Source organism: Proteus sp. G2669 (genome assembly GCF_009915245.1).
In the GTDB taxonomy this organism is placed as follows: domain Bacteria; phylum Pseudomonadota; class Gammaproteobacteria; order Enterobacterales; family Enterobacteriaceae; genus Proteus.
In genome coordinates this window covers 1-115,343 of the sequence record NZ_JAABLX010000041.1, presented here as the reverse complement: position 1 = coordinate 115,343, position 115,343 = coordinate 1, and the positions used below count along the sequence as shown (strand labels likewise).

The 115,343-nt window shown below is 39.1% G+C and carries 100 protein-coding genes, 9 tRNA genes, 2 rRNA genes and 1 pseudogene (1 of these 112 running past the window's edge); 35 read left to right on the top strand and 77 right to left on the bottom strand.

Going from position 1 to position 115,343, the window contains the following annotated elements; all coding sequences use genetic code 11:
• A protein-coding gene (locus tag GWI68_RS11005) for a helix-turn-helix transcriptional regulator (protein ID WP_072069577.1) crosses the window boundary here: on the top strand, nt 1–3 show its 3' end. 264 nt of this gene lie to the left of the window's left edge; the window shows 3 of its 267 coding nt (coding positions 265–267); the start codon falls outside the window, past its left edge; the stop codon is at nt 1–3.
• Nucleotides 4–105: 102 nt separating this feature from the next.
• Here the strand turns inward: GWI68_RS11005 and mdh are convergent, their stop codons facing one another.
• Nucleotides 106–1,044, bottom strand: coding sequence for a malate dehydrogenase (mdh, locus tag GWI68_RS11000; RefSeq protein WP_166540296.1), 939 nt, complete (start codon nt 1,042–1,044; stop codon nt 106–108).
• 445 nt (nt 1,045–1,489) lie between these two features.
• Between mdh and argR the strand changes: the two genes are divergently transcribed.
• Entirely contained in the window at nt 1,490–1,960 is a 471-nt protein-coding gene (gene argR / locus GWI68_RS10995) for a transcriptional regulator ArgR (RefSeq protein ID WP_006535714.1), read from the top strand.
• Between the two features lie 63 nt (nt 1,961–2,023).
• Here argR and mpl read toward each other — a convergent pair whose 3' ends face one another.
• Entirely contained in the window at nt 2,024–3,403 is a 1,380-nt protein-coding gene (mpl, locus tag GWI68_RS10990) for a UDP-N-acetylmuramate:L-alanyl-gamma-D-glutamyl-meso-diaminopimelate ligase (RefSeq protein WP_166540295.1), read from the bottom strand.
• Between the two features lie 164 nt (nt 3,404–3,567).
• Here mpl and fbp point away from each other — a divergent pair, with 164 nt between their 5' ends.
• Nucleotides 3,568–4,575: a class 1 fructose-bisphosphatase gene (fbp, locus tag GWI68_RS10985; protein ID WP_023583589.1), complete on the top strand. Its 1,008-nt coding sequence runs from the start codon at nt 3,568–3,570 to the stop codon at nt 4,573–4,575.
• 199 nt (nt 4,576–4,774) lie between these two features.
• Nucleotides 4,775–5,302 carry an inorganic diphosphatase gene (gene ppa / locus GWI68_RS10980; protein WP_166540294.1) on the top strand — a complete coding sequence of 176 codons (528 nt, stop codon included), beginning with the start codon at nt 4,775–4,777 and terminating at the stop codon, nt 5,300–5,302.
• Between the two features lie 324 nt (nt 5,303–5,626).
• Here the strand turns inward: ppa and GWI68_RS10975 are convergent, their stop codons facing one another.
• Genes GWI68_RS10975 through GWI68_RS10965 form a run of 3 tightly spaced genes read right to left on the bottom strand, consistent with a single transcriptional unit; the run spans nt 5,627 to nt 11,543 of the window.
• Complete coding sequence (locus GWI68_RS10975; RefSeq protein WP_023583593.1) at nt 5,627–5,974, bottom strand: gamma-glutamylcyclotransferase; 348 nt, start codon at nt 5,972–5,974, stop codon at nt 5,627–5,629.
• 5 nt (nt 5,975–5,979) lie between these two features.
• Nucleotides 5,980–9,801, bottom strand: a complete 3,822-nt coding sequence (locus GWI68_RS10970) for a translocation/assembly module TamB domain-containing protein (protein ID WP_166540368.1) — start codon at nt 9,799–9,801, stop codon at nt 5,980–5,982.
• A complete protein-coding gene (locus tag GWI68_RS10965; protein ID WP_166540293.1) occupies nt 9,801–11,543 on the bottom strand; it encodes an autotransporter assembly complex family protein in 1,743 nt (580 codons plus the stop codon). Before GWI68_RS10965 ends, GWI68_RS10970 begins: the two co-directional genes overlap by 1 nt.
• Before the next feature lie 126 nt (nt 11,544–11,669).
• Between GWI68_RS10965 and msrA the strand changes: the two genes are divergently transcribed.
• Both msrA and GWI68_RS10955 read left to right on the top strand, forming a co-directional pair.
• Entirely contained in the window at nt 11,670–12,308 is a 639-nt protein-coding gene (gene msrA / locus GWI68_RS10960; RefSeq protein WP_166540292.1) for a peptide-methionine (S)-S-oxide reductase MsrA, read from the top strand.
• 150 nt (nt 12,309–12,458) lie between these two features.
• Nucleotides 12,459–13,841, top strand: coding sequence for a hemolysin family protein (locus GWI68_RS10955; RefSeq protein ID WP_166540291.1), 1,383 nt, complete (start codon nt 12,459–12,461; stop codon nt 13,839–13,841).
• 75 nt (nt 13,842–13,916) lie between these two features.
• Here GWI68_RS10955 and GWI68_RS10950 read toward each other — a convergent pair whose 3' ends face one another.
• On the bottom strand, nt 13,917–14,123 hold the full coding sequence (locus GWI68_RS10950) for a DUF1107 domain-containing protein (protein WP_036939412.1): 207 nt from the start codon (nt 14,121–14,123) through the stop codon (nt 13,917–13,919).
• Between the two features lie 282 nt (nt 14,124–14,405).
• Between GWI68_RS10950 and GWI68_RS10945 the strand changes: the two genes are divergently transcribed.
• A complete protein-coding gene (locus GWI68_RS10945) occupies nt 14,406–14,966 on the top strand; it encodes a YtfJ family protein (protein ID WP_109408488.1) in 561 nt (186 codons plus the stop codon).
• A 54-nt stretch (nt 14,967–15,020) separates the two neighbouring features.
• On the opposite strand, the gene cysQ is transcribed toward GWI68_RS10945, so the two are convergent.
• Together cysQ and GWI68_RS10935 are read right to left on the bottom strand one after the other, a co-directional pair.
• A complete protein-coding gene (gene cysQ / locus GWI68_RS10940) occupies nt 15,021–15,761 on the bottom strand; it encodes a 3'(2'),5'-bisphosphate nucleotidase CysQ (protein ID WP_166540290.1) in 741 nt (246 codons plus the stop codon).
• Between the two features lie 142 nt (nt 15,762–15,903).
• Nucleotides 15,904–16,524: a peptidylprolyl isomerase gene (locus tag GWI68_RS10935; RefSeq protein ID WP_036939421.1), complete on the bottom strand. Its 621-nt coding sequence runs from the start codon at nt 16,522–16,524 to the stop codon at nt 15,904–15,906.
• A gap of 260 nt (nt 16,525–16,784) precedes the next feature.
• Here GWI68_RS10935 and GWI68_RS10930 point away from each other — a divergent pair, with 260 nt between their 5' ends.
• From GWI68_RS10930 to GWI68_RS10910, 5 genes are all read left to right on the top strand, one after another.
• Entirely contained in the window at nt 16,785–18,233 is a 1,449-nt protein-coding gene (locus tag GWI68_RS10930) for an NAD-dependent succinate-semialdehyde dehydrogenase (protein WP_109408486.1), read from the top strand.
• Between the two features lie 377 nt (nt 18,234–18,610).
• Nucleotides 18,611–19,447 (top strand): hypothetical protein, encoded by an 837-nt coding sequence (locus tag GWI68_RS10925; protein ID WP_166540289.1) that lies wholly within the window; start codon nt 18,611–18,613, stop codon nt 19,445–19,447.
• Nucleotides 19,440–19,841: a DUF1240 domain-containing protein gene (locus GWI68_RS10920; RefSeq protein WP_088493996.1), complete on the top strand. Its 402-nt coding sequence runs from the start codon at nt 19,440–19,442 to the stop codon at nt 19,839–19,841. The genes GWI68_RS10925 and GWI68_RS10920 overlap by 8 nt, the downstream gene beginning before the upstream one ends.
• Before the next feature lie 136 nt (nt 19,842–19,977).
• Nucleotides 19,978–20,139 (top strand): hypothetical protein, encoded by a 162-nt coding sequence (locus GWI68_RS10915; RefSeq protein WP_208105164.1) that lies wholly within the window; start codon nt 19,978–19,980, stop codon nt 20,137–20,139.
• A gap of 115 nt (nt 20,140–20,254) precedes the next feature.
• Complete coding sequence (locus GWI68_RS10910) at nt 20,255–20,548, top strand: DUF1240 domain-containing protein (protein WP_166540366.1); 294 nt, start codon at nt 20,255–20,257, stop codon at nt 20,546–20,548.
• Nucleotides 20,549–20,579: 31 nt separating this feature from the next.
• Here GWI68_RS10910 and GWI68_RS10905 read toward each other — a convergent pair whose 3' ends face one another.
• The 4 genes from GWI68_RS10905 to GWI68_RS10890 all read right to left on the bottom strand — a co-directional run bounded on the left by GWI68_RS10905 (nt 20,580) and on the right by GWI68_RS10890 (nt 22,335).
• Nucleotides 20,580–21,056, bottom strand: a complete 477-nt coding sequence (locus GWI68_RS10905) for an Hcp family type VI secretion system effector (RefSeq protein WP_109408484.1) — start codon at nt 21,054–21,056, stop codon at nt 20,580–20,582.
• A 242-nt stretch (nt 21,057–21,298) separates the two neighbouring features.
• Nucleotides 21,299–21,946, bottom strand: coding sequence for a metal-binding protein ZinT (gene zinT / locus GWI68_RS10900; RefSeq protein ID WP_088493998.1), 648 nt, complete (start codon nt 21,944–21,946; stop codon nt 21,299–21,301).
• A 4-nt stretch (nt 21,947–21,950) separates the two neighbouring features.
• Entirely contained in the window at nt 21,951–22,076 is a 126-nt protein-coding gene (gene ykgO / locus GWI68_RS10895; protein ID WP_006535739.1) for a type B 50S ribosomal protein L36, read from the bottom strand.
• A 10-nt stretch (nt 22,077–22,086) separates the two neighbouring features.
• A complete protein-coding gene (locus GWI68_RS10890) occupies nt 22,087–22,335 on the bottom strand; it encodes a type B 50S ribosomal protein L31 (RefSeq protein WP_023583603.1) in 249 nt (82 codons plus the stop codon).
• Between the two features lie 236 nt (nt 22,336–22,571).
• On the opposite strand from GWI68_RS10890, the gene GWI68_RS10885 reads away from it, so the two are divergent.
• Nucleotides 22,572–24,266 (top strand): hypothetical protein, encoded by a 1,695-nt coding sequence (locus GWI68_RS10885; RefSeq protein ID WP_166540288.1) that lies wholly within the window; start codon nt 22,572–22,574, stop codon nt 24,264–24,266.
• Nucleotides 24,267–24,319: 53 nt separating this feature from the next.
• A complete protein-coding gene (locus GWI68_RS10880) occupies nt 24,320–24,988 on the top strand; it encodes a LysM-like peptidoglycan-binding domain-containing protein (protein WP_166540287.1) in 669 nt (222 codons plus the stop codon).
• An 89-nt stretch (nt 24,989–25,077) separates the two neighbouring features.
• Here GWI68_RS10880 and rplI read toward each other — a convergent pair whose 3' ends face one another.
• From rplI to tsaE, 17 genes and pseudogenes are all read right to left on the bottom strand, one after another.
• On the bottom strand, nt 25,078–25,527 hold the full coding sequence (rplI, locus tag GWI68_RS10875; RefSeq protein WP_023583606.1) for a 50S ribosomal protein L9: 450 nt from the start codon (nt 25,525–25,527) through the stop codon (nt 25,078–25,080).
• A 40-nt stretch (nt 25,528–25,567) separates the two neighbouring features.
• On the bottom strand, nt 25,568–25,795 hold the full coding sequence (gene rpsR / locus GWI68_RS10870; protein ID WP_000135199.1) for a 30S ribosomal protein S18: 228 nt from the start codon (nt 25,793–25,795) through the stop codon (nt 25,568–25,570).
• Between the two features lie 4 nt (nt 25,796–25,799).
• Entirely contained in the window at nt 25,800–26,120 is a 321-nt protein-coding gene (gene priB, locus GWI68_RS10865; protein ID WP_166540286.1) for a primosomal replication protein N, read from the bottom strand.
• Nucleotides 26,121–26,128: 8 nt separating this feature from the next.
• Nucleotides 26,129–26,527 (bottom strand): 30S ribosomal protein S6, encoded by a 399-nt coding sequence (gene rpsF, locus GWI68_RS10860; RefSeq protein ID WP_072069598.1) that lies wholly within the window; start codon nt 26,525–26,527, stop codon nt 26,129–26,131.
• A 163-nt stretch (nt 26,528–26,690) separates the two neighbouring features.
• On the bottom strand, nt 26,691–27,434 hold the full coding sequence (gene rlmB, locus GWI68_RS10855; RefSeq protein WP_166540285.1) for a 23S rRNA (guanosine(2251)-2'-O)-methyltransferase RlmB: 744 nt from the start codon (nt 27,432–27,434) through the stop codon (nt 26,691–26,693).
• Between the two features lie 90 nt (nt 27,435–27,524).
• Nucleotides 27,525–30,014 carry a ribonuclease R gene (gene rnr / locus GWI68_RS10850; protein ID WP_166540284.1) on the bottom strand — a complete coding sequence of 830 codons (2,490 nt, stop codon included), beginning with the start codon at nt 30,012–30,014 and terminating at the stop codon, nt 27,525–27,527.
• A 39-nt stretch (nt 30,015–30,053) separates the two neighbouring features.
• Nucleotides 30,054–30,482: a nitric oxide-sensing transcriptional repressor NsrR gene (gene nsrR, locus GWI68_RS10845; RefSeq protein ID WP_166540283.1), complete on the bottom strand. Its 429-nt coding sequence runs from the start codon at nt 30,480–30,482 to the stop codon at nt 30,054–30,056.
• A gap of 426 nt (nt 30,483–30,908) precedes the next feature.
• Nucleotides 30,909–32,207: an adenylosuccinate synthase gene (locus tag GWI68_RS10840; RefSeq protein ID WP_109408525.1), complete on the bottom strand. Its 1,299-nt coding sequence runs from the start codon at nt 32,205–32,207 to the stop codon at nt 30,909–30,911.
• Between the two features lie 102 nt (nt 32,208–32,309).
• The gene (locus tag GWI68_RS10835; protein WP_164525857.1) at nt 32,310–32,480 is read right to left on the bottom strand and encodes a hypothetical protein; all 171 of its coding nucleotides are present in this window, start codon (nt 32,478–32,480) and stop codon (nt 32,310–32,312) included.
• Nucleotides 32,481–32,662: 182 nt separating this feature from the next.
• Nucleotides 32,663–33,667 carry a protease modulator HflC gene (gene hflC / locus GWI68_RS10830; RefSeq protein ID WP_166540282.1) on the bottom strand — a complete coding sequence of 335 codons (1,005 nt, stop codon included), beginning with the start codon at nt 33,665–33,667 and terminating at the stop codon, nt 32,663–32,665.
• Nucleotides 33,668–33,669: 2 nt separating this feature from the next.
• A complete protein-coding gene (hflK, locus tag GWI68_RS10825) occupies nt 33,670–34,944 on the bottom strand; it encodes an FtsH protease activity modulator HflK (RefSeq protein WP_166540281.1) in 1,275 nt (424 codons plus the stop codon).
• 92 nt (nt 34,945–35,036) lie between these two features.
• The gene (gene hflX, locus GWI68_RS10820; RefSeq protein ID WP_109408475.1) at nt 35,037–36,320 is read right to left on the bottom strand and encodes a ribosome rescue GTPase HflX; all 1,284 of its coding nucleotides are present in this window, start codon (nt 36,318–36,320) and stop codon (nt 35,037–35,039) included.
• 94 nt (nt 36,321–36,414) lie between these two features.
• The gene (hfq, locus tag GWI68_RS10815; RefSeq protein ID WP_072069604.1) at nt 36,415–36,702 is read right to left on the bottom strand and encodes an RNA chaperone Hfq; all 288 of its coding nucleotides are present in this window, start codon (nt 36,700–36,702) and stop codon (nt 36,415–36,417) included.
• 109 nt (nt 36,703–36,811) lie between these two features.
• Nucleotides 36,812–37,753 carry a tRNA (adenosine(37)-N6)-dimethylallyltransferase MiaA gene (miaA, locus tag GWI68_RS10810; protein WP_166540280.1) on the bottom strand — a complete coding sequence of 314 codons (942 nt, stop codon included), beginning with the start codon at nt 37,751–37,753 and terminating at the stop codon, nt 36,812–36,814.
• Nucleotides 37,746–39,723: pseudogene (mutL, locus tag GWI68_RS20330) on the bottom strand (DNA mismatch repair endonuclease MutL). Before mutL ends, miaA begins: the two are co-directional and overlap by 8 nt.
• A 23-nt stretch (nt 39,724–39,746) precedes the next feature.
• Entirely contained in the window at nt 39,747–41,072 is a 1,326-nt protein-coding gene (locus GWI68_RS10800) for an N-acetylmuramoyl-L-alanine amidase (RefSeq protein ID WP_166540279.1), read from the bottom strand.
• Between the two features lie 13 nt (nt 41,073–41,085).
• Entirely contained in the window at nt 41,086–41,553 is a 468-nt protein-coding gene (gene tsaE, locus GWI68_RS10795; protein WP_166540278.1) for a tRNA (adenosine(37)-N6)-threonylcarbamoyltransferase complex ATPase subunit type 1 TsaE, read from the bottom strand.
• A 224-nt stretch (nt 41,554–41,777) separates the two neighbouring features.
• Here tsaE and queG point away from each other — a divergent pair, with 224 nt between their 5' ends.
• Nucleotides 41,778–42,932: a tRNA epoxyqueuosine(34) reductase QueG gene (gene queG / locus GWI68_RS10790; RefSeq protein ID WP_166540277.1), complete on the top strand. Its 1,155-nt coding sequence runs from the start codon at nt 41,778–41,780 to the stop codon at nt 42,930–42,932.
• Between the two features lie 719 nt (nt 42,933–43,651).
• Here the strand turns inward: queG and GWI68_RS10785 are convergent.
• From GWI68_RS10785 to orn, 4 genes are all read right to left on the bottom strand, one after another.
• A tRNA-Gly gene (locus GWI68_RS10785) sits at nt 43,652–43,727 on the bottom strand.
• Nucleotides 43,728–43,762: 35 nt separating this feature from the next.
• Nucleotides 43,763–43,838 (bottom strand) — tRNA-Gly (locus GWI68_RS10780).
• Between the two features lie 36 nt (nt 43,839–43,874).
• Nucleotides 43,875–43,950, bottom strand: a tRNA-Gly gene (locus tag GWI68_RS10775).
• 166 nt (nt 43,951–44,116) lie between these two features.
• On the bottom strand, nt 44,117–44,662 hold the full coding sequence (gene orn / locus GWI68_RS10770) for an oligoribonuclease (RefSeq protein ID WP_166540276.1): 546 nt from the start codon (nt 44,660–44,662) through the stop codon (nt 44,117–44,119).
• A gap of 115 nt (nt 44,663–44,777) precedes the next feature.
• Between orn and rsgA the strand changes: the two genes are divergently transcribed.
• The 8 genes from rsgA (at nt 44,778) to GWI68_RS10730 (ending at nt 57,393) form a co-directional block, all read left to right on the top strand.
• The gene (rsgA, locus tag GWI68_RS10765; RefSeq protein WP_166540275.1) at nt 44,778–45,836 is read left to right on the top strand and encodes a small ribosomal subunit biogenesis GTPase RsgA; all 1,059 of its coding nucleotides are present in this window, start codon (nt 44,778–44,780) and stop codon (nt 45,834–45,836) included.
• Between the two features lie 88 nt (nt 45,837–45,924).
• Nucleotides 45,925–46,821, top strand: coding sequence for an archaetidylserine decarboxylase (gene asd, locus GWI68_RS10760; RefSeq protein WP_109410176.1), 897 nt, complete (start codon nt 45,925–45,927; stop codon nt 46,819–46,821).
• Nucleotides 46,822–46,843: 22 nt separating this feature from the next.
• Nucleotides 46,844–50,179, top strand: coding sequence for a miniconductance mechanosensitive channel MscM (gene mscM, locus GWI68_RS10755; RefSeq protein ID WP_166540274.1), 3,336 nt, complete (start codon nt 46,844–46,846; stop codon nt 50,177–50,179).
• Nucleotides 50,180–51,497: 1,318 nt separating this feature from the next.
• Complete coding sequence (locus GWI68_RS10750) at nt 51,498–52,352, top strand: LysR family transcriptional regulator (RefSeq protein ID WP_166540273.1); 855 nt, start codon at nt 51,498–51,500, stop codon at nt 52,350–52,352.
• Nucleotides 52,353–52,583: 231 nt separating this feature from the next.
• Nucleotides 52,584–53,105 (top strand): fimbrial protein, encoded by a 522-nt coding sequence (locus GWI68_RS10745; protein ID WP_166540272.1) that lies wholly within the window; start codon nt 52,584–52,586, stop codon nt 53,103–53,105.
• Between the two features lie 58 nt (nt 53,106–53,163).
• Nucleotides 53,164–53,823, top strand: coding sequence for a molecular chaperone (locus tag GWI68_RS10740; RefSeq protein ID WP_166540271.1), 660 nt, complete (start codon nt 53,164–53,166; stop codon nt 53,821–53,823).
• A gap of 12 nt (nt 53,824–53,835) precedes the next feature.
• Nucleotides 53,836–56,361, top strand: coding sequence for a fimbria/pilus outer membrane usher protein (locus GWI68_RS10735; protein ID WP_166540270.1), 2,526 nt, complete (start codon nt 53,836–53,838; stop codon nt 56,359–56,361).
• A gap of 9 nt (nt 56,362–56,370) precedes the next feature.
• Nucleotides 56,371–57,393: a fimbrial protein gene (locus tag GWI68_RS10730; protein ID WP_208105161.1), complete on the top strand. Its 1,023-nt coding sequence runs from the start codon at nt 56,371–56,373 to the stop codon at nt 57,391–57,393.
• Nucleotides 57,394–57,468: 75 nt separating this feature from the next.
• Here GWI68_RS10730 and yigL read toward each other — a convergent pair whose 3' ends face one another.
• The 4 genes from yigL to pldA all read right to left on the bottom strand — a co-directional run bounded on the left by yigL (nt 57,469) and on the right by pldA (nt 62,124).
• A complete protein-coding gene (gene yigL / locus GWI68_RS10725) occupies nt 57,469–58,269 on the bottom strand; it encodes a sugar/pyridoxal phosphate phosphatase YigL (RefSeq protein ID WP_166540268.1) in 801 nt (266 codons plus the stop codon).
• Between the two features lie 12 nt (nt 58,270–58,281).
• Nucleotides 58,282–59,286, bottom strand: a complete 1,005-nt coding sequence (pldB, locus tag GWI68_RS10720; RefSeq protein WP_109410162.1) for a lysophospholipase L2 — start codon at nt 59,284–59,286, stop codon at nt 58,282–58,284.
• An 18-nt stretch (nt 59,287–59,304) separates the two neighbouring features.
• Nucleotides 59,305–61,134: an ATP-dependent DNA helicase RecQ gene (gene recQ, locus GWI68_RS10715; protein WP_109410163.1), complete on the bottom strand. Its 1,830-nt coding sequence runs from the start codon at nt 61,132–61,134 to the stop codon at nt 59,305–59,307.
• Between the two features lie 114 nt (nt 61,135–61,248).
• Complete coding sequence (gene pldA, locus GWI68_RS10710; RefSeq protein ID WP_109410164.1) at nt 61,249–62,124, bottom strand: phospholipase A; 876 nt, start codon at nt 62,122–62,124, stop codon at nt 61,249–61,251.
• 232 nt (nt 62,125–62,356) lie between these two features.
• Here pldA and GWI68_RS10705 point away from each other — a divergent pair, with 232 nt between their 5' ends.
• Nucleotides 62,357–62,824 (top strand): thioesterase family protein, encoded by a 468-nt coding sequence (locus tag GWI68_RS10705; RefSeq protein ID WP_036939522.1) that lies wholly within the window; start codon nt 62,357–62,359, stop codon nt 62,822–62,824.
• Between the two features lie 145 nt (nt 62,825–62,969).
• A complete protein-coding gene (gene rarD, locus GWI68_RS10700) occupies nt 62,970–63,863 on the top strand; it encodes an EamA family transporter RarD (RefSeq protein WP_166540267.1) in 894 nt (297 codons plus the stop codon).
• 9 nt (nt 63,864–63,872) lie between these two features.
• On the opposite strand, the gene GWI68_RS10695 is transcribed toward rarD, so the two are convergent.
• From GWI68_RS10695 to GWI68_RS10665, 7 genes are all read right to left on the bottom strand, one after another.
• Complete coding sequence (locus GWI68_RS10695; protein WP_166540266.1) at nt 63,873–64,265, bottom strand: hypothetical protein; 393 nt, start codon at nt 64,263–64,265, stop codon at nt 63,873–63,875.
• Between the two features lie 146 nt (nt 64,266–64,411).
• On the bottom strand, nt 64,412–66,568 hold the full coding sequence (gene uvrD / locus GWI68_RS10690; RefSeq protein WP_166540265.1) for a DNA helicase II: 2,157 nt from the start codon (nt 66,566–66,568) through the stop codon (nt 64,412–64,414).
• Nucleotides 66,569–66,712: 144 nt separating this feature from the next.
• Nucleotides 66,713–67,429, bottom strand: a complete 717-nt coding sequence (gene yigB, locus GWI68_RS10685) for a 5-amino-6-(5-phospho-D-ribitylamino)uracil phosphatase YigB (RefSeq protein WP_166540264.1) — start codon at nt 67,427–67,429, stop codon at nt 66,713–66,715.
• Nucleotides 67,429–68,352 (bottom strand): tyrosine recombinase XerC, encoded by a 924-nt coding sequence (gene xerC / locus GWI68_RS10680; RefSeq protein WP_166540263.1) that lies wholly within the window; start codon nt 68,350–68,352, stop codon nt 67,429–67,431. Before xerC ends, yigB begins: the two co-directional genes overlap by 1 nt.
• Nucleotides 68,349–69,059, bottom strand: a complete 711-nt coding sequence (locus GWI68_RS10675) for a DUF484 domain-containing protein (protein ID WP_109410169.1) — start codon at nt 69,057–69,059, stop codon at nt 68,349–68,351. Before GWI68_RS10675 ends, xerC begins: the two co-directional genes overlap by 4 nt.
• A 25-nt stretch (nt 69,060–69,084) precedes the next feature.
• Complete coding sequence (gene dapF, locus GWI68_RS10670) at nt 69,085–69,909, bottom strand: diaminopimelate epimerase (protein ID WP_166540262.1); 825 nt, start codon at nt 69,907–69,909, stop codon at nt 69,085–69,087.
• A 41-nt stretch (nt 69,910–69,950) separates the two neighbouring features.
• The gene (locus GWI68_RS10665; RefSeq protein ID WP_166540261.1) at nt 69,951–70,118 is read right to left on the bottom strand and encodes a lipoprotein; all 168 of its coding nucleotides are present in this window, start codon (nt 70,116–70,118) and stop codon (nt 69,951–69,953) included.
• 79 nt (nt 70,119–70,197) lie between these two features.
• Between GWI68_RS10665 and cyaY the strand changes: the two genes are divergently transcribed.
• Nucleotides 70,198–70,515, top strand: a complete 318-nt coding sequence (cyaY, locus tag GWI68_RS10660) for an iron donor protein CyaY (RefSeq protein WP_166540260.1) — start codon at nt 70,198–70,200, stop codon at nt 70,513–70,515.
• Between the two features lie 68 nt (nt 70,516–70,583).
• On the opposite strand, the gene GWI68_RS10655 is transcribed toward cyaY, so the two are convergent.
• The gene (locus GWI68_RS10655; RefSeq protein WP_166540259.1) at nt 70,584–73,178 is read right to left on the bottom strand and encodes a class I adenylate cyclase; all 2,595 of its coding nucleotides are present in this window, start codon (nt 73,176–73,178) and stop codon (nt 70,584–70,586) included.
• Between the two features lie 998 nt (nt 73,179–74,176).
• Here GWI68_RS10655 and hemC point away from each other — a divergent pair.
• Genes hemC through hemY form a run of 4 tightly spaced genes read left to right on the top strand, consistent with a single transcriptional unit; the run spans nt 74,177 to nt 78,363 of the window.
• On the top strand, nt 74,177–75,118 hold the full coding sequence (hemC, locus tag GWI68_RS10650) for a hydroxymethylbilane synthase (protein WP_166540258.1): 942 nt from the start codon (nt 74,177–74,179) through the stop codon (nt 75,116–75,118).
• Entirely contained in the window at nt 75,115–75,852 is a 738-nt protein-coding gene (gene hemD, locus GWI68_RS10645; protein ID WP_166540257.1) for a uroporphyrinogen-III synthase, read from the top strand. The genes hemC and hemD overlap by 4 nt, the downstream gene beginning before the upstream one ends.
• A 20-nt stretch (nt 75,853–75,872) precedes the next feature.
• Nucleotides 75,873–77,138, top strand: a complete 1,266-nt coding sequence (gene hemX / locus GWI68_RS10640; protein ID WP_166540256.1) for a uroporphyrinogen-III C-methyltransferase — start codon at nt 75,873–75,875, stop codon at nt 77,136–77,138.
• Nucleotides 77,139–77,142: 4 nt separating this feature from the next.
• The gene (hemY, locus tag GWI68_RS10635) at nt 77,143–78,363 is read left to right on the top strand and encodes a protoheme IX biogenesis protein HemY (RefSeq protein ID WP_166540255.1); all 1,221 of its coding nucleotides are present in this window, start codon (nt 77,143–77,145) and stop codon (nt 78,361–78,363) included.
• Nucleotides 78,364–78,447: 84 nt separating this feature from the next.
• On the opposite strand, the gene GWI68_RS10630 is transcribed toward hemY, so the two are convergent.
• From GWI68_RS10630 to trxA, 19 genes are all read right to left on the bottom strand, one after another.
• Nucleotides 78,448–78,765 carry a hypothetical protein gene (locus GWI68_RS10630; protein ID WP_166540254.1) on the bottom strand — a complete coding sequence of 106 codons (318 nt, stop codon included), beginning with the start codon at nt 78,763–78,765 and terminating at the stop codon, nt 78,448–78,450.
• Between the two features lie 956 nt (nt 78,766–79,721).
• A tRNA-Pro gene (locus GWI68_RS10625) sits at nt 79,722–79,798 on the bottom strand.
• 28 nt (nt 79,799–79,826) lie between these two features.
• Nucleotides 79,827–79,913: transfer RNA gene (locus GWI68_RS10620), tRNA-Leu, on the bottom strand.
• Between the two features lie 22 nt (nt 79,914–79,935).
• Nucleotides 79,936–80,011 (bottom strand) — tRNA-His (locus GWI68_RS10615).
• Nucleotides 80,012–80,076: 65 nt separating this feature from the next.
• A tRNA-Arg gene (locus GWI68_RS10610) sits at nt 80,077–80,153 on the bottom strand.
• 217 nt (nt 80,154–80,370) lie between these two features.
• Nucleotides 80,371–81,108, bottom strand: coding sequence for a lipopolysaccharide N-acetylmannosaminouronosyltransferase (gene wecG, locus GWI68_RS10605; protein WP_166540253.1), 738 nt, complete (start codon nt 81,106–81,108; stop codon nt 80,371–80,373).
• Nucleotides 81,108–82,472 (bottom strand): ECA oligosaccharide polymerase, encoded by a 1,365-nt coding sequence (gene wzyE / locus GWI68_RS10600; RefSeq protein ID WP_166540252.1) that lies wholly within the window; start codon nt 82,470–82,472, stop codon nt 81,108–81,110. The genes wecG and wzyE overlap by 1 nt, the downstream gene beginning before the upstream one ends.
• Nucleotides 82,469–83,554 carry a TDP-N-acetylfucosamine:lipid II N-acetylfucosaminyltransferase gene (locus GWI68_RS10595; protein ID WP_166540251.1) on the bottom strand — a complete coding sequence of 362 codons (1,086 nt, stop codon included), beginning with the start codon at nt 83,552–83,554 and terminating at the stop codon, nt 82,469–82,471. Before GWI68_RS10595 ends, wzyE begins: the two co-directional genes overlap by 4 nt.
• Nucleotides 83,551–84,807, bottom strand: coding sequence for a lipid III flippase WzxE (wzxE, locus tag GWI68_RS10590; protein ID WP_109410122.1), 1,257 nt, complete (start codon nt 84,805–84,807; stop codon nt 83,551–83,553). Before wzxE ends, GWI68_RS10595 begins: the two co-directional genes overlap by 4 nt.
• A gap of 2 nt (nt 84,808–84,809) precedes the next feature.
• Nucleotides 84,810–85,940: a dTDP-4-amino-4,6-dideoxygalactose transaminase gene (rffA, locus tag GWI68_RS10585; protein ID WP_166540250.1), complete on the bottom strand. Its 1,131-nt coding sequence runs from the start codon at nt 85,938–85,940 to the stop codon at nt 84,810–84,812.
• Nucleotide 85,941: 1 nt separating this feature from the next.
• Complete coding sequence (gene rffC / locus GWI68_RS10580) at nt 85,942–86,655, bottom strand: dTDP-4-amino-4,6-dideoxy-D-galactose acyltransferase (RefSeq protein WP_166540249.1); 714 nt, start codon at nt 86,653–86,655, stop codon at nt 85,942–85,944.
• Nucleotides 86,633–87,514: a glucose-1-phosphate thymidylyltransferase RfbA gene (rfbA, locus tag GWI68_RS10575; RefSeq protein WP_166540248.1), complete on the bottom strand. Its 882-nt coding sequence runs from the start codon at nt 87,512–87,514 to the stop codon at nt 86,633–86,635. The genes rffC and rfbA overlap by 23 nt, the downstream gene beginning before the upstream one ends.
• Nucleotides 87,515–87,533: 19 nt before the next feature.
• Nucleotides 87,534–88,601: a dTDP-glucose 4,6-dehydratase gene (gene rffG / locus GWI68_RS10570; RefSeq protein WP_109410139.1), complete on the bottom strand. Its 1,068-nt coding sequence runs from the start codon at nt 88,599–88,601 to the stop codon at nt 87,534–87,536.
• The gene (wecC, locus tag GWI68_RS10565) at nt 88,598–89,860 is read right to left on the bottom strand and encodes a UDP-N-acetyl-D-mannosamine dehydrogenase (RefSeq protein WP_166540247.1); all 1,263 of its coding nucleotides are present in this window, start codon (nt 89,858–89,860) and stop codon (nt 88,598–88,600) included. Before wecC ends, rffG begins: the two co-directional genes overlap by 4 nt.
• Nucleotides 89,857–90,987 carry a UDP-N-acetylglucosamine 2-epimerase (non-hydrolyzing) gene (wecB, locus tag GWI68_RS10560; protein ID WP_069369918.1) on the bottom strand — a complete coding sequence of 377 codons (1,131 nt, stop codon included), beginning with the start codon at nt 90,985–90,987 and terminating at the stop codon, nt 89,857–89,859. Before wecB ends, wecC begins: the two co-directional genes overlap by 4 nt.
• Before the next feature lie 127 nt (nt 90,988–91,114).
• Nucleotides 91,115–92,173: an ECA polysaccharide chain length modulation protein gene (gene wzzE / locus GWI68_RS10555; protein ID WP_166540365.1), complete on the bottom strand. Its 1,059-nt coding sequence runs from the start codon at nt 92,171–92,173 to the stop codon at nt 91,115–91,117.
• 24 nt (nt 92,174–92,197) lie between these two features.
• Entirely contained in the window at nt 92,198–93,286 is a 1,089-nt protein-coding gene (gene wecA, locus GWI68_RS10550) for a UDP-N-acetylglucosamine--undecaprenyl-phosphate N-acetylglucosaminephosphotransferase (RefSeq protein WP_109410128.1), read from the bottom strand.
• Between the two features lie 402 nt (nt 93,287–93,688).
• Nucleotides 93,689–94,948: a transcription termination factor Rho gene (rho, locus tag GWI68_RS10545; protein ID WP_036939597.1), complete on the bottom strand. Its 1,260-nt coding sequence runs from the start codon at nt 94,946–94,948 to the stop codon at nt 93,689–93,691.
• Nucleotides 94,949–95,511: 563 nt separating this feature from the next.
• Nucleotides 95,512–95,838, bottom strand: coding sequence for a thioredoxin TrxA (gene trxA, locus GWI68_RS10540; RefSeq protein ID WP_006535838.1), 327 nt, complete (start codon nt 95,836–95,838; stop codon nt 95,512–95,514).
• Nucleotides 95,839–95,957: 119 nt separating this feature from the next.
• On the opposite strand from trxA, the gene rhlB reads away from it, so the two are divergent.
• Nucleotides 95,958–97,259 (top strand): ATP-dependent RNA helicase RhlB, encoded by a 1,302-nt coding sequence (gene rhlB, locus GWI68_RS10535; protein ID WP_166540246.1) that lies wholly within the window; start codon nt 95,958–95,960, stop codon nt 97,257–97,259.
• A 3-nt stretch (nt 97,260–97,262) separates the two neighbouring features.
• Nucleotides 97,263–98,771, top strand: coding sequence for a guanosine-5'-triphosphate,3'-diphosphate diphosphatase (gppA, locus tag GWI68_RS10530; protein ID WP_166540245.1), 1,509 nt, complete (start codon nt 97,263–97,265; stop codon nt 98,769–98,771).
• A gap of 77 nt (nt 98,772–98,848) precedes the next feature.
• Here the strand turns inward: gppA and rep are convergent, their stop codons facing one another.
• Together rep and ilvC are read right to left on the bottom strand one after the other, a co-directional pair.
• Nucleotides 98,849–100,873, bottom strand: coding sequence for a DNA helicase Rep (gene rep, locus GWI68_RS10525; RefSeq protein ID WP_166540244.1), 2,025 nt, complete (start codon nt 100,871–100,873; stop codon nt 98,849–98,851).
• Between the two features lie 201 nt (nt 100,874–101,074).
• Nucleotides 101,075–102,550 (bottom strand): ketol-acid reductoisomerase, encoded by a 1,476-nt coding sequence (gene ilvC, locus GWI68_RS10520; protein ID WP_166540243.1) that lies wholly within the window; start codon nt 102,548–102,550, stop codon nt 101,075–101,077.
• A 170-nt stretch (nt 102,551–102,720) separates the two neighbouring features.
• On the opposite strand from ilvC, the gene ilvY reads away from it, so the two are divergent.
• Nucleotides 102,721–103,608, top strand: coding sequence for an HTH-type transcriptional activator IlvY (gene ilvY / locus GWI68_RS10515; protein ID WP_166540242.1), 888 nt, complete (start codon nt 102,721–102,723; stop codon nt 103,606–103,608).
• Here ilvY and ilvA read toward each other — a convergent pair.
• From ilvA to ilvL, 6 genes are all read right to left on the bottom strand, one after another.
• On the bottom strand, nt 103,594–105,168 hold the full coding sequence (gene ilvA / locus GWI68_RS10510; protein ID WP_166540241.1) for a threonine ammonia-lyase, biosynthetic: 1,575 nt from the start codon (nt 105,166–105,168) through the stop codon (nt 103,594–103,596). The two genes, ilvY and ilvA, sit on opposite strands and share 15 nt — an antisense overlap.
• A 3-nt stretch (nt 105,169–105,171) precedes the next feature.
• Nucleotides 105,172–107,022: a dihydroxy-acid dehydratase gene (gene ilvD / locus GWI68_RS10505; protein WP_109410134.1), complete on the bottom strand. Its 1,851-nt coding sequence runs from the start codon at nt 107,020–107,022 to the stop codon at nt 105,172–105,174.
• Between the two features lie 71 nt (nt 107,023–107,093).
• Entirely contained in the window at nt 107,094–108,020 is a 927-nt protein-coding gene (locus GWI68_RS10500) for a branched-chain amino acid transaminase (protein WP_109410135.1), read from the bottom strand.
• Nucleotides 108,021–108,030: 10 nt separating this feature from the next.
• The gene (gene ilvM, locus GWI68_RS10495; protein WP_075674044.1) at nt 108,031–108,306 is read right to left on the bottom strand and encodes an acetolactate synthase 2 small subunit; all 276 of its coding nucleotides are present in this window, start codon (nt 108,304–108,306) and stop codon (nt 108,031–108,033) included.
• Entirely contained in the window at nt 108,303–109,952 is a 1,650-nt protein-coding gene (gene ilvG / locus GWI68_RS10490) for an acetolactate synthase 2 catalytic subunit (RefSeq protein WP_166540240.1), read from the bottom strand. The genes ilvM and ilvG overlap by 4 nt, the downstream gene beginning before the upstream one ends.
• Nucleotides 109,953–110,082: 130 nt before the next feature.
• Entirely contained in the window at nt 110,083–110,184 is a 102-nt protein-coding gene (ilvL, locus tag GWI68_RS10485; protein WP_071788577.1) for an ilv operon leader peptide, read from the bottom strand.
• A 442-nt stretch (nt 110,185–110,626) separates the two neighbouring features.
• Between ilvL and GWI68_RS10480 the strand changes: the two genes are divergently transcribed.
• On the top strand, nt 110,627–112,159 hold the full coding sequence (locus tag GWI68_RS10480) for a YifB family Mg chelatase-like AAA ATPase (protein ID WP_109410137.1): 1,533 nt from the start codon (nt 110,627–110,629) through the stop codon (nt 112,157–112,159).
• A gap of 46 nt (nt 112,160–112,205) precedes the next feature.
• Here GWI68_RS10480 and GWI68_RS10475 read toward each other — a convergent pair whose 3' ends face one another.
• A complete protein-coding gene (locus GWI68_RS10475) occupies nt 112,206–112,544 on the bottom strand; it encodes a DUF413 domain-containing protein (RefSeq protein ID WP_036939631.1) in 339 nt (112 codons plus the stop codon).
• A 115-nt stretch (nt 112,545–112,659) separates the two neighbouring features.
• Between GWI68_RS10475 and hdfR the strand changes: the two genes are divergently transcribed.
• Nucleotides 112,660–113,481 (top strand): HTH-type transcriptional regulator HdfR, encoded by an 822-nt coding sequence (hdfR, locus tag GWI68_RS10470; RefSeq protein ID WP_166540239.1) that lies wholly within the window; start codon nt 112,660–112,662, stop codon nt 113,479–113,481.
• A 250-nt stretch (nt 113,482–113,731) separates the two neighbouring features.
• Here hdfR and GWI68_RS10465 read toward each other — a convergent pair.
• The 4 genes from GWI68_RS10465 to GWI68_RS10450 form a co-directional block, all read right to left on the bottom strand.
• A tRNA-Trp gene (locus GWI68_RS10465) sits at nt 113,732–113,807 on the bottom strand.
• A 7-nt stretch (nt 113,808–113,814) separates the two neighbouring features.
• A tRNA-Asp gene (locus tag GWI68_RS10460) sits at nt 113,815–113,891 on the bottom strand.
• 51 nt (nt 113,892–113,942) lie between these two features.
• Nucleotides 113,943–114,058: ribosomal RNA gene (gene rrf / locus GWI68_RS10455) — 5S ribosomal RNA — on the bottom strand.
• Between the two features lie 116 nt (nt 114,059–114,174).
• Nucleotides 114,175–115,343, bottom strand: a 23S ribosomal RNA gene (locus GWI68_RS10450); the annotation flags it as partial.

Below are 115,343 nucleotides of genomic sequence, written 5' to 3'. Positions count from 1 at the left end.
TAACTAATAATTACATACATTATAATTAATAAAAAAAACCGCTGATACTATATCAGCGGTTTTTATTTAATTTTGCATTATTTTTATAGCAAAAAAAGTATTTCTTTATTTATTAATAAATTCTTCACCAAGAATTATATCTTTTTTCAATACGTCTAACATGCCATTAAGAGATTGTTTTTCAAAATCACTTAATTTACCAATAGATAAATATTCCTCTACACCGTTTTTACCTAAAAGAATAGGTTGTGCAAAGAAACGGGCATATTCTCCGTCACCTTCTGTATAGGTACATTCAATAACATTTTTCTCGCCATTTAAAGCGCGAATTAATGAAAGACCAAAACGAGCCGCAGCTTGTCCCATTGATAATGTTGCTGATCCACCACCAGCTTTCGCTTCTACAACTTCAGTACCTGCATTTTGGATACGTTTTGTCAGTGCTGCGATTTCATCATCTGTAAATGATACGTCAGCAACTTGAGAAAGTAGAGGAAGAATGGTGACACCAGAATGCCCACCAATAACAGGAACATTGGTTTTCAGAGGATCTTGGCCTTTTAATTCAGCAACAAAAGTATTAGCACGAATGATATCAAGTGTGGTGATACCGAAAAGACGTTTTTTATCGTAAACACCTGCTTTTTTAAGTACTTCAGCAGCAATAGCAACTGTCGTATTTACAGGGTTAGTAATGATACCGATAAGTGCTTTAGGGCAATTTTGTGCTACCTTTTCAATTAAGTTGCGCACAATGCCTGCGTTAACGTTGAAAAGATCTGAACGATCCATACCAGGTTTACGAGCAACACCCGCAGAAATCAGAACAACATCAGCGTCTTTTAATGCAGGAGATGGATCTTCGCCGGCAAAACCTTTTACAGTCACTTGAGTTGGGATATGGCTTAAGTCAGCTGCGACGCCCGGTGTGACGGGAGCGATATCATATAAAGAGAGTTCACTACCAGCTGGAAGCTGATTTTTAAGAAGAAGTGCCAGTGCCTGACCAATACCACCCGCTGCACCGAGAACTGCTACTTTCATTCTGATACTCCTTAGTTACGAGATAGTGGAACGCCTTAGAGAGACTCACTATTACGCAATACACCTTTTGAAAAACAATTATTTAACAGCAATATTGCATAATAAGGCATTTATAGTGGAAAATAATACTTTGGTTATTCTAAACAAATTGCTTATCTGTTAATGAGATAGTGGGCACTCTTTTGATAAATAATTCCAATAAATTGGGTAAAATGTTAAGTGGCACTATCTCCTTATGATAATCATTTAAGCTTATCATTTATTTAACAAATATTTTACTTCCTTAAATTATCACATTCAAAGTCGATAAATAAAACTTTTTTGCAGTACATTCTACTTTACAATTTTCAGTAGATTACCTCTCACCTTTCATCGTCTTTTGTTGCATAAAAATTCACTTCTCTGCATAATACGCAGGTTATTGATAACTCACTAAAGGTGAACTATGCGCGTTCCTTCTAAGCAAGAAGACTTGGTTAAAGCGTTTAAAGCCCTGCTGAAAGAAGAAAAATTCAGTTCACAAGGCGAGATTGTGACGGCATTACAAGAGGCCGGATTTGATAATATTAATCAATCCAAAATCTCTCGTATGCTAACAAAATTTGGTGCAGTAAGAACCCGAAACGCCAAAATGGAAATGGTATATTGCCTTCCAACTGAACTTGGCGTACCAACAGCAAGTAGCCCATTAAAAAATTTGGTACTCGATATCGACCATAACCATTCGGTTGTGGTGATAAGAACGAGCCCAGGTGCGGCACAACTTATTGCACGTTTATTAGATTCATTAGGCAAAGCAGAAGGGATCCTTGGCAGTATTGCAGGTGATGACACTATTTTCTCAACACCAGCGCCAGGATTTTCAACAGAAGAGTTGCGAGATGCAATCCTAAACCTGTTTGATCAGGAATTATAATCGCTTTACTCTAACGTCCTAAAATAAGCCACTAAACATTCAGTGGCTTATTTTTATTTATTATTAATACTGATTCTCTGATCCTTTAGGCTGAGCTAATTTTTTAAGCAGCTTTTCATGTATCCCACCAAAGCCACCATTACTCATAATTAAAATATGATCGCCCGCTTGTGCTTCTTTCGCAATCATATCCACTAATGTATCAAGATCGGTACTCCAACGAGCTGGTTGTACGCAATGCTCTGCAATATCACTCACTAACCATTGAATATTCGGTGGCTGGAATAAAAATACTTCATCAGCTCGACCTAATGCTGGGGCGATATCATCCTTGCTAATTCCCATTTTCATGGTATTTGAACGAGGCTCTAACACCGCAATAATACGCGCGGTTCCACCGACTTTACTGCGTAACGCTTCAAGCGTTGCTAAAATCGCCGTAGGATGGTGTGCAAAATCATCATAAACACTGACCTGATTAACTTCACCACGTAACTCTAAGCGACGACGCGCATTAACAAACTTATCTAATGCTTCACAAGCGTCATCAGGTAAAACACCAACATGGTGTGCAGCCACTATTGCCATTAAGCCATTTTGCATGTTGTGTTCACCAGAAAGCCCCCAACACACTTCTCCGACTCGCTCACCTTTATGAAACACCTCAAAATGACTACTGTCATTAGTGAGTTTTTTAGCTTGCCAATCGCCTGTTTCACCCGTGAATTCTTGTTCGCTCCAACATCCCATTCCAATGGTCTGTTTTAAATTTATATCGTTGTCAGGCATGATGATTTTTCCGCTGCCTGGAACAATACGAACTAAATGATGGAATTGTTTTTGAATTGCCGCTAAATCGTCAAAAATATCGGCATGATCAAATTCAAGGTTATTTAAAATCAGTGTGCGAGGTGAGTAATGTACAAATTTAGAACGTTTATCGAAGAAAGCGCTATCATACTCGTCGGCTTCAATCACAAAGAAAGGACTTTCACCTAATTGTGCTGAAACTTGGAAATTACCAGGCACACCCCCAATCAAAAAACCCGGCTTATAGCCACAATCTTCTAAAACCCAAGCTAACATACCTGCCGTTGTTGTTTTACCATGAGTTCCTGCAACCGCTAATACCCAACGTTCAGGTAAAATATAATCATGTAGCCATTGAGGGCCTGAAGTATAAGGCAGACCTTTTTCAAGTACAGCTTCAACACAAGGATTTCCTCGTGTCATTGCATTACCAATAATCACCATGTCAGGAACAGGTTCTAATTGTTTAGGGTCATATCCCTCAATCAGTTCAATTCCCTGATTTTCTAATAAGGTACTCATTGGTGGATAGACATTAGCATCAGAGCCTGTGACTTTATGTCCCTTAGCTCGAGCTAAAATGGCAAGACTTCCCATAAAGGTGCCACAAATACCAAGAATATGAATGTGCATGAATTTCTGTCCAATAGCATGAAGTTGGTCACTATTCTAACGATCAAAAAGCAGATAAGGAACGGATTAACCTTTGAATCATTCGATTCTTTGGCTAAACTTGCCACCACCAAGGAGATTTTCCTCCTTTTTTACTTTACCCACTCACATTCAGGACCTGCGTCATGAAAACATTAGGCGAATTTATCGTCGAGAAACAACAAGATTTTCCCCATGCAACTGGCGAACTTACTGCATTACTTTCGGCAATTAAGCTTGGGGCTAAAATTATCCACCGTGATATTAATAAAGCAGGGTTAGTCGATATTCTGGGTACTAACGGTGTTTCTAATGTTCAAGGTGAAGCCCAGATGAAACTGGATCTTTACGCGAATGAGAAACTAAAAGCGGCATTAAAAGCACGTGGTGAAGTTGCGGGTATCGGATCAGAAGAAGAAGATGATATTGTAATCTTTGAAGGTGATCGTGCTGAGAATGCTAAGTATGTTGTACTAATGGATCCTTTAGACGGTTCGTCGAATATTGATGTAAACGTTTCCGTCGGGACAATTTTCTCTATTTACCACCGTATTACGCCTATTGGCCAATCTGTAACATTAGATGACTTCTTACAACCTGGTCATCGTCAAGTTGCAGCAGGCTATGTCGTTTATGGCTCATCAACCATGTTAGTTTATACAACAGGTTGTGGCGTTCACGCCTTTACTTATGACCCTTCTTTAGGTGTGTTCTGCCTATCTCATGAAAGTGTGCATTTCCCACCAACAGGAAATATGTACTCTATCAATGAAGGTAACTACATCAAATTCCCATTAGGTGTCAAAAAATACATTAAGTATTGCCAAGAACAAGATGCAGCCACTAATCGCCCTTATACCACTCGTTATATCGGTTCTTTAGTCGCTGATTTTCACCGTAACTTACTGAAAGGTGGCATTTATATCTATCCAAGCACTGCAAGCCACCCTACTGGTAAATTACGTTTACTCTATGAATGTAACCCAATGGCGTTTTTAGCAGAACAAGCTGGCGGTAAAGCGAGTAATGGTAAAGAACGTATTCTTGATATCGAACCTAAAGAGCTTCACCAACGTATGCCTTTCTTTGTAGGTACTAAATCGATGGTTGAGCAAGCTGAAAGCTTTATGGCGCAATATCCAGACGAAGAATAATTCATTGGTCTAGCTCCGACATAGATAAACCGGGCTTCTTTTTCATCCGGTTTTTTCATCTTTGGAAATAGAACTTCCTTTTATTTACTGCTTATTTTTACGTCATAACGCAACATGTTCGGCAAAAAACGGGTATTGTTAAAAACTTTTCGCTATACTACAGGCCACGTAAAATTAATTTTTTTATAGGAAATTTTTTATGAGCCTGAATCATGTTCCTGCTGGTAAAGAACTACCAGAAGATATCTATGTTGTTATTGAAATCCCAGCAAATGCTGATCCTATCAAATACGAAGTTGATAAAGAAAGTGGTGCACTGTTTGTTGACCGTTTTATGTCAACTGCAATGTTCTACCCATGCAACTACGGTTACATCAACAACACATTATCTTTAGATGGTGACCCAGTAGACGTTCTGGTTCCAACTCCATACCCATTACAACCAGGTTCAGTTATTCGTTGCCGCCCTGTTGGCGTACTAAAAATGACTGACGAATCAGGTGAAGATGCGAAACTGGTTGCAGTACCACACACTAAACTGAGCAAAGAATACGATCACATTAAAGATGTGACTGATCTACCAGAACTGTTAAAAGCACAGATCAAACATTTCTTTGAGCACTACAAAGATTTAGAAGCGGGCAAATGGGTTAAAGTTGACGGTTGGGAAGACGTAGAAGCCGCTAAAGCTGAAATTCTGTCTTCTTTCGAACGTGCTAAAAAATAATTCTGACGCTATCAGAATAACTAACTAAGTAAGTTATTATTTTATAATTTACTGATGAATAAGCTCTTCTTATTGAAGAGCTTTTTTATAATGGTACTACTCTTTTCTTCAAACACATTATACGTAATCTACCACTTATCAATGTAATCGCAATACCGACTATCATTAATGTATAACCCACTAATTTATTTTATTAGATTAAACAACGATTAATTATAAATACTATTTTCGATTAAAATTATTCCCCTTTTATAAAAATAAAAACGGCTCAATATTCCTATCAAGCCGTTTTTGCATAATATTGAGTAAAAGGGTAATAACCGGTTACTCTTCTTCGTGGCGCTTTAACCAATCACCACATTTTATTTCACGTAAACCATCCACAGGCTTTTGATAAAGGTAGATCCAAGCACTGCCATAAGGCGTTGAAATCAGTTGTCGCTTGTAATCCTGATCATTCTTTTTCAATTCATCAAGCTCTGTCAAGATAGAAGGGGTTATCCGATAAACTTCGCACTCTATCTCTCCTTCACCTTCAATAACCGCAGGGTAAAACCCTAAATCATAGAGTTTGTACCCCACTAACTTATGCTCACCTAAAAGTTGCGCATACGTCATCCAGTGATGGTTACCTTGGTTTTGCCGTAAACTTCCATAAACAATAATTCGCATATAATTTAAAACTCAAATTGATAAAGCAGATCTATTGCCTGATTCATACCAGACACTGCTTGTAAATACAACCTGGGCATCAAGCGATAACGTAAGGTTAACGTCGCTAGCGAATCAAATATACCCACTCCATACTTCACTTGTAGATCGTTCGTTATCTTACCGCTGACCACAACTTGTGAGTTATCCCCCACACCTTGTGTATCAAGCGCTAAATCCGAAACACCAAAGGTTTCACCTATGCGCCCTACAAGCTGACCACTCTGACCAACGCCTAATCCTATCAGCATTGCTGTCATTTGTGATGAATCAGCATCACCACTGTCTAGACCTTCGCCTCTTAACAAGTAAGATAATGCTTCTTGTTGTGTTTTAGCCGGCTCAGAGAAAATTTCCACTTTAGGCTGGTCAGCAAGCCCTGTTACCCGAACCCCTGCAATGACATTATCTGCGGTATTATCTGGATTACGAATAGCCTCGATATTTAAGTAAGGTTGATCAACAGGTCCCGAGAACAAGATTTGGCCCTTACGTACTTGTAAGTCTTGTCCATAGGCTTTGAATGCCCCTCTTGGAATATCAACTTGCCCATTTAAACCTAGCCCTTGTTTATTCTGATTGACTTTAAGTGTTCCCGTCAATCGGGCGCTAAGTCCAAATGCGTCCAGCGTCACATCATCACCAATATTAATCGCTAAATTACTTTGAATTGGAATCGATGTCTCTTTTGGTGCTATAGGTTGCAAGTTTTTATCTAGCATCACTTCATCAGAAGATGCCGATACCGCTGATTCTGGTAATTCTTGAACCACAATACGAGCCCAAGGGATATCAATACGACCATCTAATTTCAGTAAATGAGGGCCAGCCTCAAAGACGAGATCAGGATTAACATCAATACGTACCATTGGAGGCAATGACACTCGTAGCTTATTACCATTAGCGGCGACCACTGCCCGCCATTCATCTAACTTACGCCAATCGGCATTCCCAGTAAGATTCAAATAACCTTCTGGCGTTTCAATTCTGCCGCCTAAGTCCGATGTTGCTCCATTGAATCGAACATCAACATTACCTTTCGTAATATCAAATGGGATCCAATGCCCGACCACTTTTAATTGATTAATCCCGAATTGACCAAATAACAGTGGCGATTGAGCACTTCCTCCTAAACGTAATTGAGCGCCAATATTCCCTTGAGCAATTTCACCTTTACCTAAGAACGGTTTAATTAAATCTAATGTCAAATTATCAATATCAACCGTACCTGATAGTTGGCGCTTTTTCTCAAGATCGGCAACATGTACATTACCTTTAAAGTCACCATTACCTGCAATGCTAATCAGCCATTGCAATGTTGCTTTACCATTATTCATACCTGCATTTAAGGTAATAGCATCGAAATCAATAGGTAAAATCGTTCCTTCAATATTCTGTTTTACCGCAACACCTTGCCCTTTTAGATTAACAGATGCTTTCGGTAATCCACCTTTTGAGTTCCATGTTGCAGTGGCATCCCCTGTAAATACACCTCGAACAGAAGTTTCAGGTGGCAAGAACGGCTTTATCATTGCTAAATCAAAACGTGTTAGCGTTATTGCAGCAGTTCCACTTTCACCCACTGTTATCGCTTTAGGAACACAAACTTGCGCATTTGGGTTCACCCAGCAATGAGAGCCAATCGTGATCTCTTGCTTTTCTGCCAACAAATTCAGCGCCATTGCTTTATTTAAACGCCATTCACCCACAGGGGTATCAAAAGCTGTATTATTTAGTGTTCCTTTCCACTGTTGTTTCTCTTTATCAAATGATCCAGCTAATGTCAGCCCACCAGAAACAGGCTCACCATCCATTTTCAATGTGAGTTTATGTTGTTTTTCTGTACCTGCTGCATCTAACGTTAAATTACGGATAATTAAATCTGCTTGTTTTAACTGACGTGCAGTAATAGCCAGTTTGCCACCAATCTCTTTATCAGACTGAACATCGCCTTTAATCGTAATAGATTCAACACTCACTTGATCTTGCCATTTAATACCTTGAGCGTTGATATCAGCAATAATCTTCGGTGCATTAATATCACCTCGAATATTCACCTTACCTTTTACAACACCAGCAAGTCCTGGCACTAAACCATTTAATCCTGGCGCATTAATATTGGCATCTAATGCCCACTTGTCACCTAGATGTCCTTCGATATCGAGTTTATTCTTACCCAGTATCAGATTTAATTGAGGAATATTCCATTGCCCAGAATCATTACCATAGGCATTCCCTCTCGCCTTGATAAGATTATTTTTGATATTGCCATCTAAAGTGATTTCAGGAACACGTAATTGCCAACTTCCACCATACAGGCTTCCCGTTGTAGCGATACGCCCATCTAATTTGGCTGGCATATCAGGATACTGTTTTGCGGTATTAATTCCTGAAATAGTGAGCAATGCATTCCAACTAATTGCTTTACTCCAATCAGCAACACCTGTGATATCAGCATGACCTTGTAATGCTGCTAAACGCAGACGTGTTAACTCTATTTTTTCTTCATTACCCTTTGCATCCAACATTAATTTAGCCGGTGGGATCTCCTGACCTTGGATATCAGAACGCAATGAAAGATCGTAATTATCCGTCTGGCCATTGAGACGTAGTCGAGTGTCATTAAGTTGATATTGTGCATCACCAGTTAATGGCCAACGTACTTTTTGACTCTCTAAAGTCAGTTTTAATGGAAGATGTGGCTTGGCTAACTCAGCCTGAGCATCAAGTGTAGCGGTTACTGTTCCAGTTAAAGAAAGTGCTAATTTAAGCTCTTCGAGTAACGCACCTTGTAAAGAAAGTGTCGCTTTTTGATCTTTAAAATCTTCAAGCCCCACAACATCACGAATGGTTGCGTTGATATCTAAATTAACAGGCCATTGTTTATCAAGCGTGATCCCCCCATTTAAACTGACCTCACCTTCAGGCGCATCAACACGTAATTTAGTGAGATTAACTTGCTTACCTTGAATATTTGCCTCAAAAGATAATTGATTGATAGTAACTGGAGTATCCCCACTCACTTGTAATTGCTTACCTTCAATACCTTCAATATTGATATCCACAGGAATAATAATTTCAGGTAATTCAGCCAATAATGGCTTAGCAAAGATCGTTTTAATTGTGTCTGCTAATGCTTGTTCTTTTTCTTCTGGTGTTTTAGGCTCAGCTTTAGGTTTTGCAGTTACGACTTCTTTTACATCTTGGGCAACCGCTTCAACACTACCGTCTTCTGGCGTTTTGGGTAACGCCACCAGCAAATCATTAATAACGGTTGGATTTAATGTAACTAGGCGACCTTCCCACTGAGCACCTGTTTTAAACTCATCCAGCGAGATTGCCATATCGTCAATCTTCACATGCGTATTTTCTAATGAGAGCGAGTTTAAATAGATAGGTAACGGAGCATTGAGCTCAGTTAAAGGTTCTGATGGTGGTGTTTCTTCAGAGGGTGGGAAAGCACTAGTATCAACATTAACAACCACATCGCGTGTCGCCAATGTATCAACGCAAACTTGTTTATCCGTCAGGCATGCTAAACGTAATCCTAATGATAACTCACCTACGTTCACATCAACTCCGGGCATTTGATACTCAACACCCGTTAAACGCAGATCTTTCCAGTCACCATTAACATCCTTGATAACTAAGCCTGGAACCCAGCGAGCAGCACTATTAATGGCAAAATGCAAACCTGATTGTGTTCCTAAGATCCAAGCTACAGCACCAAATGTAAGCAAAATAATGATAAGGAGTGTTAACGCAATCCATTTCAACCACTTTTTTATCATAACTCTGCTCCTAACCCGATATAAAACTGGAGTCTACGTTTATCAACGTCACTCACTGGTAGTGCTAAATCAAATTTAATTGGCCCAACAGGTGATGCCCAGCGCACACCGGCACCGGCACCTGTTTTAAAATCACTGCGAGTAAAATCATTAACCGCTTCGCCACTATCAATAAAGACAGCACTCCACCAATTACCTGTAACGTTATATTGATATTCTGCCGATCCAACAAGCATCCTTGATGCCCCTGTTAAATTACCTTTACTATCTTCTGGTGAAATACTTTGGTATTTAAAGCCTCGAACACTCCTATCACCCCCTGCAAAGAAACGTAGCTCTGGAGGAACTTGTTCAAAAGCATTCGTTTCAATCCAGCCCAAATTACCTCTTACCACAAAACGATGCCCTTCCCATGGTGTACGGATCCAAACCTGTTGCGCTTGGAACGCTGCAAACTCGACATCCGAACCCCACATTTTATTAGAGTAGTCTAATGAGTAACGTTGGCTGTCTCCCCAAGAAGGCATCATCCCACCACGTTGACGTACACGGCTGGCAGTAACACCGGGATAAAGCAACATGGTGGTATTTGTAACTTCACCTTGGGTAAAGTGGCTAAGACTCCAACGTGTATTCACACTGTATTGCCAGCCCGTAGACATATCCCAGTTACGAGACACATTTAACGTTGTGGTATCAGAACGAGTATCATTTAAATCGGTACGTTTAAAGCCACCTTGAACACCATAATATTGCTCTAATGGATTAACCTTAAGTGGAATTTTATAGTTCGCACCAATAGATTGTTCAGGCTGAGAAACGCTAATGTTGGAGGTTAGACTATGACCACGCGAGTTCATCCATGGTTTATCCCACTGCATATTAAGGCGAGGACCAACATCGGTGGCATAACCACCACCAAGCTCTACGTAGTTACGAGAACGCGGAGTGACAACCGCACTCATTGGTAAAAGATGTGAACCTTCGGCTCGTGCTTTTGCAATATCAGGAGTAACAACCGCAGAGTTAAACCACCCTGTTGCGGCTAAACGACGATTAAATTCAGCAAGATCTTCAGACGCGTAATATTGCCCTTCTTTAAAGGGAACAATATTTTGTAAATAGTCTTCACGAATTTGAGAACCAGTATAATTTACTTTGCCAAAGCGATAACGTTCACCACTATTAAAGACAAAATCCCAATATGATGCATGGTTATCTAACGAGACACCTAGCTGACTTTTATCCATTTCTGCATCAAAGTAACCACGACGGATAGCAAGCCCTGTTAATGAACCTTTGAGCTTTTCATAATCACCATGGTTTAAAACACTATCAAGAGGAGGAGTATTTTCTTTAATTACCTTTGCATATTGTTCGTCGGTTTTAGCACCACCTTCAAGAACAATATCGACTCCTTTAAGTAAGATAGGAATACCGGGCTCAACTTTAGCGGTTAATACAGAGCGCGTTGGCGGTGTATTTTCTTGATAAGAAAATGTCACACTAGGCTGATAATAGCCTAAAGGGCGAAGTCCTTCTTGAATTGCTTTTTCAACACGCGCACGAAAACGCCCGTCAGGTGCAACTTCTTCTGTTGTAATGTTTGATAGCTGGACTCGCGCATTTTTTTCGAGTTGCCCTTCTAAACCTTCTACTTTTAAACGCAAACTTGCCCCATAGGCAACCGGTGCGATAAAAGACAGACAGAGAACGTAGATAACGGAGTATCTCGGCACGTTTTCTCCTCAATATGATTTAATCCATGTGATGAATTGACGACAAACTGTTTTAAGCTTTATTGTAGATTTAGTTTATAACAATATTAAGCCTTTACCATAGTAAAGCATTTACAAATATAAAAAATGGAGTCTACCTTGCAACATAAAGCTTACCAACCAGAGAATGCCTTAAGGGGTACCTCGACACCATTAGAAATATCTGCTAATCATGCAGTAAATGGGCATTCTATAAATGATACTCCTGAAAAGATGAGTATCGCTTATTTTGCCATGGGTTGTTTTTGGGGAGTTGAACGTCTGTTTTGGCAACAACCAGGTGTTTACTCAACAAGTGCGGGTTATAGCGGTGGTGTAACAGAAAATCCAACCTACCAACAAGTTTGCCAAGGTTTAACTGGCCATAGTGAAGTGGTGAGAGTTGTTTTTGATCCTGCAATAATTAGCTACCAACAACTTCTGGCTCTTTTTTGGGAAAATCATAATCCATCACAAGGTATGCGCCAAGGTAATGATATTGGCAGCCAATATCGTTCTGCCATTTATACTGTTAACGCAGAGCAATATGAACAAGCTATTGAGTCAAAAAAGCGTTATCAACAAGCAATGAATGCTCAAGGCGCAACAACGGAAATTACGACAGAAATACAGCCAACAGGCCCTTTTTATTTTGCTGAAGATTACCACCAGCAATATTTACACAAAAATCCACAAGGCTATTGTGGATTAGGCGGGATAGGTGTCTGTTTTCCACCTGAAAAGTAATACTAGCAGAAAATAGCAGGGCGATGATATAATTGCGCCCTCTTATCTATCTTTGTGAATAAATCCATCACAATATATTGATTTATCTTCTATTTTTAACACTCTAGTATTGCCCTTTGGATTAAATACTTGGGGTGATGTGAGCCTTATATGCTTAATAGTTTACTCATTGTGCTTTTGCTTTGTGCTATCAGCGCCTTTTTTTCGCTGTCTGAAATTTCTCTTGCCGCCTCTCGTCGAATTAAACTCAAACAACTCGTTGATGAAGGTAATATTAACGCTGCCCGCGTCTTAAAAATGCAAGAAATGCCAGGCATGTTTTTTACTGTCGTTCAAATTGGATTAAATGCAGTTGCCATTTTGGCGGGTATCGTTGGTGAGTCTGCATTCTCCCCTTCACTAAAAAGTTTCTATCTACAATTTTTTGAAGAGCCTCTAGCTCAACAGCTTGGATCTATCTGCTCTTTTATTATTGTCACATCAATGTTTATTTTACTGGCTGACTTAACCCCAAAACGTATTGGTATGATTAAGCCTGAAGCTATCGCATTAAGAATTGTGAATCCAATGCGTTTCTGCCTTGCTTTTTTCCGCCCTTTAGTATGGTTATTTAATGGCATGGCTGATCTCATCTTCAAGCTGTTTAAAATTCCGATGGTCAGAAATGAAGATATTACTTCTGATGATATTTTCGCCATAGTGGAAGCCGGAGCTGTTGCAGGGGTTTTACGTAAACAAGAACATGAACTCATTGAAAATGTCTTTGAATTAGAATCACGCACCGTGCCTTCTGCAATGACGCCTCGGGAAGATGTGGTTTATTTTGATCGCGAAGAAACTGAAAACGACATTAAAGAAAAAATTGCCACCCAGCCTCACTCTAAATTTTTAGTTTGTGAAGGTGATATCGACCATATTATTGGTTATGTGGATTCTAAAGAGCTTCTTAATCGCGTTATTAATGGACAAAGCCTAAATCTCAATGAAGGTGTTCATATCCGTAAAGCGCTCATTATTCCTGATACATTAACACTTTCAGATATGTTAGAAAGTTTTAAAACATCAGGTGAAGATTTTGCCATTATCCTCAATGAATATGCCATGGTAATGGGTGTTATTACGTTAAATGACGTGATGACAACATTGATGGGAGATTTAATTGGGCCAGGACAAGAAGAGCAAATTGTCAGTCGTGATGAGCATTCATGGTTAGTTGAAGGTGGTACACCAATTGATGATGTGATGCGCGCACTTGATATTGATGATTTCCCTGATTCAAGTAATTACGAAACTATTGCTGGTTTTATGATGTTTCGCTTACGCAAGATCCCAAAACGCACAGATTATGTGAAGTTCTCAGGGTATAAGTTTGAAGTTGTCGATATTGATAATTATAAAATTGATCAATTACTTGTGACAAAAATTGATGATATTCCTCCCGTTAAACCCGTCTTACAGGAGCATGTTCCTGTTACACAGACAACAACAACGGAAGTAGAAATCAAAAAAGATGAAAATAAAATTGCTGATTAGTAACTAAATAAAATTAATAACTGAGTCTTATCTGAAAACTCAAAGAGAAAGACTCAGTTATCTATCAGATAAAAGTTAACCCATTTCAGCTTTAAGTAAAATAACCTGCTGGTTTACTTCACTCATAACATTAAAATGTAGCTTATCTTTTATTTTAGGCAGTAAAATTTTGCCGTAATCAAATTCAAATGCACCCATTCCTTTGATGTAAAACCGTCCACGAAATAACGTCTTAACGTAGAGAGCAATTTTTTCAGGGTTATAGCGATTGAAGATTTTCATCTTTCAGTTAGTCTCCCATGCTCGTTGTTGAGTTTAATAAGTCATAAAAACTTATCTTTATATATCAAATTTAAAGACCTAATTATAAGTACTAGGTTCAACTTATTTAAATTTCTTATCTATTTTTACATTTATTGACAGTAAAGAATATAAATCAAGATAACGTAAGCAATATCTTACCCTCTGAATGTTAAATAAATGTATCAAGAATGCGGTATTATTCTTCACTAGCTTCTATGCTTAAATAGAATCTAACGTCATCTCAATAATAGGACAATGGCTATGCACAAACTCACCTTAGCTGCACTTTTACTTAGCACATCAACATGGGTATTTGCTCATAACATCACTGAGAATACCGTACTCCCAGCAGTCACCATCAATGACAAAGGTGAACTGCTTTATGACACAACTAAAGATAAGTTTAGCTACCAAAATTGGAACAGTGGTCTGCTTAGTGGAAAAGTACGTACAGTTCAGCATATAGCGGGACGTAGTAAGGCTAAGGAGATGAATGCACCGTTTATTGAAGCGGTTAAATTGGCCAAATTCCCGCAAGCGAGCTATCAAACAACGACAATTATTAATACAGATGATGCAGTATTTGGGACAGGCCCCTTTGTACGTGGCAGTGTTGAAGACAGTAAAAAAGAGTTTCCTTGGTCACAATTTATTGTTGATGCCGATGGCGCAGCATTAAAAGGCTGGGGATTAGAAAAAGAGAATTCAGCGATTATTGTGCTTGATAAACAAGGCAAAGTACGTTTTGTGAAAGAAGGCGTATTAAGTGGTGCTGAGATAACCACAGCTATCAATCTTATCAATGATTTAATTAAAGAATGATGTGAGATATCGGAGCCTTTATTAAACAAAAGGCTCCGACCGCCTCTCTACATACTAAAATATAGAAACTCTAAATCCTGGGTTTATCAGCGATTCTTTAGGAGAATAATCTAACGTTATCCCTTTCCAATCTGTGACATGTGCGCCAGCAGCAATCGCTATGGCATGACCTGCCGCCGTATCCCACGTATGCGTGGGTCCAAAACGAGGATAAAGCTGGGCTTTACCTTCTGCAACAAGACAAAATTTTAGAGATGAGCCGACGGCGACCGTTTGATGTTCACCTAGCTGTGATAAATATTCTTTTAATTCATCATCTTGATGAGAACGGCTGATCACTATCACAGGGGGTTCTGCCCGACTTGCATGAATAGGTAATCGCTGGCCACACTCCTCTTTCCACGCTTTTTTATTGGCAGCCGCATATAACACATTTTGCACTGGTGCATAAACGACCCCTAAAATCGGAATACCCTTTTCGATTAAGGCTATATTTACCGTAAACTCACCATTCTTACTGATAAATTCTTTAGTACCATCTAATGGGTCAATTAGCCAATAACGATCCCAATGGCGGCGAACTTCCCATTCAGGTGGATCTTCTTCAGATAATTGAGGTATATCAGGAGCAATAGAAGCAAGTCCTTGTTTGATAATTTGATGAGCGGCTAAATCTGCTTCTGTAACAGGTGAATTATCACTTTTTTCCTGCACTTGGATTGGCTCGGATTGCTGATAAATCTGCATTATCGCCATACCGGCTTGGCGAGCTAATTTGCTGACTTGTTCTAACATAATGCACCTCTCTTATTTCTATAAGCATGATCACTTCTCTTATAAAAATCAATTACCCTACTATCTCTTTATTTTAGTATAGAGACAACAATAGCCGGCAAAACCGGCTATTTTTTACTCTGATTTACCGCAGAATAAGAAATTATAAAATTTCTAATAATTCTACTTCAAATACTAATGTTGCGAATGGAGGAATAGCCGCACCAGCTCCGCGTTCGCCATAAGCTAATTGATAAGGGATATATAATTCCCATTTAGAGCCTACTGGCATTAATGTTAATGCTTCAATCCAACCTGCGATAACACCATTTACAGGGAATTCTGCTGGCTGACCGCGTTGAACAGAACTGTCAAATACAGTGCCATCAATTAAACGCCCCGTGTAGTGAACACGAACATGATCAGTACGTGCAGGGATAGCACCTTCACCCGCTGTCAGTACTTTATACTGTAAACCTGATTCTGTAACTTGAACGCCTTCATTTTTCACATTTTCTTCTAAGAAAATTTTACCCGCATCAGCAAGCTCAGCTTGGCGTTCTTGGCGAACAGCTTCAGCACGCTCATGCATAGTACGTAAGGCATTGTGTAATGTTTCAACAGGTACAGAAGGCGCATTACCTTCTAATGCATCGGTCAAGCCAGCTAACAGTGCTGCGGGCTCTAATCCTTGAAGACCTGATTCAGTCAGTTGTTGACCGACTTGCAGACCAATACCGTAACTTGCCTGTGATTCGATAGAATCAAATGATGGTTTTGACATGAAAAATACCTGTTTTTTATGAAAGTTAAACCCAAGAATAACAGTGGTAAGGTACAGCGTAAACCTTCTGTCTTGTGTTATGGGAATTATTCATTAAAAACCTAAACAATTGACTCTATTTATCCTGTTTTTAGCACTTTTTAGTGTGATTTTTCATACTTATTTTCACAACATCGTAACGCAGGCATATACTTATAAACAGGCACAGAACTGCCTAGCTTTATAAATATCAATATATAATGTGTTCAGAGAGGTATTAAGTGAAGATAACGACAAATCCCTATTTCCGCGAACAAGGCTATATTGATGGTCTTTGGTGTAACGCTAAAAACAACGAAACTGTTGATGTTATCGATCCTGCCACAGGTACTTTACTGGGTACTGTACCCAATATGGCAACACAAGAAGCAATAATGGCTGTTGATGCTGCACAAAAAGCCTTACCAAAATGGCGCGCACTCACAGCACATCAGCGCGGAGCATTATTGCAAAATTGGTTTAGATTAATTACTGAAAATAAAAGAAAACTTGCTGAGTTAATGACATTTGAGCAAGGTAAACCCGTTGCTGAAGCTGAAGGTGAAATTACTTATGCGGCTTCTTTTATTGAGTGGTTTGCAGAGCAAGGTAAGAGAACCAACGGTGAAATTATTCCCTCCCCTTCTGCTGATAAACGCTTAATGGTGATCAAACAAGGTATTGGTGTCTGTGCTGCTATTACACCTTGGAACTTCCCGGCTGCTATGATCACCCGCAAAGCGGCTCCTGCATTAGCAGCGGGTTGTACTATGGTAATTAAACCTGCCAATGAAACACCTTATACTGCACTGGCTTTAGCAGAATTAGCGGCTCAAGCAGGCATTCCCGCTGGTGTTATTAATATTGTAACCGGAGATGCCATTAAAATTGGCGAAGTCTTTACCTCTGATAACCGTGTTCGCAAATTAAGTTTTACAGGCTCTACGGGTGTTGGACGTTTATTAATGCGCCAGTGTTCAGATAGTGTAAAAAAAGTCTCTTTGGAATTAGGTGGCAATGCACCATTTATCGTGTTTAACGATGCCGATATTGATAAAGCGGTTGAAGGTGCTATGGGAGCAAAATTCCGTAATGCAGGACAAACCTGTGTTTGTGCTAACCGTTTTTATATTCATAAAGATGTTTATCAACAATTTAGCGAACGCTTTGTTGCCGCCGTTAAAAAACTCAAAGTGGGGAATGGTTTTGAAGAAGGTGTCACTATTGGGCCTCTCATTAACCGTAAAGCTGTTGAAAAATCACAATCATTGCTTGCTGATACATTAAAACGCGGTGCAACACTGCTTTGTGGCGGAGATAATGACAAAGCGGGTGAGAACTTCTTCCAACCTACCGTTGTTGGCAATGTTCCTGCTGATAGCCATATCCTTGAAGAAGAAATATTTGGCCCTGTTGCACCTTTAGTTATTTTTGAAAATGAAGATGAAGTGGTGCATTTAGCTAATAATACCATTTATGGCTTAGCCGCTTATTTTTATAGTGAAAATCCACAACGTATTTGGCGTGTTGCTGAAAATTTAGAATACGGCATGGTGGGTATTAACACCGGTTTAATTTCCAATGAAGTTGCACCATTTGGTGGTATTAAACAATCAGGTTTAGGTCGTGAGGGCTCTGAACACGGTATTGAAGATTATATGGAGATGAAATATCTCTGCCAAGGATTATAAATAACCTTTAACCCAACTTATAAAAGTAAGTCAGCATGGATGCTACTGCTTTTTCCCTTACTATTTTCTCCTATTATCAAAAAATATTAAAAATTATATTTTTAACATAAAGATATAAAATTAGATTTATATATTCTCAGTTTATTTATTACTTATATAAGAAATATAAAAATAACTTCTTTTATAGTGAAGGATACTATCCACTTAAAAGAAATAATAAAAACAATAAAAATAGAATTTTACATAATAAAAAATAAAAGCACACTTGTTGTTAAGCTAACTTTTAATTAATTAATCTAACAGCAGATATTTTTAATTGCATAAAATCATAAATTTTATTAATCTAATTTAAATTTATAAAAAAAGGATCTTTTTATATGGGCTATATATACGATACCACCGTTATTGATTGGGACAGAGAAGAACAATACAACAATAAGAAAAGAATTGAGCGGATCCTTAATGATACCGAAGATGATGAAAATGTTGCGGCACTGATCACCCTTGAAGAAGCTGATTATGTTCTAAAAAACTTATCCACCCCAACACCTTACAAATCATCGAAAGATACTTTATTTAGTATTGGTGATATCGCTTCATCATATTCTGGAAATATCTATGAATCATATAGAGTCGAAAGAATTGTTAATGAGTTTAGAAATATCAATATCACAGCGACTGAGTATGTAGGTAAAAATGGAAATGTTTATATAAGAATTTCAGGTCATGCAGGCGTTAGAGCTTATTTAAATGCAACTCGTTACCTAGCAAATAATCCTCGTATTATATATATGGGAGTAGGAACCCAAGGAATGAATTCCGTTTCAGCAGGAGGTGTACGTTTTGCAATTGTATTTTCAGCAGCTTATAGAATTGTAGAACTCATATTTAGAGATGAATATGATCTCAGTAATTTTTTCGTAAATATCACTATGGATATGGCAAAATTGGCTATTGCAACACAAGTAAGTGCAACTATAGTCGGTGTTATAACAACATTAGGGATAATTTCAGGAGGAAGTATCATTGTTGTATCTGTAGGAATATTTTTACTGGGTCTTGCAATTTCATATTTTCTCTATAAGTTAGATGATGAATTTAAGATCAGTGAAACCATAATTAAAAATCTAAAATCTTATCGGGAAAAGAAACCTGAAACACCTTATCACCCTGATCAATTTTTCACACAATGGGGAAGACTTAGCCGTGGATAAAATAAGCCCACTGAAATTATTTTTAACTTCTTTATTTGTTTTTTTATTATCTATTTTTTGTTTTTATTTTTCAATATCATATTACATTGAATATTTTTCAATGAAAGAACGTATATTATTCTCTTTCCAGACAGCATTATTGTGTTTTGGTTCTCCCCTATTAATATATTTTTCTTATTTGATTTTTATTTGTGCATATAAGAAAAAAACACAAAAAATGAATAATAAAATAGCTGGTTACCTCGCAATTATGGCAATAGCAGGTATTATTTTCAGTTTCTTTTTTTCATTTTATGTCAGATATGATTTAGTCTCTAAGGGGTATTATATTTGTTATAAACAATCAATTTTTGCACCAAGTGAATATGTTATATCAAAAGATATGTGTAAATAGCACATATCTTTTGATAATGAACTAAAGCTTATTAAATCATATCACTGTTAATACTATATTACTAACTGGTAGTATCGTAACAGCAGCATTAACGGCAGGAACAAGTGTTATAGTCGTTGCTTTAGGTGTATTTGTTGTGGGGTTAGTGATAGCAGTTGCCCTATATAAATTAGATGATGAATTTAAGATCAGTGAAACCATAATTAAAAATCTAAAATCTTATCGAGAAAATAAACCTGAAACACCTTATCACCCTGATCAATTTTTCACACAATGGGGAATACTTAGCCGTGGATAAAATAAAAAAAATAGAGATAAAACTGGTTAATTTAATACTATCTTCTATCTGTATCTTACTTCTATCAATTTTTGGATTTTATTACTCAATAATTTATTACATAGATTACTTCTTAATGAAAGACAAAATAATATTCTCGTTTCAAACTGGATTACTCTGCTTTGGAGTTCCTTTAACTTTTTATTTTTCCTATTATGGTTTTCTTTGTGCATATAAGAAAAAAACACAAAAAATGAATAATAAAATAGCTGGTTACCTCGCAATTATGGCAATAGCAGGTATTATTTTCAGTTTCTTTTTTTCATTTTATGTCAGATATGATTTAGTCTCTAAGGGGTATTATATTTGTTATAAACAATCAATTTTTGCACCAAGTGAATATGTTATATCAAAAGATATGTGTAAATAGCACATATCTTTTGATAATGAACTAAAGCTTATTAAATCATATCACTGTTAATACTATAACTTGATGTATTAGCAACCAAATGAACCCTGGATATTGAGGTGTATTTCATTTGAATACGTTGATATGGCATTGATTCATTATCATTTATTGAATCAGGAAAAATATCAGAAACCTCAATTAGAGAAACTTCAGTCAATTTAATTTCATAATATTTTTCAAGTTGCCCATGTTGGCTTGTTCTATAAAAAGTGAATATTGCTTCTAAGACTTCGTTATTATCTAAAGCTGTTGAAAGTAATGGTGATGATTTATCTATAGGCTTAGTAAATATAACTGGTTGATAAGATGCATTTTGTGCACGAACAGAACTATTATTTAAACTAATAACTTGAATTTCATCCTCATGATTAAGTTGGTAACGGTTTCCTATCGAATCAAGAGATGAACAACCTACAGAAATTAACCCTTGGACTTTTCCTTTTAAAGTTAGATAAATAGGATATGCCATAAAAATTCCTTTTAAAAAAATTAATCAATAATTAATTACATATATTAGATAATAAAAATGAAGAAACTTAATTTGATATAATTTATTTTATCACCAAATAAACATAAGTATAGTTACTAATCAAATGGCTTTCACATGAATTCTTTTATTGTTCTTTTTATATCAAATAATTAATTAAAAAAAATCTAGCACTCCTTTGCTAAAGATTTTTATTACTTTATTTTCTATTTATTCCACTTAAATCAGTGATAAAGCATTTCGTGAACAATATCATCTGCTTTCATCGAATAAGGGTAATATGTTGGCCAATTACTTAATTCTTTAAGTAATTCATCTTGCGATGTATTGCCCATATATAAATGGAAGTGCCCTGCTTTCTCTGGTGCAATAATGTGGTCGCTAAATTGAATAAATTTGGGCGCTTGGCTTTTGGCATCATCACAGCGGAAAAGATAACGTACCCCTTTTTTACCCGACTCATAATACAGAATACGATAACCATCATAGTGATATTCACAGCTATCGACTTTCTCTCCACGGTGGAACTCAATGATATTGTTTTCAATACCAATCATATCCACATCAGTTTTATAGCCTTGTGTATAGTAAGCTCGGTACTCTTCAACCGTTTTATCTTTTTTTGTTTCCGCTTTCTTTTGCAACACCTCATCTAATTCACCGCTGAGAAGATAAGGCTCTACAGATTGCCATACACCATCCCAATCACTGAGTTGGCGATCAAGAACATCCTTACCTTCAAAAATTCCATTAGCGGCATCTCGTTGAGCTTGTGTTTGTACTTTTTCATGATGGTGCCCATGTGCTAAAACTGACATTGCACTACCCAATAGCCCCATAATTAAAACACAAGAAAGGACTGGTTTTTGCATAATCTTACCCCTGAACGGCTTTAAAACGTGGATTTGACTTACAAATTACATAAAGACGACCACGGCGACGCACCACTTTGCAATCTGGATGGCGTTGTTTAGCGCTTTTCAACGAACTTAATACCTGCATTTTTTCTTCCTTACTTAATAAATTGACCAAAACGTTTATTAAAGCGTGCCACATTACCTTCTTGAGAATGCGTCTTTTGTTTACCGGTATAAAATGGGTGTGATTGAGAGGAAACATCTAGTGTTACATAAGGATATGTTTGCCCTTCATACTCTATTGTTTTTTCCGTTTGGATGGTCGAACCCACTTTAAAATAAGCATCTGCACTAGTGTCATGGAAAATCACTGTTCGATATTGAGGATGAATACCCAGTTTCATAATAAACCCCACCTTGTTTGTGATGTTATAATATAACAATATTGAATTGCAGTAATGTAGCGCTTTTTAATTTCCTTGACTAGTTTTTTTTAATCTGTTTTCAATCTTAGAAAAAAGGAGGCTGTTTTAGGTGTGACTTTTTAAGTGATATAAGTGGGTTTTCTGGCCTTTTTTTATCCAGTTTATCTATTTTCCGCTAGAGTTATACTAAGACGGCAAAACAAATAGGACATATTATGACTAATTGGCGCGATAAGCTTTTCAGTAAGTCACCTCTGTCTATTGATCTTAATATAGACTTTCCTAATGTTTTTCCTACTTCTACTCCTTCGCTTTTTTCACTGTTAATTCCTTATGAAATAGGCGATGAGCCTTTACCTGATGAATTAAATCTATTGTCAGAAAGCCACTTAAAAGAAAAATCAAATAATGAATCTATTCCTTTCAGTTGGTCAGCTGGCGCTCGTGAAGGCATTATTCTGCATCAACGGATAGGTCGCGCGATCGAACAGCAACCTTCGCAGCAATCATGTGAGGAATTTGTCCTATCACTCTATAACGCAATCAAACATGTTGTGCTGTTACCCGATAAAGATCATATCACTTCTTTTTATGCAATAGCCTGTCAGGATAAACTCGCCCCAATAACTTATCTTTCCCAGTTGATCGAGCAAATAGAACAAGATGAAGCATTGTTTAAAAATGAGATCTATTTTCAGTTGATCTTATGGATCTTAAAACTGAGCCCTGATAAGAATCCCGTTAAAATCGCTTTAGGGTTGTTAAGATCATTTCGTGATAATACTTCTCAACGTTTGCTTTTATTGTTTGCTCTTCATCCTGAATTTACACTCTATGCTATTCGTTCACTAAAACAACGCCTTTCCTGTGAAGAATTTGAGCCTTTTTTATATCCACTTGGTCAACGTACTAAGGGTTGGGGACGTATTCAATTTATTGAATATCTGCCAACAGCACTTTCGGTAAATAACCGTTATTGGTTACTCACTGAAGGTTATAAAAATAATGTAATGACAGAATATGTCGCCTATGACTGTGTAACGAAAGGCAAACTATTAGAGATGCTCCATACGCATCCTTTAGATAACACACTGCTACTGGGTTGTAGTGATTTATTGCGTTCATTGCTTAATGGCGGCCCAGCAAAAGATATTTATGATTACATTGAGGGTGTTCAAGTTTGCAAAGCATTTATTTCACAGGTCGATGCACTGCCACCAAAAGAGCTAAAATTGCTTCATTGCGTTTGTGAAATCGCTGATTTTGTACAAAATAGTGGTGAGGATTGGTTATTACTCGAAACTTTAGGATGGGATGACCATGTCCAACAGCAAATTATGTCAGTTTCACAAAATATTATTCAAAAACCAGAGTGGTCAACACTCATTATTGAAGCATTACAACACCCCTCTCGCTCAAAAAATTACCAAGCAAGTTTGGTAGCAAAATCTCTTCGTCTTGATATTTGGGAATTGCTTTTTTCACTGCAAAAAGATAATCCCAATGCAGACTGGTGGCATCAGTTAATGCAAACAGATACTTCTCATAAAATAGAAAGGGTAGTCAAACTTGCAGAACAACAAATTGCATTAACACAATTAGATAGCACAGATGATCCATTAATAACTACTGACTCTGAATATCAGCCTCATCATGCCGTTGAATACATTATGCAAGATCTTGGTGGTTTTCCCGGTATCGGCTGGTCACTCATCAAACGGCAATTACGTAGCCCAACATTGCGTGATAGAAATATGGCGCTGAATGTTCTTTCAACTTGGTCTGATACATTATTGCCTCATGATCTTTATGGTGAATTAACACAAGCCTTAACCATAGAAACCGATAAAAATGCTTATCAACGTATAAAGCTATTTTTAGTTAACCATCAAGGAAATGAAGAACATTAATGGTTAGAGCGAATAGATAATTCTGAAAAGAATTCAGGGAGCAGGTTAGGATCATGGTTCGTGCTAGTATGGCAACAAGGAATAAAAAAGATGTTACAGCAATTCATAATACTGATTCACAGATCAATAATGAGGTGAATATGGGCAAATTCCCTGGCTTACATCGTCGAGCAATACTGATTATTGCCGTGGTTTTGTTGGTCGTATTTTTTTGGCCAACAAGTGAAAATAACGGTGAGCCACCTCAACCGTCATCATCGACACAAGATCTTCCTGTGCCCATTGCACCATCAGTCACTAACGAAGATCCAATTTATCAAGCACCGATCCCTCAAGCACAAGATAGCTTAGATGCTGATCAAGGAACGGGACTTCCTAGTGAGAATTCAACGACAAACAATATAGATGAAGGTGTTGATCAAACAACACAACCACAAGGATCCGCTTCAACATCCTCACAAAAATGGCAAACATATACCATTAAAGAAGGACAAACCTTAGCGCAGCTCTTTAGAGATAATCAACTTCCAGTAAATGATGCTTTTTCTATGGCAAAATCTGAAGATCAACAAAAATCATTGAGCCAACTGCGTTCAGGGCAGGAAATTCGATTACAACGCAATCCACAAGGTGATATCAGTATGCTGGAAGTGACAAACAGCGCAGGTACGGTCATTACTTACACACGTTTAAGTGATGGAAGTTATTACCGCACACCATAGAAATAGTGGTAAGAAGATTAAATTTATTCAAAAAAAAACGCCAGCTAAGCTGGCGTTTTTTTTATCAACATTAACTGTTTAATCAAAGATTATTCAGCAACGATGATAACATTCAGTTCAGCGAATACGTCACTGTGAACTTGGAAGTGAACTTCGTGGTCACCAGTAGTACGCAGAACGCCATTTGGCAGGCGAACTTCGCTCTTACACATTTCAACGCCAGCTGCAGTTACTGCATCAGCGATGTCACGAGTACCGATTGAACCAAACAGTTTACCTTCGTCACCCGCTTTAGAGCTGATAGTGACAGAACCCAGTGCATTGATCTTCGCTGCACGAGCTTCAGCTGCTGCTAAAGTTTCAGCTAATTTAGCTTCTAACTCAGCACGACGCGCTTCGAAAAACTCGATGTTTTTCTTAGTCGCAGAAACAGCTTTACCCTGTGGGATTAAATAGTTACGAGCATAGCCCGATTTTACGTTAACCTGATCACCCAGGCTACCCAGATTCGCTACTTTATCAAGCAGAATAATTTGCATTACCTTATCCTCTACAAGTCATTAATGGACTATATACCTATTACTGATGACGATCAGTATAAGGTAATAAAGACAGGTAGCGTGCGCGCTTGATAGCACGAGCCAGCTGACGCTGGTATTTTGCACGAGTACCGGTGATACGACTTGGTACAATTTTACCACTTTCAGTGATATAGTTTTTCAGCGTAGCGATATCTTTATAATCGATCTCTTGTACGCCTTCTGCTGTGAAACGGCAGAACTTACGACGACGGAAATAACGTGCCATATGGCTAGTCTCCAGAATCTATCAATTCAATCTGCTCGGCATGAAGCACCAATTTAAACAATCCATTTCGCGCCTGATGGCTACTAATGAATCCTGAAACGGTGATTTGGCTGCCGACCGTTATACTGTGAGTAATTGCTTGTAACGCTTTCCCGCTAGCAATAATGGGCATTCGACACCATGATTGTCTTTTTAATCCCGCCTCTTCTTGCATTGAACGATGTTCAATAACAAATTGACAGTGCGGGATCCCGGCGGGGCTAACTTTTCGTATTAATGCTTTGCACACTGTGCCAGTTAGCACTAAATGATTATTAGCCGTCACAGCACTAATTACTCTTCAGAATCCTCTGCTACATCATCAACTTCATCTTCTTCATCGAGGTCATCAGCGATATCACGACGGCGTTCGTCTTTTGCTTTAACCATTGGAGAAGCTTCAGTTACTGCGTGTTTAGTACGCATGATCATGTTGCGGAGAACGGCATCGTTGAAACGGAAAGTAGTTTCCAGTTCATCAATCACTTCTTGCGGAGCTTCAACGTTCATCAGAACGTAGTGTGCTTTGTGCAGTTTGTTGATTGGATAAGCTAATTGACGACGACCCCAGTCTTCTAGACGGTGGATCTGACCATTTGCATTAGTGATAGCGGTTTTATAACGCTCGATCATGCCCGGAACTTGTTCGCTCTGGTCAGGATGAACCATAAAAACGATTTCGTAATGACGCATTTGATATTGCTCCTTACGGATTTATCAGCCTCCTGTCAGGGTCAGTCACCACCCATGGAGGCAAGGAACTTGTTTAAGTTGTGACTGAAAAAATTGACGCGTAACTATACCCCCGCGGTCAATAAAACTCAAGGGAGTATCGAGAATAAAATAAATTAAGCGATTATTTCACAATAATACGCTGGCGCATTGCTTCAAATAAGCAAACACCTGTTGCAACAGAAACGTTGAGCGAAGACACTGTACCCGCCATTGGGATACTGATAAGTTCATCACAATGCTCACGCGTTAAACGGCGCATTCCTTCACCTTCAGCGCCCATCACCAAAGCCATAGGACCGGTAAGTTTGCTTTGATATAAAGTATGGTCTGCTTCCCCTGCTGTGCCGACAATCCAAACGTTCTCTTCTTGCAAAAAGCGCAATGTACGAGCAAGGTTAGTCACTTTAATCAAAGGAACACTTTCCGCTGCACCACACGCAACTTTTTTCGCTGTAGCATTTAATTGTGCGGAACGATCTTTAGGGACGATAACAGCGTGTACACCAGCAGCATCTGCGCTACGTAAACATGCACCTAAATTATGCGGATCTGTTACACCATCTAGCACTAATAAGAAAGGTGTACCGACTTTAGCTAATAAATCGGGTAAATCTTGTTCTTGGTACTGACGACCAGGTTTCACTTTTGCAATGATACCTTGGTGAACAGCACCTTCCGTTTGAGTATCTAACCATTGACGATTAGCCACTTGAACTAAAATCCCTTGGGCTTCTAATTCGTGGATGACGGGAGTTAAACGGCGATCTTCACGCCCTTTTAATACATAAACTTCTTTAAAACGTGCAGGATCACGCTCAAGCAATGCTTTTACTGCGTGAATACCATAAATAATTTCTTCGCTCATAGCGGTGCTTACTCATTAAAAAATAAAAGGCACAAAACAGATAAAAGGCGGAGTCTCCGCCTTTTAAAAAAGAACCAGAAGAATAAAACGTTATGCGTTATCGCGTTTGGCTGCGCGTTTAGCTTTAAGTTTTGCTTCTATCTTTTTGGTTTGTGATGATGCTTTCTTGCGTTTACTACTTGCTTTATCTTTAGCAACTTGGTCTTTTACAGCTCTGTCTTTGTTTGCATTGCCTTTAGCTGATTTTCCTTTTTTAAAGGCGCTATCTGGCTCAAAGTTTTTATCTTTGCTTGCATCACGACGTCGAGACTTACTAGAACTTGCGTTTTTCTTGTCTTTTTCGCCCTTTAACCCGCGAACTCGTGCTGTTTTACCCGGGTTACGCGCTGTGCGTGTTGTTGAAATTAAGGAAAAATCGATAGTACGTTCATCCATACTGACTGCTTCAACTTTAACTTCAACTTCATCACCAAGGCGATAGACTTGTCCTGAAGACTCACCAATTAAACGCTGCCCAACGTTATCGTATTGATAGTAATCATTATTTAATGTAGAAACATGCACTAAACCATCGATAAACAGATCGTTTAAGCGAACAAAGAAACCAAAGCCCGTTACACTGGTGATAATACCGGTAAATTGTTGACCAATTTGATCCAGCATAAAGTCACATTTCAGCCAATCAGCCACATCTCTTGTTGCTTCATCAGCACGGCGCTCCGTTAAAGAACAGTGCTCACCTAATTGCAACATGGTATCCATATCACTATGGTAACCACCTGTCGGTGTCCAACGTTGTGAACCGTGGCCTTCTTCCTTCGCAATCTGATATTTAATTGCACGATGCAAGGCTAAATCAGGATAACGACGAATTGGTGAGGTAAAGTGTGCATAAGACTTCAGTGCTAAACCAAAGTGTCCACGGTTTTCAGGATCGTAAATCGCCTGTTTCATGGAACGCAAAATCATAGTTTGTAGCATTTCACGATCAGGCCTGTCTTCAACCTCTTTCATGACACGCGCATAATCTGCTGGCTCTGGTGTCAAGCCACCAGGTAGCGTTAAACCTAATTCATTAAAGACAGAACGTAAATTCAGTACGCTTTCTTCTTTTGGTTTATCATGAATACGGTATAACGCAGGCTCTTCATTCTTCTCAACAAAACGAGCTGCAGCGATATTCGCTAAGATCATGCACTCTTCAATCAATTTGTGTGCATCATTACGAACAACCGGTTCAATACGCTCAATACGACGCTCAGCATTAAAGATAAACTTCGCTTCTTCTGATTCGAAACCAATTGCACCGCGCTGTTCGCGTGCTTTATCTAACGCTTGGTATAACTCATACAGATGCTCAATATCCTTAACGATAGGCTTATAGTGTTCACGTAGTTCTTCATCACCTTGAATGATCTTCCACACTTTGGTGTAGGTCATTCGAGCATGAGAACTCATCACCGCTTCATAGAATCGATAAGAAGAAAGACGTCCTTGCTCAGAAACAGTCATCTCACAGACCATACATAGACGGTCAACTTGTGGATTTAATGAACACAATCCATTAGACAGAACCTCTGGCAACATCGGTACAACTTGAGAAGGGAAATAAACGGAGTTTCCTCGGCTACGTGCTTCTGTATCTAACGCTGTTTGTGGGCGTACATAATAGCTAACATCGGCAATCGCAACCCATAAACGCCAACCGCCACCTTTTTTACGTTGACAATAAACAGCGTCATCAAAGTCTCGCGCATCTTCACCGTCAATAGTAATTAAAGGTAAGTCACGTAAATCAACACGTCCTTCTTTAGCTGACTCAGGCACTTCTTCTTTTAAATCAGCAACTTCTTTTGTCACTTTTGCAGGCCATGTATAAGGGATTTCATGAGTACGTAATGCGATTTCTACCGCAATACCAGTTCCCATGGTTTCACCTAAAATTTCAACAATACGGCCTACTGCTTGTGTGCGTCGAGTTGGTCTTGTTGTGACTTCAACCACCACCACATTACCCATACGCGCACCCATGATATCTTCTTTAGGGATAAGAATATCAAAACTTAAGCGGCTATCATCCGGTACAACAAACCCCATACCAGATTCAATAAAATAGCGACCAACAATTTGGTTATTTCTTGGTTCAATAACACGCACTACGCGACCTTCACGACGACCTTTTCTATCCATACCTAAAGGTTGGGCTAAAATAACGTCACCATGCATGGTTTTTTTCATTTCATCTTGTGAAAGGTAAAGATCATCTTTTTGACCTTCTGCGCGTAAAAAACCATAACCATCACGGTGACCGATTACCTTACCTTTCCATAAATCAAGACGCTCAGGTAACGCATAACATTGGCGGCGAGTAAAAACTAACTGCCCATCACGCTCCATCGCTCTTAAACGACGACGTAACGCTTCTAGGTCTTCTTCTCCAGAAATTTTTAACGCCTGCGCTAAATCTTCACGACTCATAGGGGCCGTGCGCTTTTTCATTTCTTCTAAAATATATTCGCGACTAGCAATTGGAGAGGCGTATTTCTCTGCTTCTCTATCTTGAAAAGGATCTTTTGACATTATGACCTCCAAGCTATCAGATTTGATGAAATAGTAGACTCAAACATCTTCTAATAACAATTTATATAAGGAGCTATTGTTTTCAACTAGCTCTGCGAGTGTGTGACGGTCTAACTCTTTCAAAAACTGCTCAATCGCCTGATTTAACACCAGTTTTAATCGACAAGCTGGGGTAATGTGGCAAAACTCAGCACTACAGTTTACTAATGAAAGTGGCTCTAAAGCACGGACAACATCACCGACAATGATGTCTGCAGCAGGCTTGCCTAAACGGATCCCTCCATTTTTACCGCGAATAGCCTCAACAAACCCCAAATGGCTCAGTTGATTAATAATTTTCACCATATGATTACGTGAGACACCATAAACTTGCGTCACTTCTGTGATGCTCGTCATTTTGCCTTCTGGCAATGAAGCCATATATATCAATGCTCGCAATCCATAATCTGTAAAACTGGTTAATTGCACAATGACCTCTGAAAAGTGGTTTTCCCTATTAAAGTTGTTTAGGGATAAGTAATTAGTAATGAGAATATCATTTTATTAAGCAATATTATGTTTAATTTTTGGACATTTAGCAAAGATATGCTCAAAAGTGAGTTATTTCCGTCTCTCACTTGACTACTAACAAAATAATAGCGACATCACAGGCAAAGAAAAAGCGATACTGTCGATTTTCAACAGATCGCTTTTCTATTTCTGGCATTACAACAATAACATTGTCTTATTGTTTTTACTCGTTACAGATAAAACAGAAGCAAAACCGAGTGTAAAGCTGTCTTATCTTATTATGTAACGCGCATTTTTATCTTTAATTCACCTACAAACAGATACGAAAAAATCGCCCCTGTCATTTTCAGGGACGATTTTCACATCAAGCCTATTTAATGCGAATTAAGCATCAAATGGATGACGGAGAATAATAGTCTCTGAGCGATCTGGGCCTGTAGAAACGATATCAACAGGAACACCAGTTAACTCTTCTACACGTTTGATGTAGTTTAGTGCTGCTTGTGGCAATTGGGCGTGATCTTTCACACCAAATGTCGTTTCGTTCCAACCCGGCATTGATTCATAGATAGGCTCGATACCTTCCCAATCATCAGCAGCTAAAGGTGTAGTATCAATCACTTCACCGTTTGGTAAACGATAGCCTACGCACAATTTCACTTCTTTCAGACCATCTAATACATCCAGCTTAGTCATGCAGAAGCCAGACAGTGAGTTGATTTGAACAGCGCGACGAATAGCAACGATATCTAACCAACCAGTACGACGGCTACGACCAGTGGTTGCACCAAATTCTTGGCCTTTCTCACGCAGGAAGTCACCCACTTCATCAAACAGTTCAGTTGGGAATGGACCTGCACCGACACGAGTAGAATACGCTTTGATGATCCCTAATACGTAGCCAACATAGCGAGGGCCTAAACCTGAGCCTGTTGCCACGCCACCAGCGGTGGTGTTTGAAGAGGTTACATATGGATAAGTACCATGGTCGATGTCTAATAAAGTACCTTGTGCACCTTCAAACATCACTAACTCACCGTTTTGTGTTGCTTTGTACAGTAAGTCAGAAACATCAACAACCATACCTGTCAGAATATCAGCGATTGCCATGATATCGTCTAAGGTTTTTTGGTAATCAACAGGTTCAACTTTGTAGTAGTTAACCAGTTGGAAGTTATGGTATTCGATGATTTCTTTGAGTTTTTGTGCAAATGCTTTTTTATCAAACAGATCGCCAACACGTAAACCACGACGAGCAACTTTATCTTCGTAAGCAGGGCCAATACCGCGACCTGTTGTACCGATAGCTTTCTCGCCACGCGCTTTCTCACGCGCATTATCTAATGCGATATGATAAGGAAGGATTAATGGGCAAGCTTCAGACAGAAGTAAACGAGAGCGAACAGGAATGCCACGATCTTCAAGTTGGGTCATTTCCTTCATCAGCGCTTCTGGTGATAAAACGACACCGTTTGCTATGATGCTAACAACATTTTCACGGAGAATGCCTGATGGGATTAAATGAAGAACGGTTTTTTCACCGTCGATGACTAGAGTGTGACCCGCGTTATGGCCACCTTGGTAGCGAACAACATACTTAGCGCGTTCTGTCAGCAAATCGACTATCTTGCCTTTGCCTTCGTCACCCCACTGGGTGCCCAATACGACAACGTTATTACTCATTTCAAAATACACTCGGTTGCTTAAAAAAGGATTCTACCATCTCAAATCAAGAGTTACAGTAGATTTTATCTAATTATGTCATCCCCGCTTTTAAGCAATAGATTATCTTGCCATTGTCAATATTTTTGCCCGAAAAATCCGCACCACAAACATATTGTGACTTTCATCAACAGTTTTGATCGCAAAAATAGGAAGCAGAGTGACATAAAAGTGAAAATGGCGAAGAAGACGCTTCGGAATTGCCGAAGGTTTATCTTGAAATGCAATTTTCACTTTATACTATCCCAGCTAAAGCCATTTTGGAAACCATTAAGGATAATTTTTCATCTTAATAAGCACAATTATTTATTTTGCTACTAAGTAATTCTTTTTATCTTATTGATATCAAAAAAAATCCCCCACTTATTAAGGTGGAGGATTTTTATTATTTATTCAGTCAATCTAACGCGTTTTAATTACTCTTCAATCGCACGCGCTTTGGTTGGTGCTTTCATATAGCGTAAGAAATCGCTATCTGGGCTTAACACCATGACGTCATTGCCGTCTTGATTAAAGCTCTTCTCATAAGCACGTAAGCTACGAATGAAAGCATAGAAGTCAGGATCTTGGTTGAATGCATCAGCAAACAGTTTTGTTGCTTGTGCATCACCTTCACCACGAAGACGTAAAGATTCACGCTCAGATTCAGCTAATGTTTCTGTTACTGTCTTATCCGCCGCTGCACGAATTTTCACCGCTTGCTCTTGACCTTGTGAACGGTGACGACGAGCAACTGCTTCACGTTCTGCACGCATACGCTGATAAATCGCCTCAGAAACTTCCATAGGTAGGTTGATTTGCTTGATTCGAACGTCAATCACTTCAATACCTAATGCTGCCATACTGTTCATATTGATAGCAGGAGCTTGGCCTTTAGTTTCTTCAGCTACTTTCTTCGCTGCAATAGCAATAGCATCATCAGCAGCACTTGTATCACGAGAAGGTGTACCTTCATTCAGTGCATTACGAACATCAATGGTTAAACGACCACGAGAATCCGTAATAATTTGGTTTACGCTCATACGACCAATTTCAGAACGTAAACGGTCACTAAATTTACGACGTAGTAAAGTTTCAGCTTGCGTTGTATTACCACCACCTGTTGCCAGATAGTAAGTACTGAAATCACTGATACGCCATTTTAGATAAGAATCGACTAATAAGTCTTTGTTCTCACCTGATAAGAAACGGTCTTGCTGGATATTCATAGTTTGAATACGCGCATCCAGTTTTTTCACATTCTCAATGAATGGAATTTTAAAATGAATACCTGGCTCATAAACAACAGGTTTATTTTCAGCATCACGCACAACTTTCGCAAAGCGTAAAATGATACCACGCTCATATTGTTGAACGACAAATACAGAGGAGTACAACAACGCTAAAATAATAACTGCAACAACAGCGATAACTTTACGCATGATTATTGTCCTCCTTGATTATTGCCGTAAGGCTGACCATAACCGCCATTATTACTACCATATCCACCATTACCATAAGTCGTTGTTGCTGGTTTTTGTGTCGGTGTTGGATTTACAGTTGGAGCTGGTGCGGGCATACGAGCCGACGCCTCAAGGGTATTTGATGCTCCCGATTGAGATGGCTGACGTAGCATTTGCTCTAAAGGTAGCACTAACATGCTGTTACCTTTATCATTTGCAATGATTTTACGTGTTTTCGATAGCACTTTTTCCATCGTTTCAATGTAAAGACGCTCGCGAGTAATTTCAGGAGCTGCACGATACTCAGGTAAGATTTTAGCAAAGCTAGCTACCTCACCCTCTGCTCTCATCACCACACTGGTTTTATACGCTGTTGCTTCTTCAATCATACGTTGTGCGTTACCTTTAGCTAACGGTAACACTTCGTTTTTATAAGCCTCAGCTTGACGAATTGTTTTTTGTTCTTCTTCACGAGCCGCAATTACGTCATCGAATGCTGCTTTTACAGCTTCTGGTGGGCGCGCAACTTGGAAGTTGACGTCCACAATAGAGATACCCATATTATAAGGGCGGATAGTCTCTTCTAATTCTTGACGCGTCTGGTCACGAATTTCTGAACGGTTTGAAGTCAGAATTTTTTCCATTTCTGAACGACCAATAACACCACGTACAGCACTGTCAGTTGCTTGACCTAAACTGTTAATAGGTGTTGTGAGGTTAAACAGAAATGTTTCTGGATCAGAGACAACGTACTGTACGTTTATCTCAACTTGAACCATATTTTCATCTGACGTTAACATCATGCCACCCGTGGTTAAATCACGGATAGTTTTCACGTTAACAGGCTGAACTTCATCAACAAAAGTCGGTTTCCAGTTCAGACCGGGTTCAACGATTTGGTAAAATTTACCAAAACGCGTCACGACACCCTGTTCTGCTTCTTTAATGGTATAAAAACCACTTGCAGCCCAAACTACGACAACCGCACCTAATGCAAGAGAAATCAAAAGATTTCCAGCATTACCACGAGGCCCGCCATTTTGCCCAGAAGAGGAGTTTCCACCTTTTTTACCGCCGAAACCACCAAGTTTTTCACTCAGTTTACGGAACATATCATCGAGATCTGATGCTCCACGATTCCGACCTCCTTGATTGCCGTTGGAGTTACCGTTACCATCGCCATTATTATTGCCGCTGTTACGGTTACCCCACGGGTCGCGGTCTTGTCCGTTGTTACCGGGCTGATTCCACGCCATGTTCTAGCTCCATTATTATGATTAGATTTATCAGGCTTAAGAGCCGATTTCGTCGCCAGCTCTCAGTTAATGTTCTTTTTTATGGCCGAATATCAGACCACGTAATCCAATAAATTGGGTTCCTGCTTGCAAAGGCGATGCCAGTCTACCATAGGCATACGTATGATTAGCCCAACTTTACCGTCTTTTTCAATCCATTCACGCTCTATTGACTGTAATTGATAAAAACGACTACGCAAGCGCCCTGTATCTTCTGGCGGTAAACGTAATTCAAAGTGTGCGATCTCACCTGAAAGACGTTCTGTCAACGCCTGATATAACAGAGGAATACCTTCGCCTGTTTGTGCTGAAACCCAAACCCTAACGGGTAAGTTTTCTTCATTTCGATCAATTCTTGGTGTGAAGTCTTCAAGAAGATCAATTTTGTTCATGACATGCAGTGTTGGTATTTCTTGAGCATCTATCTCTTCTAATACACTTTCAACTGCATGAATATTCTCCTCAAAACGACTATCTGCTGCATCAATAACATGAAGAAGTAAGGTTGCTTCTCGTGTTTCTTGCAAAGTCGCTTTAAAAGCAGCAACAAGATCATGAGGTAAATGTCGAATAAATCCAACGGTATCAGCCAATACAACCGTTCCCACATCATCAACTTGAATACGTCTTAATGTAGGATCCAATGTTGCAAACAACTGATCTGCCGCATACACATCAGAACAGGTAATATGATTAAATAAACTCGATTTTCCTGCATTCGTGTAACCAACAAGGGATAATGTTGGAATATCAGCTTTACTCCGCGCTTGTCTTCCTTGTTCACGCTGACGCTCAACCCTACCCAATCGCATTAGAATTTGACTAATTTTACCTCGGAGTAAGCGGCGGTCCGTTTCTAGCTGAGTTTCACCTGGTCCTCGTAACCCAATCCCCCCTTTTTGTCTTTCAAGGTGAGTCCACCCTCTGACTAAACGAGTTGATAAGTGACGTAACTGGGCGAGTTCTACCTGTAGCTTTCCTTCATGAGTTCTTGCTCTTTGAGCAAAAATATCAAGGATAACTCCCGTGCGATCAACAACACGGCATTCACAAAGTCTTTCCAGATTTCGTTCTTGTGCCGGTGTCAGTGCATGATTAAATAAAACAACATCTGCACCACTTGCTTTTACAGCCTCGGCAATTTCTTCTGCCTTACCTTCACCCACATAATATTTGGGATGAGGCGCTTTACGATTTCCTGTAATAATCTGAACTGGCTTAACACCCGCAGATGTCACCAAGGATTCAAATTCTTGCAAATCATCAACATCCTTTTCCTGAGAAAAGAAGACGTGCACTAAGACGGCGAGTTCGCCACCTTCATAACGATCAAACAAAGGCGAAACCTCTTGGACTTTATAAAAACAGGAAAAAACATAGGTAAAGTCTCCCTACCTATGTTTTTCTTATATCAAGAATAATAATGGATAATTATTCTGCAACATCATCCTGCTGAGTAGCGCTACCGCTATAACCTGTACCAGTTTGATTCGTACCTGTGTTGCTATGATGAGAAACAGGACGCGAAGGTACCACGGTAGAGATAGCATGTTTATATACCATCTGGCTTACTGTGTTTTTCAGCAAAATAACAAATTGGTCAAAAGATTCGATCTGACCCTGCAATTTAATACCGTTTACCAAATAGATAGAAACGGGAACCCTTTCACGACGTAATGCGTTCAGGAAAGGATCTTGCAAAGATTGCCCCTTAGCCATTCTATGTTTTCCTTATTTTGTTGTTTTATATTAGAACCCAATTGGTTCGAAAAATGAACTACTCAAAAATTGCGCTTTGGCAACTATCAATTTTACACAAACCTACCATCTATGCACTAACTACCTGCAAAACAGTGTCAAGAGATTGTTTCGGATCTTCACTATCAAGCCAGTGAATATCATTCCAGCCTCTTAACCAGGTGATTTGTCGTTTCGCTAATTGCCGGGTAGCACAGATCCCTCGATAAACCATCTCATCATAATCTATTTCGCCTGATAAATATGACCACATCTGGCGATAACCGACACAACGTACAGAAGGTAAATCTTCATGCAAATCACCCCGTTCATATAATAATTTTACTTCATCTTCAAATCCACACGTTAACATCTGTTTAAAACGTGCTTCAATGCGTTGGTGAAGAACATTTCTATCTTTCGGAGCAATCGCAAATTGATAAACATCATAGGGCAAAGATTCGCCTGATATTTTTGTCAACTCTGTCATTGTTTTACCTGAAATCAGGTAAACTTCTAGCGCACGAGAAAGCCGTTGAGGATCATTAGGATGTATTCGTTGCGCAGCAACGGGGTCAACTAATGCAAGCTCTTTATGTATCGCCTCCCATCCTTTCTCCGTTGCTTTTTTCTCTATTTCAGCACGAACCTCTGGATTGGCACTAGGTAAAGGCGATAGGCCATCAAGTAACGCTTTAAAATATAGCATAGTCCCACCCACTAATAGTGGAATTCGCCCAGCAGCTGTAATTTCTTCCATTGCACTTAATGCATCTCGGCGAAAATCTGCTGCTGAGTAAGGTAATGCTGGGTCTAGAATATTAATTAACCGGTGTGGCGCAAGCGATTGCTCTGTCGCATCTGGCTTAGCTGTTCCAATATCCATCCCACGATAGATAAGAGCAGAATCCACACTAATAATATCTACAGGTAGTTTTTGTCTTAGTGCTATTGCTAATGCTGTTTTACCTGACGCTGTAGGCCCCATTAAAAAAATAGCTTTAGGTTTTATTTGTGTGTTTACATCACTCATTATTTAATGCCGCTACCACCGATTGTAATTCTATTAATTGTAATAAGTTTTTTGCTGGCTGTCTGACATATTGAGGACAAAGTCTTTCAATATCTGCCAATAACCCGACAGCTTGAGCTTGTGACCATGTTGCTTGCTCTGCGCTTATCTGTTTTGCAAACCACTGCCCAAGCTGTTGTTTTGTGCATGATTTTTCAATCGATAAATACGCCAATAATGCGGCCAGTAACACAGGTAAATTTTGCTGACGCAAAGGCAACGGTACTGCATATATTGTTGCTTTACCCTGTAAAATTTCAATAGTAATACCAAAATCACTGATTAATGCGTGAAACTGATTGAATACATTAATTTCTTCTTTACTTAATGCTAATTTTAAAGGCACTAACAAAGGTTGGGGCTTCAATATTTCATCTTTAGGCAATAATTGCGCACATTTTAACAGAAAATCAGCTTGTTCCAATGATAACAGCCCAAGACCTTGTGAAGATTCTATTAACGCATATTTCTGCTGATAAATTGCCAATACTCGCCCAAAAGTATAATCAGTTTGCCCTTCTTTCGCATTGACAGAACGAGGCATCACCGAAATCACATCGTCTTCAATATTATTAGTTGTATGAACGATTTCATCTAAATTCAATGGGGCACGTTCAGGAAATAACGGTATTTTTTCTTTATCGTTTGATGTAGAAGCACTTTCTTGCATCATTTTTTGATAAAGCGCACCTTGTGTGCGTTGATAGCTTTCACCAAACTGACGATTTTCACCGAATTGGCGAGGTTGTTTTTTGATGATGAGTATCCCGTTCATTAACTTGATGTGACTGAACTCTATTAGAGGCGTTTTGACTAGTGGGTGTTTGATAAGGCTGTGAAAATACGTTTTCACCTGCTACTTGACGATTTTCAGGAAAACTCAACGCAATTTCATTATCTTCTTCATCTAAAGTCTGTGATAAAGGCGTCTGTGTGGCTTGTCGTAAAACACTCAACACCCCCTGATAAATAAAATCATGCACTAAACGTGATTCATGAAAGCGGACTTCATGTTTAGCTGGATGAACATTAACGTCCACTTGATGAGGATCAACGCTCAAATAGAGGATATAAGAAGGCTGTTGTTCTCCTTGCAAATACCCATCATAAGCCTGACGAATAGCATGATTAATCAACCTATCACGCATCATTCGTCCATTCACATAACAATATTGAATGTCACTGCATTGCACTGATGATAAGGGGTGTTCTACCCAACCTTTTATCGCTAAATCACCATGTTCCCACGATAAATGCATCGATTGATTGACAAAGTTATTACCGCAAATCGCACTCAGTCGGCGATTTTGCTGGCTTTCATCTTTTACTGCACGGTATTGGCGAACACGTTTGCCATTATGGGTAAGATTAATAGAGACATCAAAGCGTGATAACGCAATTCTGCGAACCACTTCATCAATATGTGCAAATTCTGTTTTTTCAGTGCGTAAAAATTTACGTCTTGCCGGCGTATTATAAAACAGATCAAGGACTTCAACCGTACTCCCCACAGGATGAGCTGCGGGTTTAACGGTAACGGCCATATCTCGGCCTTCTGCATAAGCTTGCCACGCTTCATCTTGAGATTGTGTGCGTGAGGTCAGCGTTAGACGAGAAACAGAGCTAATACTGGCTAATGCTTCTCCACGAAATCCCATACTTATTATGGCTTCAAGATCATCAAGACTTGATATTTTACTAGTTGCATGGCGAGCAAGTGCTAACTTCAAATCATCGTGATTGATGCCACATCCATTATCACGAATACGGATAAGTTTGGCGCCACCTTTATCGATATCAATATCAATTGTAGTCGCCCCTGCATCTAAACTATTTTCGAGTAACTCTTTGACCACAGATGCAGGTCTTTCAACAACTTCCCCTGCGGCAATTTGATTTGCAAGCTGAGGAGGTAATAAATTTATCGCCATTACCTTTATTCCCTTTTACTCAATCAATTGGGTGCATTTTGTAAAGGATGAGCCAGAAAATAATTTCTTAAACCCGCATGAATAGAAGCGGCAAGTTTTTCTTGATAAGCATCAGAAATCAGTAACTGCTCTTCAGCTGCATGACTAATAAAACCCGTTTCAACTAAAATTGAAGGGATATCCGGTGAACGTAACACGCCTAAACTCGCATGTTCTGGTGTCTTTTTATGCAAAGACCCAACTTTTCTCAACTCAGATAACACAGCAACAGCAACGTCATAACCCACACGCTGTGAATTACCAAATTGCAAATCAAGTACCGTTTGACTTAAATAAGGATCAGCCCCATCAGATAAAGCATCACCTGCACCACCAAGTAATTCAGATTGCTTTTCACTTTGTTCAAGCCATTTACCTAATTCACTGTTTGCTCGACGATTAGAAAGCACCCACACAGAAGCGCCTCTTGCACTGCGATTAGGGGCCGAGTCTGCATGGATAGAAACTAACATATTCGCATTTTGCTTACGGGCAACTTCCGAACGTCCAGCAACGGAAATAAAATAGTCACCATTACGAGTTAATACCGGTTTAAACATCGGATCGTTATGTAAACGAGTTTCTAATTTTCTTGCCACACTTAAAGTGACATCTTTTTCACGATTACCTTTCTGGCCTATCGCACCAGGATCTTGCCCACCATGACCTGCATCTATCGCAATAATAATTTGACGAGAGCCCGCTTGTGGTTTTGATGGAGTGGTACGTGGTTTCACAATAGGAGCAACTGGGGCAATCTCTGTTTTGGGTGTCATGGTTAAAGGCGCCATTTCTCTATTTGTATTTGAGTCTGACGCCGTCATTGTTGTCGGCGCTAAAGCGACCACATTCACGGTGGGTTGAGAGTGATTATTTTGTCGAACATTCATTGGTTTGATAGTAAGCGCTAACTTATAATCACCGCTTACATTCATTAGACTTTCAGTTACAACAACTGGCTGGGCAAGTTCCACGACCATACTTTGGTATTGGCTATCTTTTGATTGCGTTGCACGAATTTTATGAACTAACTGCCCATTGCCTAATGTTGCAGGCAACCCTGTAATTTTTGTGCTCTGTTTAAAATCCATCACCAAACGGTCAGGATTTTTTAATGAATAATATCGATAGCTAGGCTTCCCACCACTAAAAGAGAATGTGAGGGTTGTTGCTGAAATACCGTTTTCTGCTTTTACTTCTGTCACAGTAGCGGCTTGTGCTATTTGCACAAAAAATAAAGACAAAACAACCAACAGAAAGGCAACAACATAGCGCTGACTTTGACTCACAATAGTGATGAGACTCGACATAATCAATATTCCTTTATGCAGACTGAATATGGGATAAAACAGTATTCCCTCTTTGTGTAAGGGCAACAAAACGCGCTTTTCGACCTTCATCTTCATAGCTTAAATGAAGTTCTAAATCGGCGTTAGGTAAAAAGCCTTCGCCTTGTGATGGCCATTCAATAAGACATAACGCGTCTTGCTCAAAATAGTCGCGTATTCCCATAAATTCCAGCTCCTCCGCCGATGCTAAACGATAAAGATCGAAATGATAAACAAGATTCGGCGAAAGCATATAAGGCTCAACTAATGTATATGTTGGGCTTTTAACATGCCCTTGATGACCAAGCGCTTGCAAAAAGCCTCGGCTAAAGGTTGTTTTTCCAGCACCAAGATCGCCATATAAATAAATGATCAATCCGCTATGATTAGTCGCCATTGCAACAGTACGCCCTAGTTCAACTGTTGCCGCTTCATCTTCTAATGTAACAACCCATTCTTTCATATTTATATAATCTATTGTTAAGTTATAACGGCTTAATAAAGAGAGATCGTTGGATAACCTCAAATACCAAGCTTTATATGTTCTCTTAAGGCAAATAGTTATCGAAATAACTATCAAATAACCATACCATAAATCTATTTATTGCGAGGATTTTTCCTACTGGCTCACTATGATACACTGCGCGCTCTTAGGACTCACCTCTTACCTATTGATTCGGTTTATTCATGTCATCACTCGATCTTAATCTTCTCGCTCAAAACATTAAATTATGGGGTTCTGAGCTAGGTTTTCAACAAACTGGGATATGTGATACTGACTTATCACTTGAAGAGCCTCGCTTACAAGCTTGGTTAGATAAACAATATCATGGCGAAATGGCATGGATGGCGAAATATGGTATGACGCGTGCAAGACCTCATGAACTTGTGCCTGGCACATTGCGGGTTATTAGCGTGAGAATGAATTACCTTCCCACAGATGCCGCTTTCGCACGAACATTAAATAATCCAGAACAAGGCTATATTAGTCGCTATGCACTAGGTCGGGATTATCACAAAGTATTAAGGCAGCGTCTTAAAAAGCTCGGCGAAAAAATTACTCAATATTGCCAACAATATGAATATCAAGGGATCGTCAATTTTCGTCCTTTCGTTGATTCAGCACCTATAATGGAACGCCCTTTAGCGGTTAAAGCTGGACTTGGCTGGGTTGGTAAACACTCACTTGTTATCAACAACCAAGCTGGCTCTTGGTTCTTTCTAGGTGAGTTACTTATCGATTTGCCTTTACCCACAGATAGCCCTGTCGAAGAACAATGTGGTAAATGTGTCGCTTGCATGACAACGTGCCCGACTGGCGCCATTGTCGAGCCTTATACTATCGATGCACGGCGGTGTATTTCGTATCTTACAATTGAGCTTGATGGCGCGATCCCTGAAGAATTTCGCCCATTAATGGGTAACCGCATCTATGGTTGTGATGATTGTCAGCTTATTTGTCCTTGGAATCGCTTCTCATCATTGACAGATGAAGAGGATTTCTCTCCCCGCCGAGCACTTCATACACCTGAATTACTCGATCTTTTTCAATGGAGTGAAGAAAAATTTCTTCGTATAACAGAAGGTTCGCCGATCCGTCGTATTGGTTACTTACGCTGGATTAGAAATATTAGCGTGGCGTTAGGAAATGCGCCTTATCAAGATAAAATTATACTTGCCTTGAAAGAGCGCTTTGGATTAAGTGATGTTTTAGATGAACATTTGAATTGGGCAATTGCCCAGCAGACAGCAAAACGAAATGAAAAAGAGGTGAAAATACAGACTTCACAACAAAAACGTCTAGTAAGAGCAATAACTAAAGGCTTACCGAGAGATGCTTAGTTTTTAACATAATAAACATATAACGAGTAATCTTTAATTTCACCTGTGAATAAAATAAAAACCCCTTGCCTATCAACATGAAAAAAAAATTCAAGCGAACTAAGACTCAATTTTCAAAAAAAATAAAATAAACTGAATTATCAAATAGATATAAAATCCAATTGATTTATTGAAGAGAATAATATCCTTATCACTTAATGATAGGTATCTGTGGATAACTCTGTGCAGTAAAAAAATAAATAGTGCTTAGATGCGGTGGTTATTAGCATCTCACTGTGGATAAATCAATTTGGGAAGATTTTAAGAATAGTAGAATATTTATTACATTTTTTTAAAGAAAAGCGCCTAAAACCCTTTCTTTTTTCTAAAATACTATTCAATGCATGTTTAACAGAATAAAGGCCTAAAACCGAAAAAATGATCTTGCCTTTTATTTCCCCCTTAAATGAGGAAAGGCGCACATTCTAGTGCCGTCAAAATAGAAAAGCAAGCAAAGATCAAAGATAGATCACAAAAAAATAGCTTGATCTTACATGCATTAACGACATTTCTTTTTTTGCACAATAATCACTCACACTCTCTTTACGTGTATTAAGTAAAATTCCCTAATTTATGATCCTAAAACAGTGTAGTCGATATTTAAAAAAGCGAGAGGAAAAACTTAAAATTTTCTTTATGGGGATTAAAAATAAGATTTGTTGAAACAGAAGAGAAAAACTTGGAGCGGGAAACGAGACTCGAACTCGCGACCCCAACCTTGGCAAGGTTGTGCTCTACCAACTGAGCTATTCCCGCATTTGGTAAGTTTTGACAATAGTTAGTAAAAGATTTGGAGCGGGAAACGAGACTCGAACTCGCGACCCCAACCTTGGCAAGGTTGTGCTCTACCAACTGAGCTATTCCCGCATCACATAACACTACTAACAATCGTCTAAGAAAGATTGGAGCGGGAAACGAGACTCGAACTCGCGACCCCAACCTTGGCAAGGTTGTGCTCTACCAACTGAGCTATTCCCGCATCTTTCTTACACCCGTACAAATAAAATTCTTCATCGGTACGGGAAGCGCATTATACGAGAAAAATGCTTAACCGCAAGCCCTTATCAACAAAAAAATGCGTTTTTTTGATTGCATGCTGATAAAATCATCACAATGATGCAATATCAATCATGAGTGCACATTTTTCACTCTTTAATAAAGGTCTTACGATAATAGTCTAGCTCTGCAATAGATTCACGAATATCATCTAATGCTTGATGAGTATTCTTTTTCTTAAAACCGTCTAAAATTTCAGGCTTCCAACGACGCGCCAACTCTTTTAATGTACTGACATCAAGATAGCGGTAGTGAAAATATTGCTCTAGCTCTGGCATATAACGGTACAAAAAACGTCGGTCTTGGCCCACACTATTGCCACAAATAGGTGATACCCCTTTAGGCACCCATTTTTCTAGGAATTCAATTGTCGCTTTTTGTGCTGAATTATCATCATATTGACTGGCTTTCACACGCTCAACTAAACCACTACCAGTATGAGTGCGAGTATTCCATTCATCCATTAAACTCAGTTGTTCATCCGATTGGTGTACAGCAATTACTGGGCCTTCGGCTAAAATATTAAGTTGAGGATCTGTCACAATGGTGGCAATTTCGATGATACGGTCACATTCAGGATCAAGACCGGTCATTTCCAGATCTATCCAGATCAGATTGTTCTCGCTTTTTGACATAATATATCCTAGCTGTTTCTAAGTGTGAGACATGATATTTTAGCGTTTATCATAGCGCGTTTACTCAATAAGCACGACAGAAGAACATCTAACCGAATAATACAAGTGAGGATCGGTGACAAAACGTAAATTATCTAAAGGCCAGCAACGTCGAGTACAAGAAAACCATAAAAAGCGTTTGCAGAGCAAAGAGAAAAAAAACCACGTTGAATTAGACGATACGCAATTAGGCGAAGCGTCCGAAGGTTTAGTCATTAGCCGTTTTGGCCAACATGCAGATATTGAAGCAACTGACGGCTCGATTACTCGATGCAATATCCGACGCACAATTTCATCCTTAGTGACAGGTGATAAAGTTGTGTGGCGCCCTGCGCTACAAATACAAGAAAATGTCCGAGTGAATGGTATCGTTGAAGCGGTACATGAGCGTACCTCTGTGCTAACACGCCCTGACTATTATGATGGAATTAAACCTATTGCGGCAAACATTGACCAGATTATTATTGTCTCCGCCATTTTGCCTGAGTTGTCTTTAAATATTATCGACCGTTACCTTGTCGCTTGCGAAACGTTAAATGTTGAACCTCTAATTGTGCTCAATAAAATCGATATGTTAGATGAACAAAGTCGTAAGACAGTTAGTGAATGGATGCAGACTTATAAAGACATTGGTTATCGTGTCCTTGAAGTCTCTAGCTATACTAAAGAAGGGCTAGATGCGCTCACGCAAGAACTTATCGGCCGTATCTCTATTTTTGCTGGGCAGTCTGGTGTGGGTAAATCAAGCTTACTTAACACGCTACTACCACCGATGGAAGAAAGTATTGTTGTTAATCAGGTCTCTGATAACTCTGGTTTAGGGCAACATACAACAACCGCATCACGTCTTTACCATTTCCCACAAGGCGGAGATGTGATTGATTCTCCAGGTGTCCGTGAATTTGGCTTATGGCATTTAACGCCTGATCAAGTGACAAAAGGATTTGTTGAATTTAGACCGTACCTTGGTGGTTGTAAATTCCGCGATTGTAAACATTTAGACGATCCGGGTTGCTTAATCAGTGAAGCCGTAAAGAAGGGTGAAATATCAGAAACACGCTTTGAAAACTACCATCGTATTTTAGAAAGTATGAGTCAGGTGAAAGTTCGTAAGAACATTAATTTAGACTCTTAATAATTGATTCACTGACAACCCTATTAAGGGTGGGTACAATAGACCCCTTTTGTCTATTTTTTATCGTTTAATCCCAGAGGTTGCCATTTTGGACAAGCTAAAAATTAAACTACAGTATTTATTGCCTAAATTATGGCTCACACAGCTAGCAGGTTGGTTTGCAAACAAAAAAGCGGGTGCAATCACCCAGTTTGTTATCAAAGCCTTCGCAAAAGCCTATAAAGTCGATATGAATGAAGCGAAAGACAGCCAGTTCCAAGCTTATTCAACATTCAATGAGTTCTTTATCCGGGCTTTAAAAGACGGCGTACGTCCTATTGTTGAAGGTGATGACAAACTTGCATTACCAGCAGACGGTGCTGTCAGCCAACTTGGTCTTATCCAAGACGATCAAATTCTGCAAGCTAAAGGACATCATTACACTCTTGAAGCGTTACTCGCAGGTAACTTTATGTTAGCAGATAAGTTCCGTAATGGTCAGTTTATTACGACATATCTTTCGCCTCGCGATTACCACCGTGTTCACATGCCTTGCGATGGTTTATTAAAAGAGATGATTTATGTTCCTGGTGATCTCTTCTCCGTTAATCCATTAACGGCGGCCAATGTACCAAACTTATTTGCACGTAATGAACGCATTATTTGTCTTTTTGAAACACAATTTGGTCCAATGATACAAATTCTGGTAGGTGCAACTATTGTCGGTAGTATTGAAACGATTTGGTGTGGCATGGTAACACCGCCTCGTGAAGGTATTATTAAACGTTGGACTTATCCTCAAGCAGACAAAGCAGGAGCGATATTCTTGAAAAAAGGTGAGGAAATGGGCCGATTTAAGTTAGGCTCAACAGTCATCAACCTTTTCCCTGAAAATACCGTTCAATTGAATAAAGATCTTATGAATGGCTCCGTTACATTAATGGGGGAACAATTAGGTTCCATCATCAATGTTGCTGGCAATGACGCTAACGCCATCAGTGAATAATACGTAATTCGGAGTAACCTTTGTGCGCCTGATAATCAGTCTTTTCTTCTCGCTCTTTTTGACTTTTTCGTTAAGCACATCTGCAATATCAGCAGATGTAGAGAAATTACGTCAAGATATTAAACAACTTGAAGGAAGTACTAATCCTCAAGATATTGAGGCTGTTCAGGCGCTACAAGGCACTATCAACTGGATTAATGATGGTGAAAAAGCGCAAAAAAATGCAGACAACTATCAAAAAACCATTGATGATTATCCAGAGATCACCAAAGAACTCAGAACTAAGCTTCTTGAAGAAAGTCACGCAGTTCCAACTATCCCAGAAAAAATTAGCATTCCTGATTTAGAACAGAAAATTATTCAAGTCAGTAGCCAATTAATGGAGCAAGCAAGGCTTCAACAGCAAGAACAAGACAAAAGCCGTGAAATCAGTGAGTCTTTAAATTTATTGCCTCAACAACTCTCGGAAGCACGTCGTTTATTGAGTGACGCAACAGCAAGGCTTGCCTCTGTCAGTGCATCAACAACACCGTTAACAGAAGCTCAAAATAAGCTGACTCAAGCTGAAGTAACAGCTCGTAAGGCGATGGTTAATGAGCTAGAAATGGCACAGCTATCAGCGAATAATCGCCAAGAAATAGCACGTCTTCGCTTAGAACTATTTAAAAAACGCTATCAACGCCTTGATGTACAACTACAACAATTACGTAGTTTATTGAATATAAAACGCCAAGAAGTCGCTGATCTTGCGTTAGAAAAAACAGAGATGTTAGCAGAACAAGGTGGCGAATTACCTGAGTTTCTGACAAAACAGATCCAAACTAATCGTGAACTTTCGCAGATCCTGAATAAACAAACTCAGGAAATGAGTGAGCTATCAGAAAAACAGCGCATCACCACCCAACAAACACAACAAGTCCGCCAAACACTAACAACTATTCGAGAGCAAGCTCAATGGTTAAGTGGCTCAACAGCCTTAGGTGAAGCACTAAGAACACAACTTTCTCGTTTACCTGAAATGCCTCGTTCACAAGAACTTGATAGAGATATTATTCAATTACGTGTTGAGCGTTTAGGTTATGAGGATATGCTGGAAAACTTAAGTAAGATCCAGCCACCAGAAACTGCCGATGGCTCTAAATTGCCTGAAGCTCAGCAATATATTTTTGATTCTCTTATCCAAGCACGCCATGAGTTATTAAATTCTCTGCTATCCGGTTATGATTCTCAAATTCTTGAGTTAACAAAACTGAAAGTTGCCACAACACAATTAGCGGATGCTTTAAAAGAAACAAAAGACGCGACAAACCGTTATATGTTCTGGGTTGCCGATATCAGCCCTATCAAATTCAATTATCCGGTTTTATTAGTCAAAGATATCACTCGGTTACTTTCGTTAGATACCTTTTCACAATTAGGCCATGCAGCTGTTAGCATGCTTAAAAACCAAGATACGTTTCTATTCCTGTTTGTTACCTTATCAATTGTTGGTTTTAGCCTTCGTACTCGAAAGCACTACAACGCCTTTCTTGAAAGGGTCAGTAACCGTATTGGTAAAGTCACTCAAGATCATTTTTCACTGACAATACGCACCGTATTTTGGTCTATTTTAATTGCACTTCCGCTACCTCTGTTATGGTCTGCGGTTGGTTATGGCTTACAAAGTGTTGAATGGCGTTATCCAATGGCTGGCGCAATTGGCTATGGTGTAACGGCGGCCGCTCCCGTGTTGTGGCTATTTATGATCAGTGCAACCTTCGCACGTCATAACGGTTTATTTATTGCTCAATTTAAATGGAAAGAAAGTAGAGTCAAAAAAGCAATGCGTTTTTACCAGCTTTCCATTTTTGTCATCGTCCCGCTGATGATGTCATTAATTACCTTTGAATATTATAGTGATAGGGAATTTGCACCAACCGTTGGTCGCTTCTGTTTCTTGCTACTCTGTATCGCCCTAAGCTTTATTACTTCCAGTCTTAAAAAAGCCCATGTTCCCCTTTATCTTGATAAACATGGATCTGGTGATAATGCAATAAACACTATCTTATGGTGGTTCTTACTTCTTGCTCCTGTTATTGCAGGCTTAGCCGCTGTTTTAGGTTACCTTTCTACCTCGATTGTCTTGCTTGGCCGTTTAGAAATGTCAGTAGCAATTTGGTTTGCTTTACTGATTATCTATCACATTATTCAACGTTGGATGCTTATTCAACGTCGTAAATTAGCCTTTGAACGAGCTAAACAGAAACGGGCTGAAATTCTCGCCCAACGTGCAAAAGGCGAAGATGAAAATACCATAGTAGGCAGTAGCGGTGAGAGTACTGTAGGGCTAGAAATAGAGGCTCAAGAAATAGACCTTGATGCAATCAGTGCGCAATCTATTGGTTTAGTTCGCTCTATTCTGACTATGATTGCATTAGTGTCGATGATCTTATTATGGTCTGAATTAAACACTGCATTTTCCTTTGTCGATAATATTCGTCTTTGGGATGTAACCTCATCGGTGAATGGAGTTAACACCATACAACCTATTACCATGGGATCTATTTTAGTGGCGATCCTTGTGATTATTATCACTACGCAATTGGTGAGAAACTTACCCGCTTTACTTGAACTGGCTATTTTACAACATTTAGATTTAACGCCAGGTACAGGCTATGCCATTACTACCATGACTAAATACAGCATCACTCTAATTGGTAGTATTGTAGGCTTCTCTTTATTAGGGATTGAATGGTCAAAATTACAATGGTTAGTCGCAGCAATGGGGGTTGGGTTAGGCTTTGGTTTACAAGAAATTTTTGCCAATATCATTTCAGGGTTGATGATCTTATTTGAAAAACCGATCCGTATTGGTGATACCGTAACCATTCGTAATTTGACGGGGAATATTTCTAAGATCAACACCCGAGCGACAACGTTGACCGACTGGGATAGAAAAGAGATTATCGTACCGAATAAAGCCTTTATCACAGAACAATTTATTAACTGGTCTCTGTCGGACTCTGTTACCCGTATTGTGATGACCATTCCTGCCCCCGCAGACTGCAACAGTGAGCACGTCACCAATGTCTTATTAGAAGCATCAAAACGCTCTACGATGATTTTAGAGAACCCAGCGCCTGAGGTTTATTTAGTCGATTTACAACAAGGTATTCAGATTTTCGAATTACGTGTTTATGCCGCAGAGATGGGGCATAGAATGCCAGCGAGACATGAAATTCATCAAAATATTCTCTTAGCTTTTGCAGAACATGGTATCCCATTACCATTCCCACCATTCCAAGCAAGAGTGGATATGATGGGTAATACAATTCGTAGCTCAATGCGAGCAACACCTAGAGAAGTCGGTGGGTTATAATCCCCCTTCAATTTATTTGATAAAAAGCCATTATCTTCTTGAAAAAAAAGAAAGGTAATGGCTCTATTCTTTTCTTCCTCATTCCTTTCATCCCCTTTTCTGACGCCTTTTTCATTCTATTCTGTGTAGCTGTTTCTCTTATAGCTTATTGATTGTATAAAATTAATCCGCATTTTCTTCTTAGCCTCTTATTTCTAGAAAAAAAACAAATTATTTTTTGATTTTTTGTTTAATAAAATTGATAAGTAATAACATAAAGAAACTATCTACCACTCGATAGTAGTATGAATATAATAAAGTGAGCATCATAAAAAGCTCACTATTCTTTCAGGAAAATATTTTTAATACGGTATATTTTTCTAACTAATGACCAATTTATCCAGAAAATAAAATGTCATTTTGGATAAGGTATTTAATTTACCTTAAGGTGAAATATATTTTGTCTTACCTTTATTATTTTACCGCTCTGTTAACGGAATCGGACTCCTAAATAAAATCAGCTTACAATTATTGATCTAAATCATGTCATTACGTTTTTATACTTAATTACACTCCTTAAATGAGTAGAAATTACTCTTTGTTGGTTTTTAGCTTTTAAATTATTATCGCTAACCGATCATTTTCCTTCCCTAAGTTAAATAAATTAAGTCATTTATAGCGTACAATACTTAACATCAGTATTTAAAATGCCAATAGCTTTACATAGTAGAACACTTCTGAATATCGATATTTAGCACTAAAAAATAGTCTAATTTGGATTAATAAACAGCAACTATCGTTAAAGGCAGTCTTATTTATCTTACTTTAATCACCTTAAATCAAATATAAAATATTTAACATTCTAAGTTTTAATGCTAAGAATGAATAAGAATAGATAAAAAATAAAAAGAAAAATAATTATAAATAATAAATTCACGATTATTTTAAAACAATAAAATTTAAAACATACTTTAATTAAAATCTATAACTTAATAAAAAATTAAATTAAAAATAAAAAATGAATAAACATCAACAATAATATAAATAGAAGATATTACTTATTGTTCCAAGTAACACCTTTTAGTTATATGGAAAAAAATAACGAAAAAGAATAAAAAAAACATGTCTAATTTATAAAATAAAAATCTTCAAATAAAAAATAATAAATACTTTTCTTAGAATTGTATTACTTATTAATAGATGACATTACAGATTATAATGTTAATATTTTTTAAACTTGATTTTAAAATGAGTATTACTACCTATTAACAATGCTAAGATATATTGCTAGCTTCATTTTTAATGAGTATTAAATAAACAATAATATAAAGGTTCCATTATGGAAAAATCCCGAACGACTCTCGATCAGTGGATTACCTTACAAGCTGTCGTTGACTACGGTGGCTTTGCTCAGGCCGCAGATGCATTATATAGAACACAATCATCAATTAGCTATACTATCAATAAATTAGAGCAGACTTTAGGCGTTGAGATCCTCTCTTTAGAGAAAAGGCGAGCGGTACTTACTCATGAAGGTAAAGTATTACTTGAACTCTCTAGAGAAATTACTGAAAAAGCGATTTCATTAGAAAAAGAGGCTAAAAATTTTATATTTAACAATAAGTTAAAGATAAACATACTGATAGATCCTTTATATATTTCAGGTCTTTTCTGGAATAAAATTTCTCAATTTATTAAAGACAATAAACACTATGATATTAATATTCATAAAACAGCGCTTAGTAAATCAGATTTTTTAGCACAAAAAGATCAAGATTTGGTGATAACACATTACAATATAAAATCATTGCAACCCATTGATTTAGAAAGTATTAAAACAGTGTTAGTAACACATCCTAAGAGTGTTTTACAACATCTACAACATGATGAATTATCAAAGGAATTACAACAACATACTTATATTTCTTTACTCGCTAACAGCTCAGATGCCGATCATAATAACCAAATTATTCATGTTGGCTCTGTGGAAACAGCAATAAACTTTGTTAAGCAAGGCCTTGGTTATTCTCGACTTCCTTTAACGGTTGTTCAAGAAGAATTGAATAAAAATACGATTAAAAAATTAAATATACATAATGAAGATAAAGAATATAAGTTCTATCTTTATTTGAATAAAAATTCATTTTCAACAGGAGATATAACAAATTTATTATCTTTAATAAATAATAAATGACTATACCAAGATTTAATTTGTGACTAATTAAACATTATTTTTAATTTTAAAAACGAACATTAAATAATTTGATATAAAGACAAAAAAACTCATGTAAATCTTTATTAACTTAAATTTTTCGTGATGTTATATTTTATTGGCATATTTTATATGCGAATAAACCAATACTTAAATCTATACTTATAAATAAATTAAAAAGTAAAGATAATTACTTTTTATATAGGACCGTTCATGAGCAAATTAAATAAATCTCTCTATTTATTAGGGATGAGTCTCTCTCTACTTTCTGCACCTGCTGCTTTTGCATCGGGCACAATTAATTTTACCGGAGAAATAACAGATCAAGCCTGTACTGTGGATAGTTCTTCTAAAAATCTAACCGTAGATTTAGGAAAAGTATCATCAAAAAGTTTAGCGACTAAAGGTGAAGTTGCTGGCCTTAAAGACTTCACTATTAAACTAATTGATTGTCCTGTTGATACGACAGTCGCTGTCCGTTTTGGCGGGACTCGTGATGCAATTGATAGCGATATTTTAGCCATTGACCAAGTCTCTGGTGGCGCGACAAATGTAGGTATCGCTCTGTTTGAAAAAGATGCCGTATCTCAAATAAACCTATATGACGATTCAAAAGAAGTCGAAATCAAAGGAACTGAAATTAACTTAGATTATGTTGCACGTTACAAAGCAACAGCCCAAGCAACACCAGGCCCAGCAAATGGATCTGCTGTTTATAGCATCCAATATAAATAATAAAAACGAGGGTAATCCTTATTACCCTCTTATTTCCCTTAACTTTGTGGCGCCATTTATGAAAAAGAATATTTTTCTAACTCTATTTTTATTATTTTCTCTCATAACGGTAAGCCATGCTGCTGGAGTAAGTGTGGGGGGAACTCGATTTGTTTATAACGATAATGCTCGTGAAATAAGCATTCCTATTCTAAATACCGATAAAGAAAAACCTTATCTCATCCAAAGTTGGGTTTCTGCTTTTCAAGGCACAGAAAAACCCCCTTTTATTGCAACACCACCGCTTTTTCGTATTGAGCCTGATGGAACAGGAACTGCGCGTATTTCCTATACTGGTGAACCGTTAAATTCCAATACTGAAGTCGTCTATTGGCTTAATATAAAATCAATCCCACCTGTTGAAAAGAGCCCTGAGAATCAATTGCAACTCGTCATTAATTCTCAATTTAAACTCTTTTTACGCTCCCATGATATTGAGCCACTTAACTTTAATAACGTCGAATTATCAAAACAAAGCCAAGGCTTGGTGCTTAACAACAAAACACCTTATCACCTCACGATCAAACATATTTTTATTGATGACAAACGCTACCCTTACGACCCTTTAATTAACCCTTATCAAGAAGTCGTATTACTTAAAGAGAGTCCAATTGCTCAGAAAGTCACTGTGCAGTTTATTAATGACTACGGTGCAACTGTAGATAAAGTATTAAATTAAGAGTGTAGAGTTATGACTTTATCCATCATCGCATTACCTACAAAACGATTATCGGTATTTCCTACTGATAATCTCTATCGCCACTGTTTACTTGCCATGGCGATAGCCTCTATTTTATTTCCTTATCAGGTCATTGCTGAAGAGCAATTTAATCCTGATGCGCTCAATTTAGGAATAGAAAATCAGGTCGCGGATATTAATAGCCTTGATTATTTTTCTTATACTGGAGGACAACTTCCTGGTATCTATTCTGTTGATATTTATCTCAATAATAAATTAATCGATAATCGCCAAGTCCGTTTTATTTTTGATGAAGAAAAAAAGACACTAGCGCCAGAGCTCACCAAACAAGATTTATTAAATTGGGGAGTAAAAGAGTCTGCAACTTCGCAATTTAACCAGCAAGCGAGTACATCAACAGTTACCGATATTGCTAGCGTTATTCCAAATGCAAAGTATGAGTATGATTTTTCACGAGCACGTTTGTCGTTTTCTATACCACAAATTGCTTTATACAATTATGGGCAAGGCTATATTCCACCAGCACAATGGAACGATGGCATAAATGCTGCCTTTGTAAATTACACTTATCGTCAAAATCAGTATTGGTATCGTGACCAAAATAATAGTAACTCTATTTTCTTAGGATTACGTAGTGGTGTTAACGTGGGCGCTTGGCGTTTACGTAACCACAGTAACTACAATAAAAACAGTGATAATTCATCTCAGTGGAATAGCTTACAGACTTATGTTGAACGAGATATTCGTAGTTTAAAAAGTCGTTTAACTATAGGTGAAACCGCTTCTGATAATGATGTATTAGAAAGTATTCCTTATCGTGGTATTAAATTAGCTTCTGATGAAAGCATGTTGCCACAAAGCCAACGTGGATTTGCTCCCATCGTCAGAGGTATCGCGCAAAGTAATGCTGTTGTCACCGTTCGACAAAATAACAGCATTATTTATCAGACCTCCGTTCCACCAGGTGAGTTTGCTATTTCAGATTTATATCCCACTTCTTACAGCGGTGATTTACAAGTTACGATCGAAGAAGCCGATGGAACAACCCGTACCTTTTCACAACCTTTTTCTGCTGTTCCCATGATGCAACGCGCGGGTAGCTTAAAATACAGTGTAGATATTGGTAAATATCATGCAGACGCAGCAGCAAGAAAACCTAATTTCTTTCAAACCTCTGCTATTTATGGGCTTCCTTACAATTTTTCCATTTATGGTGGCACATTAATCTCTGCTGATTATCAAGCTTATGCATTAGGTACTGGGATTAATCTTGGCTATTTGGGTGCCGTTTCTGCGGACATTACTCACGCGAAAACAACCTTAATAAATGACAATGAAGCCCAAGGACAATCTTATCGTGTTCAATACTCAAAATATTTACCTGATACCAAAACGGGTTTTTCATTAGCTTCTTATCGCTATTCAACAAAAGATTATTACGATTTCTCAGCGGCTAATGAGCGATTTTCTCATCTCTATCGTAAGAAAAAACAGTTTCAGTTATCTGTATCGCAATCTTTAGGAGATATGGGCTATCTCTCATTAAATGGTTATCAACAATATTATTGGTATCAAGACAGAGTCGATCGCAATGTAAATGTGAGTTTTAATTCAAATTATCGTGCATTAAGTTATAGCGTCTCTTATGCCTATAACAAGCGTCAAGAAAATGGATTAGCCGATCAGATTTTATCTATTAACTTTAGTCTTCCATTTAATATTGCTCAGAATAACAACTGGTTAAGTTATCGCTATAACACCAGCAAACAAGGTGATTCTATTAGTTCAGTGAGTTTAAGTGGTACACAGTTAAAAGATAACAACCTGCAATATGATATTTCACAAAACTACAATCATTCTCGTCAAGAATACAGTGGCTCTGTTAATGGCAACTACAGTGCTTCTGGAGGCGAGATTAGTGCAGGTTACAATTACGACAAACGCTATCAATCAATAAATTGGGGCGCGACGGGTGCACTTTTGGTTCATCAAGGAGGGATCACCTCCTCTCGCACCATTTACGATTCTGCTATTTTAATTAAAGCAGAAGATATTGATAACTTAAAAGTCAGTAACGCGCAAAGCCTTTATACCAATGCACAAGGCTATGCCGTTATTCCGAATGTTTCACGTTATGAACGTAATAAAGTGACGGTTGATCCCTCTTCTTTAACGGGTAATAACGATGTTGAATTAACATCAACAACCGTTATTCCAACCAAAGGAGCAATTGTCTTAGCCGATTTCAAAGCAAGAAAAGGCGCTCGAGTACTTGCAAACTTACACTACAACGGAACACCACTGCCATTTGGTACCCAAGTTGAGATTTATAAAGATGACCAAGTGCTTTCAAGTGGGATTGTAGCCAATGATGGTGAAGTTTTCTTAAATGGCGTACCTGAACGTAGCCAACTACGTGCTAAATGGGGCAATAGTGCTGTCGAACAGTGCCAAACAGCATTAAATGTGGATCTTGCCTTAGAAAAAATCCAATTTTTACAACTTGAATGCAGATAGGTGAGCACAATGAATAAATATATAACTCTTGGTTGTCTGTCTGCTGTTTTGTATACATCAACCACATTTGCAGAGTTTAGGGCAGACCTTACCACTAAAACAGTCACCTATTCTGCTCCCATTTATGTCTCACGTTCAGCACCTATTTTAACCGAAGTCGCAACGATTAATTTAGGAACTGTGAATGCATGGACTTGGTGGAATCTCTCCGGTGGTGCAGTAAGACCAGGGATTTATTTACCAGGCTCTTTTAATGCATCAAGCCCAAGAGTCAATGGCGCTTATGTCAAAGAGCTTAACAGCAGTGGTGTAGGTTATACCTTACATGGCACCATTAGTGGGAGTTGTAGTGGCTCTGCTTATGTCGATGGTCAGCAAAATATTGATGGTAACTACAGTAATCGCCTTATTTGCTCAACTAATGCGACCAGCGGTAATTATTCTGTGTCATTAGAAATGAAGCTTTATAAATTACGAGATAATGTGAAATCACAAACGATCCCAGCGTCATGGGTCGCAATGCTTATTCTCTACAATAATGGCTTTATTACCAGTGACTATGTAGGAAAAAGTGAACCTAAAATTAATCTATCGTCTTTAAACATCATCTCTAGTGGCTGTGATGTTGTGAATAATAATATTAATGTGCCACTGGGTGCAGTACCTAAATCGAGTTTTAATGGTGTTGGCTCTGTCAGCCCAGAGAGTATCAAAGATTTTAATATTAATTTGAGTTGTGATCCGGTTTCACCAATTAAGATCCGATTTGATGGTGTTGCTGATGACCAACAAACAACTGGAACCATTGGTTTAAGTAACCCAACAGACAGCAATACCGCTAAGGGTTACGGTATCCAAGTTAAATATAAAAATCAGCCTATTAAGCTGGGGCAATTAATTACTGTGAGTGAAAAAAATAACGCCGCAGGCAGTTATTCTATTCCTTTAGAGGCAGGATATATCCAAACATCTAATACAACGAGTGCAGGCAAAGCAAATGGAACATTGCAGTTTACGATGCAATACCACTGACGAAATGTAGATAGATTTAAAAAGAACAAAGAACAAGGCGAACAACATTTTGTTCGCCTTGTTCTTTAGAAGGGATCACACTTGGTATAACTTGCGTAAATAATGAGGAACTGCTTCATCCGCATTAGCACCAATGACTTCCATATTGGGTAGCAGATCTTTTAATGCCTGATGGGCATTTTCCATAATGCAACCTTTACCCGCTATCTTGAGCATCTCTTTGTCATTCATACCATCACCAAATGCGATAGCATCTTTCGCTGAATGTTGCATCAGTTCAGCCACTTTCTCTAGTGCCTCACCTTTAGATACGCCCCCTGCCATCACTTCTAAGCAATTACGCAGTGAGAAACTCACATTGACCTTATCACCCCAACGCTGATTAATTTCATTCTCTAGCTTCAGTAATAGCTCATGATCTTCAGAGGTGAAAAAGACCTTACAGACATTGGTAGTCGGGAATCCGGTTTTACAATATAATTCATAGCTAAAGTCTGATTCTCGAAAAAACTCACAAGCCCCCGGCATCTCTTTATTAACATACCAGTAGTCACCAGCATAAATATTAGTTTCAATTTCAGGGTGATCAAAAACCATAAGAGCCAAGTCATAAGCGATTTCAGGCTCAAGATCTTGGCTAAAAATAAGGTCACCATGCGTGTTATGCACTCTTGCACCATTAGACGTTATCATATAAGCGTTAATGCCTAACCCGTCACGAATTTGAGCAACATCAACATGATGACGACCCGTTGCAAATACAAAATGCACCCCTTTATTAATAAGTAGGTGTAGTGTTTCTTGCGTATAGGGAGTTAATACATGATTAGGTGATAACAACGTGCCATCAAGATCTGAAGCGACTATCGAATACATACACATTCCTGATTAAAATAAATGCTTATCATAAAACTCACAGATTTCATTCAATGCTTGTGAGCGTAGCTTATCTATTTCGAACAAGATTTCATGATGCGCACCCTTAATCACCAGTGGCAATTTTTGCTTTTCTTCTCTTGTTCTGGACTGACTATAACGTTCACAGAAAGCCCTTAGCTCTTGATTATCCACCACCTTGTCATGCTCAGCTTCAAGCACTAATAAAGGGGTATCAATCTCTCCCGCATGTTCAATTAACCAATCCCCTGTTTGTAGGCTTTCTCCTATCCAATGATAAGTAGGACCACCTAATCGTAACTCAGGATAATCAGCGTAATAACGTAAATAACGACGGTATCGTTCATGGCTATGTGTTAACACATTAAGAATAAAAGGCAGTGGAAACCATTTACCTGTTGATACTGCGTAGTTATTTCTTTCAGATTGACTTTGTTCTGCTCGATTAACTAAAAAATTAGCTACCCAGCGAGGTATCGGTAAATTAATACCAAACATCGGCGCACTTAATGCGGCTGCTTTAAAAACATGAGGATGTTTTAGAAGATATCCCGCTAAGATAGCACCCCCCATTGAATGGGCTAATGCAAAATAATGTTGGTATTGATAAGGCAACACTATCGTATCAATGAATGTTGAGAAGTCATCAATATAATCACTGAATTTTTCTACATGACCTTTTTGTGTATCTTCTAATAGTCGGCCTGACAGGCCTTGCCCTCTATGATCAAGCAAAAAGACATCGTAGCCAATATGGAAAAAATCAAATGCAACTTCAGGATACTTTACATAGCTTTCACTACGGCCTGAAGAAATTACTAGTGCTTTATTGTGCGATGCTGAACGCCAATGAACATAACGGATCTTTACGCCATCAACGCCCGTAAACTCACCTTCTTCACGCTGGTTCCAAAAATCCAACAAAGTGCCATTCGTAAAAGCAGAAAACTGCTTTTCACGAGATAACCACGAATGTTTAAAAAGAGTGGTTGTCATTGGCTCTCCTTGTTGGCGTTATTCGAAGCCCTCAATATGGTCACGGATCAGTGTCATAAAAGCGGGTCCAAATCGTTCTAATTTTCGTTGACCGACACCGTTTATTAATAACAACTCATCAGGATAAACAGGGCATTGCTCTGCCATCTCTATCAATGTGACATCATTAAAGACCACAAAGGGCGGAATATTTTCTTCATCAGCAATAGATTTACGTAATTTACGTAGTTTCGCAAATAATTTTCTATCGTACTGTCTATGTGCATTTTTTGTTTGTTGATTACGGCTTTTTGTTGGGCTTAATAATCTAGGCACGGCTAATTGTAATGGAACTTCACCTCGTAAGATGGGTCTTGCCATCTCAGTAAGCTGTAATGCAGAGCGGTGTACAATATTTTGTGTCACCATCCCTAAATGAATAAGTTGGCGTATCACGCTCACCCAATGTTCATGACTTTGTGCTTTACCAATACCATAAACAGGTAATGTATCGTGCCCTGCATCGCGAATACGTTGATTATTCGCTCCTCTTAATATTTCGACAATATAACCAATCCCAAAGTGTTGCCCCGTACGATAAATGCAGGATAAAGCCTTTTGCGCATCGACCAATCCATCATATTGTTTAGGAGGATCAAGACAAATATCACAGTTACCACAGGCATTTTGTCGATGTTCATCGAAATAATTAAGGAGTACTAGTCGTCGGCATGTTTGTGCTTCAGCAAATGCCCCCATTGCGTTGAGCTTATGCATTTCAATCGCTTTTTGGTCACTTTCTGGCTTTTCATCTAAACAACGACGCAACCACGCCATATCAGCGGGATCGTAAAATAATACGGCTTCCGCAGGTAATCCATCTCGCCCTGCTCGCCCAGTTTCTTGGTAATAAGATTCAATATTACGGGGTATATCAAAGTGAACCACAAAACGCACATTAGGCTTGTTTATCCCCATTCCAAACGCAACGGTTGCAACCACAATTTGCAAATCATCACGCTGGAACGCCTCTTGCACTTTGGCTCGCTGTGTCATTTCCATTCCGGCATGATAACCCGCAATACTCAACCCTCGCTTACTGAGTCGCTCTGCGGTTTCTTCTACTTTACTGCGGCTATTACAGTAAATAATGCCTGACTTTCCTTTTTGACCACGAATAAAGAGCCAAAGTTGATCAAGTGGCTTGTATTTCTCAACTAAAGTGTAGCGGATATTCGGCCTATCAAAACTGCTGATATGAATTAAAGGATCATGCAAGACTAGCTGATTTATAATGTCATAACGCGTTGTGTTATCTGCTGTTGCTGTCAGTGCAACAATTGGAACATCGGGGAGATATTGCCTTAATAATCCAATTCCTCGATATTCAGGGCGGAAGTCATGCCCCCACTGTGAAATACAGTGCGCTTCATCAACAGCTAACAATGCAGGTTTCCACTGCACTAATTGGTGAAGAAAACTCTCCATCATCAAACGTTCAGGAGCAATATATAGCAGTTTTATTTCACCCTTTTGACAACGCACTTGAACATCAAGTTGCTCTTCACGGGTTTGTGTTGAGTTTAAATAAGTAGCTTCAATGCCATGAAGGCAAAGCTGATCGACTTGATCTTTCATCAAGGAAATCAAAGGCGACACAACGACGGTTAATCCATCTAACAATAATGCCGGGATTTGATAGCAAAGGGATTTTCCACCCCCTGTTGGCATCACAACAAGGCAATCACGTCCTGTTGTAATAGTATGGATGATCTCTTGCTGACCAGGACGAAATTGCTGATAACCAAAGGTTTCTCGCAAAATAGTCTGTGCTGATGGCATTGAATTAAGAACTTCTGCTGTGGACACGCCGTTCCTCTGAAAAGCTGCTGATAAAAACTATGATGAGGAGTCAAAGAAAAGGCACCAATATGAAGGTGCCGTCATCATTTATAGCGTTATGCTACCCCAGAACGAGGAAAATTACAGCATATCATTCAGCATCACACCCACACCAACACGTGTCTGGCGAAAATTATAGTCAATCATCGATTCACCATAACCACTAAATACTTGGGTATAAAAGCGAACATGCTTAGTAATTGGATAGCTCCAACCTAATTCAGCAGCACCATAGCCACTGTTCCAGTTATAGCGCCCAGTAGCAGTGATCACACTCTCACCTAATCGATAACCTGCTTTTAAACGATAATAGCCCATGTAACGATTAATTTCTGGATTATCATCACGTTGTGCACTTTCGCTAAAACGATACCATGGTTTTAAATCGAGCTGAAAATTACCTTTTTGTGCCATAAATCGCGCATAAACTCGATTCCAACTACGAGATGTAGGATCTGAACGCCCATTTGACTCATGATTAAAACCTGTCTCAATTTCACGAAGTGTCCAACCTGCAAATTTATAGTCAGTAGCCCAACCTAGAAAGAGTTGTGGCTCATAGTTCGTCTCACGGAAAGGTGCTGATTCTTTCTTATTACTTAATTGCCACCAAGAACGTTGGGTATAAGACGCCGCTAACACAGAGTTTTCACCCGCAATACCACGCCATAAAGGAAAGGCCAAACTGAGCTGAAATTTCACCTCATCTTTTTTAGCCTTATTACCCCAATCATAACTTTGGATAGCCTCTTTATTCATATCAGAGGTATCAGTGTAAATAATGTAATTGGATTCATAAGGATAAAGAACAAAAGGTGAGTCGTATTCTTGTAATAAACCGGAAATGATACTGCCCTGAACAAGCGGTGCAGGAGATGATGATGTTTGAATTTCGGATGCAAATCCCCATGCTGGATAGAATAAAGCCACCGCAAGTAAAGAACGGATGTAACGCATAGTTAATTATCCTGTTTCATTATTGAATAATATAAAAGTTAGTACTTACTTTGGAATTAGTTCTTATAAATGTGCTTTATTACACTTAAGCCACCATATTTTACACGTAATCGCCATTAAATCTCGTATATTTTTACACCATTATATTTATAGCACGAATGGGAAATTACGGTTTCGTCATGTATTATTAACATTATATTAACTTTATGACGTGATATCGGAGATCCTAAAAATGGAAAAGCAGCTAACATTAGAAGAGGCTCAAACCTTAATTGGTCATGTTTTTGTATATAAAATGCCATTTAACCAGTTGATTGGTTTGGAGTTAGTTCGTTTTGAACAAGATTACGCAGAAATTCAATTCCGCTACCAAGATAAATTGGTCGGTAATATTGCTCAACGTATTTTACATGGTGGCCTAATTGCTTCAGTGCTTGATGTTAGTGCAGGATTAGTTTGTGTTGGTAATGCATTAACACGTTTAGCACCTATATCCCAAGAGCAGTTAGAACAGAAACTCGCTAAAATGGGTACGATTGATTTACGGGTTGATTATTTACGACCTGGACGTGGGGAATGTTTTACTGCAAGTAGCCATATCTTGCGCAGTGGCAATAAAGTCTCTGTTGCTCGTGTTGAATTACATAATGAAAAACAAGTTCATATAGCAAGTGGGACAGCAACCTACATTGTGGGTTAAGTCTTTGTTAAAATTCATTGTGCGCTATGATGCTTAGAATGTTATTAATTACTTGTAAAAATACATGCCTAATGACACATTAGATAATGTCATTGGGTATGATAACCCCGTCACACATTTCCTTTCCATCAATTCCAGAGATAGCATGAACCAGAAAAACACGATGAAAGGCGTTTTATGTGCCTTAGGCGCCTATTTGATCTGGGGTATTGCCCCTGTCTATTTTAAAAGCATTCAAGAAGTGCCCGCTGAAGAGATCCTCACACACCGTATCCTATGGTCATTCTTTTTTATGTTGATTTTAATGACGATTAGTCGTCATTGGCCTTATTTACGCCAATTAATACGTCAACCTAAAAAAATCCTACTTTTGGCACTAACAGCAGTCATTATCGCAACTAACTGGCTTACCTATATATGGGCCGTTAACCATGGCTATATGCTAGAAGCTAGTCTTGGTTATTTTATTAACCCCCTTGTTAACGTCTTGTTTGGTATGCTTTTCTTAAGCGAGCGTTTCCGTCGTATGCAATGGGTAGCTGTAGGTTTAGCCTTTACTGGGGTATTTATTCAGTTATGGCACTTTGGATCTGTACCCGTGATTGGTTTAAGTCTCGCTGTGACTTTTGGGCTTTATGGTCTACTGCGTAAAAAATTAGGTGTCGATGCACAAACAGGAATGTTAGTCGAAACATTATGGTTATTCCCTGTCGCGTTAATTTACATCTTATTTTTTACCCATTCGCCAACAAGCAATATGCTTGAAAACAGTTGGTCATTGAATACCTTGTTAATCGCAGCTGGTATTATTACAACTGTACCATTATTGCTCTTTACTGAAGCAGCTCATCATCTGCGTTTATCAACCTTAGGCTTCTTCCAATATATTGGCCCAACTTTGATGTTTATTCTTGCCACAATGGTATATGGCGAGCAAATTGATGCAGAAAGATTAGTGACCTTTGGTTTTATTTGGGTTGCCCTTATTTTATTTACCTTAGATGCACTCTATACCCAACGTCGTTTAAGACGCGGTTAATCCCAAAACTCACTCTTCCGCTAAATTACTAATCTGTATAAAAGCGGGAGAGCGTTTCTTCTTATTTTTCTTTAGCAAATGCACACTCTTTGAGAGTTCTTCTGCATGGCGATATGAACGCCTAAATAACGTAAACATTGCGTTATTAATCACTTGAATATGGTTAATCACAACACTGTAATTGAGATTGATACGAGGAACATAATCACGCTGGTGTCTCAATAATTTACAATACAAATCCTCTTCGAATTCATTGATAGATCCACTGGAATGGTAAGTATCACAAAGAACTTCCTCAGTATTTTCGATCAAAAACTCATAACTAGAAGAAGATACCGGAGAGGTTCGCGAGCTAGGCGATACAAAAGTGTAAGTGTGAAAAAAGATACTAGAAATTTTCATCAAATAATCCCATTAAATAAGAGTAGATAACAAGATTATTAAGCAACCAAATCAAACATCCCTTAAAAAAACACCCTTACTTATTTGATAGACAAGTAAGGGTGTTTTTTATATTAAGATAGTAACTGCTCACTTTAAATGACAACTTACTCTAGTCGAGCAAATGCAGCCACCAGCCATTTAATACCTTCGCCATTAAACGCAATTTGTAATCGGCAATGCTCACCACTACCTTCGATATTAATAATGGTCCCATCACCAAATTTAGGATGTTTCACACGTTGTCCGAGTGAATACCCCGAATCATTACTGATAATCGGAGTACCTAAACGGCTATGATTAACAGGACGTGAAACCGTCGCACGTAAACGGACTTCTTCAACACACTCTTTAGGTAACTCACCAATAAAGCGAGATGGTCGATGACTCACTTCTTTTCCATATAGACGGCGGTTTTCAGCGTAAGTAAGCGTTAACTTTTTCATTGCACGAGTTACACCAACATAGGCCAAGCGACGCTCTTCTTCTAAACGCCCACCTTCATCTAATGACATTTGGCTTGGGAACATGCCTTCTTCAACACCCACAATAAAGACTTGTGAAAATTCAAGCCCTTTAGCTGAGTGAAGGGTCATTAATTGAACCGCATCTTGATACGCATCGGCCTGGCTTTCACCCGATTCTAATGCCGCATGTGAAAGGAACGCTTGTAGTGGCATCAAATCTTCGTCTTCATCTTGATAACTAAACTGACGAGTTGCAGTGACAAGCTCTTCTAAGTTTTCAATACGAGCTTGGGCTTTTTCACCCTTTTCTTGCTCATACATCGCTTTCAAACCTGAATCACGAATGATTCGGTCTGTCTGTACATGTAATGGCATATCTGCCGTTTCAGATGCTAATGTCTCAATTAACTCTAAGAATCTCTGTATTGCTGCTGTTGCTCGCCCTGCTAGCATTTTATGTTCGATAACCTGTAATGCACTTTCCCATAAAGTAATTTGGTTATCTCTTGCAACTTGGCGAACAATATCTAATGTTCTATCTCCAATACCTCGTGTCGGTGTATTCACAACACGCTCGAAAGAAGCATCATCATGGCGATTCGCAGTTAATCGCATATAAGAGAGTGCATCTTTGATTTCTTGGCGTTCAAAGAAACGTTGCCCGCCATAAATACGGTATGGCATTGCCGCTTGTAGTAATGCTTCTTCCATTATACGAGATTGGGCATTACTACGATAAAGAATGGCACAATCTGTCAGCGCGCCGCCTTCTTCTTGCCAGCGCTTAATTCGACTAACGACATAACGCGCTTCATCTAAATCATTAAAAGCACAATATAGTGAGATAGGCTCGCCTTCCGCACCTTCAGTCCAAAGATTTTTACCTAATCTATCACTGTTATTTGCTATTAGCGCATTCGCAGCTTTTAGAATATTGCTTGTAGAACGATAATTTTGCTCTAACCGGATAGTCTCTGCGCCAGGAAATTCATTTAAGAAGTTTTGAATATTCTCAACTTGTGCACCACGCCAACCATAAATGGATTGGTCATCGTCGCCTACAATCATCACTTTACCCGTTTGACCCGCCAGCATTCTAATCCATGCATATTGAATACGGTTAGTATCTTGGAACTCATCAACCAAGATATTAGTAAAGCGATTTTGGTAATGTTCTAAAATTTGTGGCTTATTCAACCAAAGCTCATGAGCACGTAATAAAAGCTCTGCAAAGTCCACCAGCCCCGCACGATCACATGCTTCTTGATATGCTTGGTACACTTTTAACCATGTTGTTTCAACAGGATTACCATAGGTTTGAATATGCTGAGGGCGTAATCCTTCATCTTTTTTACCGTTGATATACCACATTCCTTGTCGTGCAGGCCATTGTTTATCATCAAGGTTCATCGATTTAACAATGCGACGAATAAGGCGATATTGATCGTCACTGTCAATAATTTGAAAATCTTGTGGTAGGTTTGCATCGAGATAATGTGCGCGTAATAAACGATGAGCCAAGCTATGGAAAGTCCCAATCCACATACCGCCTTGACTGGTACCAATTAAATCTTCGATACGATGACGCATTTCTGCTGCCGCTTTATTGGTAAACGTCACAGCCATAATAGAAAAAGGGGAAGCTTGCTCAACAGATAATAACCAAGCGATACGATGTACCAATACGCGTGTTTTACCACTGCCTGCGCCAGCAAGCACCAACATATTTATGCGAGGTGCGGCCACGGCTTCGCGCTGTTTATCATTAAGGCCTTCTAGCAGATATGAGACGTCCATAATTACCAATCATTTAGTGAGGAAAATACTGTGGATATATACAGAAATAGTGAGTAAGCAACAAACTAACAGGATTTCATCCGTGATGCAAAGTAAAGCCTTTTTCAATTGCGTTTATCTCTGCCATTTTGATCTAATATCACGCTAAACCAATTCTATCAGTTTACTTAAATCTGTAATTTCAATATGTGGCATCACGCGAGTTTCACCTTCTTCAAACAAACTACGGTTATCAAGGTTAATCCAGCAAGCTTGTAATCCACTATTAACAGCACCTTCAACATCCGTCACAAGATGATCACCCACATGTAAAATTTGTTGATGAGGCACTTTTAAAAGCGTTGCCGCTTTATCAAACATATCAGAATAAGGTTTAGAGCGACCATCAGGGCCAGCTTTTAAAATATGTGAAAAATACTGCCCTAAGCCACAACTTAGCGGATTTGCATTACCATTTGTAATGGCAATTAACGGAATTTTTTCTGCTAATTGAGTGAGGACTTGATGTGTATTTTGAGGCACATTAATACGACTACGCCAATAAGCAAAATGCGCCATAATTTCATCTGCACCTTGCTTTGCTTTAGCTTCACTGTAGTTGTAATCTAACAACATATTCCTAGCAGCAAGCCAACGCCACTGTGTAATATCATGAAATATCTCTGGATTATTTTCTATAAGTGGCTTTTTATAGGCATTCACATCTTCTTGTGTGAAATGATTAAAACGTAGATCATATTGGCGAATAAAAGCCAGTGTCTCTTTTTCCGTTTTATCCATCACTGGCACATTGTCATACAGCGTATCATCTAGATCAAAAGTCATCGCTGCAATTGGCGTCAGAGTTCTGTAAAAGCGCATTATGATTTTTCTCTCTTAGCTCTCGGATGAGCAGCATCATAGACTTTCGCTAAATGCTGAAAATCTAAGTGGGTATAAACTTGTGTCGTTGATAAATTAGCGTGTCCTAATAACTCTTGTACCGCACGTAAATCACCGCTGGACTCTAGTAAATGTGTAGCAAATGAGTGGCGTAACTTATGAGGATTCACATGGCTATTTAGCCCTTGTTTTATCCCCCAAAGTTCAAAACGTTTTTGTACGCTACGCACAGATAAACGCTTACCACTTTGAGTTGAGATAAAAACAGCCTTATCTTCTGGTGCATAAAGTTCTCGCATCGGAAACCAATTTTGTAACCATTCTATCGCTTTTCTTCCTAAAGGAACTTTACGCTCTTTACTCCCTTTACCTAATACACGCACTTCACCTTCATTCAGGTCAATATCGTTAATATTGAGATTAGTCAGCTCAGATAAACGCAAACCCGCACCATACATGACCTCTAGCATGGTTCTATCTCTGACAGAAAGGGGATCGTTTAAGTCGATATTCATTAATTGGTTTACTTCATCTACATCCATATTTTTAGGAAGATGACGACCTGATTTAGGTGTACGTATACCTTTCGCAGAATTAACATCCAGCATACCTTGTGCTACTTGCCAATCAAGAAAGCTACGTAACGCAGAAAAGCGCAAAGCCAAACTGGTCGGCTGTAACCCGCTTCGATGACTTTTTGCCAATAACATACGTACATGTTGGCTTTCAAGTGATTGCCATTGCGTTATTTTTATCTCGACCATCATTTGCACTAAGGCCATCAATTGGCGATGGTAGTTTTCTACCGTTACAGGACTTAATCGGCGTTCAACTTGAATGTAACGCAGAAATTGCTCAATAGCCGTGGTGAGTGTTTCTGGAAGATCGCTGGGTTGACTCATTGTCTTGCCACCCAACGTGTTAATAATTCCGGTAAGATATGGGCTAATTTATCCAACATGACGGTTCCCATTCCTTCCTGAAAATGTTGATTATCTCGACTATTAAAAATAATCACACCTAAATCACCATAATGTCCTAATAATGAGAGAGCAACCGAACCAGAACGCCGTACGTTAGGCATCAACAACATGATCTCTTGTCCATTGAGCATACCTAAATAGTGATTATCATCACCCATACGCTGAATGCGGAAGTGTTCAAAAGCTTGACGAGAGAGAGCAAGCGCTTGTGCATCTAAAGGTGGTTGTAATTGCCAACGATCAGTAAATAAACGCAATTGAACAGAGTACAGACCTAATCTTTTAGCCCAGAGGTTTAAACGCTCTAACATTTCATTGAGAGAGTCACTGCTGGATAATTCAGAAATTAATAACAAGAGTTGGCTAAACAAAGATTCATTCTCAGAAGCTTGCTCTATTAATAAACGCATATCTTCTTCAAGATAGTGAATGCGATTACGTTGGCGTGACATTATCCACTCAACTAATGAGACAGTACCTCTAACGGGATGAGGAACTTGCATTTGCTCAATGTAACTTGCATTACGGATAAAAAAACCAGGATGCTCTGTGAGGTAACGAACCACTTGTTGATCATTAAGTTCGTTTGTTTCAGGGCAACAGAACTGCTCATTTTTATCCGTCATACAGATAGCCTCTCAAAAAATAATATTATAGCTGGATGATCCCATCATAAATATGTGCCGCAGGCCCGGTCATATAAAGAGGGTTACCCACTCCTTTCCATTCGATAAACAGCGATCCACCAGGCAACGTGACTTTCACTCGTTTATCTAATAAACCTTGTGAAATACCGATCGCAGCAGCAGCACAAGCTCCGCTACCACATGCATTAGTTTCACCCGCACCACGTTCAAATACTCGCAAATGAAGGTTATTCCTGTCTACGATTTGCATAAACCCAATATTAGCACGTTCAGGGAAACGTTCATGTTGCTCTAATACTGGCCCTAATAATTCCACTTCGGCTGTTTTGATATCTTCAACCTGAATAACACAATGGGGATTTCCCATCGAAACTACACCACATAATACAGTACGTTCCATTGCCCTGATAATATAGGTCTTTTCCGCTTTTTGTGCACGAAAAGGGACTTTTTGAGGATCAAACTCAGGCTCCCCCATGTTGACGCACACATCATCATTATCCATAACGTGTAAGGTCATTCTGCCGGACTGTGTACTGACTTTTATCTCTCTTTTATTTGTAAGCCCTTTTAGTCTCACAAATCGAGCAAAGCAACGCGCACCATTACCGCATTGTGCAACTTCACTTCCATCCGCATTAAAAATACGATAATGAAAATCAAGCTCAGGATCATAAGGCGCTTCAACCACTAACAATTGATCAAACCCAACACCAGTATGACGATTAGCTAATCGACATATCAATTCTGGTGAAAAATAAACATTTTGGGTCACGGCATCGACCACCATAAAGTCGTTACCAAGACCATGCATTTTTGAAAATTGCATCTTGCCCCTGCCTGAAACGAAATTACCGTTTCTAAGATTGACTAATTGGTCTGAGTTGAGGTGCTCTCAACTTGCTGGGTTGGCTGGGATGACTGCGTCATTTTTGCCTGAGTATCTTCAGGAGGGAAATAAAGAGGGCCTTTCAAGCCACAACCCGAAAGAGAAATCAGTGTTATTATAGCAAGAGTGCAACGTAAATACGTTTTCATTCGAAATCTGCCTGTCATTTATTTGGTTAATATCCTCTATAATCGCAGTTAGATCTCGAAAAGCAAATAGGAAATGAAGATGAACGACAGTGAATTTCACCAATTAGCTGACGAACTCTTGTCAGAAATAGAACAAACTATTGATAATTATGAAGGTGACGCAGATATTGATTGTGAAATCAATGGCGGTGTAATGACATTAACCTTTGAAAATAATAGCAAAATCATTATTAATCGTCAGGAAGCGTTTCATCAAATTTGGTTAGCGACACGCTCTGGTGGTTATCACTTTGATTGGAAAGATGATCAATGGATTTGTGATAGAAGTGGTGGTGAATTTTTAACCATGCTAGCACAAGCAATAACAGAACAAAGTGGGGAAGTGTTTTCTTTCTAAGAAGCCCAGTTAATTACAATAATGGGAGCTATCAAAGCTCCCATTATTGTTTATAGACCTATACTCAATTAAGAGTGTTGCACAGCTTTATAATCTGTAAATCCGTGGGCAACAACATTCATCTCAGGTTGAGCCTCTTTATTACCTAGATCGGATAATTTACCAAATGATCCGCCAGCAAAAGGTAACACTTGTGTTGATCCTTCCACTTTCACAATTTGATAAAACTGCGGCAAGTTAAAATTAATAAAGCTTGAGCCATATGTGAATCGATCATGAGAGGAAGAGTAAAAGCGGCTAACATCTTTCACTAACTCTTCTTTGCTTCCTTCACAATGGGAATAAATTTCGACACGATTTGCTTCATCTAAAATATAGATATTAAAGACATTATTATCTTCTGTAGTTTCAAAGAAGAACTGGATAATCCCTTCACACGCAAAACCATCAATGACCGCAGGTAAATAACGAGCATCTTTATCCAGCTTAACAGGCAATCCATGAAGTTTGTTATATGAAATTGCACCATAAAACTCGATAGCATTTTCTAATTTTTGCACCGACACATTTAGGCGCTCAAAAAATAAACCCCAAGTTTGTCCAGCAATACGTAAAGCTTTAAAACGTCCCGGCTCTAAACGATTCGTTGATAAACGTAGCTCAATACATTCTGATACTAACTGTTGCACGCGGGTACGAATTAAACCACGTAGATGTTGGCTATAGCAGAATACTTCAACAGAGGCCGGTGGCGCCGCATCTTGGTGCATTTTACCTAAAATCGTTTTTAACGATTCCAACATAGATTGTGTGCCACTGAAATGAAGAGTTCTTACCTCATTCCAAGAGTTGCGGTACAACAAATCAATGCTACCAATAAGACATTGCTCTTTTTCACCAAAGCTAAAAACATCCAATTTTCTAAAATCAAAGTGAACCACTTGATCAGAAAAACTTTCTGTTGGATCTGTTTCCAAATTGACAATAATGGCTAGATGTCTAATTTCGCAAGGGCTATACAATGCTTTTGGTGTTGGAGCTGGTAAACGAATAGGGAAATGGCTCGACATATCCCTGACTAATTCATGTAGTTTAATTTCATCACAAGAGGAATCCCCTTGATGAATATAAACACGAGATCCTTTTGTTAACAGCCCATTAAAATAAGACCACGCCACTAATTTATTTAGGTAGCGGTTATATTCTAATGGTTGATGCCCAACGATATTTTCAAAATCAGGGGCACGATTATATAAATACCATCCGCTACGATTTGCTCGGCCTTGTGGTACATAAATAAAGGTTAAATGTGACTCTGATAAATCAGGTGATATTTGCGGATTAACCAGTGTTACTTTACCAGGCAATGCTTCGAATGCCGCATAAAGTTTACGTGTTAATACACCAATATCTTGTGGGCTTGCACTGACACTCAAATTATTGCGACGCGCAAAACGGATAAGATTACGATAGCTTTGCATCATCGTATCTAATAGTTCATTGTGCGCATCACGTACTCGCTCGATTTTCCAGCTATCACGGGTATCGAGTATCGTTAACCGTTCGTTATCCCATTGCCACTGAGTCACTAATTGAGATAAGACTTGTCGTCTCCAACCTTCGGATTCATTTTGTGTTTTTTCGTTAGATAATTTTTCACACACTTTTAGGTAGAAACAGCGACGGATAAGATCAAGGCGGGTTAAATCATTGATAGAAACTAAATAACGCGTAACACGCTCAAGCATCATACAATAAGCATCTAAACCGTAATTGACGATTTCACCACGGTGAAGATGTTGCTTCATCTCTAATGCCAGCAGTTTTCCATTAGGATAATCCGCGGAATAAGCTTCTAATAAAATACTTTTTAATACCGCTTTATATGGCGAATCAACGCTTTTATAAAGCTGCCATAAACTTGCACCAAAATACTCTTCGGCTGAAAGTTCACCTAACCCCCCCAAATCTAACCACTCATTGGGTGTTAATACGCCCTGAGCATAAAGGGAGTTAACATATTCATCATAATGGTGTTCTTCTTCTACTGGCACCATCGTCCATAGCAAGCGTTTACCTGCAAGACGTACCGCAGTACGGTAAAATTCGTCAAGTAAAAGAATATGTTGAGTAGAACCACAATCCTCTCCACCTAAGCTACCGCTTGCATGATGGCGAAATCTATTTTCATCGATTAAGAAAAATGTAACGTCAATGCCTAGCTCACCAGCCCACTGTTCAATCAGTTGGCACTTGCGTTGTAAAAGCGCACGCTCATCCTGATCCAGCCATGATTGATGGCAGACCCAAATATCAATATCAGAGCAGTGACTTTGCCCAATAGAAGAAGTGCTACCCATCGAGTAGATGCCAGTAATTGGCAACTCTCCGCTGGCGTACCCTTCCATTGGCTCATCACATAATGCGTTAATCAGCTTATTGGCCCATTGACGTTGCATGTCATCAGGTTCAAAGAAACATGTACCGTGAGGAACATTTCCTTGTAGGTAGCCGGGTAACTCAGGATGGTGGTAATGCAATAAAACAGGAATTAAACCATAGACCTGTTTAAAAACATCACACATCGATGCAAATGCTCGTTCCAGTCTGAGTTGATTAATCGCATCCAGCCGTTGCTTCAGTGTTTCAATATAAAGATACAAGAGTTTCGCCTGAACAATACTAAGAAGATAGTAGAATCTGAGTTTATAAGTGACCGAGCTTGAGTTAATCCATTATTAATAGATAAAACTTTACTAACAAAATCTCGGAAACGTGATCAATTTAACACCTTGAGCGCAAGGCGTAAAGAGGAACTCAAAATATAGCACCAAGATCTAAAAACGATATTTAAGGGCTTAATCGTGTAAAGCTTCAATATTAATATGTTTATAATCATATAGATAAATCATTTTATTTGTGAAAAAAATGATAATAAAAATATCTCAATCCACCATTTAACCTACAAAAACCCCTGCTTACTTGATGATGAACAACAAAATAAATACTGACAAAACTTAGAAAATGACTAAAAAAATGAAAATAAAAATAACCACTTGATAAATATATATTTTTATTTTTCTTGTTGTTTTTTTTATTTTTACATTCAAATAATGAAATATTTTTTAGTATTAAAATAATAATATTTAAATAAATGTTTTATGTTCATTAAATATTTATTTACTTTAAATTTTAATTTATTTTTTTATTTTTTATTATTTCTCTTATTTTTATTTAATAATATTTTTGTTAAATTTTATCGTATATTTATATATGAAAAAATAATTACTAAAAAAACGTTATCTAAAATAATGGTTGTTTTATCAATGTGTTCAGATTAGGTATTACATTTATCTTATTTACCAACAACCAATTGTTAACAAAAATGGATCAATGTTTTATTTTTGTAAACAACCACACTCTTTATATAGATATAAAAAGAATAAAACTCAGAAAATAAATAAATTCATCGTAGTAGATCACTATTTTACTTATTTTTTATTTCCTTTTTCTTTTTTTCTTTTTCGATTAACCCTCTATTTCTTTCATTGTTATCACGACTCAAAGCGCCTTAACTGGAAAATTGAGCCTTAAAGTGTTAAAACAATGCCTTATTTCTAAACAAAAATATCGCTAATCGCTCGGAAGAGATAATACTATTATGTCAAAAAGTACCATCCGTATTGCTACCCGCCAAAGCCCTCTTGCTATGTGGCAGGCGCTCTATGTGAAAGAACAACTACAACTTGCTCATCCAGGTTTAGTCGTCGAATTAATACCGATGGTCACTAAAGGTGACATCATTTTAGATACACCTTTAGCTAAAGTGGGTGGTAAAGGGCTCTTTGTAAAAGAATTAGAACTTGCTCTACTTGGATCACGCGCAGATATCGCCGTTCATTCTATGAAAGATGTTCCGATTGATTTTCCTGAAGGTCTAGGATTAGTGACAATTTGTGAACGCGAAGATCCTCGAGATGCCTTTGTTTCTAACCATTATGATTCATTAGAGCAACTCCCAGCAGGTAGCATTGTAGGCACATCAAGTTTACGCCGCCAATGTCAATTAAAAGCACAACGCCCTGACCTGATTATTCGTGATTTACGAGGTAATGTTGGCACCCGCTTAAACAAATTAGATAACGGCGATTACGATGCTATTATTCTTGCTGTTGCAGGCTTAAAACGCCTTGGTCTAAATGAACGTATCCGCACACCATTATCCGCAGAGCAATCTTTACCTGCAGTTGGACAAGGTGCTGTGGGTATTGAATGTCGTTTAGATGACAATGATACTCGTCAGTTATTAGATGCTCTCAATCATTCCCGAACAGCAATTTGTGTTAAAGCAGAGCGTGCAATGAATACGCGCCTTGAAGGCGGTTGCCAGGTTCCAATTGGAAGTTACGCTATTTGGCAAGATAACAAAATTTGGTTACGGGCTTTGGTCGGTTCACCTGATGGTGAAACTATTTTACGTGGTGAGCGTTTAGTATCCCCACAAGAAGCTGAAACCGCAGGTATTTCTCTGGCTGAAGAGCTTTTAGATAAAGGTGCCAGAGCCATTCTAACAGCGGTATATCAGGGTAATGCACCCGCATGAGTATTTTAGTCACTCGCCCTGATCCTGCTGGAAAAGCATTAACCCAGCGTTTAATTAATGCAGGTAAAACAGCATTTCAAGCACCTTTAATAGAGATCACCGCAGGTCGTGAGCTTCCTTTATTAGATGCTAAACTAAAAGGATTAAAGGCGGGTGATTGTGTTTTTTTACTTTCTAAAAATGCGGTGTCATACGCAAACAGGCAACTGAATCAATTACAACAATCATGGCCAGATACGCTATCCTATTATGGAATAGGTCAAAGCACAGCAAAGGATTTCCAACATTTAAGCGGTCTTTCTATTCACTATCCTGAGCAAGGAGAAACTAGCGAAGATCTTCTCGCGCTTCCTACACTCAATCTGGTGAAAAATAAACAGATCTTACTGCTTAGAGGTAACGGTGGTCGTGACTTACTTACAACAACATTACGCCAACGAGGTGCAATGATTGATGAATGCGAATGTTACCAACGCCTATTTATTAATTATTCCCCTGACAATTTTGCGCTTCAGTGGGAAAAAGCACAGGTTGATACACTTGTTGTCACTAGCGGTGAAATGTTACAACAACTCTTTGATCTGGTCGCTGAATCTAAGAAAGCATGGCTGTTAAACTGCCATTTACTGGTGGTGAGTGAACGATTAGCAACAATAGCAAAAACATTAGGGTGGGAAACCGTCACCGTTGCTGAAAGTGCCAATAATGATGCTTTATTTCATGCATTAATATAGAACCTAAATGAGACGCCGATATGACGGAACAGAAAAATACAAATGATAATGACTTGCCAAAAGATGCAGCTAAAGCTGATGAGAATGTCCGCTATCAGGAAGTCAAACCTGTTAATAACAAGCGCTCAGGTCTAATTGGAAGTGCTGTTGCTATCCTTGTTATTTTGGCAATCGGTGGTAGCCTTTACTATTACACCAATCAACAAGCATCAAAGCTGAGTGTAGAAAATCAATCACTCAAATCTGAGCTTGCCCAATTACAACAACTCCAAAATACTTATCAACAACGCTTTGACAATATTGATAGCATGTTTAACTCACAAAAACAGACTATCGATAAATTACAAAACGAGCGCCAAACAACAGAGCGTCAAATTCAAGATCTACAAACACGTTTTGCCGCTATTTCCAGTGCAGATGTGAAAAGTTGGCTATTAGCGCAAGCCGATTTTATGGTTAAAATGGCGGGTCGTAAGTTATGGAATGACCAAGATGTGGTGACCGCAGTAAGTTTACTAAAAGGTGCGGATAGTAGCTTGGCAGAAATGAACGATCCAAGTTTACTTGAAATTCGTCGTGCTATTAATGAAGATATCAGTAGTTTAGCCGCATTAACCAAGATTGATAACGACGGCACTATCTTACAGATAAATCAATTAGCTAATCAGGTTGATAATCTGCGTTTAGCAGATCTTGAGCGTAATGGCTCACCAATGGATAAAGATGACGAAACTATTTCAGGTTCGCTGTCAGATTGGAAACAAAACCTAAGTAAAAGCTGGAAAAGCTTTATGGATGACTTCATTACTATCCGTCGTCGAGATACTGAAGCCGTTCCTTTATTAGCACCCAACCAAGATATCTATTTACGTGAGAATATTCGTTCACGTTTATTAATTGCTTCCCAAGCTGTTCCTCGCCATCAGACTGAGATCTACCAGCAATCGCTTGAAGCAGTATCCACTTGGGTTCGTGCTTATTTTGATACCTCTGATCCAAGTACAACCGCATTTTTAGATACGGTATCTGAATTAGAGAAGCAACCTATTACGCTTGCAATGCCGTCAGAATTGAAAAGCCCGACATTGCTAGAAAAGCGTGTAGAAAAACAAATCCGCAATCTACTGGCACAAAATGAGTATGCAGAGCCACAAGTAACTGAAGTGCAAGCTGTTGAAGCCCAAGATGCTCAAGCCGTAGAAGCTGATAGTACATCGAAAAGCGTACAAGATACCGCAGCTGATAGCGCAACGGCTGATACAGCAGTAACACAACAAGGAGAATAAGCTTATGTTAAAAATACTACTCCTTTTTGTGGTGCTTATTGCTGGCATCATTTTTGGTCCACTATTGGCAGGCCATCAAGGTTATGTGCTTATACAAACGGATGATTGGGATATTGAAACCAGTGTGACCAGCCTTGTCATTATGTTTGTTTTACTGCAATTAGCACTGTTACTAATTGGTTGGAGTTATCGCCGTTTTATTGGTACAGGTTCAAAAGCCTATAGTTGGTTTTCTTTCCGTAAACGTAATCGTGCTCGTAAACAAACGAGTATGGCGTTAATGAAATTAGCAGAAGGCGACTTTAAAGAAGTTGAAAAACTGATGAGTCGCAACGCAGACTATGCAGAACAGCCAGTTGTAAACTACCTATTAGCAGCAGAAGCTGCACAACAGCGTGGTGATGAATTCCGAGTTCAGCAACACCTTGAACGAGCAGCTGAACTTGCCGATACCAATCAACTCCCAGTTGATATTACACGGGTGCGTATTTTATTAGCGCAAAATGAAAATCATGCGGCACGTACTGGGGTTGATGAATTATTAAATCAAGCACCTCGCCATCCTGAGGTTTTACGTTTAGCTGAAACGGCTTATACCCGAACCGCTGCTTGGCAAGCATTGCTTGATATCATCCCATCAATGCAAAAAATTGCGTTGCATACAGATGATGAATTAGAGCAATTACGCCAAAAAGCCTACATTGGCATTATGGGACAAAAAATGTCCGAAAGTGGCTGTGATGGGCTAAAAAATTGGTGGAAAGCACAACCACGTAAAGTACATCATGATAATGCATTACGTGTTGTTTTAGCTGAACATCTTATTGAGTGCAACGATCCTGTTACTGCTCAAACGATCATTTTAGAAGGGATCAAACGTCAGTATGATGAACGCTTGATCTTACTATTGCCACGTTTAAAAAATACAGATGCTAATGTGATTTTAAAAGTGCTAAATACACTGATTAAGCAACATGGTCCTACACCATTGCTCAACAGTACATTAGGTCAAATAGCCATGCAGCAAGGGCAATGGGTACAAGCAGAAACGGCATTTCGTAATGCGTTGAAACAGCGTCCTGATGTTCATGACTTTGCGTGGCTTGCTGATGCCTTGGATAAACAGAAAAAATCTGAAGAGTCGGCTAAAGTGCGTAAAGATGCTTTATTAATGACACTGAAAAAAGATTCAGTCATCTTTGAAGAGCCGAAAAAAAGTAAGTAAGCTCATTCGATAAAAATGTGATCATAAATTGTTTGATTAACTGATTTAAAAACCCTCTTTATTATTGAGGGTTTTTTATTTTATTTAAAAGCCATGTTGAAATAACAACACCACTTCTACACATAAAGTCAAAAAGATATATACCCAAGCAATACGGTAAAAACGGCTGGGTATTCCTTTCACGTTTTCTTGATTAAATGACAAATAATATTTTCTTGCTTGGTAAAACACCACGATATAAATCAGTGCAATCCCCTGACAAAGAAAAGCCACATATTTAGCCCATGATTTGCCACCAATAATCAGCATAATCAACGGGATCAAAAAGAATAACAATGGGCCAAACTTCTCTATAAGAAAGAGTCTTTCCTGTGCAAGGTATGCTTTTTGTTTATTTATCATAATGCTGCTATCTCCCGTCTATCCTTGCGCTGGATGATAACGTGATAACGCGATGAACACAAAACGGATGAGCTATATGGCGTAAAAAAAAGCATATAGAAAAAAACGCCTGTATAAAACTATACAGGCGCATAAATATACAATCAGGTCTACAGACGGATGGTGCCTCACTCAACGTTTCGTCCTGTTGATGATGAATGATGTTCATCGTTAACGTGGACGTAGGCACCGAATAATCGGCTCTGCATCATTCCTAGGTTTATGAAGTCAAAGCTATCATAAGGAGTGGAATGAGCATCTACAATATAAATAATGCATTTAGCGTGCCAATTTTTATTTTTTTGATAATAAAAATCTCCCACCTCAAAAAGATAAGATAACTTATTGAATTTTAGTTTCCCTTTTCTGTTTCACTCATCCTTTATGATAAAAAGTACGTCACCTATGCTTTCATGCTGCTATTGCTAAATAGAAAAGAAAATATAAGGCCTAACATACGTCTCTTTTTCACGACAAGAAAAACACACAAGTTATTTAATGGCATTAAATCAATAGGTTAAATGTCACCTATTGACGACATTAAAAATGCTAAGTGTTGGCATTTGCCGACATAAAAAATAAAATCTTTATATTTCATATAATTAAATTATGATTTTTTATTAACTCACCTATTCATTTTATGAAGATTAAAATAAGGCAATAAATTAAATTATTAATAAAGCTTAAGTGATAAGACCAGATATCACTTATAAAGAGTGACGATATTATTCCTATGTGAGATCAATTAAGAATAAGCACCAGAAAAAATAGCCAAAGCTAAAATTGGATATGGATATGGATATGGATATGGATATGGATATGGATATGGATATGGAAAATAAATATGCTGAGTTTAAATGTAAAGTTATAAATCGCAGATACGAAAAAGCCCCGATAAAATCGGGGCTTTCTCTTATTGGTCGGCGAGAGAGGATTCGAACCTCCGACCCACTGGTCCCAAACCAGTTGCGCTACCAGGCTGCGCTACTCGCCGTCTGAATCACTGCTCTTATCTTGTTTATTGGTGCGAAGGGGGGGACTTGAACCCCCACGTCCGTTAGAACACTAACACCTGAAGCTAGCGCGTCTACCAATTCCGCCACCCTCGCATAAACAATAACTAAGATAAGATGGGGTGGCTAATGGGACTCGAACCCACGACAACTGGAATCACAATCCAGGGCTCTACCAACTGAGCTATAGCCACCATAACAGCTATCTTATTTACTTCTTACAACAACGCTCTTCACCGTAACTCTTAGCACGCTTTAATGGCGCGCCCGACAGGATTCGAACCTGAGACCTCTGCCTCCGGAGGGCAGCGCTCTATCCAGCTGAGCTACGGGCGCTTCACGCCGTTGCGGGAGAGGATAGTACGGATTTACGCACTGTCTGTCTAGTGCTTTTTGAAAAAAAAAGTTTGTTTGACGATAGTTTGTGCACTTCGTCGATAAATGGAGCGTTTTTACACGCTAAACGCCCCACCAGTATAATAATCAAACAATGAAGATGCTAGATGAAAGTGTGAATAAATCATTTAGCTAACAAACAAACGCTCAATGACCATCACAATTTATTGGAATAGTAGTATCCAACAAATTTTAGTAACTTAAATTGGCGCTTAATTCGGCTTGGTTGTGATAACAAACGATATAACCATTCTAAGCCAAGGTTCTGCCATGCTTTAGGTGCTCTCTTAACATGACCTGTAAATACGTCATAAGTCCCCCCCACACCCATATATAATGCATCAGGGTAAATCTCACGACATGCACGAATAAATAACTCTTGCTTAGGTGAACCCATAGCAATAGTCACTATCTTCGCACCAGAGGCCTTTATACGCTCAAATAACGCATCTCTATCTTGAGGTGTGAAGTAACCATTTTGACTCCCAACAATATTCACATTCCATTGTGATTTTAGCTTATCTTCGGTTTGAGCTAGAATTTCTGGTTTGCCACCAACAAGAAAGACTGGCGTTCCTTCTTTACCTGCTCTTTCCATTAATGCTTCCCATAAATCTGCGCCCGCAATACGAGAAACATTGGCATCTGGATACTTACGGCGAATACCCCGCACAACACTAATGCCATCGGCATAAAGATAATCTGCTTCGTTAAGCAATTCATTCAAGGCGGTATCGGTTTCTGCGGTTAGGATTTTTTCTGCATTTATCGCAATTAGAGATCCACTTTTTATTTGTGTTCCTTCATAAAGATAATCCAGAAAATGAGCCATATCGCGAAATCCCCAGATATTATGTCCACGGATTGAATACTTCGGAATTGAATTGGATCCCATTACTTTTCCTTTTTCTCTAAACGAGGTTCACCTTGTATTTGACGAGTCACGTAATTACGCACTAATCCCGCGCTTTCAAATAACCAATACAGCAGTTTTGCAACAACTAAACATAAACCAAAAACCAGACAGAAAAACACAACACGAGAGACAAAGGAATCAACCCCTTCTCGCGCTAAAACAATCATATTAAAAATAGCCCCAAAGCAGAATGCTTGTAAAATAGCGGATTTATAACGATTGTTTTCATTAAGCCCTTGCTGATACAACCAATCAAACCATTTAATAATTAATCCCACCACGATTGCACCTAATGGGATAAACACAACGCCCCCCATCACCACTAAAGAACCAATTAAGGTTGGTGAAATCGCAAGGCCTGCATGGTAATCAAGGACTTCCCATGTAAAGTAGTTTGCTGAATTGAGTACCACATCAGGACGCTCAGGCCAAACCCAAGAAGGAATAAAAACATAAAAATCACGAATAATCGGAGCAAGCCCTTGGAACTCAATCTTGTCATAATTATCAAGTAATAATGCTAAATTTTCCCAAGGAGAGAACGTATCACGAGTTAGGTACAAGAAAGTATAGAAAGCCTCAGCCCCACTGACATCAAGCCCATAGCGTTTTAATGCCAGCCAGAACATCCCGACAATACTCATCACCCCCGCAGCAACCAGCATCCACAACGTTATCCAACCACGAACAATGCCGATAAATAAAAACAGAGCAAAAGCGATAATGATATTCGCGCGAGTTCCCCCCACAATGATATAAGTTAAAATTCCGAAACCGACCGTTGCACACAGGAAGAAAATCCAGCGTTGTTGTGTCGGTTTTAAGAAATAAACCACCAGCATGGCGGGAATAAAGAAGTAGAAAAAGCGCTTAAGCGCCACACCAGATACTTGGCTTGAAAAAATTTGGCTGTATGTTTTGAGCTTAAAGAGTAAAAAACCATTTTGCAGGAAGAAAATTCCCACTGTCACAAATGCAATTAATGCCAATAAGATCCAAGTAAGATTAGTTTCTACTCTATTCATCGTAAATAACGACCTAGAAGGGCCGCTAACGGGTTTTCTCAACCTAACCTTATAAGTTACATAATAAATAGCATAGAAGCTGGTAGAGGCTAATAATGCGTATAATAATGAATCAACAGGAACAACGGCCACATCAAATTGGAACACCAACATACAGGTCAGTGGAAAACCAAAATAGAATGTCAGCAAATAGAGCATTGAGAAAAAAACATTAAAATTAAAACGAACTCGACGAAATTCTTGATAAGTCAGTAATAAAATAAAACTTAAGGAGATAAAATAAACGAGTGTTAAGCCACCCAGTTCCGCCAATGTCATTGGGGCTCTCCTGTGCTTATCTCAATCAACTGTTTCCAACCTTCAGTAAAATTAGGTGCAAAGAAGGCAATATTTTGGCGATCAAGCATAAGTAATTGACGTTGAGCTTCTTCAATCAGTGCAACATCTAATTTATCACCTGAGAAAAAGACTGGAACATTTTGTTCTGTTAAATCTTGCCAAAATGGGTTTTGACGGCTAATAACAAAAGGGATCGCAAATTGGATAAGTAGACAAAGCGTACCAATGCCTTGCTGGCGATGAAAAATAAAATAGCCTAAATCGCATGTCTTTAATAAGGCTAAATAATCATCAAATGCCAGTTTATCACGTAAAATTTCAACCTGATTATCAGGAAGTAACTGATTAACAGCGTGAGAGACTTCATCAATATATGCGTCATTATTATCAGGATATCCCATTGGGATAATCACTTTTGCGCGCGTTCCGTATTGTTCTGCTATCGATTGTAATGCTTCAACATGGCGATTTGATCTGTCTCCTGAATTTCCGACAATAATAGTGATTTGTTTTGCATCAATAGATGACTTTTCTGTCACAGTCAGAGCAGGATCCATTCTTGTTGGGAAATAGAGCAAACTTGCTGGAATATTAACGTTAAATTGCGCGAAGTAGTTAAGATCACCTCGTGTGCCAAACACTCGCCCTACCCGTTTTTGTGCCAACTTACGAAGAAGATAAAACAGTCTAAATTTGAGTTGCTTAGAATCCTGATACAGATCAGCCCCCCAAATATGCCACCAAAACTGATGACGCTTAATTTTACCTGTCAGTAATGCCAGCCAAATCGGAGCATTAAATTGGCCTAACAAAAGGAATCGTTGGTGAGTATCGGCCTTTGCCAATGTAATCACTCTCTGCGCAACCTGCTTTTTATCCGCTAAACACTCAATGTCTAAAGCTGGGTAGCTTTCTTGCAGTGAAGTATCTTTACTGGCAACGATAAAACGAGGTTTATACGTTAATCCCGCCTCAGTAACGAGGTGGTCGTTAAAAAACCGTAACATTGTGTTGTTATGATGCACAATGTCTGAACCTAGTACGTAAATCAAAGTTGTCATTTGCGCCTGCAATAAATCACGAAAACAGAACTACAGAGAAGGAAGTAAATAATATACGTTGCCATATAGGCTTGAGCAGCACCAAGTGCGCCATGTTCAGGAATAAGCCAACGGGAAAATAGTGTTAGTAAAGCAAATTGACTTACTTCTGTAAGGATATAAAAACGTAGTGCCGCTTTTGCAATGACCAAATAGCCAAAGACATAGGCGCCTACTTTTAAAACATCACCGACAAGTTGCCATGCAAATAAATCACGCATAGCGACAAATTTATCTGAAAACAGTAACCAAATTGCAAAATCACGCAATAACCACACCATAAAACTGGCAACGGCAACCGCAGGAAGTACAAACTTCAGTGATTTCACGATCTCTTTGGTAATATCACTCTTTTGCGTTAATCGAGAGAGTGTTGGCAACAAATAAACAGAAAAAGAGGCTGTAATAAACTGCAAGTAAGCATCTGAAATGCTAGTTACGCCTTGCCAAATACCAACATCATCCCAGCTATAGTGCTCAGCAAGTAGATTACGCATCATAATATAAGCGACTGGTAACGTAATCGATGTCAGTATCGCCATAATAGTAAATTTACCAAGATGGCTTGCTATTGCCTTATCCCAACGAGGTTTAAGCTCACTTAACGCAAATCGCTTACGTTTTACTACTAAAAATGTAGCAGGAAATAAAATAAGTGCAGGAACTAATGCAAGTCCAATTAATGCACCGTGATAACCCGCAAATAAATAGCATAAATAATAAGCAATAACACCAATAATGCTACCTGCGATCACAGATAAGGCATTACCAGCCGCATCACGATAACCTTTTAATATGGCAAGAAAATAGTTGCTATATGCTATTCCCATTTGAATAAAAGCAACGGCTCTTACAATATCCTGATATTGATGATAATCATCACCAAATAACACTTGGCTAATGGGAGCAGAAAAAAGAAGAAATAAAACAGCTAATAGTGTAGAGAACAGCAAGATCATAGCAGATGATGTGCCCAACACATTTTTGCGTTGAATATCATCATCTTGATATTGTGCGATTAATTTCGTTACACCATTAAAAATTCCCGCACCAGACAATACACCAAGTACGGTAATTAATTGACGAAAGTTACCTGCTAATCCCACGCCAGAAGGACCAAAGGAGACAGCGAGTAACTTGACGACAAGCAGGCCAGCCCCGATTTTTATCAGGGTTGATCCCGCTGTCCAAATTGATGCTTTGGCTAATGACATAATTAAGCAAAGAAATCGCGAATATGGCCAATAACGGTTTGCTGTTCTTCTTCTGTCATATTGTAGAACATAGGTAAACGCACTAAACGCTCACTTTCTTGCGTAGTGAAAATATCTTCACCATCAAAACGGCCAAATTTCATACCTGCAGGGCTGGTATGCAATGGCACATAGTGGAAGACAGTTAAAACATCGTGCGCTTTCATATAATCATTAAACGCAGTACGTTGCTCGATATTGTTCAGTTTGATATAGAACATATGCGCATTGTGTTCTAATCCTTCAGGAACGATTGGAAGCGCTAATAAGTCTTTCTCTGCTAATGGCGTCAATGCGTCATAGTAAATCTGCCAAAACGCTAAGCGACGCTCATTAATTTTTTCGGCTTCTTCAAGCTGTGCCCATAAATATGCAGCTTGTAAATCTGACATTAAGTAACTAGAACCAATATCACGCCAAGTGTATTTATCGACTTGTCCACGGAAAAATTGGCTACGATTAGTGCCTTTTTCACGGATAACTTCTGCACGATTGATTAAGTCAGGATCGTTAATGAGCGTTGCACCACCCTCACCACCTGATGAGTAGTTTTTAGTCTCATGGAAGCTATAGCAACCAATATGACCAATAGTGCCCAAAGCCTTACCTTTGTAAGTTGACATGACGCCTTGTGCAGCATCTTCGATAACAAACAGATTATGTCTTTTCGCAATAGCCATAATCGTGTCCATTTCACACGCAACACCCGCATAATGAACAGGCACGATAGCACGAATTTTATCTGTAATTGCCGCTTCAATTTTTGTTTCATCGATATTCATGGTATCTGGACGAATATCAACAAAAACAATGGTTGCCCCACGTAATACAAACGCATTAGAGGTCGAAACAAAGGTAAAACTCGGCATAATGACTTCATCGCCTGGCTTGATATCTAATAAGATAGCAGCCATTTCAAGCGATGCAGTACAAGATGGCGTTAACAGCGTTTTATGACAATGAAATTGTTCTTCTAACCACTTTTCACATTTTTTTGTGAAATTGCCATCACCACAGAGCTTGCCACTTTCCATGGCCTGTTTCATATATTCTAATTCGGTGCCGACAACGGGTGGTTTATTAAACGGAATCATATTATCCCCTGTATAACCAATAAGTGGTGCTCTCTATTAAGCCCCCACTGTGTGTGTATAAACGCGAAGCTGCAATATTGCTGATTTGTGTTGCAACATATAGGGTTGAAATACCTTGCTGTTGACACCAAAACTTCGCGGCCGACATCAGTTGTTTACCAATGCCTTGTCCTGTTCTATTGGGCATTACCGCAAGTAACCCCACTCTTGCTTCACTTTCAGATAGACGACGTAAAGTGACAAAACCACTTATGTTATTTTCAATATCATAAGTTAGTAAGCAGATATCATCGAACGTGCCTAGTACGGCTTTTTTAACCCATAATGCGTAAAAACGACTGCTATCGTATTCTTGATACCAAGGTGCTCGAAAACGACTTTGTACAAAAGCCTCTGATGCAGTTGTCATCAGTAAATTAATATCAGCGTCATTGGCTTTTCTAAAACATAATTCAGGCGCTTTCTTACAAGCATTTTCTATGCCAATTGGAAGTTTAAAATCAATTTCACCTTCCGCAAATTGAAAACCTAATTGACTGAGTTTATCGATGAGTGAAAGCTCATGAGATGCGACTTTAGCCTGAACTAGAGCAAATGCATCAAGCTGTTTGTCCATTAATACTGGCGCTCGAGTATCAAACTCAAGACGCCCTGTTTTGAGTGAGAAAAATTCACTTTCCCACTCAAGATAATTAATATTGGCGAGGACGGACATGTAATAAATCCAATAGATAGCGACCATAACCCGTTTTAGACAGTGATTTTGCACTTTCTCTTACTTGGTCATCATTGAGCCATCCATTACGCCAAGCAATCTCTTCAAGACACGCCACTTTAAATCCTTGGCGCTTTTCAACTGTTTGAACGAAAGTACTGGCTTCAATTAAACTGTCGTGAGTGCCGGTATCTAACCATGCAAAACCACGCCCTAACAGTTCAACATTAAGCTCACCACACTCAAGATACATCTGATTAATAGACGTAATTTCTAGTTCACCACGAATTGAGGGTTTTACTTTTTTAGCAAAATCCACCACACGGTTATCGTAGAAGTAAAGCCCTGTTACTGCCCAATTAGATTTAGGCTGTTCCGGCTTTTCTTCAATCGACAGTACTTTGAAATTATCATCAAATTCAACAACACCAAATCGTTCAGGGTCCATTACTTGATAACCAAAAACTGTCGCTCCGCGTTCACGTTGAGCAACTTGTTTTAGTTTTGGACTAAACCCTTGACCAAAATAGATATTATCGCCTAACACTAAACAGCAATGATCATCACCAATAAATTCTTCACCTAAAATAAACGCTTGAGCTAAACCATCTGGCGATGGCTGTATTTTATATTGAAGATGAACACCAAATGCAGAACCATCACCTAATAAACGTTGAAATGAGGTCATGTCATCGGGTGTTGTGATGATCAAAATATCTCGAATACCAGCAAGCATCAGAACTGAAAGCGGATAATAAATCATGGGCTTATCGTAGATAGGCAACAACTGTTTCGATACCCCTTTGGTTATCGGATGTAGTCGTGTACCAGAGCCACCCGCTAGAATAATACCTTTCATCATTTATCCTTTTACTTAATCAGTTTCCAAGCCCTAAACGTTCACCTGCGTAAGAGCCATCAAGTACACGTTTCCACCATGTTTCGTTATTTAAGTACCACAAAACAGTTTTACGAATACCTGATTCAAATGTCTCTTCGGGCTTCCAACCTAATTCAGCTTCAATTTTCGCAGCATCAATGGCATAACGCAGATCATGACCAGGTCTATCTTTTACATATGTAATTAAATCAGCGTATTGAGCAACACCTTCTGGTTTTGCTGGATATAACTCTTCTAATAGCGCACAAATTGTTTTAACAACATCAATATTACGGCGTTCATTATGACCACCAATATTGTAGGTTTTACCCGGTGTTGCTGTTGTTGCGACTAAATAGAGAGCTCGAGCATGATCTTCAACATAGAGCCAATCACGAATTTGCTCACCTTTTCCATAGACAGGTAATGGCTTTCCTGAAATCGCATTTAAAATAATTAAAGGGATTAATTTTTCAGGGAAATGATAAGGGCCATAGTTATTTGAACAGTTTGTGATCACCGTAGGTAAGCCATAAGTCCGTAACCATGCACGTACTAAATGGTCACTTGATGCTTTAGAAGCAGAATAAGGGCTACTTGGGGCATAAGGTGTGGTTTCAGTAAAGAAATCATCTGTACCTTCTAGATCGCCATATACTTCATCTGTTGAGATATGGTGAAAACGAAATGCCGCTTTCTTATCTTCAGAGAGTACTTGCCAATAATGACGAGCCGCTTCCAGTAATGTGTAAGTACCGACAATATTGGTTTCAATAAATGCCGCAGGACCATCAATAGAACGGTCAACATGACTTTCTGCTGCTAAATGCATCACAACATCTGGTTGATATTGAGCAAATAAGCGGTCAAGCTCTGCTCTATCACAGATATCAACTTGCTCAAACGCATAGCGTTCACTGTTAGCCACTGTCGCTAATGACTCTAAATTACCGGCATAAGTCAGCTTATCCACCACAACAACACTGTCATTGGTGTTTTCAATAATATGTCGAACAACAGCAGAGCCGATAAAACCGGCTCCACCCGTAACTAGAATGCGTTTCAACGCCATACTCCTTTCGTATCTACAATCCATTTTTGAGTGACTTTACTACCTGGGATCGCTTTAAATTGCTGATGATCAACGAGCATCAAGACAATATCAGCATCTTTTAATGCTTGCTCAGTTGACACTAACTCCGTGATCCCTTTCAGTTTTGTTGGTAACTCATGAATATTAGGTTCAACAGCCCATGTTGTACCGCTGTGCCAATCTGCCACTTGTTTGGTGATGTTCATAGCTGGGCTTTCACGTAAATCATCAATGTTAGGTTTAAAGGCTAAACCAAAGCAGGCTATTTTAATTTCATTAGCACGTTTACCCGTTTCAGTCAGGCAATCAGCAACCGCAGCTTTCACTTGATCAATAACCCACACTGGTTTGCCATCATTGACTAAACGCGCAGTGTGAATTAAACGAGATTGCTTTGGATTTTGTGACACGATAAACCAAGGGTCAACTGCGATACAGTGTCCACCAACACCTGGACCTGGTTGTAAAATATTGACGCGTGGATGGCGGTTCGCCAAGCTAATTAGCTCCCACACATTGATATCTTGGTCAGCGCAAATCAGCGATAATTCGTTAGCAAATGCAATATTAACATCACGGAAGCTATTTTCCGTTAGCTTACACATTTCTGCGGTACGTGCATTGGTGATAACACATTCACCTTCAAGGAAAATTTTGTATAGCTCACTCGCACGCTCGGAGGATTTACGGTTCATCCCACCAACAACTCGGTCATTACGAATAAGCTCAATCATAACCTGGCCTGGTAATACACGCTCAGGACAATAAGCAATATCAATATCTGCTTCTTCACCGTCTTGATGAGGGAACGTTAAATCTGGGCGAGCTTCGGCTAACCACAGTGCCATTTGTTCAGTAGAACCAACAGGTGACGTCGATTCAAGGATAATAAGGTCACCTTTTTTCAGTACAGGTGCAATAGAGCGAGCCGCTGATTCAACATAGGCTAAATCAGGCTCATGTTCACCTTTAAACGGTGTTGGTACCGCAATAAGGAAAGCATCTGCTGGCTGTGGCGTGGTATAGGCTTTTAAATGCCCCTCTTCAACGGCTTGTTTAACAACTTTATCGAGATCAGGTTCAACAATGTGAATTTGACCTTTATTAATTGTATCAACTGCATGCTGATTAACATCAACACCAATGACGCTTTTTTTACGAGAGGCAAAAGCTGCCGCTGTAGGTAAACCAATGTAGCCGAGGCCGATAACAGAAATAGTTTCAAAACTCATAATGTCACCTGATTTTTTTTCAATGCTTCAAGAATACGTTGGCAGGCATGTCCATCACCATAAGGATTTGTCGCCTTACTCATTTGGTGATACGCGTTTTCGTCTGTCAATAAAGAGGTTACTTCGCTAACAATACGTTTGGTGTCGGTTCCCACCAGGCGAACAGAACCCGCTTCAACTGCTTCTGGGCGCTCTGTTGTGTCTCGCATGACCAGAACGGGCTTACCTAATGAAGGCGCTTCTTCTTGGATCCCACCAGAATCGGTCAAAATAAGGTAAGCATGGTTCATTAGATAAACAAATGGGAGATAATCTTGTGGCTGTATTAGTTTAATGTTGTCAATACCGTGAAGAATGCGTTGAACAGGCTCACTCACATTTGGGTTTAAGTGAACAGGATAGACAACTTCAACATCAGGGTGCGCTAAGGCAATTTCAGCTAATGCTTGGCAAATACGTTCGAAACCACCACCAAAGCTTTCGCGACGATGCCCCGTCACAAGGATCATTTTTTTATCTGGCTGAATAAAAGGATAGTTTACAGCGAGTTCATTCAAGAGTGTTTGATTGCCCATCACTCTATCACTCACCCAAAACAGTGCATCAATAACAGTATTTCCGGTAACAAAAATATTTTTATCTGCAACCGCTTCTCGTACCAGATTTAATTTTGCTGTCTCTGTTGGCGCGAAATGATACATGGCAAGATGCCCTGCAATGGTACGGTTGGCTTCTTCTGGCCATGGTGAATAAAGATTACCTGTACGCAATCCTGCTTCCACATGACCAACCGGAATTCGTTGATAAAAAGCGGCTAAACTTGCTGCCATGGTTGTCGTTGTATCACCATGCACCAAAACAACATCAGGTTGGAATGATGCTAATACCGGTTTTAACCCTTCTAAAATACGACAGGTAATATCCGTTAAATCTTGTCCTGGTTTCATAATATTGAGATCATAATCTGGTTTGATCTCAAAAAGATTTAATACCTGATCAAGCATTTCTCGATGTTGGGCCGTAACACATACCTTCGCTTCAAACGAATCATCATTTGCTAAAGCGTGCACTAAAGGTGCCATTTTTATCGCTTCAGGGCGTGTGCCAAAAACAGTCAACACTTTCACAGTGGCTCTCTTTTTTTCGTTGTTATATCGCTTATTTTTGGGAAAGCAATATGCCCTTATACTCAATACATCAGGTGCCGAAACACCTGATGTCTCGTTATTGTCATCAGACAAAATTTAATAATTATTATTTTTTTAATGAGCTACGTCTTACTAATGCAACACCTGCACCTGCCAATACACCAATTGCACCCCAAAGCACCATCATAAAGGCACGACGAGGACTATCACGTTTTACAGGATCTTCAGGAGTACGTAAGAAACGGTAAGTTTGGAAGTTATCTTGCAATTTTGCCCCCACAGCGAGGGTCGCTAACATTGCTGTATTTTGATCATAATCACTATCAAAATCAGCACCTGTTGCTACTAAAGTTTCTAGTTGCGATTGCAATAGAGGAACGCCTAGCAGAAATAATTTAGAGTCAGGTAACTCATCAATCGCAATAGAGGTCTGTTTTTGAGAAATACCTTGTTTCTCAGCAACTTTTATTGATTGCTCTAATAAGTTAATTTGACGTTGGTAAGCCGCTTGAGCTGCCATTTCTTGGCGTTTAACTAACGCTTTCATTGACTGTGTTCTTGTTGCCCATGCGGTTATCACTTCATCATTAAGATGAGTAGATGCTCTTTTATTAGCGAAAGCGATATACTCATTTAATAATTGGCTCGCCTCTTTTGATGATTCTGCAATGAGTCTTAATTGATCATTAACCAACTTTTTCTCATCAGAAGGCGTAAATTGAATATTGTTAATTAACTCATCCAATAACGCAGCATTAGCTTGCTCATCATTTTCTTTGCGTTGCTTGAAATAATCCGTTTGTAGCCAAAACTCGCGACGAGTATCAAAAGCAGCAATTTGAGTAACAAACTCTTGATAAGCTTCATCAGGAATACTTAAAGCTGGGGTTTGTGCTGATGGATTAATTTGTGTATCAAGATTACGTAAAAACTGAGATTGCGAATAATAACTGCCTAAGTTATTTATCGTTGGTTTCTCTGTCATTGCGATTGCACTCCATTTAGGTTGCATCAAATAAGATGCCCCAAGTGCAATCACGGCAAAAAGCAGAGCGAACCCTATAATCCAGCTTTTTCCTGACCAAAGCGCACAACAAAGACCTCTGATATCGAGTTCATTATCTGGCTGATTACCCTGTCGGGAGGCGTTATTTTCCGAGTTCATCACGTTAAAAGACCTCTGCTTATATTAATGCTGTTGTGTTGCTCTACGTAAGCGGCGCTTATGTCGTTTAATAAAACGAGCGACTCGCCACGCGCGTTTAATGCAATAACCATACATAACAAATGCAAGCAAGAATAATGCCAACATGAACCATTCAGGGACAAATGATAGGTTTTGACCAATAATACCAATCGCGGCTAAAAGTGCAGCAGCCACAGTTATTAAAATAAAGGCTTGGCGAGAGGTAAAACCCGCACGCATAATCAAATGATGAATATGTTGACGGTCTGGTGAGAAAGGGCTCATCCCTTTACGTAAACGGCGGTACATAATTGCCACCATATCCATAAGAGGAATAGCAATTATCCATAATGCAGTGACTGCTTTTACAGGACGAGGCTGAGTCTGTGTTGATGCAACTAATAGCCAAATAATTGTAAACCCAATCAGGGTACTACCAGCATCCCCCATAAAGACTTTGAATTTTTTACCGCAAACCCCTAGGTTTAAAAGGATATAAGGCAAAATTGCGGCAATAAATGAGAAACACCAGAATGCGAGCGCAGAATTACCACTTTGATATAACAAAATACCTAACGCGCCAAAAGAAACACAAGAAAGACCACCTAATAACCCATCAATACCATCAACCATATTGAAAGCATTAATTGCTGCCCAAACGGCAAAAAGTGTCACAATGTAACCAAAAGGTCCTAAATGCATTTCCCAAGGACCAAAAGCATGACCAAGTGTGTCCAGTTTTAATCCTGCCCCCACCATCATCACGATCCCAACAAATGCTTGGATAGTTGCTCTTATTTTGACGCTAATATCGAAGCGATCATCTAACGCACCGATAAAAACAAGAAGTCCCGCACATGCCAGATACAATTCCTTATGAGGAATGTAGATATCTGAAATATAAAATGCGAAAACAATACCAAAATAGACTGAAATCCCGCCCACAAGAGGGATCAATCCATGATGTTTTTTACGATAATTCGGTTTATCCACGAGTCCTATTTTTTTTGCAATTTTACGAGCCAAGAATAAAAATGCGAAAGAAAATAAGAACACATAAAAAACGCTTGTGCTCATTTTTAGTATATCCACAGTACTGTTCTCTATAATAAATATAGCTGGTTATTTTACCCTTCCATGTGTTTTTATTCTTTTTTCCAGCTCCACCACGACGAGTTTATTCAAAACTCACCACCCTTCATCAATTATAAGTTTTCCTTAACTATTTTTATTGATGCCATCGCTATTTTTATCAATTACTAAAACATGCAATATATATACCAACTTCTCGCTAAGATATTGCACTCAAAATTTAATTACACCCATAAAAAATAAAAACAAAAAACGCCACAATAGTGTGGCGTTTTTATCATATCGTCATTCTAACAAAGTAAACGAGCTTAACAGCATATAAATTGAGGGGATATTACTTATTCTGTAACAGACCACACTCTTTTAATATTTTAATTAGCTCAGCAGCTTTGTTAATAAATCTTATGAGCGTTTCATAAAGTCAAAGAACTCTTCATTTGTCTTCGTCATCGCTAATTTATTAATGAGGAATTCCATCGCGTCAATTTCACCCATAGGATGAATAATCTTACGCAGGATCCACATTTTTTGTAACTCATCTTGAGTCGTCAGCAATTCTTCTTTACGTGTACCAGAACGATTATAATCGATCGCTGGGAAAACACGTTTTTCAGCAATTTTACGAGACAGGTGTAATTCCATGTTACCTGTACCCTTAAATTCTTCGTAGATAACTTCGTCCATTTTAGAACCAGTATCAACGAGCGCTGTTGCAATGATAGTTAAGCTACCACCTTCTTCAACATTACGTGCTGCACCGAAGAAGCGTTTAGGACGATGTAATGCGTTTGCATCCACACCACCAGTTAACACTTTACCTGACGAAGGTACAACAGTGTTATAAGCACGCGCTAAACGAGTAATAGAGTCTAGCAGGATGATAACGTCTTTTTTATGCTCAACTAAACGTTTTGCTTTTTCAATGACCATCTCTGCAACTTGTACGTGACGAGAAGCGGGTTCATCAAAAGTCGATGCGATAACTTCACCTTTAACCAAGCGCTGCATCTCGGTGACTTCTTCTGGACGTTCATCAATCAGAAGTACCATCAATACGCAATCAGGGTAGTTATGAGCAATATTTGCTGCGATATTTTGCAGCAACATGGTTTTACCCGCTTTTGGTGGAGCAACGATAAGACCACGTTGACCACGGCCGATTGGTGCCGCTAAGTCAAGAACACGCGCGGTTAAGTCTTCTGTTGAACCATTACCACGTTCCATGCGTAAACGATTATTAGCATGTAAAGGTGTTAAGTTTTCAAAGAGGATTTTACTGCGGGCATTTTCTGGTTTATCAAAGTTAACTTCATTAACTTTTAGGAGGGCAAAATAGCGTTCACCTTCTTTAGGAGGACGGATTTTCCCTGCGATAGTGTCACCAGTGCGAAGGTTAAAACGGCGAATTTGACTTGGAGAAACATAGATATCATCGGGACCAGCAAGGTAGGAACTGTCTGCGGAACGTAGGAAGCCGAAGCCATCCTGCAATATTTCCAGCACACCGTCGCCGAAAATATCTTCTCCACTTTTCGCGTGTTGCTTCAAGATAGAGAAAATAATGTCTTGCTTTCTCATTCGAGCTAGGTTTTCTAGCCCCATATTTTCGCCAAGTGCTATCAATTCTGATACCGGCGTATTTTTTAATTCGGTAAGATTCATAATGGTGGGTTCTTAATAACTCGGGGTAACTCTCGAACTATGAACGTGAATAGTATAACAGCGAATCGCTGTCAGTTTCGTCATGTGTAAAATTACAGATTATAACTTTCTAACATAAGGGTATAACTAAAATGATAATGTTAGAGAGTATTAATACTATTAGACCAGTCTGCTTTATACCCAGAGAAGTGACATTCATTGTCTCAATGCTATGAGTGTACTTTCAACTTATGGGTTAGGAACATACTTGGAAAAATTTATATTCCCTGAATACTATAGATTATTCTAAGGCAACTTGACTGGTTAGATGAATTCAGATTACTTATATTAAATATCATATTAGATTAAATATCATATCATGTTATTCAATTCTATTACTTTGCACGCTTGATATTCAATATCTCAGACTTATTTAATCATGTCTAATCATATTGACAAGAAGATCCGATATATTATGTAAGTGGCGCTAACTTATCATGCTTCGAAGCGGACGTCTAGCGGTCAATAACAGAAATACTGACAAGGTCTAAACGTCCTACTTTATTTTTGATATCTAAATCAAATTAGATATTTTCGTCTAAAAACTCTTTTAGTTGAGTTTTTGACAATGCGCCTACTTTAGTCGCTGCAACTGCACCGTTTTTGAATAAAATCAGTGTAGGAATACCGCGAATACCGTATTTTGGTGCTGTCAGCGGGTTTTGATCGATGTTTAGCTTCGCAACTGTTAATTTACCAGCGTATTCTGTTGCAACTTCATCTAGAATAGGAGCAATCATTTTACATGGGCCACACCATTCAGCCCAGAAATCAACGAGCACGGGGCCGGTTGCATTTAATACATCAGCATCGAATTTGCTGTCAGATAAGTGAAGGATTTTATCGCTCATTGTTCTACTCCAAAGAATAATATTGACCGTACCAGTGTAACATTAAATAACAAAAGTCTGTCTGCATTTCAGCGGATAAACTTTTGTAATGCAACCCATAACTGATATTCTATTACATTATGAGCAAAACATATTTGACAGAAAAGAAGTTTTCCGACTTCGCCTTGCATCCAAAAGTGATAGAAGCCCTTGAGAAAAAAGGGTTCTCTAATTGTACACAAATTCAGGCATTGACGTTACCTATCACTGTGAAAGGTCAAGACATTGCCGGGCAAGCCCAAACAGGAACAGGCAAAACGTTGGCGTTTTTAACCTCAACGTTTCATTATCTTTTAACACACCCTGCTAAAGAAGGGCATGAAACCAATCAACCTCGTGCACTTATTATGGCGCCAACACGCGAATTAGCCGTGCAGATCTATTCTGATGCTAAAGAGCTTGCGCAAAATACAGGGATAAAAATGGGTCTAGCCTACGGTGGCGATGGCTATGACGAACAACTCAAAGTATTAAGTAATGGTGTCGATATCGTTATTGGCACAACAGGTCGTTTAATTGACTACGTTAAGCAAGGTCATGTCAATCTTAGCGCAATCCAAGTTGTGGTACTTGATGAAGCGGACAGAATGTACGATCTTGGCTTTATTAAAGATATTCGTTGGATCTTCCGTCGTATGCCAGTTGCGGCTGAACGTATGAATATGTTGTTCTCTGCAACACTATCTTACCGTGTAAGGGAACTTGCCTTTGAACAAATGAATAATCCTGAATACGTTGAAGTAGAGCCTGAACAAAAAACAGGTTTTAGTATAAAAGAAGAACTTTTTTATCCTTCAAATGAAGAGAAAATGCGCCTTCTCCAAACGTTAATTGAAGAAGAATGGCCTGATCGCTGTATCATTTTTGCCAATACAAAACATCGTTGTGATGACATTTGGGCACACCTTGCCGCAGATGGACACCGCGTTGGTTTATTAACAGGTGATGTTCCTCAGAAAAAACGTCTACGTATTTTAGAAGATTTTACCCAAGGTAATATTGATATTCTGGTTGCCACCGATGTTGCAGCTAGAGGTCTTCATATTCCATCTGTAACGCATGTTTTTAACTATGATTTACCTGATGATTGTGAAGATTATGTTCACCGCATTGGTAGAACGGGACGTGCGGGTAATAGTGGCAATTCAATCAGTCTTGCATGTGAAGAATATGCTCTAAATTTACCTGCAATTGAGACCTATATTCAACATGCTATTCCTGTGAGTAAATATAATAGTGATGCGTTATTGACAGATCTTCCTGAGCCTAAACGTCGTCACCGTCCTCGCCAAGGTCAGCCCCGTCGCAATAATGCGCCGTCGCGAAACCGAGGAAATAATACTCAACGTAACAACCGAAATAAACGCCCGAGTCATCCATAAATTATGCTGAAATCTTCATCACTTTATGCTGCTATTGATTTAGGTTCTAACAGTTTTCATATGTTAGTCGTTCGAGAAATTGCGGGATCAATACAAGTACTTTCCCGCGTGAAACGTAAAGTTCGACTAGCAGCAGGCCTAAACAGTGAAAATGAATTGTCAGAACAGGCAATGGAACGTGGCTGGCAATGTTTACGACTGTTTTCTGAATATCTGCGTGATATTCCAGCAGAACAAATCAAAGTCGTCGCAACAGCCACATTACGTATTGCTAAAAATGCAGATATCTTTGTCGCTAAAGCCTCTGAAATTCTGGGTAATACGGTTCATGTCATTAGTGGTGAGGAGGAAGCACGCCTTATCTACCGTGGTGTTGCACATACCACAGGTGGTGCAGAACAGCGTTTAGTGGTGGATATTGGCGGTGGAAGCACTGAGTTAGTAACTGGTACAGGCGCTAAAACAACGCAATTGATGAGCCTAAGCATGGGCTGCGTGACTTGGTTAGAGCGCTATTTTACTGATCGCACTCTCACTCAAGAAAATTTTGCCAAAGCACAAGATGCGGCGAAAGCGATACTTTCCCCAATTGCAGAGAAATTACTTCAACAAGGTTGGCAAGTCTGCGTGGGTGCATCAGGTACTGTTCAAGCACTGCAAGAGATCATGATTGCGCAAGGAATGGATGAATTAATTACCTTGCCTAAGTTGGAACGACTTAAACATAAAGCTATTGAATGTGGAAAGTTGGAAGAATTGGAAATTGAAGGGCTCACTTTTGAGCGAGCCTTAGTATTTCCAAGTGGGCTTGCTATATTGATCGCCATATTCGAAACCTTGCACATTGAAAATATGATCCTTGCAGGAGGCGCATTAAGAGAGGGCCTAGTCTATGGCATGTTGCACTTACCTATTGAGCAAGATATTCGCCAACGCACCCTTCGCAATATCCAACGTCGCTTTCAAATTGATATTGAGCAAGCACACCGCGTACAACAACTGGCTGAACATTTTTTTATTCAAGTCAGTAAAAGTTGGCAGTTAGATAATCGCTGTCGTGAATTACTTAATAGTGCCAGCGCATTACATGAAATTGGCCTAAGTGTTGATTTTCGTCAAGCACCGTCACATGCAAGCTATCTACTTTCTCATCTTGATTTACCTGGATACACACCAGCACAACGACGTTTATTAGCATCGTTGCTAAAAAATCAAACAGGGATCATCGATCTTGCGCCCCTTAATCATCAAAACGCGCTACCGATAAGCCAAGCCAATCGACTAGTGCGTTTACTGCGCTTAGCCATTATTTTTGCTAGCCGTCGCCGCGATGATACACTTCCCGCATTACGATTACGCACAGAGGGTGAAACACTCATTATTACCCTGCCTTATCAGTGGCTTAATGAGCATCCATTACGTGCTGAAAACCTCCAAGAAGAGATCCAACTACAGAGTTATGTGCATTGGTCTTTAATGATTGAAGAACAAAATAGCTCTCGTATAAGTTAACTTTTTACTTATACAAAAATAAAAACCCCTTGAACATCAATATGCCAAGGGGTTAATTTTATCTACCAAGTCTTATGCTATTCAGGTTTATGCTTTGCTAGCATTGCTTTTAGTCCAGCAACACCTTTTTGCCCTTTCTCTTGTTTTTCCTCAGCACTTAATACTTTCTTTTTATTGGTATCCCAATTCAAATCATCTTGAGGTAATTCATAAAGAAAACGACTCGGATCTGGTTTGATTAATTCACCATATTGACGTCTTTCTTTACATAATGTAAACGTGAGTGTTTTTTGTGCGCGAGTTATGCCCACATAAGCAAGACGTCTTTCTTCTTCAACATTATCTTCATCAATACTGCTTTGATGTGGCAATATGCCTTCTTCCATTCCCACTAAAAAAACATGTGGAAATTCAAGACCTTTAGAGGCATGCAATGTCATTAATTGAACTTGATCTAGCTCTTCTTCTGTTTCACCGCGCTCCATCATATCGCGCAAGGTAAAACGGTTAACCACTTGAGAAAGCGTCATAGGTTCATGTAATTCATCACCTTCTAGCATTTCACTCATCCATGAAAATAGCTGATTAATATTTTTCATCCTCATTTCCGCAGCTTTTGCACTACTTGAGGTTTCATATAGCCAACTTTCATAATCCATTTCATGCAATAAATCACGCACGGCCAACAGTGGCTCTCGTTCTGATTTTTGCACTATACGCGACATCCATTGTGAGAATGCTTGTAATGAATTTAAACCTCGCCCAGTTAGCGTTTGGCTTAATCCTAAATCAAAACAGGCATTGTATAAGCTTTTATCTCGAATCTTTGCCCATTCACCTAATTTTTGGATTGTTATTGGCCCAATTTCACGGCGAGGTTTATTCACAATACGTAAAAATGCCGCATCATCATCAGGATTAGTAATAACTCGTAAATAAGCAAGAATATCTTTTATTTCCTCTCGTGAGAAAAAAGAGGTTTCCCCCGAAATACGATAAGGAATGCGATTTTGCATCAGATATTTTTCAAAAATACGAGACTGATGGTTACCACGATAAAGTATCGCGTAATCTTTATAATTAGTTTTATTAATAAAGTGATGAGCAATTAACTCACCCGCGACACGTTCAGCTTCATGCTCTTCATTATTGGCGGTTAAAACTCGCAGTTCATCACCATAACCTAATTCTGAAAATAAGCGTTTTTCAAAAACATGAGGGTTATTTTCAATCAATATATTCGCTGATTTTAAAATACGCCCTGAAGATCGGTAATTTTGCTCAAGTTTGATCACATTAAGTTGTGGAAAGTCTTTTTGTAACAACACTAAATTTTGAGGACGAGCACCACGCCAAGAATAAATGGATTGGTCATCATCACCTACAACAGTAAAACGAGCCCTTTCACCCACCAGCCATTTTACCAATTCATATTGGCTTGTATTTGTATCTTGATATTCATCCACCAGCAAATAGCGGATACGTCTTTGCCAACGCTCTCTCACTTCTTCATTCGTGCGCAATAACAAGGTTGGTCGGCTAATTAAGTCATCAAAGTCGAGTACATTACAACTACGCAGATGTTGCTCGTAACGTCGAAAGCATTCGGCAAAAGTATGATCTTGTTGCGATCTCGCCATTCCTGTGGCTTGCTCTGGTGTGAGCATGTCATTTTTCCAGTTAGAGATTTGGCTCTTTAACTGGGAAAGTAAATCTTTATCTTCTTCTAATAAATCAGCCGTTAATTCTTTAAGTAATGCAGATTGGTCTTGGTCATCAAACAATGAAAATTTAGCTTTAATCCCTAACGCTTTATATTCGCGTTTAATAATTTCTAATCCCAATGTATGAAACGTTGAGATCATTAATCCTTTCGCTTCTTGGCGACCTAAGGTTTGAGCAACTCGCTCTTTCATTTCACGCGCAGCTTTATTGGTAAACGTCACCGCCGCAATTTGCTTTGCTGGGTATTGGCATTGACGAATAAGGTGGGCAATTTTATTAGTAATAACCCGTGTTTTACCCGACCCTGCTCCTGCCAAGACCAAGCAAGGGCCTGACACATATTCTACTGCTTTTTGTTGACCAGGATTTAATCGCATACTTTTTCCAAACTTCATTAACCAAGAACATAACGGGGGATAATTGTAGCAGAAAGCGCTCAAAGTCTTGAGTATTCCCTCTTCCAATTTTTCTCACACTATAAAAACAAAAAACCGTACTCCATTAAGAAATACGGTTTTCAATAGATTAAATTTTACTCTTATTTTTACGCTTTTTATCGCATAAAGTACAACAACAAATTACCCACCAACAGAGATACGTTTCATATCTGTCATATAACCACGTAATGTTTTACCAACAGTCTCAATTGGATGTTGGCGAATTGCTTCGTTGATATCACGTAATTGTGCGTTATCTGTTCCATTATCTTGAACTTTTTTCGCTAAATCACCAGATTGCAATGTTGTCATAAACTCTTTCAGCATAGGAACAACAGCGAATGAGAACAGGTAGTTACCATATTCTGCTGTATCAGAGATAACCACATTCATTTCATATAAGCGCTTACGAGCAATGGTATTGGCGATTAATGGCAACTCATGCAGTGATTCATAATATGCTGATTCAGCAAAGATACCCGCTTCAATCATCGTATCAAAGGCTAATTCAACGCCAGCTTTAACCATTGCAACCATTAATACACCGTGATCAAAGTACTCTTGCTCACTGATTTTCCCTTCATATTCAGGGTAATTTTCAAAGGCACTCGCCCCAGTCTCTTCACGCCATGTCAGCAAGTTTTTATCGTCATTAGCCCAGTCAGCCATCATTGTCTCAGAGAATTTCCCTGAAATGATGTCATCCATATGTTTAGCAAACAGTGGAGCCATGATCTCTTTTAATTGTTCTGATAATGCATAGGCGCGCATTTTTGCCGGATTAGATAATCTGTCCATCATCAAGGTGATACCACCTTGCTTCAAGGCTTCTGTAATGGTTTCCCAACCAAATTGAAGCAATTTACCTGCATAGCCCGGCTCAACACCATCTGCAACCATTTTGTCGTAACATAACAGTGAGCCAGCTTGTAACATACCGCACAGAATGGTTTGTTCACCCATTAAGTCTGATTTTACTTCAGCAACGAAAGAGGATTCTAAAACACCCGCTCGATGACCACCTGTTGCGGCAGCCCATGCTTTGGCTATAGCCATACCTTCGCCTTTTGCATCGTTCTCTGGGTGAACAGCAATCAATGTTGGAACACCAAAGCCACGCTTATATTCTTCACGAACTTCTGTACCCGGACATTTTGGTGCAACCATAACAACGGTAATGTCATCACGGATCTTTTCGCCGACTTCAACGATATTAAAACCATGAGAATAGCCTAATGCTGCACCTGATTTCATCAGCGGTTGAACCGCTTGAACAACCGCTGAGTGTTGTTTATCTGGCGTTAAGTTAACGACTAAATCTGCTTGTGGGATAAGTGCTTCATAGGTTCCAACCTCAAAACCGTTTTCGGTTGCACGACGCCATGAGGCACGTTTCTCATCAATCGCTTCTTGGCGTAAGGCATACGCGATATTCAAACCTGAATCACGCATATTTAAACCTTGGTTAAGGCCTTGAGCGCCACAACCAACAATAACGACTTTTTTGCCTTTCAGGTAATTTGCTTCATCAGCAAATTCTTCGCGTGACATAAAGCGACATTTACCTAATTGCGACAACTGCTGACGCAGATTCAATGTATTAAAATAATTTGTCATAGAAGACTCCAAAATCGTTGTGTATGTGTTTGCTATTATTATCCTCACTCTCCGTGAGGTGTTGCATGACTTTACTATATGGGATGAAAGCCATTGCTTAAATTGATATATTTACAAGATAGTGTTGCAAAAAACGCAACGTTCTTTTTTATCACCTAAGGTGGCTGATAATGGATATTCGTGATCTCAAACTCTTCCTGCATTTAGCTGAAAGCTGCCACTTCACCAAGACGGCACAAGCTATGCACGTCAGCCCCTCTACGCTCTCTCGTCAAATTCAACGCCTTGAGGAAAGCTTAGGCCACCCACTGTTTTTACGTGACAACCGACAAGTCACCCTTACTGATGCTGGCGAACAATTAAAGCGCTATGCCCAACAAACCTTGTTGCAATATAAGCAACTCAAACACACGCTAAACCAAAATAGCCCCAGCCTTTCTGGTGAGTTACGCCTATTTTGTTCTGTTACTGCCGCTTACAGTCATTTACCGCCTATTCTTGACCGCTTTCGAGCTGAAAACCCATTAGTTGAAATAAAACTCACCACTGGTGATGCAGCTGATGCAGTCGATAAAGTGCAATCTGATGAAGCTGATTTAGGTATCGCAGGAAAACCTGAAAAGCTTCCTGAAAATATCTGTTTTGAAAAAATAGGCGAAATTCCATTAGTACTGATTGCGCCTGCTTTACCTTGCAATGTTCGCCATCTTGCAACTCAAGAGAAGCCCGATTGGCTTAATATTCCGTTTATCATTCCTGAACATGGCCCATCAAGACAACGGATCGCGCTATGGTTTAAGCGTCATCGTATCCACAATCCTTCGATTTATGCGACAGTTTCGGGACATGAAGCGATCGTTTCAATGGTTGCATTAGGTTGTGGTATTGCGCTTATCCCACAAGTTGTCGTTGATAACTGTCCTGAGCCTGTGCGTAATCGCATCTCTTCATTGGATAATATTTCAATGGTAGAACCTTTTGAGTTAGGCGTTTGCGCATTACACAAACGCCTTCAAGAACCCGTTATCAGTGCTTTTTGGCGGTTACTCCACGACTAAACTTGCTGTTTGCGGTGACAAGAACAATTGAAATGAAGGATTTCCTGTCTCATCATGATACTCATAACCCAAGTCATCTAAATGTCGCTCAAAACGCCCTTCCGTTTCAGGAAGTTCAAATGCCACCAGCACACGCCCATAATCCGTACCATGGCTACGATAATGAAATAAGGTAATATTCCAATAAGTCCCTAATGTTTTTAGAAACTTCATCAAAGCACCCGGAGATTCTGGAAATTCAAAGCTAAATAGGCGTTCTTTAAGTGGTTTATTCGGACGCCCACCAACCATATAACGCACATGCAGTTTTGCCATTTCATCATCAGATAAATCAGCAACTTGATAACCAGCAACGGTGAGTTCACGTAAAATTTCTTTACGCTCTGCGAGCCCTTGACTTAAACGTACACCGACAAAAATACGTGCATTTTCAGGATCAGCATCGCTATAACGATAATTAAACTCCGTAACAACACGTTGACCTAAGATTTGACAAAAACGTAAGAAACTCCCTTTTTGTTCAGGAATAGTCACCGCCAATAGCGCTTCACGTTTTTCACCGAGTTCACAGCGTTCAGAAACATAGCGTAAGCCATGAAAATTCACATTTGCACCAGAAAGAACATGCGCAAGACGCTCACCTTTGATTTGATGCTCTTCTACATATTTTTTAAGCCCTGCTAATGCTAATGCACCTGAAGGCTCTGCAATTGCACGTACATCTTCAAATAAATCTTTTACTGCAGCACAAATTGCATCGCTATCAACAGTAATTACATCATCAACATACTTTTGGCATAAACGGAACGTTTCATCACCGATACGTTTAACCGCAACACCTTCAGCAAAGAATCCAACTCTTGCTAATTCAACGGGATGCCCGACTTCTAAAGCAGCTTTTAAACATGCAGCGTCTTCAGCTTCAACACCTATTACCTTAATTTCTGGCATAAGCTGTTTGATTAATACTGCGACCCCAGCAATTAAGCCACCACCACCAACAGGTACGAAAATACGATCAAGATGAACATCTTGTTGTAAGAGTTCCATTGCCAGTGTTGCCTGCCCTGCAATTACTGCGGGATGATCAAAAGGCGGAACAAAGGTGTATCCCATCTCTTCAGATAGCGCGATAGCTTTCGCTTTTGCTTCATCAAAGTTGGCACCATAAAGCAATGCTTCTCCACCAAATTGACGAACAGCATCAACTTTAATATCCGCCGTTGCCACTGGCATCACGACTAATGCCTTTACACCCATTCGATTCGCTGATAACGCAACGCCTTGCGCGTGGTTCCCCGCAGATGCAGTCACAACACCTTTCGCTTTTTGCTCAGGAGTTAGTCCCGCAATCATGGTATAAGCACCACGTAATTTAAAGCTATGAACCGGTTGTCGGTCTTCTCGCTTAACTAAAATAGTATTCTCTAAACGCTCAGAGATTTTTGTCATCTCTTGAAGCGGGGTTACTATTGCAGCCTCATAAACAGGTGCGCTTAGTGCGGCTTTTAAATACTCAGCGCTACTTGGCGCTGAATTTAAAGGTCTAAAGGCAGCCATCACTTACCCCCCTAATTTAGATTTATCACGCACCGCACCTTTATCGGCACTGGTGGCTAAAGAGGCGTAAGCACGTAAGGCAAACGAAACTTGGCGCTGTCTATTTTGTGGTGTCCATGCTTTATCACCTCGAGCATTTTGTGCATCACGACGAGCTGATAACGTTTTATCATCTACCTTTAATGAGATCTCTCGGGTTGGAATATTGATAGAGACAATATCGCCTTCTTCCACTAAACCAATGACGCCACCATTTGCCGCTTCAGGTGAAACATGCCCGATAGATAAACCTGATGTTCCACCAGAGAAACGCCCGTCAGTGATAAGTGCACAAGCTTTCCCTAATCCCATTGATTTTAAATAAGAGGTCGGATACAACATCTCTTGCATTCCAGGGCCACCTTTAGGGCCTTCATAGCGAATAATTACCACATCGCCAGCAACGACTTTCCCACCTAAAATGGCCTCTACCGCATCATCTTGGCTTTCATATACTTTTGCTGGACCACTAAAGATCAAGTTATCTTCATCAACGCCCGCTGTTTTAACAATACAACCATCTTTCGCTAAATTACCAGATAACACCGCTAATCCACCATCTTGGCTATAAGCATGTTCTTTACTACGGATACATCCGTTTTCACGATCAGTATCTAAGGTTGGCCAACGACAATTTTGAGAGAAAGCCTTTGTTGTACGAATACCTGCAGGGCCTGCTTGGAACATTGATTTTACTTGCTCATCTTGTGTTAACATCACATCATATTGTGCTAACGTTTCTGGCAAGCTTAATCCTAAGATATTACCTACGTTACGGTTGAGTAATCCGGCTCTGTCTAATTCACCTAAAATACCCATAACTCCACCTGCACGGTGAACATCTTCCATATGATATTTTTGTGTACTTGGAGCCACTTTGCATAAATGAGGCACTTGGCGAGAAAGTCTGTCGATATCTTCCATAGTGAAATCAACCTCACCTTCTTGAGCTGCTGCTAATAAATGCAGAACCGTATTTGTCGAACCGCCCATTGCAATATCTAAAATCATTGCATTTTCAAAGGCTTCTTTTTTGGCAATATTGCGTGGTAATGCAGATTCATCATCTTTTTCATAATAACGTTTGGTTAATTCAACAATACGCTTACCCGCATTAATAAATAATGTTTCACGATCAGCATGAGTTGCAAGCAATGAGCCATTTCCCGGTTGAGATAATCCCAGTGCTTCTGTTAAACAGTTCATGGAGTTTGCAGTAAACATACCCGAACACGAGCCACATGTTGGGCAGGCTGATCGCTCAATTTGTTCACTATCAGCATCACTGACATTTGGATTTGCCCCTTGGATCATGGCATCAACCAGATCTAATTTGATCAGTTGATCTGAAAGCTTCGTTTTACCCGCTTCCATTGGCCCACCAGAGACAAAAATAACTGGGATATTTAAACGTAAAGACGCCATTAACATTCCCGGAGTGATCTTGTCGCAGTTTGAGATACACACCATCGCATCAGCACAGTGTGCATTAACCATATACTCGACAGAATCAGCAATAAGCTCACGCGATGGTAAAGAATAAAGCATTCCACCGTGCCCCATTGCGATACCGTCATCAACTGCAATGGTATTAAATTCTTTAGCAACACCACCAGCTGCTTCAATTTGCTCAGCAACCAATTTTCCTAAATCCCGCAGATGCACATGACCTGGTACAAATTGCGTAAATGAATTCACAACTGCGATAATGGGTTTACCAAAATCAGCATCAGTCATTCCCGTTGCACGCCATAAGGCACGGGCTCCAGCCATATTACGACCATGTGTCGTTGTTGCTGAACGGTATTTAGGCATTTTTCACACTCCTGCGATAAAGAAAGCGAGTAGGGAACATCTACCCGCTAAACAAATTTATTTGATTATGTTTATGAATTGATTGGATCTAACCAGCCGTATTTATCTTCTGTTTCACCTGTGAACAGACCAAAGAACGCTTTTTGAATTGCTTTGGTCACAGGGCCACAACGTCCGATACCTACTTGGATACCATCAACGCTACGTACAGGTGTAATTTCTGCCGCGGTACCTGACATAAAGACTTCATCTGCAAGATAGAGTGACTCACGAGAAAGCACTTGCTCACGTACTTCATAACCCAGATCTTTTGCCAATTTAATAATGGCATCACGAGTGATCCCTGGCAGAGCTGACGAAGTAAATGGAGGTGTAAAGATAACCCCATCTTTTACTTCAAATAAGTTTTCACCTGCACCTTCTGATAAATAACCATGAACATCTAATGCTATCCCTTCTTGATAGCCATGACGACGCGCTTCGCTACCCACTAATAATGATGATAAATAGTTACCGCCCGCTTTTGCTGCAGTTGGGATAGTATTGGGTGCCGCACGATGCCAAGAAGAAACCATCGCATCAATACCTTTATCTAAAGCTTCTTCACCGAGATATGCTCCCCAAGGGAATGCCGCGATAATCACATCCGTTTTATAACCAGCCGGAGGATTAACCCCCATACCAACATCACCGATGAAAACTAATGGGCGAATATAAGCACTGACCAATTTGTTTTTACGTAAAGTTGCGCGACATGCTTCCATTAATTCGTCAACACTTTGCTCAACAGGCATACGATAAATTTTTGCTGAATCATGTAAACGTTGCATGTGTTCACGATGGCGAAAGACCACTGGTCCTTTATGAGAATCATAACAACGCACACCTTCAAACACAGAAGTTCCATAATGTAATGCATGAGACATAACGTGTACTTTTGCCTCAGCCCATGGAACCATTTCACCGTTAAACCAAATATAATCAGCTTGCTTTGTCATTCTTTTATCCTTACATGGCACTGAGTGCACTCATGAATCGTAATTTTTCTTTCTGTTGATGTGATACTTGAATACCTGCAACATCAGCTAATTTTGTTAACTGGCTGCATAAAAGTTCTAATGGTCGCTGACTGCTTACAGTCAGGCTTAAATTGATATTATTACTTTCCGTGATATTCATATTCATTGAGCATATATGAAAACCACGATGGCGGATAACTCTCAGGATACGTTCTAAGATCTCTGGACAAAAACGGGCTTCAATTGTGATATTGTGTTGGTTCATTTTGATTTCTCCATCATCTCATCATTACTTGCGCCCGGCGGAACTAAAGGCCAGACATTTTCAGCGTCATCGATAGATACCTGTAATAAATAAGGGCCATCGCTCTCTAATAAACATGTAATTGCATCAACAACCTGTGCTTTTTCTGTAATACGTTGCCCTGGAATATCAAATGCTTTTGCTAAGGCAACAAAATCTGGGTTATCGGTTAAAATTGTTTCGCTATAACGTTGTTCAAAAAATAGCTCTTGCCATTGGCGAACCATACCAAGACGTTGGTTATCTAATAACACCAGTTTAATTGGTAATTGTTTACGTTTGATTGTGCCCAGTTCTTGCACATTCATCATAAAAGAGCCGTCGCCTGAAACGCAGATAACACAAGCATCTGGCCTAGCTATTTGAGCACCAACAGCCGCTGGGATACCAAACCCCATGGTGCCTAAACCACTTGAGGTGATAAAATTTTCAGGTGCATCAAATGTCATATGTTGCGCTGACCACATTTGATGCTGGCCAACATCTGTTGTCACAACGGTATTTTTAGGTTTGGCGTCTGATAATTGTTTTAATAACAAAGGAGCATAAATTGCAGAGCCCGGATGATCATAACGCCAAGCATGTTCTGTTTTTAATTCTTGTACTTCTTGTTGCCAAGATGCGATAGATAATGGCTGAGACAAAACAGGCAACAACGCCTTAGCATCTCCCAATAACGCAACATGCGCCTGTTTCAATTTATTTAATTCTGCATGATCGATATCGATATGGATAACCTTGGCATTAGGTGCAAAAGTATTTAGTTTCCCCGTAACGCGATCATCAAAACGCGCACCAACAGCAATTAATAAATCACTACGCTGAACAGCATAATTTGCCGCTTTAGTGCCATGCATACCTAACATACCTAAATAATTAGCATCTAACGCATCGGCACAGCCTAACCCTTTTAAAGTGGAAACTACTGGCATTTCAGTTTGCTTTACAAACTCTCTTAATGCTTCCACTGCATTGCTCATGGCAACGCCACCACCTACATACAAAATAGGTTTTTGTGCCTGTGCTAACATCTGCTTAGCTTGTACTAGCTCTTGTGTTGGATAAGGAAATTCTTGTTCCTCTGGTAATTCATAATTTGATAAATGGGAAGCATCGGCTAATTGAACATCTTTCGGAATATCAATTAAAACAGGGCCAGGACGGCCTTGAGAAGCTATAGAAAATGCCTCTGATAACACTCTTGGTAATTCATCAACAGATGAGACTAAAAAACTATGTTTAGTACATGCCAACGAAAGACCTAAAACATCAATCTCTTGGAATGCATCAGTCCCAATTAAATCAGAGGCAACTTGCCCTGTGATGGCAACAACAGGCACAGAATCTAACAATGCATCAGCAAGTCCAGTGATAACATTAGTAGCGCCTGGGCCTGATGTCGCAATACAAACCCCCGTTGTACCAGTAGAACGGGCGAAACCGATAGCAGCAATGGCAGCACCTTGTTCATGACGACATAAAATATGTTCAACACCGCCATCATAGAGTGCGTCATAAACAGGCATAATCGCACCACCAGGATAACCAAAGACGGTTTCAACTTGCTGTTTTCGTAATGCCTGTACTAACCACTGTGCTCCATTCATTCTCTCACCCTGCCATCTTAACTTCTTGTTTAATTTGAATTTATTTTCTATTTAATCTCTTTTTCAAACTCAGGCTCAAAAAAAACCCCCGCGCCTTTCGGTGCGGGGGTTTTTAAGAGATCCGGCTAGTTTAGTTAGCCTTTCTTCGTCCTAGTGCAGCCCCGCACGGTGGGTTAATAATCACCACCACGCTGACAATAATTAGGCTAATCACTAGGACGATAGTATTCATAGTTTTATAACTTCTTTTCTTATTTAAAATGTATGTTTGTTGTGTTTTCTTTCACTCTGTCCTTTTAGAGTTATCATGATATTTTAGAATTGACAACGTTTATTTTGAAAATAATCTCAACACAATGATTTTTATAAATATTTTTATAATCAAAACAACCAACAGAGCATTAATCTAAAAATAATTAATTTAATAGTGATTAACTCTGTTATTGCTATTATTATTTTATTTTTTTCATTATTGAATTTTATTATTTAAACTTTGAAGATAAATATATATTTAATTAATTTTATATTATTGAAAATAATTATATTTAAATATTTATTTTCATTATATTTCAATATGTTATTTTATTTTAGAGTTATCTCGCATTTATTTAATACTCCATTTAACACGCAAGAAAAAATAAATTAAAAAGATTAAAAATAATGGAGAATAAAAAATGGCATTGGCAATAATATATACTCGTGCTTCTTTAGGAATTTCAGCACCACTTATTACGATTGAAGCACATATTAGTCAAGGATTACCTGGATTAACATTAGTGGGTTTGCCTGAGACAGTCGTTAAAGAAGCAAAAGACAGAGTAAGAAGTGCATTAATTAATAGTGGATATATTTACCCAGCAAAAAGAATAACAATTAATCTTTCGCCCGCCGATTTACCCAAAGAAGGAGCACGTTATGATCTACCTATTGCACTTGCAATATTAATTGCATCAGAGCAGCTAACCTCAAATAAATTAGAACGTTATGAGTTTATTGGAGAGCTTGCACTATCAGGTAAACTTCAACGAGTAAACGCTATTATTCCTTCAATACTTAGCGCTTCAAAAGATCATCGAATATGTATTGTATCAATAGAACATCAGACTGAAGTTTCATTATTACCAAATAGATCTGCTTTATTAGCCTCTCATCTTTTAGAAATTTGTCATCATCTAGAAAATAATACGCCATTAATTGAAGCTGAAGAATTTATTATTAATGACGCAATTGAAAATCAAGATAATAAAGATATGAGCGATATAATTGGTCAAAATAATGCAAAAAGAGCCGCAGAAATTACAGCAGCAGGAAATCACAACATTTTATTTCTTGGCCCACCGGGAACTGGGAAAACAATGTTAGCACAAAGAATAAGTACGCTTCTTCCACCTTTAACCCCTAAAGAAGCACTTGATGTCTTGGTCATTAGTAGTTTAAGGGGAATCACATTTAATGAACGAAAATGGCCTTTAAGACCTTTTAGAGCTCCGCATCATACTTCATCTGCGGTTGCTTTAACGGGAGGTGGAACACTCCCTAAACCAGGAGAAATTACCTTAGCACATCATGGGATCTTGTTTTTAGACGAATTGCCTGAGTTTGAACGCCGTGTACTTGATGCATTACGTGAGCCACTTGATGCAAGAGAGATTACTATTTCACGAGCCAAAGCCAAAATAAGCTATCCAGCGAATGTTTTACTGATAGGTGCTTTAAATCCAAGCCCAACAGGGCACTATCAAGGTAATCATAATCGAGCACCAATAAAACAGATATTACGCTATTTAAGCAAGGTTTCTGGGCCTTTTTTAGATAGATTTGATTTATCGGTCGAGATGCCCCTTCTTCCTCAAGGCACACTGATTCATCCTTCATTTGAGGCAGAAAACAGCATGACAATTAGAGCCAGAGTTTTACAAGCAAGAGAACGACAATTTTCACGGTGCGGAAAAGTGAATACTTACCTAACAGGAAAAGAAATTGAATGCTATTGCTCATTAAGTACCAGTGATGCCACTTTTCTTGAAGATACACTCAATAAATTAGGATTATCTATACGCGCATGGCATAAAATCTTAAGAGTATCGAGAACAATTGCAGATCTTGCGGGTGAAGAGAAAATACAGAGAAATCATTTAATTGAAGCATTAAGCTTTCGCGCAATGGATAGGCTAATGATCTATTTACAAAAGCAATTAGATGGATAAATAAAAAGGAGCGAAAAAACGCCCCTTTTTACTAAAACTAATGATATTAATCATCAGAGTCGGTATAGTCATCAGATGGATCGAGCTGTGGCTTTCCACCCGATAATGTATGAAAACGTTTTGGACGACTTATACGACTGGTATATTTCTTCCAAATTTTTTCTTCAACCGTTGCTGCTTCTCGTTCGCCACGACACATGGCAACAAATAATTTTTCCGCTTCAGTTGTAGGTTCTCGTTTACCTAGATCAAGTTCATTAAAGGCTTGACCATGACGTTCCAATATCTGGGATTCCTTGATAGTGAAATCGCCATGACGAGAAAAACCACGCGGATAATGTTTATTGTCAAAAAAACGATTAGTCGTGATAAAACTTTCTGCCATCTGACACACTCCTAATTCTCTATCGTCATACTTATGGCGCGGAGTATTAGATAGTCATGCGGTTCTGTAAAACAAAATATTTAAATCGTAACGACAAATTTTTTTGGAGATAGATGTGGATACCGAATTACTGAAAACCTTTTTGGAAGTCAGTAAGACTAGACACTTTGGCCGAGCCGCTGAATCTCTTTATTTAACGCAATCTGCGGTTAGTTTTAGAATACGGCAATTAGAAACACAATTAGGCACAAATCTGTTTACCCGCCACCGCAATAATATCCGCCTCACTGTTGCTGGTGAAAGGCTTATTCCTTATGCTGAATCGTTAATGAATACATGGCTTTTAGCTAAAAAAGAAATTAGCCATGCATCTCAACATTCTGAGTTATCAATTGGCGCCACAGCATCACTCTGGGAAGCTTATCTAACATCTTGGTTACAGGAATCTTATCTAGAAAGAAAAGAGCTCAGAATCGAATCTAGAGTCTCTACGAGGCAATCTCTTGTAAAACAACTTCATGCAAGAGAACTTGATCTTCTTTTTACAACTGAAGCACCCAAGATGGATGAATTAGAAAGTAAAATTATTGGTAATATTACTTTTCAGTTGATGAGAATAAAATCAGATAGAACAGAGGAAATAGCACAATTTATCAAAATAGAGTGGAGTGCAGATTTTCAGTCCTTTCTTCCAAATGGAACAGAGCAAAAAATTGATCCTGTTTTAACCACTAATTCAGCAACTATTGCCTATCAATTAATGAAAACAACACATGCTGTTGCTTTTCTTCCCACACATTGGCGTGATCTTTATTCTGATCTTATGCCAGCCTCAACAGATATTGTTCAAAAACCTTTATTTGCTGTTTGGCTAAATAACAGTGATCAACAAGCATTAATACAACAGTTATTAAAACAGCCTATAAACCAACAATAAAGCTTAGATTTCTCTATAGTTATCAATGGATCACAGTAGAATTTAAGCTTATTTTTCATTAATTAGAATAAATAATAATAGTGTCATACTGATATGCTGATATAGGGAAATATGTGTAGTCAGTTTGTTAGGATAGAGCATAATAAATGCTCAGAAAGAAAGCGATTTAGAGGATGATAGATAACAAAAAGCCCAGTTAATTAACTGGGCTACAAAGAAGTATAAATTTTGTTATTACTTAATTGGTAACTGGCAGGGGCGGAGAGACTCGAACTCCCAACACCCGGTTTTGGAGACCGGTGCTCTACCAATTGAACTACGCCCCTAAATAGTTGGCGGAACGGACGGGACTCGAACCCGCGACCCCCTGCGTGACAGGCAGGTATTCTAACCAACTGAACTACCGCTCCGCGTATTCTTTTCGCGATTAATGTTTTCCAACACTAATGCTTTAATTTAATGCCTGGCAGTTCCCTACTCTCACATGGGGAGACCCCACACTACCATCGGCGCTACAACGTTTCACTTCTGAGTTCGGCATGGGATCAGGTGGGACCGCTGCGCTATGGCCGCCAAGCAAATTCTGTTTAATCACCCGTTACTCCGATTTCTCGTCATAACCAGCAATTTCAATCTTAAACAAGCTTACTTCATCTACTTTTTGTCTCTCAGACAAAACACCTTCGGTGTTGTCAGGTTAAGCCTCACGGTTCATTAGTACTGGTTAGCTCAACGTATCGCTACGCTTACACACCCAGCCTATCAACGTCTTAGTCTTAAACGTTCCTTTAGGTCACTCAAGGTGACAGGGAAGACTCATCTCGAGGCAAGTTTCCCGCTTAGATGCTTTCAGCGGTTATCTCTTCCGCACTTAGCTACCGGGCAATGCCATTGGCATGACAACCCGAACACCAGTGGTGCGTTCACTCCGGTCCTCTCGTACTAGGAGCAACCCCTCTCAATCTTCCAACGCCCACGGCAGATAGGGACCGAACTGTCTCACGACGTTCTAAACCCAGCTCGCGTACCACTTTAAATGGCGAACAGCCATACCCTTGGGACCTACTTCAGCCCCAGGATGTGATGAGCCGACATCGAGGTGCCAAACACCGCCGTCGATATGAACTCTTGGGCGGTATCAGCCTGTTATCCCCGGAGTACCTTTTATCCGTTGAGCGATGGCCCTTCCATTCAGAACCACCGGATCACTAAGACCTACTTTCGTACCTGCTCGAGCCGTCACTCTCACAGTCAAGCTGGCTTATGCCTTTGCACTAACCGCATGATGTCCGACCATGCTTAGCCAACCTTCGTGCTCCTCCGTTACTCTTTAGGAGGAGACCGCCCCAGTCAAACTACCCACCAGACACGGTCCCCGATCCAGATTATGGACCTAGGTTAGAACATCAAACGTTAAAGGGTGGTATTTCAAGGTTGACTCCATGCAGACTGGCGTCCACATTTCATAGTCTCCCACCTATCCTACACATCAAGGCTCAATGTTCAGTGTCAAGCTATAGTAAAGGTTCACGGGGTCTTTCCGTCTTGCCGCGGGTACACTGCATCTTCACAGCGAGTTCAATTTCACTGAGTCTCGGGTGGAGACAGCCTGGCCATCATTACGCCATTCGTGCAGGTCGGAACTTACCCGACAAGGAATTTCGCTACCTTAGGACCGTTATAGTTACGGCCGCCGTTTACTGGGGCTTCGATCAAGAGCTTCTCCCTAAGGATAACCCCATCAATTAACCTTCCAGCACCGGGCAGGCGTCACACCGTATACGTCCACTTTCGTGTTTGCACAGTGCTGTGTTTTTAATAAACAGTTGCAGCCAGCTGGTATCTTCGACTGGCTTCGGCTC

What these genes read in the sequence shown, in the direction of transcription:
- rnr (WP_166540284.1), bottom strand. Translation starts at nt 30,014, where the DNA reads ATGTCAAAAGATCCTTTTCAAGATAGAGAAGCAGAGAAATACGCCTCT.
- GWI68_RS10925 (WP_166540289.1), top strand. Translation starts at nt 18,611, where the DNA reads ATGGGCTATATATACGATACCACCGTTATTGATTGGGACAGAGAAGAA.
- argR (WP_006535714.1), top strand. Translation starts at nt 1,490, where the DNA reads ATGCGCGTTCCTTCTAAGCAAGAAGACTTGGTTAAAGCGTTTAAAGCC.
- GWI68_RS10910 (WP_166540366.1), top strand. Translation starts at nt 20,255, where the DNA reads ATGAAAGACAAAATAATATTCTCGTTTCAAACTGGATTACTCTGCTTT.
- GWI68_RS10740 (WP_166540271.1), top strand. Translation starts at nt 53,164, where the DNA reads ATGAAAAAGAATATTTTTCTAACTCTATTTTTATTATTTTCTCTCATA.
- hfq (WP_072069604.1), bottom strand. Translation starts at nt 36,702, where the DNA reads ATGGCTAAGGGGCAATCTTTGCAAGATCCTTTCCTGAACGCATTACGT.
- rhlB (WP_166540246.1), top strand. Translation starts at nt 95,958, where the DNA reads ATGAGCAAAACATATTTGACAGAAAAGAAGTTTTCCGACTTCGCCTTG.
- GWI68_RS10955 (WP_166540291.1), top strand. Translation starts at nt 12,459, where the DNA reads ATGCTTAATAGTTTACTCATTGTGCTTTTGCTTTGTGCTATCAGCGCC.
- GWI68_RS10735 (WP_166540270.1), top strand. Translation starts at nt 53,836, where the DNA reads ATGACTTTATCCATCATCGCATTACCTACAAAACGATTATCGGTATTT.
- trxA (WP_006535838.1), bottom strand. Translation starts at nt 95,838, where the DNA reads ATGAGCGATAAAATCCTTCACTTATCTGACAGCAAATTCGATGCTGAT.
- cysQ (WP_166540290.1), bottom strand. Translation starts at nt 15,761, where the DNA reads ATGTTAGAACAAGTCAGCAAATTAGCTCGCCAAGCCGGTATGGCGATA.
- wzzE (WP_166540365.1), bottom strand. Translation starts at nt 92,173, where the DNA reads ATGAACTCGGAAAATAACGCCTCCCGACAGGGTAATCAGCCAGATAAT.
- GWI68_RS10945 (WP_109408488.1), top strand. Translation starts at nt 14,406, where the DNA reads ATGCACAAACTCACCTTAGCTGCACTTTTACTTAGCACATCAACATGG.
- tsaE (WP_166540278.1), bottom strand. Translation starts at nt 41,553, where the DNA reads ATGAAAGAATGGGTTGTTACATTAGAAGATGAAGCGGCAACAGTTGAA.
- queG (WP_166540277.1), top strand. Translation starts at nt 41,778, where the DNA reads ATGTCATCACTCGATCTTAATCTTCTCGCTCAAAACATTAAATTATGG.
- orn (WP_166540276.1), bottom strand. Translation starts at nt 44,662, where the DNA reads ATGTCAAAAAGCGAGAACAATCTGATCTGGATAGATCTGGAAATGACC.
- wzxE (WP_109410122.1), bottom strand. Translation starts at nt 84,807, where the DNA reads ATGTCATTAGCCAAAGCATCAATTTGGACAGCGGGATCAACCCTGATA.
- mdh (WP_166540296.1), bottom strand. Translation starts at nt 1,044, where the DNA reads ATGAAAGTAGCAGTTCTCGGTGCAGCGGGTGGTATTGGTCAGGCACTG.
- rep (WP_166540244.1), bottom strand. Translation starts at nt 100,873, where the DNA reads ATGCGATTAAATCCTGGTCAACAAAAAGCAGTAGAATATGTGTCAGGC.
- GWI68_RS10480 (WP_109410137.1), top strand. Translation starts at nt 110,627, where the DNA reads ATGGCATTGGCAATAATATATACTCGTGCTTCTTTAGGAATTTCAGCA.
- wecC (WP_166540247.1), bottom strand. Translation starts at nt 89,860, where the DNA reads ATGAGTTTTGAAACTATTTCTGTTATCGGCCTCGGCTACATTGGTTTA.
- GWI68_RS10705 (WP_036939522.1), top strand. Translation starts at nt 62,357, where the DNA reads ATGGAAAAGCAGCTAACATTAGAAGAGGCTCAAACCTTAATTGGTCAT.
- GWI68_RS10730 (WP_208105161.1), top strand. Translation starts at nt 56,371, where the DNA reads ATGAATAAATATATAACTCTTGGTTGTCTGTCTGCTGTTTTGTATACA.
- GWI68_RS10890 (WP_023583603.1), bottom strand. Translation starts at nt 22,335, where the DNA reads ATGAAACTGGGTATTCATCCTCAATATCGAACAGTGATTTTCCATGAC.
- pldA (WP_109410164.1), bottom strand. Translation starts at nt 62,124, where the DNA reads ATGCGTTACATCCGTTCTTTACTTGCGGTGGCTTTATTCTATCCAGCA.
- wecG (WP_166540253.1), bottom strand. Translation starts at nt 81,108, where the DNA reads ATGGGATCCAATTCAATTCCGAAGTATTCAATCCGTGGACATAATATC.
- rarD (WP_166540267.1), top strand. Translation starts at nt 62,970, where the DNA reads ATGAACCAGAAAAACACGATGAAAGGCGTTTTATGTGCCTTAGGCGCC.
- rfbA (WP_166540248.1), bottom strand. Translation starts at nt 87,514, where the DNA reads ATGAAAGGTATTATTCTAGCGGGTGGCTCTGGTACACGACTACATCCG.
- cyaY (WP_166540260.1), top strand. Translation starts at nt 70,198, where the DNA reads ATGAACGACAGTGAATTTCACCAATTAGCTGACGAACTCTTGTCAGAA.
- ilvA (WP_166540241.1), bottom strand. Translation starts at nt 105,168, where the DNA reads ATGGCTGCCTTTAGACCTTTAAATTCAGCGCCAAGTAGCGCTGAGTAT.
- rffC (WP_166540249.1), bottom strand. Translation starts at nt 86,655, where the DNA reads ATGTCCGTCCTCGCCAATATTAATTATCTTGAGTGGGAAAGTGAATTT.
- mpl (WP_166540295.1), bottom strand. Translation starts at nt 3,403, where the DNA reads ATGCACATTCATATTCTTGGTATTTGTGGCACCTTTATGGGAAGTCTT.
- hemX (WP_166540256.1), top strand. Translation starts at nt 75,873, where the DNA reads ATGACGGAACAGAAAAATACAAATGATAATGACTTGCCAAAAGATGCA.
- GWI68_RS10745 (WP_166540272.1), top strand. Translation starts at nt 52,584, where the DNA reads ATGAGCAAATTAAATAAATCTCTCTATTTATTAGGGATGAGTCTCTCT.
- GWI68_RS10975 (WP_023583593.1), bottom strand. Translation starts at nt 5,974, where the DNA reads ATGCGAATTATTGTTTATGGAAGTTTACGGCAAAACCAAGGTAACCAT.
- dapF (WP_166540262.1), bottom strand. Translation starts at nt 69,909, where the DNA reads ATGCAATTTTCAAAAATGCATGGTCTTGGTAACGACTTTATGGTGGTC.
- ilvL (WP_071788577.1), bottom strand. Translation starts at nt 110,184, where the DNA reads ATGAATACTATCGTCCTAGTGATTAGCCTAATTATTGTCAGCGTGGTG.
- ilvY (WP_166540242.1), top strand. Translation starts at nt 102,721, where the DNA reads ATGGATATTCGTGATCTCAAACTCTTCCTGCATTTAGCTGAAAGCTGC.
- hemC (WP_166540258.1), top strand. Translation starts at nt 74,177, where the DNA reads ATGTCAAAAAGTACCATCCGTATTGCTACCCGCCAAAGCCCTCTTGCT.
- GWI68_RS10475 (WP_036939631.1), bottom strand. Translation starts at nt 112,544, where the DNA reads ATGGCAGAAAGTTTTATCACGACTAATCGTTTTTTTGACAATAAACAT.
- GWI68_RS10885 (WP_166540288.1), top strand. Translation starts at nt 22,572, where the DNA reads ATGACTAATTGGCGCGATAAGCTTTTCAGTAAGTCACCTCTGTCTATT.
- hflK (WP_166540281.1), bottom strand. Translation starts at nt 34,944, where the DNA reads ATGGCGTGGAATCAGCCCGGTAACAACGGACAAGACCGCGACCCGTGG.
- ilvM (WP_075674044.1), bottom strand. Translation starts at nt 108,306, where the DNA reads ATGAACCAACACAATATCACAATTGAAGCCCGTTTTTGTCCAGAGATC.
- rplI (WP_023583606.1), bottom strand. Translation starts at nt 25,527, where the DNA reads ATGCAAATTATTCTGCTTGATAAAGTAGCGAATCTGGGTAGCCTGGGT.
- GWI68_RS10675 (WP_109410169.1), bottom strand. Translation starts at nt 69,059, where the DNA reads ATGACGGATAAAAATGAGCAGTTCTGTTGCCCTGAAACAAACGAACTT.
- ppa (WP_166540294.1), top strand. Translation starts at nt 4,775, where the DNA reads ATGAGCCTGAATCATGTTCCTGCTGGTAAAGAACTACCAGAAGATATC.
- ilvG (WP_166540240.1), bottom strand. Translation starts at nt 109,952, where the DNA reads ATGAATGGAGCACAGTGGTTAGTACAGGCATTACGAAAACAGCAAGTT.
- GWI68_RS10595 (WP_166540251.1), bottom strand. Translation starts at nt 83,554, where the DNA reads ATGACAACTTTGATTTACGTACTAGGTTCAGACATTGTGCATCATAAC.
- miaA (WP_166540280.1), bottom strand. Translation starts at nt 37,753, where the DNA reads ATGAGTGATGTAAACACACAAATAAAACCTAAAGCTATTTTTTTAATG.
- gppA (WP_166540245.1), top strand. Translation starts at nt 97,263, where the DNA reads ATGCTGAAATCTTCATCACTTTATGCTGCTATTGATTTAGGTTCTAAC.
- rpsR (WP_000135199.1), bottom strand. Translation starts at nt 25,795, where the DNA reads ATGGCACGTTATTTCCGTCGTCGTAAGTTCTGCCGTTTCACAGCAGAA.
- fbp (WP_023583589.1), top strand. Translation starts at nt 3,568, where the DNA reads ATGAAAACATTAGGCGAATTTATCGTCGAGAAACAACAAGATTTTCCC.
- GWI68_RS10695 (WP_166540266.1), bottom strand. Translation starts at nt 64,265, where the DNA reads ATGAAAATTTCTAGTATCTTTTTTCACACTTACACTTTTGTATCGCCT.
- ilvC (WP_166540243.1), bottom strand. Translation starts at nt 102,550, where the DNA reads ATGACAAATTATTTTAATACATTGAATCTGCGTCAGCAGTTGTCGCAA.
- uvrD (WP_166540265.1), bottom strand. Translation starts at nt 66,568, where the DNA reads ATGGACGTCTCATATCTGCTAGAAGGCCTTAATGATAAACAGCGCGAA.
- GWI68_RS10630 (WP_166540254.1), bottom strand. Translation starts at nt 78,765, where the DNA reads ATGATAAATAAACAAAAAGCATACCTTGCACAGGAAAGACTCTTTCTT.
- zinT (WP_088493998.1), bottom strand. Translation starts at nt 21,946, where the DNA reads ATGCAAAAACCAGTCCTTTCTTGTGTTTTAATTATGGGGCTATTGGGT.
- GWI68_RS10950 (WP_036939412.1), bottom strand. Translation starts at nt 14,123, where the DNA reads ATGAAAATCTTCAATCGCTATAACCCTGAAAAAATTGCTCTCTACGTT.
- GWI68_RS10800 (WP_166540279.1), bottom strand. Translation starts at nt 41,072, where the DNA reads ATGTCGAGTCTCATCACTATTGTGAGTCAAAGTCAGCGCTATGTTGTT.
- ilvD (WP_109410134.1), bottom strand. Translation starts at nt 107,022, where the DNA reads ATGCCTAAATACCGTTCAGCAACAACGACACATGGTCGTAATATGGCT.
- GWI68_RS10880 (WP_166540287.1), top strand. Translation starts at nt 24,320, where the DNA reads ATGGTTCGTGCTAGTATGGCAACAAGGAATAAAAAAGATGTTACAGCA.
- GWI68_RS10840 (WP_109408525.1), bottom strand. Translation starts at nt 32,207, where the DNA reads ATGAGTAATAACGTTGTCGTATTGGGCACCCAGTGGGGTGACGAAGGC.
- GWI68_RS10935 (WP_036939421.1), bottom strand. Translation starts at nt 16,524, where the DNA reads ATGTCAAAACCATCATTTGATTCTATCGAATCACAGGCAAGTTACGGT.
- wzyE (WP_166540252.1), bottom strand. Translation starts at nt 82,472, where the DNA reads ATGACATTGGCGGAACTGGGTGGCTTAACACTCGTTTATTTTATCTCC.
- yigB (WP_166540264.1), bottom strand. Translation starts at nt 67,429, where the DNA reads ATGCGCTTTTACAGAACTCTGACGCCAATTGCAGCGATGACTTTTGAT.
- GWI68_RS10905 (WP_109408484.1), bottom strand. Translation starts at nt 21,056, where the DNA reads ATGGCATATCCTATTTATCTAACTTTAAAAGGAAAAGTCCAAGGGTTA.
- xerC (WP_166540263.1), bottom strand. Translation starts at nt 68,352, where the DNA reads ATGAGTCAACCCAGCGATCTTCCAGAAACACTCACCACGGCTATTGAG.
- rpsF (WP_072069598.1), bottom strand. Translation starts at nt 26,527, where the DNA reads ATGCGTCATTACGAAATCGTTTTTATGGTTCATCCTGACCAGAGCGAA.
- GWI68_RS10665 (WP_166540261.1), bottom strand. Translation starts at nt 70,118, where the DNA reads ATGAAAACGTATTTACGTTGCACTCTTGCTATAATAACACTGATTTCT.
- GWI68_RS10500 (WP_109410135.1), bottom strand. Translation starts at nt 108,020, where the DNA reads ATGACAAAGCAAGCTGATTATATTTGGTTTAACGGTGAAATGGTTCCA.
- GWI68_RS10750 (WP_166540273.1), top strand. Translation starts at nt 51,498, where the DNA reads ATGGAAAAATCCCGAACGACTCTCGATCAGTGGATTACCTTACAAGCT.
- rho (WP_036939597.1), bottom strand. Translation starts at nt 94,948, where the DNA reads ATGAATCTTACCGAATTAAAAAATACGCCGGTATCAGAATTGATAGCA.
- msrA (WP_166540292.1), top strand. Translation starts at nt 11,670, where the DNA reads ATGGAGTCTACCTTGCAACATAAAGCTTACCAACCAGAGAATGCCTTA.
- hflC (WP_166540282.1), bottom strand. Translation starts at nt 33,667, where the DNA reads ATGCGTAAAGTTATCGCTGTTGTTGCAGTTATTATTTTAGCGTTGTTG.
- rlmB (WP_166540285.1), bottom strand. Translation starts at nt 27,434, where the DNA reads ATGAGCGAAGAAATTATTTATGGTATTCACGCAGTAAAAGCATTGCTT.
- hemD (WP_166540257.1), top strand. Translation starts at nt 75,115, where the DNA reads ATGAGTATTTTAGTCACTCGCCCTGATCCTGCTGGAAAAGCATTAACC.
- pldB (WP_109410162.1), bottom strand. Translation starts at nt 59,286, where the DNA reads ATGACAACCACTCTTTTTAAACATTCGTGGTTATCTCGTGAAAAGCAG.
- hemY (WP_166540255.1), top strand. Translation starts at nt 77,143, where the DNA reads ATGTTAAAAATACTACTCCTTTTTGTGGTGCTTATTGCTGGCATCATT.
- yigL (WP_166540268.1), bottom strand. Translation starts at nt 58,269, where the DNA reads ATGTATTCGATAGTCGCTTCAGATCTTGATGGCACGTTGTTATCACCT.
- rffA (WP_166540250.1), bottom strand. Translation starts at nt 85,940, where the DNA reads ATGATTCCGTTTAATAAACCACCCGTTGTCGGCACCGAATTAGAATAT.
- ykgO (WP_006535739.1), bottom strand. Translation starts at nt 22,076, where the DNA reads ATGCAGGTATTAAGTTCGTTGAAAAGCGCTAAACAACGCCATCCAGAT.